This is a genomic window from Microbacterium schleiferi, assembly GCF_020781975.1.
GTDB lineage: Bacteria > Actinomycetota > Actinomycetes > Actinomycetales > Microbacteriaceae > Microbacterium.
In genome coordinates this window covers 281,124-394,338 of the sequence record NZ_JAJGNI010000001.1, presented here as the reverse complement: position 1 = coordinate 394,338, position 113,215 = coordinate 281,124, and the positions used below count along the sequence as shown (strand labels likewise).

The following is a 113,215-nucleotide window of genomic DNA, read 5'->3' as shown; positions in this document are numbered from 1 at the left end:
CGACCCCGCCGACCGGTTCCCCGACTCACTGGCACGTCGGAAGCTGCGACAGGTCGCCGTCCGAGCTGATCGCGTCGAGGACGCTGAGCGCGTCATCGAGGGTCGCCACCGAGAAAACCTGCAGGTCACCGGGAATCTCATCGACGACCTCCGGACAGTTGGCAGCCGGAGCGAGGAAGTAGTCGGCATCGGCGCGGAACGCCCCCCACATCTTCTGTTGGATGCCGCCGATCGGTCCAACGGTCCCGTCAGCGGTGATCGTGCCGGTGCCCGCAATGTTCTGGCCACCGTTGAGGTTTCCCGGCGTCAGCATGTCCATGATCCCGAGCGCGAACATCATCCCGGCGCTCGGGCCACCGACATTGTTCAGCTGGATCGTCACGTCGATCGGGAAGTCGTAATCGGTGATGAGCGTGATCCCGATGATCCACACTGTCTCGTCGTTGACCCTGGTTGCAGCCGGCGTGACCTCGACCGTCAGTGGTTCACCATCCCTCAGGATGTCCAGGCTCAGCGGTGCCCCGCCGTCCTGCTGCACCTGCTCGCGCAAGGCAGCGGCGTCAGTCACGGGCTCACCGTCGGCGCGCAGCACGACATCGCCCTCTTCCAGGATGCCGTCCGCTGCAGCATCCTCGCCGACCGAGACGACAGTGACCTGCGTGCCGATGTCGTAGCCGAGCTCGGTCAGTGCCGCAGCCGTGGCTTCCTCTTGGGAGTCGACCATGAGAGCGGCTGATTGCTCGCTGCGCTGCTCGCTGGTTTGGCCCTCGGGAAAGACAGCCTCGATCGGGACGACGGCGCGGGAGGGGTCGAACCACGCAACAGCAAGGTCGAACCATGACGGCCGACGCTCCCGGCTTCCCGCGATCTGCACGGTCAGCAGGTCCAGGGCGCCGGAGGTCGGGTACGTCTCGGCTCCCGAGATCTCGATGAGCGGAACCTCTTCGCCGTCGCTCGTGCTGACGGTGCCGAGCGTGTTGTACACCGGACCGGGAAGCTCGATGACGTAGTCGGTGGGCAGGAACGACATCGCCAGCAGGGCCAGCAGCGCGACTACCAGCGCCCACAGTCCCACCCGCGTCCGGCGACTGATGGGTGCCCGCCGGGCAGGCGTCACCGATACGTTCTCGTCGAACAGCGCCACGTCATCCTCTCGGCCGTCGTTCGCGACCGGCGTAAGGCGATTCAGGTGGGGCCCGCGGGTGCGATCATTCGTGCGACTAGCGTAGATGCCATCCTCAAGAACCGGCTGAAAGGCGGCACCCGTGGCTGACGACGACCGGAACCCCGACGACGACCTTCCCGAGCTCTTCCGGCAGCTGTTCGGTCAGGCCGGCATGGGCGGCGACCAACTCGCCGAACTGCAGAAGATGGGGTTCGACCCCGCGATGATCCAGCGGGCCATGCAGCAATTGCAGGGCGCGATGGCCTCGGCCGGCGAGGGCGGGATCTCGTGGGATGCCGCGACCACGCAGGCGCTGCACATCGCGAACAAGGACGGCGCGGGCATCACAGCTGCCGACCGGTCGGCAGCCGACGATGCCTTCACCCTGGCATCCCTCTGGCTCGGCGAAGCGACGACGATCTCCGATCTCCCGGGTCCGGGAGTGACCATGACTCGCGGCGGATGGGTGGAAGCCACCCTGCCGGTGTGGCAGGAGCTGGCTGAGCCGGTAGCCACGAGCATCGCGGATGCCTTCACTGCGGCGCTGCAAGAGCAGTCCCCTCCCGAGATGCAGCAGATGATCGCCGGCGCGGGTCGCGTGATGCGCACGATCGGTGGTTCTCTGTTCGCCGCGCAGCTGGGGACCGTGGTCGGGAACCTTTCGACCGAGGTCGTCAGCGGCGGCGATGTCGGCATTCCGCTCCTGCCCGACGGTCAGGCCGCGGTGGTGCCCCAGAACTACGCTCAGCTCGCGAAGGATCTCGAGATCCCCGACGACCAGTTCGCGCTCTACATCGCCACCCGTGAGCTCGCGCACGCGCGGTTGTTCCGCCACGCCCGGTGGCTGCGACTGCACGTGCTCTCACAGGTATCGGACTTCGCGCGCGGCGTGCGCGTCGACACGGAGGCGCTCGAAGACCTCGCTGGCCGGTTCGACCCGCAGCACCCCGAGGAGCTGCGCGAGGCGCTGGAGAGCGGGGCGTTGCTGCCGGAGCGGTCCGAGTCGCAGCAGGCTGCCCTTGCGCGCCTGGAGACGATGCTGGCGACGATCGAGGGTTGGGTTGACGTCGTGACCGCGCAGGCCACGACGCGTCTTCCGGCTGCCGATCGTATCGCCGAGACCGTGCGACGCCGCCGTGCCGTGGGCGGTCCGGCCGAGCAGGCCCTCGGGACTCTGGTGGGACTCGAGCTCCGCCCCCGCCGCATCCGTGAAGCCGCCAGCATGTGGCGCGCGATCACGGATGCCGTCGGCATCGAGGCGCGAGACGGACTGTGGGACTCGCCCGACCTGGTTCCGACGGCAGCCGACATCGACGACCCGAGCGCCCTGATTACGCGGCTCGAGGCACGCGCGCGCGGTGAGGAGCCCACCCCCGACGAGTTCGACGACGCGCTGGCACGGCTGCTCTCCGGCGAAGACGGCAGCGGGTCCGCGGCGGACGAGAACTCCGATGAGGGCGGTCCGGCAGACGACGGTCCCGACGAGCGACCCGTCTGAGCCTGCGCCGCTCCTCCCCAGCGGCGCTGCCAGACGCGCGCGGAGATTTCTGTGGACAGCGACACCGCCGTGGCGAGCTCAGCCCAGACAATCGGGGAATGCTGCGCATCGACCCCGCCTATCCGCCGCTGTGGCGCACGCCGACGATGCTCCAGTTCGGAAGGAGCGATCGCGCACGGCTGGACGAGCCGGCGCTGTGGCAACTCCAGGTGATCCGCGAGCTGGGCAAGGGCATACCGGAGGTCGGAGTGAGCGCGCTCGCCCGATCCCTCGGGGTCGCGGCCGCCGATGTCGACACACTGCTCGATCGCTTGAGCTCGGTCATCGTGAGCACCGGCACCGCCCAGCGCGTCGGGGTGGAGCTCGCCGATGATCCGGCTGCCCAGTACGGGCCGCAGATCCGCGACGGACTGCAGGACCTCGGAATCGACGCGGCGCTCGGCACCTCGCGGGAGCAGGATGCCGTCGTGATGGTAGCTGCGCACGGCCTGCATCCTCGGCGAGCCGCCGCCTGGATGCGCGAGGACATCCCGCATGTCGCGATCGTGCTGGGTGCTGGAGAGGCAGAGGTCGGCCCGCTCGTTCTGCCGGGCCAGAGCGCGTGCCTGGGCTGTGTGTCAGCTCACGAACGAGACCGAGATCCTGCGTGGCCGCTGGTGGCTGCGCAGCTGATCGGACGCGGCGATCCGGCGGGCCCGGCAACGCTCGCCGCCGAGGCGACGCTCCACACGGGCAGGATGCTGCTGGCAGGTCGCAGCGGGCTCAGTCTGCGGCTGACGCTTGCTGCCGACGCCGAGCACCGGCTGTGGGAGCAGCATCCCGAGTGCTCGTGCGAATCTCCTGGAGAAATCGTGACGGTGAACGCCCCCGTGAGCCGGCCGGCCACGAGAGCGAGAGCGATCGCCGTGCCCGCGTGATGCCGACGTAGGCAAGGCGTCGCTCCTCGTCGATCTGATCGAAGTGGGTAGCGTATGCGATCGGTAGCAATCCTTCGGCAAGACCGACCAGGTACACGTGGTCCCATTCCAGGCCCTTCGCGGCGTGCAGGGTCGCGAGGGTTACGGCGCGAAGGGTGGGCTCGTCCTGTGCCCGGGCTCGGGACATCAGGTCGTCGGTGAAGGAGCGCATGGTAGTTCCGGCTGGCGCCTCTTCAGCCAGACGCAGGATCGCTGTGCGCGCCTCCCATGATTCGCGCACGGCGCCGCCCGCGGGGGGCGCCTCGTCGGTCATGCCCAGTGAGCGGAGGATGTCACGGACTGCGTCGACGAAACCTCTCTCCAGCGGAGCCACTGAGGCGCCGCGTAACGCCAGCACAGCCTGGCGCACCTCTGGGAGGTCGAAGAACCGCCGACCTCCCAGCACCGTCGTGGCGATCCCCGCGTCTGCCAGCGCCGCCGCGAGCTCCGCTGACTGCGCTCCGGTTCGATAGAGGACGGCGATGGATGCCGGGTCGGCGCCCGCCCGGAGCCGATCGGCGATACTGCCAGCCACGCCGCGCGCTTCGTCGGCCTCGTCGCGATACGCAGACACGGTCGGCGGCGATGGCGGTACTGTTTCCGCCGCCGCGGCAGTCAGGTGCACGGCCCCCGGGCGTTCTCGCATCAGCTCGTTCGCGACGGCCAGGACCGCGGCATCCGACCGATAGTTGCGATGCAGTTCGACGACGCGGGCACCCTCCCAGCGCCGCGGGAAATCGATGAGAAACCGCGGGTCCGCGCCCGCGAACGAATAGATGGTCTGGCTCGCGTCGCCGACCACGCAGAGATCGCGTCTGTCCCCTACCCACAGTTCGAGCAGGTGCTGTTGGAGAGGAGACACGTCCTGATACTCGTCGACGGTGAAGTGCCGGTACTGCTCCCGGACGGCGGCTACCACGTGAGCCTCGGTCTCGAGCATCCCGGCGCACGCGAGGAGCACGTCCTCGAAATCCATCTGTCGACGCTCGTCCTTGAGCGCCTCGTAGGCGCGGTGAAGCTCAACTGCCGTCGAGGCCGGCAGTCTCCCAACGGTGCCTCCCGCGCGGACGCGCGCGTAGTCGTCGATCGTGCGCAACGTGACCTTGCGCCACTCGATGTCGGCGGCGACGTCGCGCAGCGTCGGTGTGTCGAGCTCCAGCCCGATGCCATCGGCGGCGTGCGCGAGAACCCGCACCTTGTTGTCGATGATCGCCGGTGGCCGGTCGCCGGCGAGGGTAGGCCAGAAATAGTTGAGCTGGGCCAGCGCCGCGCTATGGAAGGTGCGGGCGGCCACCCCGTCGACACCGAGCGTCCGCAGTCTGCCCCGCAACTCACCGGCGGCCTTGCTGGTGAAGGTGAGCGCCATGACACGACCCGGCGAATAGGCGCCGGTGTCGACGCCGTGCGCGATCCGCCGGGTGATCACCCGGGTCTTACCGGTACCAGCTCCGGCGAGCACGCATACCGGCCCCCGCAGCGCCGTCACCGCCTCGCGCTGCTGCTCGTCTAGACCGTCGAGCGCGTTCACTGCTGCGCCGATCGGTACCACTGCTCGATGAGGGCCCGCGCGATGGAACTGGGCCCGGGAAGCTGCACATCAGACTCCCCGGCCAAGGCTGCGCCGATCTCAGCCCGATCAAACCAGCGGACCTCGACGATCTCCTCCCCATCGGCAACGGGGATCTCGGTGCTGGTCACCGCGCTGAAGCCCACCATGAGAGAGCGCGGATAGGGCCACGCTTGCGACGCCACGTACGTCATGTCCTCGATATGAACGCCGGCCTCCTCGAGAATCTCGCGCGTGACCGTGGCCTCGAGAGACTCGCCGGCCTCGACGAACCCGGCAAAGCACGAAAACCTCCCCATCCCCCAGGCCACGTGGGATCCGAGCAACAGCCGGGTTCCAGCGGGATCAGTCACAGCGACGATCACGGCGGGGTCGGTGCGGGGAAAGAGATCCTGTTCACAGAAGGAGCACCGCCTCGACCACCCGCCGGACTGCAGAGCGCTCAGCGAGCCGCAGCGGGGGCAATGGGCAGAGTCCAATAACCAGCGCCCGAGGCTCACCGCCGCCACGAAAGCTCCGCCGTCGGCGTCGCCGAGCTCTCCGCCGATGACTCGCAGCGGCGCCCACGAAACCCCGTCATCGAGGCTTGCCGGAACCTCGCGGAGGGCGAGAACCCAGCGGTCCGTGCCGTCGGGTCCGGCGCCGAGGAAGCCGTACTCGCCGTCGGCTTCTGCCAGCGCGGGGTCGGTGCTCGGCCACCAGTGCAAGGCGGTGCCGGATCCGGCCTCAGCTGTCACCGGAGCGCTGTCGCGGTGCACCGGAAGCACGAGGGCGGCGTCATCCGGCGCGGAGCCGATCGTCGTTCTGCGGTGCTCAGCACGGTCGAAACCGCTCCGGGCCAGCGGCGGGACGGCGGAGGAGCGCATGGGAACGAGGACCTCCCTCAAGGGCGTGGCGCGACGGCTGCGGCGCTTGCCAGACCTACCCTGGGCACATGGCGCGCACCCTGTTCACTCTAGCCGCGGCGGTCTCAGCCGTCGCGCCGGATGCCGACATCGTCGCCGTCGCCCCGCTGACCGAGAACTCGACGGGTCGCGTGGATGCCGTGCAGGCGACGCTCGACACCGGGGCTCAGGTCGTCATCCGTGTGGCAACGGACCCGGAGGCGGGCGACGACCTCCGCGCCGACGCGAGGGCCTTGCGCGCGCTCACGCCCGGCGTGCGCGCGTTGCTGCCGTACTCGGCACCGGAGCTGCTCGGCGAAGTGCCCCTGGCAGATGACACGGCCGTGATCACGAGCTTCATCGCCGGCTACCGCGTCGACCCCGGCGAGGTACCCGCCGGCCCGGGCGTGGCTCCGGCACTTGCCGAAGCTCTGGCCGCAACGCATGCCCTCCCCGTGTCCTGGGCTCGCGAGGCGGGACTGGTGGTCCGGTCTGCGGAGCAGGTCAGAGACGAAGCGTCGCGTCTTGTCGACCGGGCAGAGCACACCAAACGGATGCCGCGCGCTCTCGTGTCGCGGTGGCGTCGCGCAATCGCCGACGATGACCTCTGGCGCTTCGAACCGACAGTGGTCTTGGGCGGCGCTTCCTCCTCGAGTTTCTTTCTGGACGACCACGGCGGGGTTCCCACCGTGGTCGGCGTCGTCGATTGGCACGCCGTTGCGGTCGGCGACCCGGCAGTAGACCTGCAATGGCTGGCTTCGGCACCTGCCGCGGCAGGCGATGTCCTGAACGCGTATGTCGCCGCGAGCAGCCGAGCCCCCGACGGGCTGCTCCGTTCCCGAGCTCGACTGCACGCCGAGCTCGAGTTCGCGGCCTGGCTGGTGCACGGTCACGACGCTGACGATCGCTCGATCGTTGCCGACGCCGAAGCGCTGCTCTCGTCGCTCGCGGACACCGTGGGCGCCGACGATCTGGTCGTTCGTACTTCCTCGGGCATGGACGATGCCATGGCGGTACTGGGGAGCGTGCCCGATACCTCTGCTGCGCTCGCTGATGCCGATGCGCAGCCGGCGGACACCTCGATGCACACAGACGCCTACGATCCTGAAGAGTTGGCGATGTGGCTCCCCGCCCAGGACGATGGTCAGCTCGACGAGTCGTCTGATACACCCGACGCAGAAGACGACTCTCCCGCTGCGGATGACGAGGCAGTGCCCGCGCCGGAGAGCGAGGGCGAGAGTGCCGCCGCCTCCGAGCTCGTCACGGCCCCCATCATCCTTCCTGCATCGAGTTCTCCGGCACTGTTCACGTCCGAGGACGGTTCTGACGCGGACGAGCCCGCGCGAGCCGCACGCGCGGCATTCCAGAGGTGGGCAAGCTCCGCTTCGGAGTAAACCCGGTCGGAGCGGATCGTGAGGTCGTCGGCGACGTAGTAGAGCACGACATCGATGTCTTCCAGGGGCACGCCAGAGCGCTTGTGATAGGCGAGACGATACAGCGCGAGCTGCAGCATCCGATTGCTCCGATCGGCCGCCGTTCGCGGCGGGGCGCCGGTCTTCCAGTCGACGATCTCGATCCTTCCGCCCCGATCCTCGCGTCGGTAGACGGCATCGAGCTTGCAGATGATCTGCTCCACACCCGCCGCGCCGCGCAATGACATATCGATCTCGGTTTCGACCTCGATCGGAGCGAGCTCGGCCCATTCAGATCGCAGGAACGTCTCCTGCAGTCGCCGCAGGGCGGCGTCCTCCGACTCTCCCGTCGCGGCCCCTGCATCCCCGCCGAGGTCGGCGCCGTCGTCGTCGCCGAGGTCGAGCTCCCACAGCGCATCATCCAGGGATGATCCGCGGCCGGTCCGACCCGACCGGGACTCGACCCACGCGTGGAAGCGTGTCCCGAGGGTCGTCGCGCGGTAAGGCCGCTCGGGCATGGGGCGGACGAACTCGTCGAGCGCCGCGCCGGTGTCGACGACGAAGTCCTTGAATCGTGAGGCAGCAACCCGGCGGGGGCCGTCGCCGACGGCACGGCGCAGCGCGGCACGCTCGTCGCGTTCTGCCAGCAGCTGCACGATCTCGGGATCGATGTCCGGCTCGACGGGCGGCTCTGTCTGCCACCGATCCAGAATGTGTCGCACCTGCCGCGCCGCGCGATGAACCCGGTCGGCGCGTGTCCCGAGCGGGTCCATGGGCCAGATCACGGCGGGTCCACGGCGGTCCTCATAGGGATTCGCACTGTCGTCAGTCGAGCCGGTGGATTCCCACCCCAGGGCAGCACCGATCTCGTCGAGGAAGACGCTGGGCGCGCGCTGGTCGCGCTGCCCTCCCCACCGCGAACCGGTCAACAGCAGGTCGCTGCGCGCCCGGGTGACTGCGACGTAGGCGAGCCGCCGCTCTTCACCGGCGAGGTGCTCTTTGACGGATGCCTTGAACTGCGTGATCGCGCTCCGTAGCGCCTTGCGGTCGGTCGCTTCCTCCCACGCAAGCACCGGAAGCGCCGCCCGGTCACCGCGGAACCGGTAGGGCAACGTGCCATACCCCATCCAGCCCTGCGTCGACCGAGGCCTTGCCGGCAGTTCGTCCTGCACCATCCGCACAACCGCGACGGCGTCCCACTCCAGCCCCTTGGCTCCGTGGATGGTGAGCAGCTGAACGACGCCCGGTTCGGGTGGCTCGGTCCGCGGCATGAGCTCGTCTGTCTCTTCGGCGTGGTCCAGCCAAGCGAGCAGGCTCGACAGCGACCCACGCTCGTCGACGGCGAGGAACCCCTGGATCTCGTCGAGGAACGATCGCAGCTGCGCGGCGGCGAGACCTGCCGGGCCTCGGGTTTCGTTGGCCGCGAGCTCGATATCGAGCAGCAGTTCGCGCTCGATTGCTCGGATGACTTCGGGTATGGGGCCTCCGAGCACCCCGCGCAAGCGGTGGAACATGCCGGACGCGCCCCGAAGCCGCTCGACGCCGTCAGGACTGAAATCCGAGAGCAGTCCGCTGTCGGGTCGCAGCGAACGGATCCTGTCGAGCGCGTCGACGATCGATGGCTGCTCGTCGGGTCCGACCGAATCCCGCATCCGTGCCAGAACCTCCGGTGCCAGCGGAGTGAGGTCGGCCCCGCGCCGCGCGAGGGTGTCGGCAAGCCGGCGCAGCGCCGCAAGGTCCGACAGCCCGACCCCGAAGCGCGGACCCGAGAGGATGCGGATCAGCGCGGATCCTTGGCGCGGGTCATCGAGCACGCGGAGGACGGCGACGACATCGACGACCTCGGGGGTCGAAAGCAGTCCACCGAGTCCCAGGATGCGGTGAGGGATCCCCCGCTCGGCAAGCGCGTCAGCGAAGACCGTCATATGGCGCTTGGTGCGGAAGAGAATCGCACCCGAATGCGCAGCGCCGCCGCCGTGCGCCGACTCATGCTCAGAACGCAACCGCGCGAAGAAAGCGGCGACCTCTGCAGCTTCGTCATCAATCGTGTTCGCGTACACGTGCCCCACGTGACCGGCGGGGGCCCCCGGCCTGGACTCGAGGGGCGGGATGTGAATGCCGCGAGCGCCGTGGTCGGCAATAAGCGCGTTGGCGGCATCCAGAATGAGGGAGTCATTGCGCCAACTGGTCATGAGTGCCACGTGCGTGCAGGCGCTGGTGCGGGCGAAGGCTGCAGGGAAGGACGCGAGGTTGTCTGCGCTGGCGCCTCGCCATCCATAGATCGACTGATGCGGGTCGCCTACCGCCATGACCGCACCGTCGGCGAACAGCTCGGCCAGGAGTTGGGTCTGCTGGACCGAGGTGTCTTGATATTCATCGAGCAGCACCACTCGGTACTGACCGCGAACCTCGTCGGCGACCGATGGTGCGGCCGTCACGATCTGGAGCGCGCCCGATACCTGGTCTGCGAAGTCCACGGTTCCCTGGGCAGCCTTTGCCCGCGTGTAGTCGCGAACGAGCTCGGCAAGAAGCGGAAGCGCGCTCATCGCGGTGTGGAACTTCTCGATGTCGCCGGGGGATGCCAGCGCCGGGTTGCAGGCAGGTTCGATGCTGCGCGCGAGGCGGTCGCCGAACGCCGAGAGCTCGTCGAGGTCGACGCCATGGTCCAAGACCTCGCCGGCGAGGCGCTGCAGGCTGTCGACGACAGTTCCGAACCGGTCCTCGCGGTGTGCGAGCCGAGGATCGCGCGAGGAGATCACGATCCGCCGCGCAAGCAGCCAGGATGCTGACGGGCTCAGCAGCGCCGCATCAGGGTCGCGTCCGATCCTGGCGCTGTGCTCGCGCACGAGCGAGTCGGCGAACGCGTTGTAGGTCGATACGCGCGGGCGCAGGAGTAGATGCTCCGCATCGGTTTGGGCAATCGCCTCGATCCGGCCCTCGCGGGTCAGGGCATCGATGCGGGCGAGGCGCCGGTCGATCCGCTCGGCAAGCTCGCCGGCGGCCTTACGCGTGAAGGTCAGACCCAGGATCTCGTCGCGGCGGACGATGCCGTTGACGACGAGCCACACGACCCGTGCCGCCATCGTCTCGGTCTTGCCGCTGCCGGCCCCCGCCACCACCAGGACAGGAGACAGCGGCGCCTCGATGACGCGCTGCTGCGGCTCGGTGGGCGCGGGCAGCTCGAGAAGGTCGGCGATCTGCAGCGACGACAACCGCGCCACGGGAAGCGGGCCGCCCGATCCAGGTCCAGTCACGGCGCGCTCACCGGTTTGACCGTATGCAGCCGGCACACCGCGAAGTGATCATCGTTGCAATGAACGTCGGGGTATGCCGTGAAGCTGTGGGCAGCCATCGCCTCGGCATCCGCGACGATGCGCTCAAGCAGCGCGGACCGGGTGTCGGCATCTAGCGGCATCTGTTGCGCCATCCGGTAATCCGTACCCTTGAGAGTCTTCGAGAGCACCAGCAGGCGGGCCCCCACGAGCTGCCCCTGCTCAGCGCCGGGTACCGCTCCCGCTCCCACCGCGAGTTGATACGCCGCCAGCTGCGCATCAGTGGCCACCTTGTCATCGGACACGCGGGCCTCGGATCTCCCCGTCTTCAAATCGATCACGGCAACCCGTGGGTCGGCGTTCTCCACCCACCGCTCGACCCGATCGATCGACCCACTGATGATCGCCACAGTGCCGGCCGGGGGCGATCCGGGCGCGGTGATCGCAACGACGTTCGGGCCGTCGCTACCGGCGACGATCGCGATGCGAAAACGCGCTTCGGCGCCGGCCACCTCTCCCCCGCGGGCGGCGAACTCGCGCAGGTAGCTCGCCAGCCGGCGCGTGAGGGTCGTGGCCCACTGGCGTTCCTGCTTGGAAAGCCAGTCAGCTTCGAAGTCGAGCTCACCCCATCGCTCTTCGACGATGGCATCGAGCAGCTCGAACGTTCCGTCGGGAGCCGTCTCCATTGCGGCGTGCAAGATCGTCCCGAGGCCCGCCGAGAAGGTGCGGGAATCGCCGCCGAGCTCGCGGATCGCCCAGTCCAGCCCGCACTCCTCGAAAGCCTCTACGCGCGACGGCGAGATCGACACCGGCGCGCGATGCAAATCGTGGATGCCGCCCTCACCCGTGCGCTCTCTCACGCCGTACCACGAGGCCGGATCGGCGCCCGGCACGCCCGCCCGAGCGAGCGCGGCAAGCTGCGTGGCGGCGTGCTCGGCAACAGCGGGGTCTGCCGTCTCGGTAAGTTTTCTGCGGTAACCGGCAACGGCGCCGCGCAGCGTGAGCGGATGCCGGTCCGAGCGACGTGGCGGCGGCTCGGGGAGATAGGAGAACAGCGCACTGGGCGACTGATCCTCGTCGTCAACGGCCGTAACGAGGAGGCGCGTACCGGCCCGAGTCAGCGCACGCTCGAACAACCGCAGCTCCTCGTGCAAGACGCTCCGTCGGCGATCGAGAACATCGAGGGCGACGGGGGTCCCACCGTGGCGCCATGCTTCAGCCTCGTCTGCCAGCCGCCAGCCATCGAGGAGGCTCCCGCGCAGCCGCGTGTTCGGCCAGACGCCCTCCTGGACACCGGCGATCACGACCGCCTCGAACTCGCGACCCAGCGACCCCGCCGGGGTGAGAATCTCGACCACATCGCGACGCTGCGCCGCCGCGAGAGAGTCCTCCGGCACCTCACTGCCAAGGATGTCGGCAAGGAAGCGGGCCGGATCCTCATCCTCACGCTCAGCCGATCGCTTGGCTGCGGCGAAGAGGGCGACCAAGGCATCCAGAGATCGAGTGGCCTCCGCCCCCTCCGCCCCACCCAGGCGCGCCCGCTCCCGCCACGCACCAGCCAACTGCGACCTGTCCCACGCCAGCCAGAGCAGCTCGTGGGCGGAGTCGCCATGGGCTGCGCCGGCATGGATCTGCGCGAGCGTCTGCGCGAGCCGATAAGCAGTTCGCGCCTGTGGCGTGTCTATCAGCAGCAGCGCCGCCGGTTCAGCCATCGCCTCGGTGAGCAGCTCCGAGGCCGCACGTCGGGTCTCCCCCTCGAACTCCTGCGTCCGCAGCACGGCGCGCAGACGGCGCAGTCCGATCGCATCGAGGCCGCCAAAGGGCGAAGTCAGCGCCGCCGCCAGCTCCTCCGCGGGGCGCTCGACGGCCGGCATCATCCCCAGGCGCACCAGGTGCAGCAAGCCCCGCACCGCGGGCTCTTCCCCGAGCGGTCTTGCCGCACTGGCTGCGCGCGTCGGAACCTCGCGCGCAGCCAGCTCAGCCGTCAGCCTCGCGACCTGGCGCGTGTCATGCGCAATGACGGCGATCTCGCGCCACGGCAGGCCCTCGGCGACGTGCCAGGAGCGCAGCGTCCGCGCAATCCCGTCGAGCTCTTCGTGCGGCGACGCTGCCCACATCGTCGTGATCTCGCCGGCTCCGCCCGAGGCGACGGGTTCAGCAGCCGGCTCGACCGGGGCAGGTTCGGCACCCGGAGCAAGGCGGTGCTCTACCGCGCCCGCGGTTCCGATCGATCCGGCGACAGTGCGGGCAACCCGCACGAGGGCGGGACGGGCGCGGTACGGATGCCGCAGCACGAACCGATCGGTGAACATCGATGCCAGCCGTGCGAAGGTTTCGGGACCGGCACCGCGGAATGCGCCGGAGCCGACGTCGGGATCCCCGAACGCGAGCACGGCGATTCCCCGCACGCGCGCAGCTTCCAGGAGCGCCACCGCACCCCAGCTGAGCTCCTGCGCATCATCGACCATGAGGAGGCTCGGCATCGTGGTGACACCACCGAGCAGCAACGCCTCGGTGGCTTCACGGAGCACCTCGGCGGGGTCGCGATGGGCTGGGCGCAGCCGGTCGAGCACGTATCGGTACTCACGCCAGAACGAGCCAGCCGCTGACCACACCGGGTTGGCGCGGTCGGCTCCCAGGCGTTCGAGGTCTTGCGGCGCGAGCCCCAGTTCGGTGGCGAGCGCGAACAGAGCTCGAAGCTCCGACCGAAACCCCCGGGACCGTCGCACCGCCGTGCCCAAAGACTCGGGCCACCGGGATGCCCCCTCAGCGGCATCCGCTTCGTCGCCCTCCAGAAGATCGGCGATGACGGCATCCTGATCGGGAGCGGTGAGAAGCTGCGGAAGCGGATCGCCCGCCGTGACGGCGCGTGATCGCACGATCTGGAAGGCGAACGACGCGACCGAGCGCGCCAAGGGTCCCGGGGTCGCGATATCCAGGTCGGCGGTGACCCGGTCGCGCAGGTCGGTCGCGGTCTGGCGCGTGGGCGTCAGGATCAGCACGTCGTCGGCGCGAACATCGCCAGCGCGCAAGAGGCGGGCCGTTCGCGCGAGGATCGCCGATGTCTTGCCGGTGCCGGCCGCGCCGACGACCAAGCCGCTCGCATCTGCGGGCAGCGCGACGACCTGTGCCTGCGAGCGATCCATAACGACGACGCTACCCAGCCCCGAGGACATCACTGTGTCGTAGAGTTGCCATGCACCTACGGCACCGGCCGCACGGCGGCGTGAGAAAGGCAGGAACGTGGAGATTCGCATCGGCATCACGAATTCGGGTCGCGAGCTGAACTTCGAGACGAACGATTCCGCCGCTGACGTTCGCCAGTCCGTCGCCCAGGCGCTGGATTCCGGCGCAACGCACGTCACCTTCACCGACGTCCGCGGAAACGCCTACATCGTCCCGACTGCAGGACTTGCCTACGTCGAGGTCGGCACCGAAGAGGCGCGTCGCGTCGGGTTCGTCGCCTGATCTGAGCCGCGCCGATTAGGCAGCCAGTCCCAGGTCGTCCATCCGGCGCGAGTGCGCTGCCATCAGCTGCGTGAAGACCGGCTCGACCTTCTGCTCGTCCTGCAGCTGAAGGTGCTTGGGTCGAAGGGCTGCGCGCGCAACCAGGAGCGTGTCGCCCACCAAGCGTCGCCCCCACATCGCCAGCAGTGAGCGCCACTCGTCGTCGCTGTCGATCGTTTCGGTCAGGATCTCCACGACCGCCTGGCGATCGGCATCCGCACCGAGGATGCGCGCCACACGACGACCGGTGTCTCCGTAGCTGGCAGCCAGCGCAAGGTAGAAGTCATCGAGCATGCCGGCGATGATGTGCACCGAGAGCATCGTCTCTTGCGGACGCACGCCGTGGGTGGCGCGGCGGAAATGATCGAGCGGTTCCCGGAAGGGCAGCATCAGCGCCGTCGGGTCGTCTCCGCGATCACGGATGACGCCAACGAGAGCCTCGTGCTTGGTCAGCGCCGCGCCCGCAGCCCGCGACAGCGCTTCCTTCTTCTCGAGCGACGGCGTCATAGCGATGAGTTCACTCAGCGTCTCGAAGAACCCGAGCTGCAGGTAGGCGGCCTGCCCGAGGAAGACATCGATGTCGGGGGCGAGCTCTTCGAAATCAACGCGGTGGGCGTCGCCGAAATCGCCCCGGGACCGCAACGACAGCGTCGCGGCCAGCGGACGGCTCTTGCGCCAGAACTTCCAGTCGACCACGCACACAGCCTAGGGCCAGCATGGGCCGACCCGCCGAGCGAGGCCGCTCCGAGGGGTCATCCAGCGCCCGCCGGTAGACTGGGGCGGTCTCCGGCGTAGGCCCGGAGCCCCGCGCCTGCGGCTGAGTGAAGGGCGTGGATCCGACACCAGCGGCAGCACAGGCTGCCAGACAGGCTTCTATCGTGACGACTTTCGCCGATCTCGGCGTGGATCAAGACATCGTCGATGCGCTCGCCGAGCGCGGCATCGTGGATGCGTTTCCGATCCAGGAACAGACCATTCCGCTGGGCCTTCCCGGCCAGGACATCATCGGCCAGGCGAAGACCGGAACCGGCAAGACCTTCGGGTTCGGCATCCCTGTGGTGCAGCGCCTCGGGCTCCATCCCGAGCCCGGCGTGAAGGCGCTGATCGTCGTCCCCACCCGCGAACTTGCGGTTCAGGTCTACGAAGACATCGACATGCTGACCAAGAACCGGCCGACCTCGGTCGTCGCCATCTACGGCGGAAAGGCCTACGAGGGTCAGATCGAGCAGCTCAAGGCCGGCGCGCAGATCGTCGTCGGTACCCCGGGTCGACTCATCGACCTGGCAGGCCAGCGCCTCCTGGATCTCTCGAACGCGACCGAGGTCGTGCTCGACGAGGCCGACAAGATGCTCGACCTCGGGTTCCTTCCCGACATCGAGAAGATCTTCCAGCGCGTTCCCGCCGTTCGCCATACACAGCTGTTCTCGGCGACGATGCCCGGGCAGATCGTGACCCTCGCGCGCCGGTTCATGAGCAACCCGATCCACATCCGGGCAAGCGACCCGGATGAGGGACTCACGCAGGCCAACATCCGGCACCTGGTCTACCGCGCCCATTCGCTTGACAAGGACGAGGTCATCGCCCGCATCCTGCAGGCCGAGGGGCGCGGCAAGACGGTGATCTTCACGCGGACCAAGCGAGCGGCGCAGAAGCTCGTCGACGAGCTGCAAGACCGCGGCTTCTCAGCCGCCTCCGTGCACGGCGACATGAGCCAGGAAGCGCGCGAGCGCTCGATGGCAGCGTTCAAGGCCGGCAAGAAGGATGTGCTGATCGCCACGGATGTCGCGGCGCGCGGCATCGACGTCGACGACGTGACGCACGTGATCAACCACACCATTCCCGATGACGAGAAGACTTACCTGCACCGCGCAGGCCGCACCGGGCGTGCCGGGCGCACGGGTATCGCCGTGACCTTCGTCGACTGGGATGACCTGCACAAGTGGGCCCTGATCAACCGCGCGCTGGAGTTCGGTCAGCCGGAGCCGATCGAGACGTATTCGTCGAGCCCTCACCTGTACACCGATCTCGACATCCCTGAGGGGACGAAGGGTCGCATCGTGACAGCGCCGCGCACCGAGACCGTCTCCACGGCGGAGGGCGGGTCGTCGAACGGACGGTCCGGGTCGCGTCGGCGTCGCTCGCGCGGCGGCTCGTCGGGCTCAAGCGGATCGCAGGGCTCGTCGGGAACGCCGCCGCGCACAGCCGACGGTGCCGGCACGCACGACGGTGGGGGCGCCGAGCACCGCGACGGCACGACGACGCCGCGCCGTCGCCGCCGGCGCCGCGGCCCGCGCCCCGACGCAGCCTGATCTCCGCGTGATCGCGCGGGCGTTGCTCTCGAAACGGGACACCCGACAGCGCTAAGGTGATGGCTGCGGCATCGCGCCGCACAAACCCCGAAAGGCTGTCATGCGATTTCTTGAAGCTGTGACGACGGGATACGAGTACCAGGGGTTCTGGGGCTCGTTCTGGGACATCATCTGGTGGTTCCTGTGGATCTTCGTCTTCGTTGCGTACCTGTTCGTGCTGTTCGCGATCATCGGCGACCTCTTCCGTGACCACAAGCTGAACGGTTGGTGGAAGGCCGTCTGGATCATCTTCCTGCTCTTCCTGCCCTTCATCACGGCGCTGGTCTACCTGATCGCCCGCGGACGCGGCATGGGCGAGCGTTCGATGAAGGAGGCCGAGCAGATCAAGCAGGCCCAGGATGCCTACATCCAGTCGGTCGCCGGTAGCGGGGCAAAGCACAGCCCGGCCGAGGAGATCGCCCGCGCCAAGTCGCTTCTGGACGCCGGCACCATCTCGCAGGCCGAGTACGACCAGCTGAAGGCCAAGGCCCTCGGCTGATCCGACGCTCACGCGCAGCGCCCCCGTCTCTTCTCGAGGCGGGGGCGCTTCGCTGTTCGCAGGGGTCGGGGTCGGCATCCGAACCTCGCAGAATCGCGCGAACCTCGCAGGATCCTGAGCCGAAAGTGCGGAGTTCGCGCGATTCTGCGACGCTGGCGTGGCGCGCGCCACGCCATCAGAGGCAGGCTCGGCTCACGGGTAGACCGGCGCACTGCCTCGCCCGGCGGCAAGGATACGCTCGACCATCGCGCGGTCTGTCGTGTGCTCGCCCGGCACATTCGGCTTGCCCAGGCCGTGGTAGTCGCTCGATCCGGTCACGATGAGGTCGCGCTCAGCGACCAGCGGTTCCAGCTCACGGATGCCGGCAGCAGTGTTGTCGCGGTGGCCGAGCTCGAAGCCGGCGAGACCGGCGTCCAGCATCCGGGTCACCAGCGGCGCCGGGAAGGGGCCTGCACGCCCGGCGGGGTGGGCGAGGATCGGCACTCCCCCGGCAGACACGATGAGCCGCACCGCAGTGACCGGGTCGGGGGCAAACAGAGCGACGTAGTACGGGCTGCGCGGGCTGAGGATGCCGCGAAAGGCCTCATCACGATCGCGCACGTGCCCCCGAGCGACGAGCGCGTCGGCGATGTGAGGGCGACCAACGGTAGCTCCGTCGGAGGTCTGCTCGAGGATGTCCTCCCACTCGAGGTCGAAATCTCGGGCGATCCGGTCCGAGATCATCCGGGCCCGGTCGAGGCGAGAGGTCCGCACCCGCTCGGTCATCGCCCGCAGGTTCTCGTCGTCGGGGTCGAACAGGTAGGCGAGCACATGAACGCTGCGCCAGTCATCGCGCGCCGACATCTCCATGCCCGGTACGAACATCATGCCGAGGGACGCGGCTGCCTCGGCGGCCTCACCCCAACCCGCGGCGGTGTCGTGATCGGTCAGGGCGGCGATGCGCAGGCCGTGACGATGCGCTGCCCGCATGACGTCAGCTGGCGCGTCTGTCCCGTCTGACTGCGTCGAATGCAGATGCAGGTCGGCGGGTCCCTCGAAGAGCCGCTCGTCGTCCATCGTTTGAGCCTAGCGCCGCGTGCACAGCTCACCGCGGCGCGGCTCGTACCCTTCTCTCAGAACGCTGTCATAGGCTCGCGGACGTGCGTCGAGCTCTGGGGATCCTCGTTGCGGTGATCTGGGTCGCCGTGGTCGCGGTGCTCACCGCTCCCGACTTCTTCCGGGTGGAACGCCTGGCACCGATCGCCCAGATCATCGCTTTCCGCGGGGTGATCCTCCTCGCCATCGCGGCGGTCGGCATCCTCGCCCTGTTCGCGTCGTTCGCTCGGTCGATTCGACCGCTCGCGATCACCGTCGTGATCGTCGCAGTGATCGGTGTTCTCGCGAACGGGGCTATCGTCCTGGGCCGCGGTATCGGCACCGAGAGCCTTCCCGCAAAGACCGACACCGCCATCCGCGTCATGACCTGGAACACCGCGGGACCGGCGACCTCCGCCGATGAGATCGCGCGCCTGGCCGTCGCGATGGATGCCGACATCGTCGCTCTTCCCGAAACGACCATCGAGACCGGCGAACAGGTCGCGATCGAGATGAGGGAGCTCGGCCATCCGATGTGGGCACACCACGCGAAAGACCCCTCGACGCCCTGGGATGCCGGATCGACAACCCTGCTCATCACCCCCGATCTCGGCGATTATGCGGTGATCGAATCGTCGGTGGAGGGCACGAGCACGACATCCACGGTGCCAAGCGCCGTAGCGATGCCCGTCTCGGGGGTCGGCCCGATCGTCGTGGCAGCTCACGCCGTCGCACCCCGCTCCGGCTACATGGAGGATTGGCGCGCCGATCTGCGTTGGCTCGGCGACCAGTGCGCTGCCGACAACGTCATCATGGCCGGCGACTTCAACGCGACGCTCGACCATTTCGGCGGACTCGGCGTCGATGGGGGCGAACTCGGGCGGTGCGTGGATGCGGCGGCAGCCAGCGGCACGGGATCCGTGGGCACCTGGAGCACGGCCTGGCCCTCGCTACTGGGCACCGCCATCGACCACGTCATGACAACCGACGCGTGGACGGTGACGGGTTCACTCGTTCTGTCATCGGTCGACGGCAGCGGAAGCGATCACCGACCGCTCGTGGTGCAACTGGAACCAGCCCAACCCTGACCCACGAGAACCTCGCGTGCGAGACTGGATGAATGAGCACGACCGGCGACAGCGAAGCCACGACGACGACTGCGGCGACCGAAACCAGCACGACGAACCGCAAGCAGCCGTTCCCGCAGGGCTTCCTCGACACGATCTCGACGGGCTGGGCTGAGCGCCCCGAAACGTTCCCCCCCGCCCGGTCGCGGGCCGCCTTCGCGGCGCGACGCCGCCACGCGCTCTCGGCGGCCTTCCCCGGCGAGCGCCTGGTCTTTCCCGCGGGTGAGCTCAAGCAGCGCTCCAACGACACCGACTACCGGTTCCGGGCTCATTCGGCCTTCGCACACCTGACCGGGTGGGGGTCGGATGCCGAACCCGGCGCGATCCTCGTGATGGACCCGCTTCCCGACGGCGGACACGAGGCAGTCCTGTACTTCCGCGAGCGCGCTGACCGTACGACGGCAGAGTTCTACGCCGATGCGTCCATCGGGGAGTTCTGGATCGGGCCGCGTCCGGCCCTGGCGGGTGTTGCTGCCGACCTCGGCATCCGTACCGACCACATCGCCGCCTTCGCACCAGCCGACGGCGAGCGCGTCGTGGACGTTGACGCCGACCTCACCCGCGCGGTTTCGGAGATGCGACTGATCAAGGATGAGGATGAGATCGCGCAGATGCGCGAAGCCGTCGCCGTGACCGCAGCGGGGTTCGATGACATCGTCGCCGACCTCCCCCGAATCGCCCGACACCCCCGCGGGGAACGGATTGTCGAGGGAGTGTTCCACTTGCGCGCGCGCAGCGACGGCAACGGCGAGGGATACGACACGATTGCCGCATCCGGACCCCACGCCTGCTACCTGCACTGGACCCGCAACGACGGCGCGGTGCTACCGGGAGATCTCATCCTGATCGATGCCGGCGTCGAGCTCGACAGTCTCTACACCGCCGACATCACCCGAACCCTGCCGGTCAGCGGGACATTCACCGACGTGCAGCGACGCGTCTACGAGACGGTACGCGAGGCCGCGGATGCCGCGTTCGCTGCAGCCCGCCCCGGGGTGACCTTCCGCTCGATCCACGAAGCCGCCATGCAGGTCATCGCTGCGCGCACTGCGCAGTGGGGCCTTCTGCCGGTGACCGCTGAGGAGGCTCTTGCTGCGGACACCGGTGGCCAGCATCGCCGGTACATGGTCCACGGCACCAGCCACCACCTCGGCATCGACGTTCACGACTGCGCTCAGGCGCGCAGGGAGATGTACTACGACGGCATCCTGCAGCCCGGGATGGTGTTCACGATCGAGCCGGGCCTGTACTTCCAGATCGACGACCTCACGGTTCCCGAAGAACTGCGCGGAATCGGCGTTCGCATCGAGGACGACGTATTGATGACCGTCGAGGGCCCCGTGAACCTGTCAGCAGGCATCCCCCGCACAGCCGACGAGGTCGAAGCCTGGATCGCGCGGCTCGCGCGCTAGCGCACCGAGCGGGCGACTACGCCTTGTCGTCGCCCCGCGGCGCCGCATCCTGGCCGGCTCCGGTGTCGGGAGTGCCCGGCGCAGATGAGGCATCAGTGCCGGATTCCGCCGGCTCCGGCGGCGTCACGTCTTCGATCCGCTGGCCGTAGCGCGGCGGCTCCAGGGGCGCGGCCGGGCGCTCGGGCGGCGGGGTGACCACCTGCGTACGCTGCGGCGCTGGCGCTGCAGCCTGCGGTCCCAGCACCTGGCGTGCCCTTCCCGCGCTGCTGCCGGCAACGGCGATGTCGTAGTGGTCGGCGACGAACTGCATGACCGACGCGAAGTCGCGGCGGCGGCGCACGATGGCGAAGGTCAGCAAGCTGGCGAGCATGCCGATCGCGATACCGACGAACAGCACCCCGACGAAGGCCTGGATCGGCACGTTCGGCATCCCGAGTACGAAGACGGCAGAAAACAGCATGCCCAGGAGTAGTCCGTTGATCGCGCCTGATCGCGCTGCCGTGGCGTAGCCGAGGCGACCGGTGACCCGCTCCATCGAACGCAACCCCTGACCGACGATCGTGATCTCGCGGGCAGGAATGTCTTCGGCGATGAGCTTGGACACCGCCTTCTGGGCGGCTTCGTACTTGTCGAAGGTCGCGACGGTCTGTCCGACGTCCTCGAGGTTGCGGGCGAACTGGCCCCCCATCATGCTCATTCGTCCATCCTCCCATGCCGGGTCTCGCCGTCCGCTGAGTCGACATGAATCGCCGCACGTAACCGCAGGAGGCCATGCCCGGGCGCCGGGCTACGCTGGACGGGTGAACACGCAGCGGGTCTTCGTCGCGCGGCTCTCTGGCTGCGCAGTCTTCGACCCTGCCGGCGATCGGCTCGGACGCGTCCGCGATGTCGTGGTCGTCTACCGTGCCGATGACCCGCCCCGCGTCGTCGGACTCGTAGTCGAGATCCCCGGTCGGCGAAACGTCTTCGTCTCTATCGGGCGTGTCACCTCGATCGCGCCGGGACAGGTCATCACCACCGGCCTCATCAATGTCCGCCGGTTCCAGCAGCGCGGCGGCGAGGTCCGGGTCCTCGCCGAACTTCTCGGTCGTCGGGTCTACTTCCGCGACGGATCAGGGGAAGCGGTCATCGAGGATGCCGCCATCGAGCGCGACCGGCTGGGCGCCTGGGACATCGGACAGTTGTTCTTGCGCCGTCCCCGCACGAGCGCTTCTCCGTTCACGAAGGGCCCGACAACGCTCGCCGGCTGGGATGAGGTCACCGAGCAACTCGATTCGACGCAGGAGCCGTCGGCGGAACAGCTCGTTGCGACCCTCAGCGAGCTGAAACCCGCCGACCTCGCCAATACGCTGCTCGACCTTCCCGACGCACGCCTGCTCGAGGTCGCTGAAGAGCTCCCCGACGACCGCCTCGCCGACGCACTCGAAGAGATGCCCGAGGACGACCAGGCGCACATCCTCGAGCAGCTGGGCGACGAGCGCGCCGCCGACATCCTCGACGCCATGGAACCGGATGACGCGGCCGATCTTCTGGGGCAGCTTCCCGCCCTTCGCTCCGAGCAGCTCCTGGACCTCATGGAGCCCGAGGAAGCTGAGGACGTTCGCGAGCTCCTGAAGTACGGCCCTGACACTGCCGGTGGTCTCATGACGAGCGAGCCGATTGTGCTCTCGGCCGAAGCGACGGTCGCCGAAGCGCTCGCGCTCATCCGCCGCCATGAACTGCATCCGGCACTCGCGGCGTCAGTGTTCATCACCCTTCCCCCGTACGAGACTCCCACGGGGCGGTTCTTGGGTACCGTGCACTTCCAACGGATGCTGCGCTACCCGCCGCACGAGCGGCTCGGTTCCCTCATCGACGACACCATCGAGCCGCTCGCGGCTACCGCGACGGCAGCCGAGGTCGCTCGCATCCTCGCCTCGTACAACCTCGTGTCGGTGCCCGTCGTCGATCAGGTCCACCGCCTCGTCGGTGTTGTCAGCGTCGACGACGTCCTGGACTACCTCCTCCCCGAGGACTGGCGCTCGCACTCCACCGACCAGCGACCGGTGTCCTTTCCCTGGACAGGGCCGGTGAAGCTGTGATGGCGCGCTCGCCTCGGGGGTTGGATGCCCCCCGCGGTCGGTCGAGCATGCCGATTCGCGGGCGCACACCTCAGCCCTCGCGGGATCGGTTCGGCAGGGCCACGGAATGGATCGCCCGAAACATGGGGACCCCGTGGTTCCTCGTGGCCCTCACGCTGTTCTGCGTCGCGTGGATCGCGTGGAACACTGCTGCCCCCGAGAATCTGCGGTTCGATTCCGCGGCCAACGGCTTCACGGCCCTGACGCTCATGCTCTCGCTGCAGGCTTCCTACGCCGCTCCCCTCATCCTGCTCGCCCAGAACCGCCAGGATGACCGCGACCGCGTGCAGATCGAGCAGGACCGCCAGCGCGCGGAACGAAACCTGGCCGATACCGAGTACCTCGCGCGCGAGATCGTGGCCCTCCGCATCGCCCTCACCGAAGTCACCTCCGAGGTCGTCACCCGTGACACGCTGCGCGCCGAGCTGAAATCGCTGCTGAGAAAGCTCGACGAACGCGCGGAGCCGCAGCACACCGAGGGCGCGCCCGCCACGAACGCGTCTCCGGTCCGCGAGGACGGCTCGGCGTGATGAGCGGGGGCGTGCGGTGACAGCCGCAGACGAGGTCACGCGCGCCGTCGGCGCCGTGATGGATCCGGAGTTGCGCCGCCCGATCGGCGAGCTCGGCATGGTTCGCGGCGCTCGCGTCGATGACGGCGCGGCATGGGTCGACATTGCGCTCACCGTCGCCGGATGCCCCGCTGCAGCTCGAATCGAATCCGATGTTCGTGCCGCCGCACTGTCGGTACCGGGCGTGGCTTCTGCCGAGATCGCAGTGGGGGTCATGGATGCACAGGAGCGCGCTCGCCTCACCGAGATGCTCCGCGCCGGGCGCCCGGCCAGGTCGATGCCGTTCGGGCCCGATTCCCTGACCCGCGTGATCGCCGTCACGAGCGGCAAAGGCGGGGTCGGCAAGTCGACACTGACCGCGCTCTTGGCGACGAGCCTGGCAGCGCGGGGCCTGCGCGTCGGGCTCATCGACGCCGACGTCCACGGGTTCTCGATTCCCGGCATCCTGGGTCTTGTCGGACCGGACGGCACGCCCCCGCAACCGACGCGGATCGATGACCTCATGCTGCCTCCCGTCGCGCACGGGGTGAAGGTGATCTCGATCGGAATGTTCCTGCGACGTGGTTCGGGAGAGGAGCCGCTCGGCGCCGTGGCGTGGCGTGGCCCGATGCTCCACCGCACCGTGCAGCAGTTCCTCACCGACGTCCACTTCGGTGACCTCGACATTCTGCTGCTAGACATGCCACCGGGAACCGGCGATGTCGCGATCTCCGTCGGACAACTCCTGCCCCACGCCGAGGTCATCGTGGTGACCACGCCCCAGCGCGCGGCCGCCGACGTCGCGATCCGCTCGGGTCTCGTGGCCCGGCAGACCGGTCAGCGCGTGCTGGGAGTCGTCGAGAACATGGCGCCGCTGACCCTTCCCGACGGCACAGTGCTCGATCTGTTCGGCTCCGGCGGCGGGGAGCTTGTCGCCACCGCGCTGCAGACGGATGCCGAACCCGTCCCGCTCCTCGGCTCCATCCCGCTCAGTCAGGGCGTGCGGGCATCAGGCGACGCCGGCGACGTGCACCTCGTGACGGATGCCGGCGACCCCGCCGCGGCGGCAATCGAGGCCGTCGCGGATGCGGTTCTGGGCTCCGGCCGCGGACTGTCGGGCCGCTCCCTGCCGATGCGCGTCAGGTAGCTTCCGCATCGAACGGCGGAGTCTCGCCGGCGGCCAGCGGCGGTGCCTTCGTCGACGTTGCGCTCTCTGCCGCGGCAGCAGCTGTGCCGGCGGCCGCCATCGTTGCGGATTGCGGCTTGACGGGCGGTGTCGGCGGGTCATCGAGGAGGGCCTCACGGATGATGCGACGGGGGTCGTACTGGCGCGGATCGAGCGTGCGCCAATCCACGTCGTCGAAGTCCTCGCCCATCTCCTCTTTCACGCGCGAGCCTGCGGAGCGGGCGAAGTCGCGAGCTCGACGCACGAACTGTCCGAGTGCTGCCGCATAGCGCGGAAGACGCTGGGGGCCGATGATCATCCCGGCGATCAGACCGATCAGCAAAAGCTTCTCGATCGTGATCCCGTTGAACATGGCTCAAGATTACCCCTCGCGCCTCAGCGAGAATCCGGGCGCGCGCACGTAGGCTTGCCCCTCAGGGAAAGGGCAGTGCATGGGAGATCACGCGGTCAATCGATTCGTCGAAGAGGTCACGGTCGAACCCGACGCGATCGCCCGCGCTCGCGAGGCTGCGCTGGAGTTGGGCGCCGAACCGATCAGCGCGGCAGTCGGCGTGCAGTGTTCGACCATCGCCGCCGTCGGGCGCGCGCTGAACATCGTCGAGATCGGCACGGGCGGCGGAGTCTCCGGCCTGTGGCTGCTGCGCGGTGCGCCGCAGGCGACTCTCACCACGATCGATGTCGAGCCCGAGCATCTCGGGGCAGCGCGTCAGGCTTTCGCGCAGGCGAAGGTGCCGCCCGCTCGCGCCCGGTTCATCACGGGCCGCGCAGCCGAGGTGCTTCCGCGCATGAACGAGGCATCGTACGACATCGTGTTGGTCGACGCCGAGCCCGAGGGCGTCATCGAATACGTCGAACACGGACTGCGACTGGTACGCCCCGGCGGTACCGTCCTCATCCCCCGAGTCCTCGCCGGAGGTGCCGTCGCCGATCCGGTCAAGCGCGACGAGGTGACGACCGCGTACCGCTCGCTCATTCAAGAGGTTGCACAGTCCCCCGCTGTCCTGGGTGCGCTCAACACTGCGCGCGAAGGACTCCTGCAGCTCACGACGCTCCCGTCGGTCTAAAGCGCCACACCGACAACGCGAAAGCGGCCGGTCTACCGACCGGCCGCTTTCGCGTTGAGATGATCGCGTGTTACGCGGCTCCGACAACTCCGCCGAGCACGTCGTACAGTTCCTTGGCCTCGGCGTCGTTCACCGAGACGACAAGGCGGCCACCGCCTTCGAGAGGTACTCGCACGATGATGAGGCGGCCTTCCTTCACGGCCTCCATCGGTCCGTCTCCGGTTCGCGGCTTCATGGCTGCCATGGCGGCTCCCTTTCGTCGTGGTCTACCAATCAAGCTTAGGGGATTTGCCAGAACCGATTGCCGAGGGCATACATGTTGTAGATCCACCACCACTGCCCGGCCAGGCACGCGATGAGGACGCCGACGCGCCACACGAGGGACCGCGGCACCGCAAAGGCGCCCCAGAGGGGCGACAGCGGAACAAGGAGGCGAAAGATGCTCGACTGGGGGAAGAACACCGCCAGCAGGTAGACGAGGTAGCTGACAGCCCAGAGGCGGATCTCGGGTCCCAGCGCCCGAACCTGCGGCGCCCAGAGCAGCGCCGCGGCCGCGCCGGCCAGAATCACCGAGAGCAGGATGACTCCGCCGGCGGCCCCCCACCCCCAGACCTCCCCCCAGAACGCAGCACCGCGCACGAAGGCGTCGAACGGCAGGAAGTGCCCCGCATCGTCCGGGAGCCAGTTGCGCCGCCATGCGAGTTCGGTGGCAAGGTAGGCGCCCGGATCCCCCGTGACGATAGCCGCGATGATCTGCCAGGAAAACCCCACAGCGGTGGCGAGCGCGCCCAGGGCGACGATGTGGATGACCTCGCGCACACGAAGCGGTTCGGCGCGGCGTGAGAAGAAGCGCCAGATTCCGAAGAGCCCGATGAACAGTGCGAACGCGAGAACGCCGGGCCGCGTGTAGCCCATCAGGACCACCAGCGGATACACCCACACGAAGCGGTGGGCGGTGACAGCCCACAGCGCCAAGAAGAGCCACAGCAGGAAGAGCGCCTCCGCGTAGCCCACCTGGAACAGTGCAGCCAACGGACCGGCAGCAAAGAAGGCGGACGCCCAGATGGCAGCCGATCCCCCGATCCGACCCCGCAGCATCCGGTACAGCACGTAGGTTGCGCCGTACCCGGCTGCCAGAGATATCAGAACGGCAGCGACTCCCCACCAACCGCCCACGAGCGGCGCGATGGCGGCAGCGAGGTATGCGTAGATCGGCATGAACGCCCACTGATTTTCGGCGACAGCGCCCGCGTCAGTGAGAGGAAGGTCGGCGGGGTAACCGTTGACCGCCAGGAACCAATACCACTGGGCATCCCACCCCACGACGAGATCCTGGACACTCGCCCCCGCACCGAAGCGTGTTCCCTCGGCCGATAACGCGGCAGCCAGGATCAGGAAGCCGAACGTGACGGCACGCGCAGCGAGATAGATGAGCGCGATCGTCAGCGCCGGCGGTAGCGACCGCCGGGATGGCGGCGCCGGTGCCGTCAGGTCAGCCACGCGCGCAGCCCGCGCTCGACATCCAGAATCTGGGCAACGGCAACGCGCTCTTCGTCGTGATGAGCGAGTTGCGGGTCTCCCGGGCCGTAGTTAACAGCGGGGATGCCGAGAGCCGAGAACCGTGCCACATCCGTCCAGCCGTACTTGGGTTGCGCGGTACCGCCAACGGCAGTGACGAACTCCTGCGCCAGCGGGTCATCGAGCCCCGGCCGCGCGCCCTCGGCCATATCGATGACCTCGACCTCGAACCCGTCGAAGACCTCTCGCACGTGCGCCTCGGCCTCGGCGCCACTGCGTGAGGGAGCAAAGCGGTAGTTCACCTCGACCTCACAGACGTCGGGGATGACGTTTCCTGCCACACCGCCCGTGATGCGAACAGCGTTCAGACCTTCCCGGTAGACGAGCCCGTCAACGGGAACCTCCCGCGCCGTGTAGGCGGCGAGCCGCTCGAGAATTGGTGCCGCCTTGTGGATGGCGTTCTCGCCGATCCATGACCGTGCACTGTGCGAACGCACACCGTGCGTTCTGACGATCGCCCGCATGTGGCCGTTGCAGCCGCCCTCCACCTGGCCGTTGGAGGGCTCCCCGAGAATAGCGAAGTCGGCGGCCAACAGGTCGGCCCGGGTCGCTGCGATGCGGGTGAGCGCGTTGAGGGCAGCAGCCACCTCCTCGTGGTCATACCAGATCCACGTGATGTCAGCCTTCGGCGCGACGAGGTCGGCGGCAAGCTTGAGCTGCACCGCTACTCCGGCCTTCATGTCAACGGTGCCGCGGCCCCAGATGAACTCTTCGCCGTCGATGTCGACCGTTCGCGTGGGAACGTTGCGGTTGATGGGGACGGTGTCGATGTGGCCGGCGATGGCAACCCGGCGATCTCTCCCGAGATTCGTGCGAGCGATGATCGTGTCGCCGTCTCGGATGACCTCGAGGTGTGGCAGGTCGCCCACTGCCTGCTCGATCAGGTCCGCGAGATGTCCTTCGTCTCCCGAGACGCTGGGGATATCGCAGATCGCGCGGGTGAGATCGACAGCATTCGAGGTCAGGTCCAGCACTCCTCGAGTCTAGCCAGGGGTCGAAGCTGTACGATGGGCGGGGCGTGACAGGCGCAGCGCCCGGGGCGCGACTCGATACCCTGGAACGATGACGGCACAGCGGAAGATCAGCGGTATCGGGGCGGCAACTGTCGCGGCAGACGGCACGGTTCTGGACACCTGGTACCCGTCGCCTCAGGCGGGGGCACTGTCTGATCACCGGGACGCTCACGAGGCCGCACGAGCTCTGATAGCCGAGGCTGTGGGCACGGATGAGACCCGCGGCGTCAGCATCGAGATGATCGAGATCGAGATCGATCTCGACGCGGCACCCTCGGGCACACCGGATGCCTACCTCCGCCTCCACGCACTGTCACACCGACTCGTCGCTCCGAACAACCTGAACCTTGACGGCATCTTCGGTGCGCTCCCCAACGTCGCCTGGACCAACGCCGGACCCGTCGACCCGCGCGAGCTCGACCGGCGCCGCGCACGACTGCAACGCGCCGGCATCCAGGTACAGAGCCTCGATAAGTTCCCGCGCCTGACCGACTACGTCTTGCCCACGGGCGTCCGCATCGGCGACGCGTCTCGCGTGCGGCTGGGCGCGTACCTGTCCCCCGGAACCACCGTGATGCACGAAGGCTTCGTGAACTACAACGCCGGAACCCTCGGCCAGAGCATGGTGGAGGGCCGAATCTCACAGGGCGTCATCGTCGGTGACGGCAGCGACATCGGCGGCGGCTCCTCGATCATGGGCACACTCTCGGGAGGCGGCACGCACCGTGTCTCGATCGGGAGTCGTTCCCTCCTCGGCGCAAACGCGGGCATCGGCATCTCTCTGGGGGACGATTGCGTCGTCGAGGCAGGGTTGTACGTCACCGCAGGGTCGAAGATCGTGCTCGCCGACGAGCCTGTCGGCGCTGACGGTACGCGCCCGACAGTCAAGGGTGCTGAGCTCTCGGGCCGGGACGGCATCCTGTTCCGCCGCAACTCGCTCACGGGAGCGATCGAGGCAGTCCGCCGCGCTGGCGTCGGGGTGACCCTCAACGAAGCGCTCCACGCCTGAGGCGAGGTCGAATCTGCGCGTCAGCGACGCACGCGCACTGAGAGGCACGTAACGCACCCCTCGAGTTTCTCGAACTCCGTCACGGGTGTCTGGATGACGGTGAGCCCGCGCGAGCGGAGAAGCGCAGCCGTTTGCGGTGCATCGGCCGACATCAGGACTGTCGCCTCGTCGAGGACGACAACGGCGGTGCCGTGCTCTTCGGGCACGGGGAGGAATCGGGGGAACACCGACGGGTCGTCGACGAGCGGCTCGTACCCGATGACGGTTCCATCAGGAAGCGCCGTCACCGCGCTCTTCAGATGCAGGACGCGTGTCACCGGCACCGCGACGACCTTCCATCCCCGAGGGCTCAGCAGGGCCTCCAGTTGGCGGATGCCGTCATCATTGGTCCGCGATGACGCCCCGACGTAGACGGTGCGCCCGATCTTGAGCACGTCGCCGCCGTCGAGGGTGCCCGGCGCTTCGATCTCGTGCACAGGAAAACCGAGCGTCTCTGCTACCGCGCGGGCCGTTGCGATTTCGCCGCGCCGGGATTCGGCGCCGGGCCGACCGATCACCACGATGTCGTCGAATATGACGAGGGCATCCTCGATGAAGACGCCGTCGGGCTGGTCCGGTGCCGCAGGAACATCGATGACCTGCCATCCCCTGTCGCGGTACACCGCGACGTAGTCCCGCCACTGCGACAGGGCGAGGTCCGGATCGGCTTCGACCCGGTCGAGGTGCGTCAGCTCGCCGTCGGCAAGCAGCGGGGAGGGAACGCGGACGAGGAGTTTCGGCATCCGTTCAGAATGCCAGAGTCCCCCCGCGACAGCTGACTCAGACGCCAGGGTAGGTGCGTTCGGGTGCGCCCGTGTACAGCTGCTGCGGGCGGCCGATCTTGGTCTGCGGGTCGGCGTTCATCTCACGCCAGTGCGCGAGCCATCCCGGAAGGCGGCCGATCGCGAACAGCACGGTGAACATGCGCGTGGGGAAGCCCATCGCCTTGTACATGACGCCGGTGTAGAAATCGACGTTCGGGTAAAGGCGACGCTCCTTGAAGTAGTCGTCGTTGAGGGCGATCTCTTCGAGCTGCTTGGCAAGATCCAGGAGCGGGTCATGCACACCGAGCTCCGAGAGCACCTCGTCGGCCGACTCCTTCACGAGCTTTGCGCGCGGGTCGTAGTTCTTGTAGACCCGGTGCCCGAAGCCCATGAGCTTGACGCCGTCCTCCTTGTTCTTGACCCGCTCGACGAAGCGTTCGACGCTCTCGCCCGAGTCTCGGATGCGGGCGAGCATCGAGAGAACCGCCTCGTTGGCACCGCCGTGCAGCGGGCCGTAAAGCGCGTTGATACCCGCCGAGATCGACGAGAACTGGTTGGCGCCGGTCGACCCGACCAGGCGCACCGTCGAGGTCGACGCGTTCTGCTCGTGGTCCTCGTGCAGGATCAGCAACCGTTCGAGCGCCCGGGATACGACGGGGTTGACGTCGTACAGCTCCGATAGGACACCGAAATTGAGCTTGAGGAAGTTGTCGACGAAGCTCATCGAGTTGTCGGGGTACAGGAAAGCCTGGCCGATGCTCTTCTTGTGGGCGTAGGCCGCAATGACCGGGAGCTTCGCGAGAAGCCGGATCGTGTTGACCTCGACGTGCTCGGGATTGTGGGGGTCGGACTCGTCTTCGTAGTAGGTCGACAGAGTGGCCGTCGCCGCCGACAGCACCGACATCGGATGCGCGGTCGGCGGCAGCGAGCCGAAAAAGCGCTTGAGGTCCTCGTGCAGCAGTGTGTGGCGACGGATGCGGTTGTCGAACTCCGCGAGTTCGTCGGCCGTGGGCAGCTCGCCGTAGATGAGCAGCCACGCGACCTCGAGGTACGTGCTGTGAGTCGCGAGCTGCTCGATCGGATAACCGCGGTAGCGCAGGATGCCGGCATCCCCGTCGATATAGGTAATCGCCGACTTGGTGGAGGCGGTGTTGACGAATCCGTAGTCCAGGGCCGTGTACCCCGTCTGCCGCGTAAAGGTTGCGACATCGATGCTCGGTACTCCGTCGGTGCCGTGGAGCACGGGGAACTCGGCGGTCCGATCGCCGACGGTCAGGATGGCCTTCTGCTGCGGGGTCTGCGCGTCGTCCACGGCGCCTCCTTGCATTGTCTGGGGCTGTCGTCGGCACCGGGACGGGTTCGCCGCCTCGCGGAGCCGTCCAAGCACGCGTCGGTGCCCGGGCTGCCTTTACAGCCTAGTAGTCGGCCCGGCCTACTGTGCGCACAGCCAAAGCGGGTGCTCTTTCGATGGAGGAAACCTCGCAGCGCGGTGCCCGAGCGGGCGTGGGGGGTGTCTAGCCCGCGCGGAGGCGATCCGCCGCAGCGGCGATACGTTCATCGGTTGCCGTCAACGAGAGCCGGACGTGGTGCGAGTGCTGCGCGCCATAGAAGACGCCAGGTCCGACCAGGATGCCGCGCTGCGCGAACCACTCCACGGAGGTCCAGGCGCCCTCACCGCGCGTAAGCCACAGGTACAGGCCGGCCTCGCTCCGATCGACCCGGAATCCCGCTTCCTGCACGGCGGGAAGCAGGATCCCGCGCCGGTGCCGGTACAGCTCCCGCTGCTCGGCGACGTGCGTGTCATCGCGCAGGGCGGCAGCCATCGCCGCCTGAACGGGCGCCGGCGGCATCAGCCCCAGGTGCTTACGGGCTGTCAGCATCCGCTGGATGATCGCGGTGTCGCCCGCGACGAAGGCTGCGCGGTAGCCCGCGAGGTTCGACTGCTTGCTCAGCGAGTACACCGACAGGACTCCGGTGTTGTTCCCTCCGGTGACGCGGGGGTCCAGAGCTGACGGAATCTGCTCGCGGTCCCACGGCGCTTCCCACCCGAGCTCGGCGTAGCACTCGTCGCTCGCGAACACCGCTCCGAGCTCGCTCGCGCGTTCCCGGGCGGTACGCAGCGCCGCAGCATCCAGCACGGCGCCGTCGGGGTTGCCCGGCGAGTTCACCCAGACCAGCCGAGTGTTCTCGGGCCACTGCTCCGGATCGTCGGCCGCGATCGGGGTCGCCCCCACTACTCGTGCACCGACCTCGTAGGTCGGGTATGCCGCCACCGGATGGACGACGACATCTCCGGGCCCGAGGCCGAGGAGCAGCGGCAAGAGGGCGACGAGTTCCTTCGACCCGATCGTCGGGAGCACATCGTCGATCGTGAGCCCCGGAACCCCTCGACGGCGGGCATACCAGTCGACGATCGCCTCCCGCAACAGGGGCGTGCCCACGGTCTGCGGGTAGGCGTGAGCGTCGGTCGCTGCCGCAAGAGCTCGAGCGACCACCTCGGGAGTCGGATCGACCGGTGAACCTATCGAAAGATCGACCATCCCGTCGGGGTGGGAGCGCGCCTGCGCAGCGTGGGGCACCATCGCGTCCCACGGGTAATCGGCCAGATCGGCGACGCCCATCCGTCGAAATCCGGGATCAGTGGTTCTGCGGAGGCAGCTCAGCGATGACCGGGTGATCCTTGGGAATCACACCGACCTTTGCTGCTCCCCCGGGCGAGCCGAGGTCATCGAAGAACTCGACATTCGCCTTGTAGTAGTCCTGCCATTCCTCGGGCAGATCGTCTTCGTAATAGATCGCCTCGACGGGGCACACGGGCTCGCAGGCGCCGCAGTCGACACACTCGTCAGGGTGGATGTAGAGGCTACGTTCCCCCTCATAGATGCAGTCGACGGGGCACTCGTCGATGCAGGCGCGATCCTTGACATCGACGCACGGAAGGGCGATCACATACGTCACGAATGCAAGTCTAGTCGGCTGCCTCGACCGCCCGGCCGCGATCGACCCGCTCGGGCCAGGCGACCACGAAAGCGGTGACAAGGGGAAGCCACAAGGTCCATACGACGCCCAGTATCGACTGCGGCACGATCACTGAACCGCCGGCTCCAGTGCCCGACAGGACGATCGTCACACCCATGGCGCCAAGCCCGGTGGCAAGCGCAGCCCACCGGTCAGCTGTGAGCAGGCGCACCGCCATGATGACTGCCGCGCCGGCGACCATGGCCAGGACGAGTCCCACCGGGATGCCGAATACGCGATATGCGTGACTGACGGTACCTGCGGCCCCATAGATCGCCCCGACAACCAGCGCAACAACCCACGCGGCAAGCCGAAGGAACGAGAAGCGCTGCACCGCATCACTGTATCGCGGTGGCGCTGCACGAAACCTCAGACAGCCAGACCCCACCACCGCAGCGCTGCCGCTACCGCAGCTGCCGCGACCACCACGACAAGAAACGGCGCGCGCAGCAGGAGCAGGCCCGCCGCCACCAGGACAGCGGGGACCCGGGCATCCACCACAATCGCCTCGCCGACCCCGAGCGTCTGCACGGCAACCAGCGCGGCGAGCAACGCGACCGTCAACAGGTCGGCGATCCGCGCGGGCCGCGGCGCCTCGAGGAGGCGCGGCGGAACGAGGTATCCGGTCACCTTGAGAGCCAGACAGATCACCGATGCCAGCGCGATTGCGCTCCACAACGTCACGGCAGCCCCTCCCGCTCTGGAAGATCGTCGGGTTCGTCGAGCCCCTCGACACCGGCGGTGCGCGTCGCGGCGGACCGCGAGCCCCAGTCGAACCAGCCGACCAGGATAGCGACCACAGCGGCGATCAGCACCGGGAGACCGGGCATGAGCGAAGGCGTCAGCACGGTAGCCGCGACGGCGGCCGCAATCCCCACGACGATGGGCTGCCTTCCGCGCAGACGCGGCCACAGCAGGGCGAGGAAAGCGGCTGCGGCCGCGGCGTCGAGTCCGTACGCGCGCGGATCGCCGAGCACGTCGCCCAGGAGCGCACCAATAAGGGTCGAGAGGTTCCAGCCGACATAGATCCCGATGCCGGTGACCCAGAAGCCGACGGTTCGCGCGCGTGGCGTTCGCTGCGCGAGCGCGACTGCCGTGGACTCGTCGATTGTGAACTGCGGCGCGACGATGCGGGTCAAGCGCCCCGGGGGCAGCAGGGTCGACATCCGGATGCCGTACGCGACGTTTCGCACGCCCAAGAGCGCGGCCGACGCGACGGCTGCCGGGATCGCCGCGAGTCCGCCGGCGGAGATCACCCCGACGAAGGCGAACTGCGAACCTCCGGTAAACATGACGAGGCTCAGGATGCAGGTCTGCCAGACATCAAGTCCCGCCGCGACCGACAGCGCCCCGAACGAAACGCCGTACGCGCTTGTCGCCAGCGCGACACTCACGCCCTGGCGCCACGCTCCGCGTGCGGCATCCGTCTCGCCGCCTTCCGGCGGCACGTCGACCGGCTCCATGCTCGCCATCCTGCAGCAGCCATTTCGTTTGGTCAAATAGACAATCGTTCGGCATACTGAACCATATGAGCTTGGCGTCTCGCATCGCGACCGCCGTGCGCCGCGAACGCGAACGCGCGGGGGTCTCTGCCGCAGAGCTGGCTCGACGCTCGGGCGTGTCCAAGGCCACCATCTCGCAAATCGAAGCAGGTTCGGCCAATCCCAACGTCGAGACCCTGTGGGCGATCGCCACCGCTCTCGGCGCGCCCTTCGCCGCACTGGTGGAAGATCGCGAGAGCGAGCCGACGCTCATCCGAGCGCGCGATGGCCACGGAGTGCGAGCCGCGGGCTCTGCGTACGAGGCGCTGCTCCTGTCGGCTGCCGCACCGAACGTCAGGCGTGACCTGTACCTCCTCCGCGCCGAACCAGGCTCGCCGCGACTCTCGGACGCTCATCCGACGGGCACCACTGAGCATGTGGTCCTCCTCTCGGGCAGCGCACGCGTCGGTCCGCGCGACTCACCCTTCGACCTGGAGCCCGGCGATTACCTCTGCTATCCGGGCGATGCAGCGCACGTCTTCGAGGCCCTCGTCGCGGGCACGAGCGCCGTCCTGGTGTCCGAAATGCGCTGAACTCTCGTTCTAGGCTGGAACGATGACCCGCCACACCCGATATCGCGGGCGCATGCTCGCGGGAGCTATCACGGCCGCCACCGTCACAGCACTCGTGTCCGGATGCAGCGCCGCAGCGCCCTCGAACCCGGTAAGCGAGGCTTTCGCCGCAGCGCTCGAATCGGCATCCGTCCCCGGCGGCGCGATCGCTATCCGCCGCGACGGGGCGACCACGGTTTACCCTGCCGGAGTTGCGGATGCCAGTGGCACGCCAGTGACCGATAACACCCTGTTTGCCTACCGCAGCGTGACCAAGTCGTTCGTCGCGACCGTCGTGCTGCAGCTAGCCGACGACGGCATCCTGGATCTCGATGCGCCGGCGCCCACTGCCGGAACCGGGATCGAGACGGCCGCCACGATCGATGAGCTTGCCACGATGACCTCGGGGGTGCCCAGCTATTCGACGCAAGCGGGCCTTGTCGACCTGCTGGTCGAGGACTGGACGCGTAGCTGGACCGACACGACCCTGTACGGGCTCACGGACGGCGTTCCCGAGGAGTTCGTTCCCGGGACGAGCTACGAGTACTCCAATACCAACACGGTCCTACTCGGGCAGATCATCGACACCTCTTCGGGGCTCAGCTGGCCCGAGGCGGTCGCGTCACGCATCCTGGAGCCGCTCCAGCTCGCGTCAGTCGTGTATCCGGGAAACGTTCTGCCACCGGAGGGGACCGCAGCCCCGTTCCAGGTGGATGCTGACGGCACCGTGGAGGAGCTTCCCGCCGTCCGCGCGAGCGCGTTCTCTGCCGCCGGCGGCCTGTTCGGTACGGCGGGAGACCTTGCCGCGTGGGCCGAGGCGCTGGGCGCGGGAACGCTCGTGTCGGACGCTTCGCAGGAGCGTCGGCTCTCGGAGTGGCGCGACACCGCCCCCGACCCGGCGAGCCCGTTCTACGACGAGTACGGTTTCGGCATCGGTCGCATCGGCGACTGGATCGGGCACACCGGCAATGGCCTCGGCTACCAGGCCCTCGCGATGTACCACCCGGAGTCCCAGACGGCTGTCGCGATCGTACTCAACGCGACAGGACCGGACTCGGACTTGCCCGCGCACATGCTCGAGCAGTTGGAGGAGCTGATCCTCAACGGCTGATCCGTCCGCGGTCGAGTCGACCCGTGGGCGACGCCGGTCAGGCGTTGGCGTCCTGCCGCTTCAGGCGCGATGCAGCGCGACCACGCTCGGTCTGGTCGAGGATCACCTTGCGGATCCGCACCTTCTCGGGAGTGACTTCGACACATTCGTCTTCGCGGGCGAACTCCAGACTCTCCTCCAGGGAGAGCTGTCGCGGCGGCGTGAGCCGCTCCAGCTCATCAGCCGTGGAAGAACGCATGTTCGTGAGCTTCTTCTCTTTGGTGATGTTCACGTCCATGTCATCGGCTCGCGTGTTCTCGCCGACGACCATGCCCTCGTAGACCTCTTCGGTGGGCTGCACGAAGAAGCTCATGCGCTCCTGCAGCGCCATCATCGCGAACGGAGTGACGACGCCAGCACGGTCGGCCACGATCGAACCGTTCTGGCGAGCGACGATGTGCCCGGCCCAGTCGTCGTAGCCGTGCGAGATCGCGTTGGCGATCCCGGTGCCGCGCGTGATCGAGAGGAATTCGGTGCGGAAGCCGATGAGTCCACGTGAGGGCACGACGAACTCCATCCGCACCCAGCCGGTGCCGTGGTTGACCATCGTCTCCATGCGGCCCTTGCGCGCGGCAAGCAGCTGCGTGATCGCGCCGAGATACTCCTCGGGCGCATCGATCGTGAGGTGCTCGAAGGGCTCCTGCGTCTGCCCGTTCGGCCCCTTCCGGGTGACGACCTGGGGCTTGCCGACGGTCAGCTCGAAGCCCTCGCGGCGCATGTTCTCGACGAGGATGGCAAGCGCCAGTTCACCGCGTCCCTGCACCTCCCAGGCATCCGGCCGCCCGATGTCGACGACCTTGATGGAGACGTTGCCGATGAGCTCGCGGTCCAGGCGGTCCTTCACCATGCGTGCCGTGACCTTGTGGCCCTTGACCTTGCCGACAAGCGGCGAGGTGTTCGTGCCGATCGTCATCGAGATAGCGGGGTCGTCGACGGTGATCGCCGGCAGCGGTCGGACGTCCTCGGGGTCGGCGATCGTCTCGCCGATCGTGATCTCTTCGATCCCCGCGATCGCGACGATGTCACCGGGTCCTGCTGACTCGGCGGGATAGCGCTCGAGCGCACGGGTCTTGAGCAGCTCGGTGATGCGCGCGTTCGAGTGGGAACCGTCGTGACGCACCCAGGCGACGGTCTGGCCCTTCTTGAGGGTCCCGTTGAAGACCCGCAGCAGCGCCAGACGACCGAGGAACGGGCTCGAGTCGAGGTTCGTCACCCATGCCTGCAGCGGCGCTTCGTCGTCGTACGACGGCGCCGGAACATGCTCGAGGATCGCCTCGAACAGCGGCTCGAGGTCGTCGTTGTCGGGGAGCGACCCGTTCTCGGGGCGGTTCCGCGAGGCAGCGCCGGCGCGACCTGAGGCGTAGACGACCGGCACGTCCAAGAGAGCGTCGACGTCGAGGTCCGGGACGTCCTCGTGCATGTCAGACGCGAGGCCCAGCAGCAGGTCGTGCGACTCTTCCTCGACCTCGGCGATGCGAGCATCCGGCCTATCCGTCTTGTTGACGAGCAGGATGACGGGGAGCTTCGCCTCCAGCGCCTTGCGCAGCACGAACCTCGTCTGCGGAAGCGGCCCCTCGGACGCATCCACCAGCAACACGACGCCGTCGACCATCGACAGCCCGCGCTCGACCTCTCCCCCGAAGTCGGCGTGCCCTGGCGTGTCGATCACGTTGATCGTCACGGGGACCTCGGTGTGGACGCCGTTGTAGGTGATCGCGGTGTTCTTCGCGAGGATCGTGATGCCCTTTTCGCGCTCGAGGTCGTTCGAGTCCATCGCGCGCTCTTCCACGTGCGCGTGCTCGCCGAACGAGCCGGTCTGGCGCAGCATCGCATCCACCAGCGTGGTCTTGCCGTGGTCGACGTGCGCGACGATCGCGACGTTTCGGAGGTCCGAACGGAGGGCATGCGCCATGAGGGAATCCTTGCGGGTGGGGAGGCGGCCGGGATGCCGGCGCATCCCAGGATATCTCAGGAGCGCTTGCGGGCAGCTGAGCGCGGAGTCGTCCTCGTCTCAGGCCGACTTCTGCTCGGCCAGGAGCGCTGCCCGCGCCTCGCGGCGCTGCCGCTGCTCGGCAGGATCCGGAACCGGAACAGCAGCGATGAGGCGCTTGGTGTAGTCATCCTGCGGGTTGCGCAGAATCTGCTCCTTCGTGCCCTGCTCCACGATGCGTCCGTGCTGCATGACGGCGATGCGATCGGCCAGAAGATCGACGACCGCGAGGTCGTGGGTCACGAACAGCGTCGCGAACTGCTTCTCCTTCTGGATGGCCTGCAGCAGCTCGAGCACGCGCGCCTGAACCGAGACATCCAGCGCGCTCGTGGGCTCGTCGGCCACCAGCACAGTGGGGTCGAGGGCCAGAGCGCGGGCGATACCGATGCGCTGACGCTGCCCACCCGAGAGCTCGTGCGGGTACCGGTTGCGGAAATCGCGCGGCAGTTCGACGAGGTCCAGCAGATCCTCGACACGCTTGGAGATCTCTTTGCGCTCACGACCGGCGAGCTCCAGCGGCTCCCCGATCGACTCTCCGACGGGCCAGCGGGGGTTCAGCGAAGAACCGGGGTCCTGGAACACGATCCCGAGCTTGCGGCGCACCGCGCGCAACTCCTTGGGGCCTACCCCGACCATGTCCTGGCCTGCAACGCGAAGGCTTCCCTCCGCGATCGGTACGAGGCCCACGATGGCGCGCGCAATGGTCGTCTTGCCTGACCCTGACTCACCCACGAGGCCCAGCACCTCGCCCGGCTGAATCGACAGCGTGGCATCCGATACGGCCCGGAAGGCGGGTACCCGACCGCGCTTGGGGTACTCGATCGAGACGTTCTCCAGGCGCAGCGCCGCCGTTGACTCGTCGCGTCGCGTCTCCTCCTCCACCTGGGCCTCGCCGAGGCCGAGGTGGGGAACCGACGCCATGAGCGCACGAGTGTAAGGGTGCTCAGCCTCACCGAATACCTGCGAGGCGGGCCCGTATTCGACGACGTCGCCGTCCTTCATCACCATGACGTCGTCGGCCATATCTGCCACCACGCCCATGTCGTGGGTGATGAGGATGATGGCGGAGTCGAGCTTGGTGTGGAGGTTGCGCAGCAGATCGAGGATTTCGGCTTGCACCGTGACATCCAGGGCTGTCGTCGGCTCATCAGCGACGAGAACGCGCGGCTCGAGCGAGATCGACTGAGCGATCATGGCACGCTGACGCTGACCACCCGACAGCTGGTGCGGGTACGAGTTGAACGCCTTCAGCGGGTCGGGCATCTCGACCAGCTTCAGCAGTTCGAGCGAACGCTCCTTGGCCTGCTTGCGCGTCATACCCGGACGGTGGGTCATCAGCGCCTCGGAGATCTGGAACCCCACGGTGTAGACGGGGTTCAGGGCCGTCATCGGCTCCTGGAAGATCGCCGCGATTCCCTCACCGCGGACCTTGCGCAGTGCCTCGGGCCGGGCGCCGATCAGCTCCGTGCCGGCGAGCTTCGCGCTTCCGGTCACCCTGGCGTTCTTGGGCAACAGGCCCATGATCGCCATACTGCTCGTGCTCTTTCCCGAGCCGGACTCCCCCACAATGGCCAGAACCTTGCCGGGCATGAGGTCGTAGCTGACGTGCTTGGCGGCGGCGACCCAGCTGCCTCCGACGAAGAACTCAACGCCGAGGTTCGACACCGACAGAGCGGGTCCCGAGTTCGGCACTCCGGCCTGCGTCGCTCCCCGATCCTTCCGGCCCATACGCCCGCCGGTTCGCGGCTGATCAGAGGTCATCGTTCGTTCTCCCGTGTCAGGATGGGCGCATGCCCGAACCGGTCACTCTTCGCCCTCGCGGCGGCATGATCATCGCCGCGATTGCCCTCGTGATCTCGGCAGCTGCGCTGGTGTTCATCGCCGTCGACGGCGGCCTCATCGACCTGGCCCGCTGGGCGTGGCCTGTCGTGCTGCTGGGCTGGGGCGCCTGGCTGCTGTACCTGCGCCCCTACGTTCGCGTCTCGGAAGGCTTCGTCGAGATCAGCAACATCGTTCGCACCTACCGTGTGCCCTGGGGCGACATCGACAGCGTCGATTCCCGCTTCGCGTTGACGATCCGCACGCGCGGCGGCCGACTCATCCGCGCCTGGGCAGCACCCGCGCCCGGCGCCCGACAGGCCCTCTCGACGCAGCGCGCCGACGTGACTCATACGCCCGGAGATGACGACACGCGCCGCCCGTCGGATGCCGAGGGAACCGCCTCGGGCGATGCTGCCGCGCTCGTACGTCGCGAGCTGGAGCGTCATCGACGGGATGATCCGTCCACCACCGAGACCGCCGGCCGAACTGCCATGACGTGGCATCCGCTGCTGATCGCCGGTACCGCCGCGCTTGCCGCCGGCGCGGTGGCGAGCCTCGTGCTGCCTCACGGCTGATCACCCGGCCTGTCGCCGCGTTCGCCCGGGCGTCGTCCTCGCCGGGGTCGTTGGTCTAGGTCGGTTAGCTGGGACTCGGCACCAAACTCATCCGTGTACGGCGCGTCGGAGTCCGAGGTTGGCCCCTCGACCATCGTGACAGCCTGCACCGACGGAATCGCAGCAACGGCGCGCGCGGCCTTGCGGCGGCTCACCTTCGCCTGCTGACGCGGGTCGAACGCGTCGCGCAGACCGTCACCGATGAAGTTGATGCACAGGGCGAGCAGGATGATGAACAGACCCGGCCACCAGAACAGCCACGGGCGCGTGCGGAACGCCTCGCGGTAGGTGGAGATGATCTGGCCGAGCGAGACATCCGGGTACTGGATACCGAAGCCGAGGAAGCTCAGCGCCGCCTCCGTCAGCACCGCAGCGCTCATGAGCAGTGTCGTGTTGACGATGATGACACCGACGGCGTTGGGCAGGATGTGGCGGAAGATGATGCGCGCGTTGCTCGCACCGGCGACCCGGGCCGCATCCACGAACTCGCGTTCTCGGAGCGAGAGGAAATCGCCGCGCACGAGACGTGCAAGACCCGTCCAACTCAGGATGCCGAGGAAGAGTCCGAAGACGAACGCGTTGCCGCCGAACAGCTTTCCCATGATCGAGCCGAGCACGATGATCGGGATGATGATGATGACGTCGGTGAAACGCATGATGAGCGAGTCCGACCATCCGCGGAAGTAGCCCGACACGGCGCCGAGGCTGACGCCGACGATCAGCGACACCAGACCGACCAGGAACATGACGGTGATCGACTGCTGCGTGCCGCGCATGACCTGCGCGAACACGTCCTTGCCCAGCGTGTCCTGACCGAAGGGATGCTCACCGAGGCTGAACGGCCACCAGGTGATCGTCGGAGCCCCACCGTTGACGACGGGGTAGGCGGTCCACCAGTTCAGGGGCCACCAGCCCTCGATGCGCCAGCCGTTGATCGAGAGCACGCCAGCGGCGTTCGCCTCGAGGTTACCCGTTCCGCCGATAACGGTACCGACAGACGTGAAGGCCAGGAGTATCACCAGGACGAGGATGACCAGAGCTGTCATCGCGAGCTTGTGACGGAAGAATCGGCGGCGCACGAGCGCCCCCTGGCTCATCCCCGCGACGGCCTTCTGCTCAATCGTCTGCTCGGAGCCCCGGTCCTGGGGCGCATCTGTGGGAAGCGAAGTCGCCATGGTCAGTTCACCCGGATCCGTGGGTCAAGAGCGGAGTAGAGAAGGTCGGCGATCAGGTTGAAGATGACCGCCAGAACGCCGGTGACGACGAAGAAGCCCATCACGAGGTTGACATCACCCTTTTCGAGGCCATCCACGAACAACGACCCCATGCCCTTCCAGGCGAAGATCGTCTCGGTGATGACAGCGCCGCCGATGAGCGCGCCGATGTCGAAAGCGATGATCGTCGCGATCGGAATGAGCGCGTTGCGCATCGCGTGCCGAACCACGACGGTGCGTTCGGTGAGGCCCTTGGCTCGTGCGGTGCGCACGTAGTCCTGATTCATGACTTCCAGAAGACTCGACCGCGTGTACCGCGTGTACGCCGCGATCGACACGACGGCCAGAGCGATCGTCGGGAGGATCAGGTGCGAGAACCCGTCGAGGATCTGGAACCACATGTCGCCCTGCAAACCCGGGGTGCGCGAGCCGATCGTCGCGATGACGCCGCTCTGCGGGATCCGCTGGACGTAGTCGGGGTAGACCAGCAGGACCCGGTCGATGACGATGACGAAGAAGGTGATGAAGCTGACGATCGCCGCGGTACGCGCTGCTTCCCGCTTGCCGTCGCCACCGACCACGATGCCGACCACGATGCCGATACCGATGGCGGCGATGCCGAGCAGAATCAGCATCCATCCCTCGGGGACGTAGAAGAACAGGTACTGGAGCGGGAAGTAGAGCGCGATCCAGATCGCAACGGTGATCAAAGACGCCAGCAATGCGCGGCGGTTGGCAAGACCCGTCGAGACGGCTGTCACGCCGACCGCGGCGCCGATGCCGGTGACGATCACCCCGATGATCCCGACCGTGGGGGTCGCGAACCATCCGGTGATGCCGAGGAACCAGAGCAGTCCACCTGCTGCGACGAAGGCAGAGCCGAAGGTGATCAACCTGGTCTTCCACGAGCCGCCGAGGAGGCTCATGAACACGACCCCGGATATCAGGCCGGTTATGAGGATCGCGAGCCACGTAACGGTGGGATCGGCCAAGAACTCGTTGAAGCGGATGGCGCCGAACTCCTTCAGGAGCACCGCCACCCAGAAGATCGGGAGCGAGTAGACGATGAAGGTGAGGAAGGTGACGCTGTAGTCGAAGCCGCTGTACTGGCGAAGCGCCGTGATGATACCGATCGCGACACCGACGAGGATCGCGATGATCGTGGCGGCGGTCACAAGCTGGATCGTCGCGCCGGCGGCAGAAGCCAGCGCCTCGGTGACCGGCTGGTTGCCGCGCGTGTAAGCGACACCAAGATCGCACTGCAGAATGAGGCACTTGGCCGCCCCGCCCAGCCACGTGAAGTAGCGGACTACAGGCGGAAGGTCCAGGTTGAGGATCTCGATCCGGTAGGCGATCTGCTCTTCCCGGTTCGGTGCGCTACTAGCACGAAGGTCGCGGAGCGGGTCGCTTCCGATCGCAGTGAGGGTGTAGACGATGAAGGATGCGACGAGCAGCACGAGCAGGATCGCGCCCAGCCGCCTGAGGAGAAACGTCAGCACGTTCGGCCTCGCGGGTTCGCGGACTCAGGTGTCATGGATGTTCCGTTCGGGGCAGAGCTTCGCCCAAAGGTACTACGGCATGCTGTGTCGCGGCCGGTCGCCGCGACACAGCTGTGGGCGCCGAGGGGTCACCTCGGCGCCCACGCTAGTTGTCGACTTCCCCGGAAGCGGCTCAGCCGCGTCCGGGGAAGGAGGGATCAACCCTCAGCGTCGACCGGGGCCCACTCCCAGAAGTTCCAGAAGTAGTCCGGGCTCAGCGGCATGGCCTTCACTCCGCTCACGCGGTCGCTCGAGACGAGCAGGCCGGGGAACTGGAAGATCGGGATCGTGACGGCATCCGACCAGATACCCATTTCGGCCTGGTTGAGCAGGTCGGTCTGGGCGTCGTAGTCCGAGGTGACGTTCAGCGTCTGCAGCGCGGACGTGACGTCCTCGTTGCAGTAGCCGTTGTAGTTGCCACCCTTGGTGTCCGGTGCTGCGAAGTCGTAGCAGGCGTAGATCTGGTCCGAGCCACCCACGGCGAGGCTGGTCTGCGACCAGGCGAAGATCACAGCGTCGTGCGGGTTGATCGGGTTGATCGACGGGTCGGTGAACTCCCAGTTCGGCTCGCTCTGGTCGACGAGCTGGAAGCCCGCCTGAGCTGCCGATGCCGAGATGAGCTCGAATTCCTGGCCACGACGGACGTTGCCCTCGGGGTACCAGAAGCCGACCTCGACCGGCGTGGTGACACCGGCGTCGGCGAGGAGCTGCTTGGCACCCTCGATGTCGACATCCGTGTAGTCGGCCGAGCCGTTGTCTGCCGTGAGGATCGGGTAACGAACCGTGTCAGCCGCGCTCACGAGGTTCGCGTTGCGAACCACAGCGTCGGGGTTGAGCGGAACGATGATCTTGTCGACGATCTCCTGGCGCGGGATCGTCTTCAGGAACGCCTGGCGAACGGCCAGAGCCTTCGCCTCGTCGCCACCGTAGGTGGCCGGGTCGAACGGGCCGCCGTTGTTGACGGTCAGGTCGACGTGCTCGTGCGAAGCCTGCACACCGGTCTGGACCTCGGCGGTCGAGATACCCTCAGCGACCTGGAGGATGTCAGCGGTGGGCTGGCCCGTCCAGATGTCGAGCTCGCCGGCCTCGAGGGCCTGCAGCGCGGTGGTCGAGTCGCCGATCGCACGAACGGTGATGCGCTCGAACTTCGGCGAGGGTCCCCATGTGTAGAGCGGGTTGGCGACGAGGGTCGTGTACTGGTCCTCAGCCGTCTCCTCGATCGTGTAGGCACCGCTGGTGAGCGCCGCAGCCGGGCTGTCAGGCAGCGAGGTGTACGCATACGCGTCGCCCCATGCCGTGCCGAGGGCATCGAGGACTGCGTCATCACCGTTGGTGATCGCGTCGACCACCTTCTGCTTGGCGGTCTCAGCGAAGCTCTTGGCCGCCTCACTGTAGGCATCCCAGTCGCCCTGCTCGCCCGAAGCCGAGTAGGTGTCCCAGGCAGCCTGCACGTCGGCGTACTCGTCGGGGAACGCGAGCGCGTACGTGCCGTGGGCCGACACGCCGAGGGGGCTCACGAGCTCCCAGTCCACGTAGGGCTCGTCGTAGACGAGGGTGATCGTCTTGTCGCCGGTCTCGGGGGTCTGGGTGATCAGGTTGTAGCCAGTGGTGGCAGCGGGCGAGAACGCGTCGCTGACGTTTCCGGAGATCGCCGCCCACTGCAGCAGCATGTCTGCCTCGTCGATCGGCACACCGTCAGACCACACCGCGTCAGCGGTGATCGTGTACTCGACCGTCAGCGGGTCTTCGCTGACGACCTCATAGGACCCGAAGTCGGTGTTGCGCACCCACTCGGGAGTGTTGTTGTAGTAACCGAACGTCGTGTCGGTCATGTACTTGATGTTGCCGTTGGCGGTGTTGTTGCCAGCGGAGCTGTCGTCATTGAAGTGGAAGAAGCCCTCGTTGTACGCAACGGTGACCTCGGAGTTCTCCACGACATCCGACTGGTAGGGGTTGCTGCAGCCGGCGAGCACGAGTGCTCCCACCGCAACGACGCCTACGCCCGCCGCAAGACGTGCGATCTTCACATTTCCTCCTGTGCAAGGGGTTATGTGCCGGGGGCATGGGAGACCCCGGCACGGATGGAAAAACCCTAAGCGCGCGCTGTGAGTTGTTCAAAACCCGAGGCCGAAAAGTTACATACCCTTAACTCGGCGGGAGTTGCATGTGGCAATCTGACAAGGTGCACCCCCCGAAGCGGCCTCTCGTTGTGAGCGAAGTGCTGAACGTTTCGCCCGTTGACGGGCAAACACGTACGCGCTTGACGTGGGAAGTCTGGATCGTCCTTGCGATCACCGTCGGCCAGTCGGCGTTGTACAGCATCCTGTCGTTCACACGGTCGCTCATCCGGGCCGCTCAAGAGAACCAGACTCTCGCGCAGCAGCAGACCCAGCTCAACCCCAATCGGGACGCCGAAGCGCTGTGGAATGCGCTCTACCAGTTCTTGAACATCTTCTTCGGCCTGGCGCTGGTCGCGTTGGTCATCTACCTGCTGTGGGAGCCGGGGTCCAACGCGCTGCGGCGCATCGGTCTGGACTTCTCGCGGTTCGGTGGCGATGCCGGCCGCGCTCTGCTCCTGGGCGCCGTGATCGGCATCCCGGGGCTCGCCCTCTACGTCGCGGGCCGCGCGCTCGGGATCACGCTGCAGGTGAGCGCGTCGCCGCTGGATGCCGCGTGGTGGACCGTGCCGTTACTGATGCTGGCGGCGCTACGGGCGGGGCTGACCGAGGAGGTCATCTTTCTGGGCTACCTGTTCGATCGCCTCCGCCGGTTCGGCTGGAACTGGTGGGCGATCATCCTGACGACCGCCGGTCTTCGCGCCGCCTATCACGCGTACCAGGGCTTCGGTGCGACCGTCGGCAACTTCGCGATGGGTGTCGTCTTCGGCTGGTGCTACCGCCGGTGGGGCCGGGTCATGCCCCTCGTGATCGCCCACACCCTCATCGACATCGTCGCCTTCATCGGCTACCCCCTCGCGGTAACCCTCTTCCCCGGCGTCTTTTAGCCTCGCCCGCCGCTGATGCCGTGAGACACAGCCTGGCGCGACGCACGGGGGCACGTCCCTCGCGCGAGTGCACGTCTCACGGAGCGGGGTGGCCGGGAGCGGGGATCCTCCACGGGAAGAGGGGCGTGAGGGTTGTCCACCGATGGGGGCGTTGCCCGGAATGGGTAGGTGGGGAACTGCCGACGATGAAGGATGCCACCCAAGCTCGCGATTGCTCCGAGTCCCGTTGTCCTTCACGTTGCATCGGATGCCGCGCCAACAGCTCGACCGCGTGATGACCGCACGCTGGTGCCCGTACGACACGGCGTATGGGCGGATGCGGCGGCCTGGCGCACTCTCGCGCCGTGGGATCGCTACCTCGCACGCGTCCACGCCGTCGCGCTGCTCCGACCGGACGCGTTGTTCTGCCGTGAGTCTGCCGCTGCCCTCTGGGGTCAGCCGATATTCGGTGAACCTCGCGACATCCATCTCTTGGATGGCCAGGCGACGCGCTCGCACCGGGTAGGCGATGTCGTTCGACACGCGAGCCTCACGACGTCGCGTTTCGTGGAGACAGGGGGCCTCCTGCTTACTGCTCCGGCTGACACCGCGGTCGCCCTGGCCCGCGCCCTTCCGCCCGCGTGGGGCTTGGCGGCCGTGGACGCGACGATCGGCAAGCGTCAACTCGGTCTGTGCACCATCGCGGAGATTCGTGACGCCTTCTTGCTGCAGGTGGATCGCCGTCACCGCCGCCGATGCGCATGGGCCATTGAACACGCCGATCCACGCTCCGAGAGCGTCGGCGAATCGGTCAGCCGCGCGGTCATCGGCTGGCTGGGGTACGAGGAACCTGAGCTCCAGCACCCGTTCCACTTCGAAGGGCAGAACGACCGTTGCGACTTCTATTGGCCGCGCTCCGACATCGCCGGAGAGTCCGACGGATACGGCAAGTACCGCACCCCCGCGGACCTTGCCGCTGAGAAGCGCCGCGAAGACCGCCTACGTCGCCACCTGCGCGGCTTCGCGCGCTGGGACTGGAACGACGCCATGCGCGCCGAGCCCCTGCGACGAACGCTCGAGGCAAGCGGCGTGCGCCGCATCCGGCCACCCGTACCCGCCATGCTCGCCACCCTCACGTCTCACTCACACCGCCCGAGACGGAACCTCGCGCGTGAGGCGGGCTGACGTTTCCCGCGCCAGGTTACGTCTCACGGCGAAGGGCGCGGGGCTAGGCGAACGCGGAGGGGGGTGGGCAGGCGCAGACGAGGTTGCGGTCGCCGTAGGCCTGGTCGATCCGGCGGACCGGCGGCCAGTACTTCGAACGCACCAAGGAACGAACTGGATACACCGCTCGCTCGCGCGAATACGGATGCTGCCAGTCGCCGACCGCGATGGCCTCGGCTGTGTGCGGAGCATTCACGAGCGGATTATCGCCAGCAGGCCACTCCCCCGCAGCGACAGCATCGGCCTCGGCCTTGATCGCGATCATCGCCTCGATGAACCGCTCGAGCTCACCGAGATCCTCGGACTCGGTCGGCTCGACCATGAGCGTCCCCGCAACGGGAAACGACATCGTCGGCGCGTGGAATCCGTAGTCGATGAGGCGCTTGGCCACGTCATCCACCGTGACTCCGGTGGCGTCCCGCAGGGGCCGCAGGTCGAGGATGCACTCGTGTGCGACGAGTCCGTTCTCCCCCGCGTACAGCACCGGGTAGTGCTCACGCAGGCGGGCCGCGGTGTAGTTCGCCGCCAAGACCGCACTGCCTGTCGCCTGACGCAGGCCGTCAGCGCCCATCATCCGGACGTACGCCCACGAGATCGGCAGGATGGACGCCGAACCGTACGGCGCACCCGAGATCGGACCCCCGGCGAACACCGCGCCGTCGGCATCCGCGAGCGACGGATGCCGGTCCTGCTGTGCCATCGGATGGGAGGGCAGGAACGGCGCGAGGTGCGCCTTGGCGGCCACCGGGCCGACCCCCGGCCCGCCGCCGCCGTGGGGGATCGCGAACGTTTTGTGCAGGTTCAGGTGCGACACATCGCCACCGAGATCGCCGAGGCGCGCGTACCCGACAAGCGCATTGAGGTTCGCCCCGTCGACGTAGACCTGACCGCCGGCCTCGTGCACCGCCGCAGTGATCGCCAGCACCTCGTGCTCGTACACGCCGTGCGTCGAGGGATACGTGATCATGAGGGCGGCGAGCGTCTCGGTGTGCTCGGCGATCTTGGCGCGCAGATCGTCGAGGTCGACGTTTCCTGCCTCGTCGCACGCAACGACCACGACGCGCATCCCGGCGAGCACCGCGGATGCCGCGTTCGTGCCGTGCGCGGACGACGGAATGAGGCATACCGTGCGCTGTTCGTCGCCCCGCGAGCGGTGGTACCCGCGGATCGCGAGCAGGCCCGCGAGCTCGCCCTGGGACCCGGCATTCGGCTGCATCGAGACGGCGTCGTAGCCGGTGACCTCAGCCAGCCACACTTCGAGCTGATCGATCAGCTCGAGATATCCCTCGACATCGGATGCCGGAGCAAACGGATGCATCCGCGCGAACTCCGGCCACGAGACTGCCGCCATCTCGGTAGCGGCGTTGAGCTTCATCGTGCACGAACCCAGCGGAATCATGCCGCGATCAAGCGCGTAGTCGCGGTCGGCGAGCGTCTTCAGGTATCGCATCATGGCTGTCTCAGACCGGTGCGCGTGGAACACCTCGTGAGCGAGGTAGGCGTCAGTGCGGCGGAGCGGCTCGGGGTACATGCGCACCCCGGCCAGCGAAGTGAAGGCCGAGCCGGCGAGAGAGTCCGCCGCTGTCTCCACCCCGTGGACCTCGCCCGCAGCACCGAACGCCGCGAGCAGATCCGCCTCGATCGACGGATCGGCAGCGCTGACCTCATCGATCGAGATCCCGACCGTGGTCTCATCCACGCGTCGCAGCAGGATGCCGAGCCCCGCCGCCGCTGAGGCAACGGCGGCGGCATCCGCGACCCGCACCTGGATCGTGTCGAAGAAGTGTTCCGTCAGCACCTCGATGCCGCGCGCACGAAGCGATCCGGCGACCAGGGCCGTCTTCGCGTGCACGCCCTGAGCGATCCGCTTCAGCCCCTCGGGCCCGTGATAAACGGCATACATCGCCGCCATGACGGCCAACAGCACCTGGGCGGTGCAGATGTTCGAGGTCGCCTTCTCGCGACGGATGTGCTGCTCACGCGTCTGCAGCGACAGCCGGTACGCGGGGCGACCGTCGGCATCCACCGACACGCCGACCAGGCGCCCCGGCAGCTGCCGTTCGAGCCCTGCCCGGACCGCGAGGTATCCGGCGTGGGGTCCGCCGAAGCCCATCGGCACACCGAAACGCTGTGTCGTCCCGACAGCCACGTCGGCGCCGAGTGAGCCGGGCGAGCGCAGCAGCGTGAGGGCGAGAAGGTCGGCGGCGACCACGGCAAGTCCGCCGTGGTCGTGGATCGCCGCGATGACCTCGCTCGGATCCCAGACTCGGCCCGCCGCCCCGGGGAACTGGATGAAGCCACCGAAAGCCTCGGGAACGGCCTCGGGCTCATCGAAGGACACGACCCGGACCTCGATCCCCAGCGCCTCGGCCCGGTGGCGCAGCAGCGCGATCGTCTGCGGCAGGGCGTCAGCGTCGACGAGAAACACGCTCGACGCGCTCTTCGAGGCGCGGCGAGCCAGCAGCATCCCCTCGACGACGGCCGTCGATTCGTCCAGCATCGACGCGCCGGCTGTCGCCATCCCGGTGAGATCGGTCACCATCGTTTGGAAGGTGATGAGCGCCTCGAGCCTGCCCTGCGAGATCTCGGGCTGGTAGGGCGTGTAGGCGGTGTACCAGGACGGATTCTCGAAGACATTGCGCGCGATCACAGCGGGCGTGAGCGTGTCGTAGTAGCCGAGGCCGATCAGCGACCGCGACACGCGATTGCGCGAGGCGAGTTCCCGAAGTTCTCCGAGCGCCTCGGCCTCGGTCGCGGCGAGCGGAATCCGTGATCCCTCCCGCGGCGCGGCATGAATGGATGCCGGAACCGCCGCCTCGACGAGAGCATCGACGCTCTCGTAGCCGAGCGCGTCGAGCATGGCGCGCTGGGCAGTGGCGTCGGTTCCGATGTGGCGCTCGGCGAAAGATCCGACGGTCATGCAGCGCCGCCGGTGAGGGCGACGTACGCGTCACGGTCCAGGAGCGCGTCGATGTCGGCGGGCGTGACCTTGAGCTTCATGAGCCAGCCGGCCCCGAACGGGTCGGAGTTCACGACCGACGGGTCATCGATCGCCTCGTGATTGACGGCGAGCACCTCCCCGTCGACGGGCGCGAACAGCTCACCGACCGACTTGGTCGACTCGATTTCGCCGCAGACCTGACCGGCCGATACGCCGTCGCCGACACCAGGGAGCTCGAGGAAGACGACATCGCCGAGCTTGTCGGCGGCGTAGTCGGTGATCCCGATCACGGCTTCGTCGCCCTCCAGGCGCAGCCATTCGTGTTCGGCGGTGTACTTCAGGGTCGTCAGGTCGGTCATGTCGTCCTCCGGTAAAAGGGCAGGGTCGTTACGGATGCAGGAATGAGCGTGCCGCGCACATCGATCGCCAGCTCGGTGCCAGGCGCGGCGAGTGCGGGCTCGACGTAGGCCAGGGCGATCGGATGCCCGAGAGTGGGGCTCAGCGCTCCCGAGGTCACTTCGCCGACAACGGGGGCACCGTCGACCGCCGGGTCGACGACCGCATACCCGGCGCGGCCGGCGCGACGGCCCTCAGAAACCAGCCCGACGAGCACGCGACTGTCGGCATCCGAGGCCTGCGGTGCCCGCTTGCCCACGAAGTCGGGTTTGCCGTGGGCGACGCTGCGGCCTAGCCCCGCCTGGGCGGGAGTCGTCTGGAGCGAGAGCTCGTGACCGTAGAGAGGCATTCCCGCCTCCAGTCTCAGGGTGTCGCGCGCCGCCAGCCCCGCCGGAACGAGCCCCAGCGGCGTTCCCGCCGCCAGCAGAGCGTCCCAAAGGGCACCCGCCGCGCGATGGGGCACGAGCAGTTCGAAGCCGTCCTCGCCGGTGTAGCCGGTGCGGGCGATGAAGAGGGGCTCTCCGCTGAAGGATCCGGCAGCCCAGGCGTAGTACCCGAGCTCAGAGAACGCCGGAGTGACCTCACCGATCTCGGGAGTCGCCTCGAGGACCTCCCGCGCGGCTGGCCCTTGGACCGCCACAAGCGCCAACTGGTCGGTCACATCCTCGATCTGGGCGGTGTCAGACACACCCGGAACGAAAAGGAAGAACGCGGTGCCCTCACGACGCTCGCGCGGAGCGAGGAAGGATGCCGCCACTGGCGCGCGAGCGGCCCGAAGCCGGAGCGCCTCGGCCACGGCATCCCGGTTGCCTGCGTTGGCGATGACAAGGTACCGATCCTCAGCGGTGCGGTAGACAATGACGTCGTCGACGATGCCGCCGTCTTCGGTGAGGACGAGCGAGTACTTGGCCTTCCCCACCCGCATGCCCGAGTGATCGCCCGAGAGGGCGTAGTCGAGGAACGCGCCGCTGGGCTCTCCCGTGACCAGGAACTCGGCCATGTGCGAGATGTCGAACAGGCCTGCTGCCTGCCGCACCGCGTGGTGCTCGGCGAGGTCGGATGCGTAGCGCACCGGCATCTGCCAGCCGCCGAAGTCCGTGAAGGCGGCGCCGAGCGCGACGTGTCGATCCTGGAGCGGCGAGCGTTTCGGTTCCGTGTCCGCGTGCGCGGTATCTGGTGGTGCAGGGTGTGACATGAGTTCTCCCGGTCGTCGGACGGGGGACGCCGTACGACGCCCGTGAACTCCCCCTCTGTCTGTGGCCTGAGAGTTTCGCGCGGCACCCGAGCGAACCGGATGCTGTGCTTTCACCGTCGGCGGCCGCCACCCGATGCGCGGGTGATGACGCTTTCCAGAGTGGCCGGACGTGCGCGGTACGCGGACCTGAGAGATTGGCGGGGAGGCTTGCTCCTTCGGTGCCCGGTGTAACCCGGGGCTCTCCCGCACCCGTCATGTGGCCGGATCTTCAGTTGCGCGGCCAGCATATCCCAGCGCCGGGTTCCCGCCAGCAGACGCGCGTCAGGGCGTGCAGGATCCCGTCGAAACCGGCTCCACGAGAGCGCTCGCTTGCTCCGCCAACGGCGCGAGGACTCCCGAGGTCACCGCATAGCCGACATCCGTCCCGTCGTCGGCGCGAGCGAACACGACACCCGCAGCGTCGCCGCCGGCGGTGAGCACCGGACCGCCGGAGTTGCCTGGAGCGACCCGAGCATCGAGCGCGTAGATCTCGCGACTCACCGACCCGCTGTCGTAGATGTCAGGCACCTGCGCGGTTCCCACCGACCGCACTGACGCCTGCCCGAGCGTGAACGGGCCGCCATAGGGGTAGCCGGCAACCGCCGCGGTATCTCCTGACCGCAGCGTCGGCACGACCGGCAGTGCCGCAACGTCCTCGGTTTCGACCGCGATGAGGGCGAGATCCTGGTCGGGGTCGAACCAGACCACCAGGCCCGTCTGCGCGATGCGCCCCGGCAGTTCGACCACGATCTGCTCCATCCCGGCGACGACGTGCGCGTTGGTCACCACGCGGTCATCCGCGACGACGAAACCCGACCCTGTCATGCCGCGCGCGCACGAGAACGCGGTTCCCGAAATCCGGGCAACCGACTGCGCGGCAACGCTCAGGGCTGGGTCATCGAGCGCGACCGGCGGGGCTGTCGGTGCTGTGGCGGGCAGATCCAGCAGCGTCCCCACCCGAGGCAAAGCGTCGACGAAGACCGCCTGCCGCAGCTGCGCGAGGGCCGCGCTCACGGGTGCCGGGGTCAGCGCATCGATCGTGGCGAGGACGCGCGACGACGAGGTGGCTGCCGACACCAGCGGAACGCCGGAGACCGCGGCGCTCTGGGCCACCAGCGACAGCGAGAGCGCGGTGGCGACGACCGCGACTGCCCCACCCAGCAGGCGGTCGATCACGTGGAGGCGCAGCTTCTCGGCTCCGCGCCGCAGGACGCTGCCAATCGCGCCGCCAGCTATTGCACCGCCCACGAGCAGGGCGACAACGCCGGCGATCAGCACCGGCCCGCGCCAATCCGACCCGGGCAGCAGCGGCGCGACGATCGGCAGGAGCCACCAGACCGCCACGCCGCCAACGGCGAGGCCGACCGCCGATCCGAGGATCGCGAGGACGCCGCTGCCGATCCCCCACGCGAGCGCGCCGAGCAGCAGGATCACGACGAGAACGTCGGTGAGGATGCCGAGGACCACGCATCCAGTCTGTCGACCAACCTGGGGGTTTTCTTCCAACCCGACCGAGTTGCGGTTCTGGTCACTCTGACTCTAAGATCGAACCCGTAGTTAGAGTCACCATGACACAAACCAGTCTCGCTCCCGATATCTCACGCGCCGCATCCACCGATGCCATCCGCGTCGCGGTGTCGACCGTCATTTTCACGGTGCGCCGCGACCCCGGCGATGGGTCGGGACGCCTCATGATGCCGCTCGTGCGTCGCACCCGCGGACCCTATGAATGCCTGTGGGCCTTGCCCGGTGGATGGCTGGATGCCGGAGAGGGCCTGGATGCCGCGGCATCACGTACCCTCGCCGAGACAACGGGCCTGACGCCGAGCTATCTGGAGCAGCTCTACGCGTTCGGAGACGTCGATCGCTCCCCCACGCGCGTCGTGTCGATCGTCTATTGGGCACTCCTGCGGGCCGACGACGTGGACGCCCAGCGCGCTGCCCATGAGGCAGCCGGTGATGCGCCCGAGAACGTCGCCTGGTTCGACGCGAACGCGCCTGGCACGCTCGCCTTCGATCACAACGAGATCGTGTCGTATGCCCTGTGGCGGCTGCGTAACAAGGTCGGCTACAGCCGCATCGCGCACGGCCTGCTCTCGGACCTGTTCACACTGGCCGACCTTCGCGAGGTCTACGAGGCGATCCTCGATCGGCGTCTCGATCCCGCGAACTTCCGACGTCAGGTCGAGAACTCCGGGAACCTCATCCCCACCGACCGGTTCCGCACCGGCAGCCATCGTCCCGCCCGCCTGTACCGCTACAACCAGGATGTCGAACTTGCCGATCGGGGCCCGCTGAGCGCCGCCCGGCCCGGTGGCATCCACCCCTCCTCGCCCGAATCGAGCACCTCATGACAGCTGTCAACATCGCCCTGACGCCGCGCCGCATCGACCCGTCCGTCGACCACGAGATCCACGGCATCGTCTCGGGGTCGCTGCAGGGCGAGACCTGCAACACCGACCTCGTCGAGGCTCCCTGGCTCTTCGACACGGTTCCGGGCTATGGACCCGGAGCGTCGGAGGGCGATGTCATCCCGACCGGCGCACCGCGCCAGGGTGAGCTGCCGCGGGAATACCGCGAGGCCACGGAGGCCGAGCTCGACGCACGGATCATTGCCGCCAAGCAGACCCTCGGCGAGCGCGTCGTCGTGCTCGGGCACTTCTACCAGCGCGAAGAGGTCGTGCGACACGCCGACTACGTGGGCGACTCGTTCCAGCTCGCCAATGCTGCCAAAGCGCGAACGGATGCCGAGGCCATCGTGTTCTGCGGCGTGCACTTCATGGCCGAGACCGCAGACCTGCTCTCCGGACCCGAGCAGGCGGTCATCCTGCCGAACCTCGCTGCCGGATGCTCGATGGCCGACATGGCCTCGATTGACGAGGTCGAGCAGGCGTGGGAGGAGCTCGCCGACATCTACGGCGATCTCGATACACCGGACGCCGAGGGCCTGCTCCCGGTGATCCCGGTGACCTATATGAACTCCTCGGCAGCGATCAAGGGGTTCGTCGGGCGGCACCACGGCATCGTGTGCACGTCCTCGAACGCCCGGACCGTGCTGGAGTGGGCCTTCGAGCGGGGCCGCCGCGTGCTGTTCTTCCCCGACCAGCACCTCGGGCGCAACACCGCGAAGGCGATGGGAGTGCCGCTCGAGCAGATGCCGATGTGGAACCCCCGCAAGCCCCTGGGCGGCAACGACGACACGACCCTGGATGCCGCGCGCGTCATCCTGTGGCACGGGTTCTGCTCGGTCCACCGTCGGTTCTCGGTCTCCCAGATCGACAAGGCCCGCGCCGAGCACCCTGGCGTCCGTGTCATCGTGCACCCGGAGTGCCCGATGGAGGTCGTCGACGCCGCCGACGAGGCGGGCTCGACCGACTACATCCGTAAGGCCATCGAGGCGGCGACCGAACCGACGACGTTCGCGATCGGCACCGAGGTCAACCTCGTTCAACGCCTCGCGGCCGAGCATCCTCAGCACGAGATCTTCTGCCTCGACCCCGTCGTGTGCCCCTGCTCGACGATGTACCGCATCCATCCCGGCTACCTCGCGTGGGTGCTGGAGTCGCTCGTCGCCGGCGAGGTCGTCAACCGCATCACGGTTCCGACCGACGTCGCAGACCCCGCGCGGGTCGCCCTGGAACGGATGCTGGCAGCCAAGCCCCCGGCAGCCCCGGCTGCAGCCTGGGAGCAGGCATCATGACATCCGCGCCGCGGGTGATCGTCGTCGGCAGCGGCATCGCAGGCTTGACCGTCGCCCTCCACGCGGCGGCGAGCGGCTGCCGCGTGACAGTCGTCACCAAAGACGTTCTGGAGCACGCCAACACGCGCTACGCGCAGGGCGGGATCGCGGGAGTCATGTTCGCCGATGACCGCGTCGAAGACCACATCCACGACACGCTCGTCGCCGGGGCGGGGCTCGGCGACGAGGCAGCGGTGCGGGTACTTGCGACGGAGGGCCCGGAGCGGATCCGGGAGCTTGTCGCGCTCGGGGTCGCGTTCGATCGCGACGAACACGGTGAGTTCCGCAAGGGTCTCGAGGCAGCACACTCCTACCCCCGCATCCTGCACTCGGGCGGCGACGCGACCGGAACCGAGATCGAGCGCGCTCTGGTCGCCGCCGTGCGCGCGACCGCTGCGACGGTTATCGAGCACGCGTTCCTGGTCGATCTCGTGGTCGAGGTGGGGCGGGTGTGCGGCATCCGGATTCTGCGCGACGCCCGCGACGGTCACGCCGGAACGCCCGACGAGCTGCGGGCCGATGCCGTCGTCTTGGCCACCGGGGGCATCGGCGAGCTGTTCGCACACTCGACCAATCCCGCTGTGGCCACCGGAGACGGGATCGCTGCGGCGATTCGGGCAGGAGCCGCTGTTGCTGACCTCGAGTTCGTGCAGTTCCACCCGACGGTGCTCGCAGCCGGTGACGCCTTCCTCGTCTCCGAGGCGGTGCGCGGCGAGGGCGCCACACTCATCGATGAGGACGGCCACCGGTTCGTCTTCGACGATCACCCCGACGGTGAGCTCGCGCCGCGCGATGTCGTCGCCCGCGCGATAGCCCGCGTCATGCGGCAGCAGGACGGACGCCCCGTGCTGCTGGATGCCACGGCCATCCCCGCGACGGATGCCGATGCCCGCGCCGCCTGGCTGCGCGAGCGATTCCCCACGATTGACAACGCCATGCGCGAGCGCGGCCTGGATTGGGCGCGCGTTCCCGTGCCGGTCACCCCGGCGGCCCACTACCTCATGGGTGGAATCGTGACCGACCTCGAGGGCCGCTCCTCGCTTCCCGGACTCTATGCGGTCGGAGAGACCGCCCGCACCGGCGTCCACGGGGCGAACCGGCTCGCGTCGAACTCGCTCCTGGAGGGCGCTGTGTTCGGCGCGCGCGCCGGGGATGCGATCGCGACGGATGCCGCATCCGGCCTGTGGCCCGCCGAAGCCCGCGACGGCATCAGCCCCGTTCCCTCCGGGGGCGTGACGGGAAGCCCGGTAGCCCCGGCGCTAACCTTCTCTCGCGCTGCCCTGCAGGACCTGATGTGGGAGAACGCGTCGCTGGTGCGAGACGAAGAGGGCCTCACCCACGCCGCAAGCGTGCTCGCGAACTGGAGAGCGCAGGCACGCTCCCCAAGGACCGAACGCGAGTACGAGGACGAGAACCTGCTGCTGGTTGCCCAGCACGTCGTCGCCGCCGCCCGCGCGCGGCGGGCCTCGGCCGGTGCCCACTTCCGGCGCGACGCCGAGCTCGCGGTGGTGCGCTGATGCTGGCCCGTGCCGAGATCGACCGGGTAGTGTCGGCGGCGCTGGCCGAAGACGCGCCGTGGGGGGATGTGACTGCCGAGGCCTTCGTCCCGGCATCCGCCCGCGCCCGCGCCGAGCTCGTCGCGAGGGAGCCCGGGACCTTTAGCGGCGGAGCGGTGTTCGCGGCAGCCTTCGCGCTGACGGATACCGCGATCTCTGTGGCGCTTCATCGAGCTGACGGCGAGGCGTTCACGGCCGGCGACGTGCTCGCGACCGTCGAGGGTCCCGCCCGCGGCGTTCTCACCGCCGAGCGCGTCGCCCTCAACTTCACGCAGCGGATGTCGGGAATCGCCACTCTCACGTCTCGCTACGTCGAGGCTGTCGCGGGAACTGGCGCTCGGATCGCCGACACCCGCAAGACGACACCCGGCCTGCGCGCATTCGAGCGCCACGCGGTGCGCAGCGGCGGCGGCCACAACCATCGGCACTCCCTCTCCGACGCCGTGATGGTCAAAGACAACCACCTCGCGGTCCTGGCAGCTTCGGGCGCCTCCACCACCGAGGCGCTCCGCGCCGGAAAGTCGAGCCTTCCCCACACCATGCGCGTCGAGGTGGAGGTCGACCGTGTCGAGCAGATCCCCTCGGTTCTTGCGGCCGGGATCGACATCATCATGCTCGACAACTTCTCGCTCGATGAGCTTCGGGCGGGAGTCGAGCTGATCGCAGGCCGGGCCGTCGTGGAGGCATCCGGCGGTGTCTCCCTCGAGACTGTCGGGGCGATCGCAGCCACGGGGGTCGATGTGGTCTCGGTCGGAGCCCTGACGCACTCGGCCCCCGCGGTCGATCTGGGCCTGGACATCAGTATCGAGTCGGGCGCCGGCGGGTCGTGAGCGTCAGCTATCTCGACAACGCCGCGACCACACCGGTGCGCCGCGAGGTGCTGGAGGCGATGACTCCGTACCTCACGTCGCACTTCGGCAATCCGTCGAGCCACCACACCATCGGCGAGCAGGCAGCTGGCGCACTCGCCGATGCCCGAATACGGGTCGCCGCCATCCTCGGCATGCGGCCCACCGACGTGATCTTCACCTCGGGTGCGACCGAGGCGAACAATCTTGCGCTCAAGGGCGTTGCGATAGCCGCGCAGCAGCGACGCGGCGCCCGGCACGTGGTGACTACCCCGATCGAGCATGAATCGGTGCTCGGATCCGTCGACTACCTGACGCGCATCCACGGGTTCGATGCGACTCTCGTGCCGGTTGACACGACGGGGCTCGTTGACCCGCATGCCGTCGCCGCTGCCATCCGCGATGACACCGCGATCGTCAGCGTCGGCTACGCCAATAATGAGATCGGCACGGTTCAGGATGTCGCCGGTCTGGTTACCGCCGTCGCCGGGCGGGTACCCCTGCACCTGGATGCCGTCCAGGCCGCCGGTTGGCTACCGCTGAACGGCCTGGGCGCCGACGCGCTCTCGGTTGCCGGCCACAAGATCGGCGCTCCCAAAGGGATCGGTGCGCTCGGCATCCGGTCGCGCATTCCGCTCGAGCCCGTGCTGCACGGCGGCGGACAGGAGCGGGAGCGGCGCAGCGGCACAGAGAACGTCGCAGGCGCCGTCGGGCTCGCGCGCGCGCTCGAACTCGCCGAGGCCGAGCGCACCGACGCTGCGGTGCGAGTAGCTGCGATGCGCGACGACCTCATCGCGGGCGTGCTCCAACGCGTGCCGATCGCGCGGCTCACCGGGCATCCGACGCACCGCCTTCCTGGCACGGCGAGTTTCACCTTCGCGGGTGTGAACGGCGAGACCGTGCTGCTCGAACTCGACCGGCACGGGATCATCACCTCCAGCGGCTCGGCGTGCGCGGCAGGGAGCGAGGAAGCCTCACACGTCCTGCTCGCTCTCGGTATCGATCACGACGAGGCCCGCACCGCCGTCCGTGTCACACTCGGCCACAGCACCACCGGCTCGGTGGCGCCGATCGTCGACGCCATCGAGGCTGCCGTTGCCGCCGTAGGATCCGGGGTATGACCGACCCGGCGATCACCGTCATCGTTCCGGGTCTGGATGTCGCACCCTACGTGCCCGCGGCGCTCGATTCTCTCCGAAACCAGACCCGCGGCGACTGGTGCGCGATCCTCATCGACGACGGTTCGACGGATGAGACCGGCGATCTCTTCGAGCGCGCAGCCGCGCGCGATGAGCGGTTCCGCGCCCTGCGGCTGCCTCGTACGCGGGGACTGGGGGCGGCCAGGAACGCCGGACTTGAGCTCGTCACCACACCCTTCGTGGGGTTCTTGGACGCCGATGACGAGTTCACACCGCGTGCGCTCGAACGCATGGTCGGTACGCTCGAACACACCGGAAGCGACTTTGTGATCGGCGCCTACACGCGGCTGCGACCGCAGCCCGACGGCACCTATCTCGATGGGCCGGTTCAGCCGTGGGTTGCCGCGGCGACATCACCCGAGCGACACCGCGTGACGTTGGACGAGCATCCGGCGGCGACGGGGAGCATCGTGGCGTGGGCGAAGGTGAGTCGGGCCCGCGTGTGGGACGAGCTCCGCTTCCCTGAGGGTCGGCTGTACGAGGATCAGGTCGTCGCGCAGCGGATGCTCGTGTCGGCGTCAGTCTTCGACACGATCCCCGACGTCGTCGTGCGGTGGCGAATGCGCCCGGACGGATCCTCGATCACGCAGCGCGAGTCCGAGCTCGGTGTGCTGCGGGACTGCCTCGAGGCGATGAGCGAAGGACTCGACGTTCTCCGCGGTCACTCCGAGGCTCGGCAGGCCCGCGTTGATCTCATCAAAGAAATGGACGTGCCACGTCTACGCACAATCGCTGACAGTCACCCCGACCTTCGCTATCGCGAAGCGTTAGACGCCTTCGAGGGCCGCTTGGACGGCGGCCGCGACAGCTGACGCCTAGCAGCGCGAGGAGGGTGTCCAGCTGCCGTCATCGGGCTTCGGGGTCTGTCGCGATATTCGCGTGCAACCAGTCGCACCACACTGACACGACGTGCCAGGCTGCACGGATCTCGTCGAGAGCACCAGGCGTCCACATCCAGTCGTCGGGCGGCTCTTCTCGCCCGACCGCCAGGTGGCGAAGGCGGAGGAGGTCGATGCGGGGATGGTCGGTGGGAAACCCTCGAGGCGCCGTGCGGAGCGCGTCATCTCGCATCGGCTCGAAGCCGCCAGCGCTGACCTCGGCGAGGGTGGCCTCGAGGTCTGGCGCTGTCCGGGCATCGTCCACGAGCGACCGGAACGCCGCCAGCTGCGCAGGGGACGGCTGGTACATCCCGCCGCCGATGAGCAGCCCGGATGCCGAGAGCTGGAGGTAATGGGCGGCTGAAGCGCGCGTAACCAGGCCGATCTGGAGCTTGTAGGGCGACTTGTCGGCGCTGAAGCGCACATCACGGTACGGGCGGAAGATCTTCACCGGTCCGAACTCCGGTTCGAGTTCGGCGGCCAGCGCCTCGAAGGGAGCGGCGACGCGGTCGGTGAAGCGCGACTTCTGGCTCTGCCACCACTCTCTGGTGTTGTTGACAGCCAACTCATCGAAGAAGGCCGGGGCATCGGGATTCAGGCCATCAAACCTCACGCCTGGAGCATAACGCCGGGCGGTGACACCGGTAGGCTGTGACCATGACTGCGAACGATGGCGCCGGTGCTGGACACGAAGACCTGGGCGCGCTTCGCAAGGAAATCGACGACCTGAAGTCGATCCCGGAGGAGCAGCTCATCTCTCCGGCACCGGCCGATCTTCTCGAGGAAGAGCCCACGCCGCATCCGACGAACGCGATCGGGTCCGAGCAGTGGGACAAGTCGGTGGACGAAGAGACCCTCGACGACTGAGCCCAGCCGCTTCCGGAAGCACGAACTTCCACCCCTCGGGAATCGAATGCCGGTTCCCGCCGTTATCGTGAACGTCGCCACCACGCGTGGCTCTCGTGCGCCCATTCTCGGCGTCCCCTCCCCTTCGACTCCGACGACATGCGCCCTGATAGTGAGGACCCGCCCGTGGCAGCGATCAACGCGAACCCGCAGACCGGCTCGATCCCGGTCGTCCCTGCCGGCCCCGATTCCGCAACGCCGGTCCCGGGGCTGAACCTTCGCCCCGAAGAGAGCCGGATCATCTGGCTCCTCCTGTCTGCGGCTTTCGTCGCGATCCTCAACGAGACGACGATGGGCGTCGCGATCCCCCACCTCATCGTCGACCTCGGCATCACCGCGGTCGCCGCCCAGTGGCTGACGACGGCGTTCATGCTCACGATGGCCGTCGTGATCCCGATCAGCGGCTTCCTCCTCCAGCGCTTCACGACCCGGCAGGTGTTCCTGGCGGCGATGACTCTCTTCTCGACCGGCACCGCTGTCGCTTTCATCGCGCCCGGCTTCGAGATCCTTCTCGTCGCGCGCGTCATTCAGGCATCGGGCACCGCGATCATGATGCCGCTGCTCATGACAACGCTCATGACCATCGTGCCGCCGCACGCGCGCGGTCGGATGATGGGGCGCGTCAGCATCGTCATCGCGCTCGCGCCGGCGATCGGCCCGTCGCTGTCGGGACTCATTCTCGATTCCCTCGGATGGCACTGGATCTTCGGTATCGTCCTGCCGATTGCGATCGCCGCACTCGTTGCCGGCGCAATTTGGATTCGCAATCTCGGGGAAACCACCCGTGCACCGATTGACGTGCTGTCGGTGATCCTGTCGGCGTTCGGGTTCGGCGGACTCGTCTACGGGCTCAGCCAGATCGGCGGCGCCGCAAGTCACGGCGGGTCGCAGACTGACGCCGCGGCCGAAGCCGGCTCCACGATGACCCTCGTGATCGCGATCGCCGTCGGCGTCGTCGCCCTCGCGCTGTTCGTGTGGCGCCAGCTTGTGCTGCAACGCAAGGATGACGCGCTCATGGACCTGCGCGTGTTCCGGTCACTCAACTTTTCCCTGTCGATCGCTCAGATGGGCGTCCTCTCGATGGCGTTCTTCGGTGCCATCACGGTCCTCCCCCTCTACCTCAGTCAGGCGGTGGGTGCGACGGCGCTCGAAAGTGGCCTCCTGCTGCTGCCGGGTTCGCTCGCCATGGGTTTTGCCGGTCCGATCGTGGGCCGCATTTACGACACGTCAGGAACCCGCGTGCTGTTGGTTCCCGGTGCGGTACTCGCGGTCGCGGCGCTGTGGGCCTACGCAACCTACGGGGCTGACACCTCTATCTGGGTCATTCTCGTCACGCAGATCGTGCTGTCGCTGGGTCTCGCGCTCTCGTTCACGCCGCTGTTCACGGCCTCTCTCGCCTCGCTGCAGCCTCGGTTCTACTCGTACGGATCAGCGGTCCTTGGAACCGTGCAGCAGGTGGCGGGAGCCGCGGGCGTGGCCGTCATGGTCACGACGATGTCGGCAATCGCCGCCTCCGCCGTCGAAGCGGGTCTCCCGGCCAACGAGGCAGCAGCGGCTGGGGCACGAGGAGCCTTCCTGGTCTCGGCTATCGTTGCGCTGCCGATCCTCGTCGGGGCCTTCATCATCCGTAAACCCGCTGACCAGCCCGAGGGTGCCATTCCCGCGCACTGATCCCTAGCGAGCGAGTCTCCCAGGTGCAAGCCCCTGCCCCTGCGGGCAGGGGCCTCGTACCGTCTCTGTACGCACACAGACAAGGGAGGATCACTATGTCGCATCTCACGGGCAAGACCGTCGCATTCCTGGTCACGGATGGCTTCGAAGACAGCGAACTGACCTCGCCCTGGGAGGCCGTGACCTCGCACGGAGCACAAGCCCGCCTCGTCTCCCCCGCAGGTGACAGCGTCACGGGCAAGAACGGTCACCAGCAGAGCGTGGACATCGATAGCTCCGTCGCCGACGCTGCCGAGTTCGACGTCGATGTGACGCGGTGCGCTCCTCGTTCCGCGGCATGTCGGAGTAGGTCGCGCTCTACGTGCACTCAAGCACGCTGACCGCGTTCATCGCGGGCCCTTTTAGCCGGGACCTGCCAGAAAGGGCATCTCTGTGCCGCGCTCGGCAATGATCCGGTTCAGGTGCGCGTAGAGAAGCGCCAGTCCCGGAACCGTGCCGAGGTGACCCAGCGGCCGGGGTTTGATGTCGTCAGGCTCGAGTGGTCGCCGCAGCAGTGCGTTGTCGCGGAGATAGATCTGCCCGGCGCTCAGATAGGTCGCTGCTCGCCACCGCGCGTCGACGCGTGGTGGCAGCATCCGCGTGGGCGAAGTCAGTGATCGCCGTGAGAGCTCCACTGACCGTCACCGGCAACCTCGACGTCATCTTCGGGAACGGGAATGAGCGCGATCGGCACGCCCGGGGCAAGCAGCAGATACGCTTCGCGGCGCATGCCTTCGCCGTCATTCACGCGAAGCCAACTGGGTCCATCCGTCGTCCCATCGACGACCTCTTGGCGCACCTCCTCGAACTCTCGGCCTCCGACGCTGTAGAGCTCGCCACCATAGACGATGTCAATGCGCTTCATGGTTCCCTCCGGGCACAGGATCGCCTTCCTTCGGTTCTGGCACCACGTAAAGGCCGGACGGGGAGTTCGCCGTGTACGCGAGGGCTTCGACCCACGCCATGTTGAGCTGCGGACGACGACCACCGTAGAACTTGTAGACGAGCGAGCATCGCGGGTGCACCCAGACCGTGGTGCGGCCATCACCAATGCTCGCGTCATCCTTCCACGTGAAGTGAAAGGCTTCGTTGCGCCTCAGCTTCGTCCCGATGACCACTTGGAGATGCGCCAGCGTGCGGTCGTCGAAATCGACTTTCACGTTTCCGTCGTAAATGAACTTTCCCATTCCGCTCTTTCTCCCCTGTGTGGATGCTGCCCGAATCATCGGGACATCCCGTGGTGCGGATCACCTGACCCTCGCACGCCCGACCCGCGAGCGCCAAGGTATTGACCAGAACCCCTCGCACCCGGTATCGCACTGATCGACCATTTTTTCGCGCAGACGATGGCACACTCCTGGCCAGCGCGCAACCCCCGACTCGCTTCACAGACCCCGGCGTACCGTCACGGTAGGGGAGGTCTCTCGTCCAATTCTAGGTCGTGTTGCTAAACCTCCTCCGGCTGCTTCTCATGCCATGCGCGGACGTGGTGGATGAGGGCGGACTTCGGGTACGCGCCGCCGCGTGGTCCGATCTCGAAGAGGTCGATCATGAGTATGAGTGGGTAATCGGGGGCCTGCGCGATGCGCCGCACGACATCGCCTTCGCATCCGATCACGGTCTCACCGTCACCCCAGATGACGGTCCAGGTATGCGGAGAGGATGCGTTCACAGGGATCGCGACCTCGGTCATGTCGGTGGAGAGATGCGGGTCGTGGTGCGCTTTGATGCCGGTGCGGGCCACGGTGATCTCTCCGACGGTGTTCGCGTCGATCTCGAAGACGCAGATCTCGCCGGACTCTGCAGGAGACCTGTGTTCGGTTCCGACGAGCCAAGCGGCAACCATGCAGTTGACGTCTCGACTCGCGGAGAGGGTGATCTCGACGCGCCCACGCGAGGGTGCGAATAAGAGGTTCTGGGGGGTCTCAGTACGGACATCAAGATCGACGCGGTGACGATGAGTTCCGAGCGCGGAGCCGATCGGTCCTGAGTAGACGCCGGTTTGCAGGTTTGACACCCGCAGCGGAGCATCTTCCGGGCGCCAATCAGGCTGGTCTGCGTCGATGCGCAACTCGACTCCTACGGGTGTGAGCGCGTAGTGGGCGCGGGCTCGCTCCGGGGTCGTCCAATGCGGCAGATAGCCTGCAACCCAATGCTGCGTGCTCAGCCCGGAGCTGAAGTCGTCATCGATGTCCGGTTCACGGTTCGGCGCGGCGGGAAGGCTCCTCGGGAAGGACGGCATGAGAAATTGTCGCACGCGAGCCCAACCAGTGGAGTGTCGCGGCGAGGCAGAGTCCGGCGTGGTAGTTGCGGGCGGTCTTGTCTGAGCGCAACGCGATCCCGCGCCACTGCTTGAGCTTGTTGAAGCAACGCTCGACGACATTGCGGCCGCGGTAGCGGGTTCGTTGCTGGTCGCCGAAGTCGATCGGTCGGCCGCGCCGCTTGCGGCGATGTGCGATCTGATCGTCACGTTCGGGAATCGTCGCGGCGATCCGGCGCTCGCGCAGCCACGCCCTGTTCGCCTTCGACGGGTAGCCCTTGTCCGCGAGCACCCGGTCCGGCCGAGACCGTGGCCTGCCCCTCGCACCCGGAACGCGGATCTCGCTCAGCGTCGCGGTCAGCATGCTGGTATCCGCAGCTTGCCCGGGCGTGAGGATGAACGCGAGAGCACGTCCCTTCCCGTCGCAGACCAGGTGGTTCTTCGTCGTTAGCCCGCCGCGGGAGCGGCCGATCGCATGATCGGGCGGCTCGTCACCGAACTTCTTGTAGTTCGACAGAGCCCCCTGTGGCGCGGGGAAGTGTCGCGCCGTGCTGATGCACGCGCACGATCGTGGAGTCGATCGACACGACCCAATCCAGGTCACCAGACTGCTGCGCAAGCGACTGCACCTCCACCAGCACCCGCGCCCAGACGCCCTGCTCGGCCCACCGGTTGAAGTTCTTATAGAGCGTGTTCCAGTTCCCGAACCGCTCGGGCACGTCGCGCCACGGCGCGCCGGTCCGGAACCGCCACGCCGTCGCCTCGACTACTGTTCGCCGATCCACCGGAGGCCGCCCCGTCGACTTCGCAGTCGGGAACAGCGGCCCGATCACAGCCCACGCGTCATCAGAGATCACATCACGCGACACACCCTCAAGACTCAGCCACGCAGCACTCAAGGGTTTAGCAACACGCCCTAGTGGAGCAACGTGGGGAGCACAGGTGGCGCGGGCTGTCGAATGCGGCGCCGCAAGGACCTTCGTCGACGACAGGAAACGAAACAGATGGTGATTCACGCCGCCGATCTCGGCATCCATCTGGACCGGGGAACGGGACAAGCTATGTTCCGATGGCTGGTCGCGAGCATGCTCTTCGGGTGGCCCGTGCAGCAGTCCGTGGGAGCTGACGCCTATCGCGCGCTGATCGATCGCGGACTGACCAGCCCCCGAAGTACGCCGAACTCGAGCGCGAAGAGCTGCGCGCCATCCTCGACGACGCGCACTACGCGCGGATCGACTACATCATGACCGATGAGCTGCACGAGGTGATGGCGCGCATCGTTGATGAGTACGGGACAGTGTCGAAAATGGTGCGCACCAGCAGCGACCGCGACGAACTCACGCGGCGGCTCACGGCGATGAAGGGCATAGGGCCCAAGACCGCGGAGATCTTCCTTCGTGATCTGCCGGAGCACGTGCTGCCCCGGTAGGGCCGTACTCTCGCCTGGACGGATGGTCAAGTCCCTCGGGCGCCCGCGGGTGTCCGCCTTATCGTCGCCGCATGACTTCGCACGACGCATCCCAGGATCCGCGGACCGCACACACCAGCGACGATTTCCCCGAGCAGGAACAGCAGCAGCCGGGGCTCGAGACCGAGATGACTCCGACGCCTGACCATGGCGAGGATTCATACGTCGGGCACGGCCGACTCGCCGGGCGGCGGGCACTGATCACCGGCGGCGACTCGGGCATCGGTCGGGCGGTCGCGATCGCCTTCGCCCGCGAGGGCGCGGATGTCGCCATCGCGTCGCTGCCGGAAGAGCACGGGGATGCCGAGAAGACCGTCGCGCTCGTTCGCGACGCGGGAGTCCGCGCTGCGTCGTTCAGCGGTGACGTCCGCGACGAGGGATTCGCCGAGAAGATTGTCGCCGACACGGTAGCCGAGTTCGGTGGGATCGACATCCTGGTCCTGAACGCCGCTTACCAGCGCGACCGCGACAGTCTTGCCGAGCTCGAAACCGCCGAATTCGATCGGACGTTCCGCACGAACCTGTACGGCCTGATCTTCTCGGCGCGCGCCGCCATGGAGCACCTGGATGCCGGTTCGGCCATCATCGTGACGTCATCGATTCAGGCATTCGACCCCTCGCCGGGCCTGCTTGATTACGCGATGACGAAGGCGGCGCAGGTTGCTTTCGTGCGCGCCATGGCGCAGGACCTCGGTCCCCGCGGCATCCGGGTCAACGCCGTGGCCCCCGGTCCCATCTGGACCCCGCTCATCCCCGCGACGGACTTTGATGAGGAAAAGCTCACGACCTTCGGCAGCGACACCCCGCTCGGGCGCGCCGGCCAGCCCGCGGAACTTGCGGGCATGTACGTCTATCTCGCAAGCGACGAGGCCTCATACGTTTCGGGCGGCGTCTTCCCGGTCACGGGAGGACGTGCGCTCTAGCGCACGACCCGCACCCATCGGCCATCGGCCATCCGTGGCCCCTCAGCCACCGACAGAGCCACCGACAGAAAAGAGAAACCATGCCTGGACGCCGGAACTCGAGCCTGAAGGACCCGGAGCTGTACGAGGAACTGCGCGATGACGGCGCGTCGAAAGAGAAGGCGGCCCGCATCTCGAATGCGGCAGCCAATCGAGGACGCTCGAACGTCGGACGCAAGGGCGGCGAATCGGGCAGCTACGAGGACTGGACCGTTGACGAGCTCAAGAAGCGCGCGAAGGAACTGGGACTGAGCGGCTATTCGTCGATGCGCAAGAAGGAACTCATCGACGCCCTGCGGGACCACTGAGGTTCGGCACGACCTTCACGACCGCGCCCAGCACGGCGGCAAGCAGCGAGACGAGTTCTGTCACGAGGATGCCCAGCACCGTGGTGATCGCGGCGATCACTGCTGCCCAGATTCCGGCGGTTCGCAGAGCTTTCATGGGCCAACAGTAACGCTCGCGAGCATGCCTCGCAGGTCTACAGCTCGAGGGGCCATGGCTCATCGGGGGCCCCGCCACGCACTCCCTCAAGCTGTCGAGTGCGCCGTTCAATCTCTTCGAGCGCATCCTGATCGGGCTCGATCGTGATGCCGCCTGCGACGGATTCGACGACGAACGCGGCGGCTTCATTGAGAAGCAGTGTGACCGTGACCGGGTTGCCCTCCGCGCTCACGGCAGGAACGGTGACAGCATCCGCGGAGCGGTGCTCGCTGAGCACGCGGGCGTAATCGATCAGGGCATCGGCAGTGTCGTCGTGCATGAAGAGCGACCTACCGGCATAGTGCACTTGCTTCATGCCGCGAACGTACCTTCTGTGGATTGCGAGGTACGAGGCCGTTGACAAGTGCAGTCTCTAGTCCTAGGACATTAGGGCGCAGGATAAGGAGTCGCACGAAGCACTCGAGCGAGGTGAGCGGCGTTCAATGCCACTGGAGAGATGTCCGACCCAGGTCGGAGTCGCGAAGACGAGGATGTCGGAATCCAGGATCTGCTGACGGACCTTCGGCCACTGGTCGCCGTCACCCATGTCGGCTTCGACGCCGGGACGGATGTCGAGATCGACCACCCTCACCGTGCTGTTGGAAGCGCCGTGCTGCGTCAGGGAGTCGAGCACGATGTCGGTGAGGTCTTGAGTGCTGGACTCGGCGGGCGACGGCTTGAGCGTGCAGTTGAGCGCGATCGCGCGCAGGGGTGTCTCAGTCATGGCGCCAGTCAATCGGTCACCGCGAGCCCCGTCGCGGGCCTTGACATCCGACGAGCGCGGAGACCGGGCGCCTGGTCTACATGGCCAGACGCCTGAGGATCAGGTCCATGATCCGATCAGGGAGCAGGCGACGTGCGGCGACGACGATCTTCGCTGACGCCGGAGTCGCGTATCGGGTCTTCGGCCGCCGCGCTGTCGCCGCGCGCACGATTGTGGCCGCGACATCCTCGGGAGTCCCGGATGCCGGCGAGTCGTCGACGCGCTCGTAGTTGCGGACGAGGGCTCGGGCCTGCTCGGCATACGGACCGGCTCCCGAGTACTCCTTGGCGCTCCGGCGCGAGATCGAGTTCCACTCGGTTCGGATCGGCCCCGGCTGGATGATGACCACGTCGATCCCGTGGGGGGCCAGTTCGATCCGCAGTGAGTCCGAGAGCCCTTCGACCGCGAACTTCGTGGCGTGATACCAGGAGCCGATCGGTTCGTAGATGCGCCCGCCGATGGATGAGACGTTGATGATACGGCCGCGCCCGAGAGCCCGCATCGTCGGGATCACGAGCTGACTGAGCCGCGCCAGCCCGAAGACGTTGACCTCGAACTGGCGGCGGGCCTCGTCGATGGGCACGTCCTCGAGTGCGCCGTACGACCCGTAACCAGCGTTGTTGACGAGCACGTCCAAACGCCGCTGCTCACGGATGATGCGGTCAACGCCAGCGCGCAGGGATGCGTCATCCGTGACATCCATCGCGATCACCTGGCATCCGGCTGCCTCGAGCTCCTGCATCCGGTCTACCCGCCTCGCTGCGCCGTAAACGATCCAGCCGCGCGCAGCGAGCGCGAGTGCCGTGGCGTGGCCGATCCCTGAGGAAGCGCCGGTGATGAGGACGACGGGGCGTGGTTTCGGGCTCATTCCCTTAGTTCATCACGCCCCGTGGCGGTCAGCTCCGGATGTCAGTCCCAGTCGAGGTAATCCTCGATGGGCCAGGCGGTTTCCCCGACATGGGTCAGCGGGAACAGGTCACGGGCTCCCTCGATCGTGACGACGCTGATCCGCTCGGGAGCGCGCGCTGCGAGAGCCTCGCCGTTCGCCGGCGCTGCCACCTCATCGTCGGCTCCCTGGATGATCAGGATGGGGATACCCGGCGGGATCTCGAGCGGGCCGACCTCAGGCGTCGCGGCGCGAGCAGCGCGCTGCATGGCGACGAGCTCGGACTTACGGGCGTTCTCCGGCACCTCGGATGCAGCGGATGCCGCGGCATCCTCGGTCCCCTCGACGCCGAGAAGCAGGAGTCCGCCGAACCGCCCGGGGTGGTCGATGGAAGCGATGCGCGCCACCGAGCCGCCAAAGCCGTGTCCACCGACCCAGGGGAACGCAAGGTCGAGGTGATCCATCACGTCGATGACGTCCTCGGCAAGATCGTGCATCGTCGGTTCGGCCCCAGACTGCGGGAGACGGCTGCCGATCCGCACGACGTGGAAGTCCTCCTCGGCGAGCGCTTCGGCAAGTGGCCCGAGGTAGCCGATGTTCAATCCCTGGCCGGGCACCAGCACGAGAGACGGGCCGTTGCGGCGGTCCTCGGCGTACGGGATCGCTCGCCCATCGGGTTCGAACGTCTCGATGTCAGCCATGTCGTCTCCGTCCTCTCGAAGCCAGCGCCTCATGACCCAACCGGGACAGAGCGCGTAAGCGTGATCACCCTGGACGACCCTAACCGAACGAGGGTGCGGACAATCCGTTCCCGACGGCTCACCCAGTCCACTGGCGTCGTCTCCACCGAGGCGCGAGGTCAGGAGAAGAGTTGGCGCAGCGCGTCGAGGTCACCGGCGTCCACGACCTCTTGGACCGCGTCGATGGTGGTCTGGTTCGCAAACATCGGCTTGAGCGTGTCGTTCCAGATTGACCGCACGGTGTCCACGTCCCCAGTGTCAACTGCCGCGCCCGCGGACTCGATTGCCTGCTGGTAAGGAATCTGCTCGAACCCCGCAGGCGCGTCACCTGGGGCGTAGTAGGGAACCCAGGGAATGGCCGGGTCGGGGGTGAGCCAGAGCACATGACCCGGATGAATCACACGCACGTGGTTCATCTGAGCCAGGTTTGGGTACGCGCAGAGCCGTTCAGCGATCACGGACTCGACGTCACCGGACGCAACTGTATAGGCCACAGGAGCACCGTCATCATCGACTGTGACCTCGCCTTGCGCGAACTCTCGTGCGCCCAGATCACGAAGGCTCCCGCGCCGCTCCCAGTACAAACCGTCGGATTCGCTCACGACCTGGGATAGGCCGGCGCAGGAGTCCGGATCTGTCGCTTCCGTCGCAGACGAAGCCTCGGAGATCGGCGTAGCGACAGCCGTGGGGACGGGAGCGCCGAGTGTCTGGACGGACTCCGGCGCCGTCACGGTACACCCAGCGAACGCGGTCGCGGCCACCAGAAACACCACGAGCGTGAGAGATGGCCTGGCTCCAACCGACATGAATCTCCTCAACGGATGTCCGTCCAGTTTGTCGAGGTCCAGCGACTATCTCTAGTCGACGAGGCACTGCCTGGTTCTCATTACCACTCCCGCCGGTCCATGGACGCCCGGAGCATCGGGGGCGGCCGACAGCGCGCCGCAAGCCGCGGCCGGCGATTCAGTTGTTGAAGCGGAACTCCACCACGTCGCCGTCCTGCATGACGTAGTCCTTGCCCTCAAGCCGCGCCTTGCCGCGCGAACGAGCCTCGAGCACCGACCCCGCGTCGACGAGATCGTCGAACGAAATGACCTCGGCCTTGATGAAGCCCTTCTCGAAGTCGGTGTGGATGACCCCGGCGGCCTGGGGCGCCTTCCAGCCCTTACCGATCGTCCACGCACGGGCCTCCTTCGGCCCGGCGGTGAGGTAGGTCTGCAGGCCCAGCGTGTCGAATCCGATACGGGCGAGCTGGTCGAGACCCGACTCCTCCTGTCCGGTCGACGCCAGGAGTTCCGCGGCATCCTCAGGATCGAGGTCGATGAGTTCGGACTCGATCTTTGCGTCGAGGAACACTGCCTGCGCGGGGGCGACGAGCGCCGCGAGGTTCGCCTTGGCGCCCGCATCCGTCAGCACCGACTCGTCGACGTTGAACACGAAGATGAAGGGCTTTGCGGTCAGCAGACCGAGCTCGCGGATCGGAGCGAGGTCGATTCCGGATGCCGACAACAGCTTCCCGCGCTCGAGCGCGTCCTTCGCGGCGAGCGCGGTCTCGAGCACGACCGGGTCGAGCTTCTTGCCCTTGACCTCTTTCTCGTACCGCGTGATCGCCTTCTCGAGCGTCTGCAGGTCGGCGAGCTGGAGCTCGGCGTTGATCGTCTCCATGTCGTTCTTCGGGTCGACGGCGCCGTCGACGTGCACGACATCCGAGTCGGCGAAACCGCGCACGACCTGGGCGATGGCGTCGGCTTCGCGGATGTTGGCGAGGAACTGGTTGCCCAGGCCCTCCCCCTCGGACGCGCCACGGACGATGCCGGCGATGTCGACGAACGAGACGCTGGCCGGAAGGATCCGCTCGGAGCCGAAGATCTCCGCGAGGGTGTTCAAGCGCGGATCGGGGAGGTTCACGACGCCGACATTCGGTTCGATCGTCGCGAACGGATAGTTCGCGGCGAGCACCTGGTTCTTCGTGAGGGCGTTGAAGAGGGTCGACTTGCCGACATTCGGGAGTCCGACGATTCCGATGGTAAGAGCCACGGGGGTCCAGTCTACGGGGGCGGCACGCCCTCGCTCCGGCGCGCCTCGGGGGCGATGTCGGATGGGCAGGCGATGCTGAAGCCGTGTCACTGGATTTCACCGCTATCGACTTCGAAACGGCGAATTCCAGCAATGCCTCAGCGTGTGCCGTCGGCCTTGCCCGCGTGCGGGGTGGCGAGATCGTCGCAACCGCGGGCTGGCTCATCCGCCCTCCGTTCCCCCACGACCGCTTCTTCGAGATCAACACCCGCATCCACGGGATCCGCGAACAGGACGTCGTAGACGCACCGACCTGGGCTGAGCAGCTCCCGGACCTGTGCGCGTTCATCGGTGATGACGTCGCGATCGCCCACAACGCCGGGTTCGACATGAGCGTCATCCGCCGTGCCTGCGAGGCAACGGGAACTGCCTGCCCCGACCTGACCTATGCGTGCACCGTGCAGGTCTCCCGCCGTACCTATGACATCCCGTCGCACCGCCTCCCCGCCTCGGCAGCCGCCGCCGGATACGCGGGCTTCGTGCACCACGAGGCTGTCGCGGATGCCGTGGCCTGTGCGCACATCGCGATCGATGCTGCGCGCCGCGCCGCCGCACCCGACATCACGTCACTCGCCGAAGCACTCGGGGTGCGGCTCGGGCGTCTCGAGGGCTTCGCCGCAGCAGCCGAGACGATCTTCGCTTGACGCGCCACGTCCTCTGCCCTGCCTCTGGCCCGGTCGCGGCGCGGTGAGCGGGCGATGTCGGTGGCCCGCGGCATCCTGACGACATGGACGCATTACTGGTGTCGGGAATCATCCTCGGGAGCCTCGTGGCAGGCCTCATCGCGGGCTGGGCGTTCGGTGCGGCGGGGGCGCGGGCGCGATCGATGTCTCAGCTGGCAGGCGTGCGCGAGCAGCTTGCCGCAACCACCGCCGCACACGAGGCGACCCTCGCGCAGCTCGCCCAGCAGAAGGAGTGGTACCGCGACCTCGTCGCCCAGACCCGCTCTGATCAGGCAGCTCGCGAGGAACGCGAGAGACGCGAGCAATCGGTGCTCCGCGCCCTCGAGCCGGTGCGCGAGACGCTGCAGTCGATGCAGATGACGGTCGCCGAACTCGAGCGCGAACGGCAGAACCAGTACGGCACGATCGCCGAGCAGCTGCGGCGAGCGCAGCAGTCCGACGAGGCCCTGCGTGCCACGACCGAGAGCCTCGCCAGCGCCCTCCGCTCCGGCAGCACGCGCGGCGTGTGGGGCGAGACGCAGCTGCGCCGGGTCGTCGAGGCTGCCGGGCTCACGCGGCATGTCGATTTCGACATCCAGTCGACGATCGAGACGGATGCCGGAGCCGGCCGCCCCGACATGATCATTCGCCTGCCCGGAGACAAGGCCATCGCCGTCGACGCCAAGGTGCCCCTTGACGCGTATCTGGAGGCGGCAGCAGTCCCCGAGACCGCAGTCGGCGCCGAAGCCGCATCCCGCCGTGCTCTCATGGACAAGCACGTGAAGGCCATACGCGCGCACGTCGACGCCCTCGCCAAAAAGACGTACTGGGCCGGCTTGACGTCGAGCCCCGAGTTCGTGATCTGCTTCGTGCCGAGCGAGTCACTTCTGTCGACGGCACTCGATGCCGACCCCACGCTGCTGGATTACGCCTTCGGACGACGCGTCGCGCTAGCGTCACCGGTCAATCTGTGGGCGGTGCTCAAGACCGTCGCCTACACCTGGACGCAGCAGGACGTCACCGCGGATGCCCGGCGCCTGTTCGATCTCGGCAATGAACTGTTCACGCGGCTCGGCGGCCTCGCATCGCACGCCAACGACCTGCGCCGGTCGATCGAACGGACCGTCGAGTCCTTCAACCGCTTCGCGGGAACTCTCGAGTCTCGGGTGCTCGTGACGGCAAGGAAGTTCCCCGGGATCGATGACACGAAGCTGGATGCCGTCACCGGCCCGGCCGCGATCGAGTCGGCTCCCCGGCACCTGACGGCGATCGAACTTCTGGAACCCGGGTCAGAACACGACGGAAGTCGAGCTTCGGGGATCACCGATAACGAGCCGTCAACTCGCATAACGGCAGATCTCGGTGAGGTCAGGGGGCGCGTTCAGGCGCCTACGCACCGCCGGGAATGAGGCTCAGCAGGGCGACAACCGTTCCCGACACCAAAATGAACGCTCCGATCGACCACCACACCGACGGTTGATGCCCTTCGGGGCGACGCACCCGAAAGAAGACGTCAGGTCGGCGTGCCGGATCGCTGGCGTCCGCGATCACGGCCTGAGCACCGGTGTGCGGGCCCGTTCGGGGATTGCGGTCTTCGCTCGGCGGTGTCGACATGGCGTCACTCCTCGCTTCCGTTCGGACTCCTCTGATTCTGCCAGAGGCCCGCGCGGAGGCGGCCGCACCGCGCCCGAGAGCAGCGCCAGCCCATCAGGCCGACGAGGAAGTCACCTGCTCACAGCCACTTCGATACGAGGTGCTCGGACGAAATCCGACGCAGGGTCCCCGAAGCTCCGCGAAGAACGACACTCTCCGTGTAGACGTACCCGCCCTCACGCCGAACCCCGGCAACGAGCTCGCCGTTGGTCACTCCGGTAGCAACGAAGATCGTGTTGTTGCCCTGGACCATGTCGTCGGCCTCATAGATGTGCCCGTCGACCTTCAGGCCCGCGTCGGTGGCGCGCTGCGCCTCGTCGTCATTGCGGGGCCAGAGCCGTCCCTGGATGTGTCCGCCGAGGGCCTTGATCGCGCATGCCGTAACGATCCCCTCGGGGCTGCCTCCGATACCCACGCACATGTCGGTTCGCGCGTTGTGACGGGCCGCGTTGATTCCCCCCGCGACGTCACCGTCGCTCATGAGGCGTGTGCCGGCCCCGGCCTCCCGGATCTGTGCGATGAGCTTGTCGTGTCGCGGCCGGTTGAGGACCGAGACGACGATCTCATCCACCGGTTTGCCGAGCGCCTTTGCCAACAGCCGGATGTTTTCGCCGATCGGGAGGCGGATGTCGACCACGCCGACACCGGCGGGCCCGGTCACCAGCTTGTCCATGTAGAACACCGACGAGGCGTCGAGCATCGTGCCGTGATCTGAAACGGCAAGGACGGAGAGCGCGTTATTGCGGCCCTCGGCCGTCAGCGATGTGCCGTCGATCGGGTCGACCGCGACGTCGCACTTCGGCCCGCGACCGTTGCCGACACTCTCACCGTTGAAGAGCATGGGGGCGTCATCCTTTTCGCCCTCGCCGATGACGATGGTGCCGTCGAAACTCACTGTCGTGAGGAACGCGCGCATGGCGTCGACCGCTGCCCCATCGGCAGCCTCTTTGGCACCGCGGCCGATGAAAGGCACCGACCGGATCGCCGCAGCCTCGGTCGCACGGACCAGCTCGAGCGCCAGGTTCCGGTCGGGATGCAACGGGCTCATGTCTGCGGTCAGGCTCACCATGCTCTCACCCTAGCCACAGCCGCGCCCGCGACCGTGGGGTTACGTCATCGGGTTCGGGGTAAGAATTGCGGTTCTTGCCAGGCCCGAAAGCGCGGTGTCTCAGACGCCGCTGTGTCCGCTCGATGCCCCGGCGGCCCACTCGAGCGCGATGACCACGACAAGTCCGATGACCGCGGAAATTCCCATTGCAGCCATCAGCCACGCCAACGTCATGCTCTTTGCGCGCGCCGACTGGATGAAGATGGCGCTCAGGATCATCGCGAGGTAACCGGCGACGAGGAGTGAGAGCGCCATGCCCGCCGATGCGAACTGCAGCGGCATGAGAAAGGCGAAGATGGTGCCCGCAACGATCAGCAGGATGCCGCCGGCGATCAACCACCGTTTCTCACCACCCTGACGCATAGCGGGCTGGTTGCGCATACTGGTCGGATCGTACTCAGTCGGATCAGTCATCGTCCGGACGGTAGGGCCTCATGTTCCGGCGAGCACTCCCCTTGACAGATCCTGCGCACCGCCGCTGCACGCGGCTACGGTCGCGCCACGGGCGCCGTCGTTGCATCGAAGTGTTGCGAGACGAGCAGTATCCCCCCGGATGAGTTCGCCGAGTTGGCGAGGTCCTCGATCCATTCGCGGCTCAACTGCGGCGATTCCGGCTCATCGAAGACGAAACGGAGTGGTATCGACGGATGCAGCCACAGGGTGGTGCGGCCGGGTTCCTGGTCCTCTGGGTGCTGCCACGACACCGTGAAACTCTCGCCGCGGCGCAGCTTCGTGGCGATCACCACTTTGAGATGCGCAAGCGCGAGGTCATCGATGTAGATCGGGGTCGCCGATCCTCCGTAGTAAACAGTTCCCATGTGCGCAACCATACGTGCACAGCCGTCGATAAAGGCCGACATGGCAGAACCTTCATGTTCGGGTTGCACGTTAGCCGCTGCGCCGGTCAATCTCACGGCTCGCTGTCTCGGTGAGCGCGAGCCCGCTTCGCTAGAGTGACGGTGAACCCCCACCGAGGTGAATCCCCACCGACAAGGAGCGCACTCATGCCCGTCGCAACCCCCGACCAGTACGCCGAGATGCTCGACCGCGCCAAGGCGGGCGGGTTTGCCTACCCGGCTATCAACGTCTCGAGCTCGCAGTCGATCAACGCGGTACTACAGGGTCTCGCGGAGGCAGGTTCCGACGGCATCCTGCAGGTGACGACGGGTGGCGCTGATTACTTCGCCGGTCACACCGTCAAGGCTCGCGCGACCGGAGCGCTTGCGATGGCGAAGTTCGCGACCGAGGTCGCCAAGAACTACCCGATCACCGTCGCGCTGCACACCGACCACTGCCCCAAGCCCGCGCTCGAAGACTTCGTGCTCCCGCTGCTTGCGGCATCCGAGGAGCAGGTCAAGGCCGGCGGCGAGCCGATCTTCCAGTCCCACATGTGGGATGGCTCGGCAGTCCCGCTCGGCGAGAACATCGAGATCGCCAAGGAGCTGCTGCCCCGGCTGAAGAACATCAACGCGATCCTCGAGGTCGAGATCGGTGTCGTCGGCGGCGAAGAGGACGGCGTCAAGCACGAGGGCACAAACGACGCGCTCTACACCACGACCGGCGATGTCACGCAGGTCGTGGAGGCCCTGGGTCTTGGTGACCAGGGCCGGTGGATCGCCGCGCTCACCTTCGGCAACGTTCACGGGGTCTACAAGCCCGGCAACGTCAAGCTCAAGCCCGAACTGCTCGGCGAGATCCAGGAGGGGATCGCAGCCAAGTTCGGCACCGGCGCCAAGCCCCTCGATCTCGTCTTCCACGGCGGCAGCGGTTCGACCGAGGAAGAGATCGCGCTGGCTGTCGCGAACGGTGTGATCAAGATGAACATCGACACCGACACCCAGTACGCGTTCACGCGCTCCGTCGCGGGCTTCATGTTCAGCAACTACGACGGCGTCCTGAAGGTCGATGGCGAGGTCGGCAACAAGAAGGCGTACGACCCCCGCGCGTGGGGCAAGGTCGCGGAGTCCGCGATGGCGGCACGTGTGGTCGAAGCCACGCAGCAGCTCGGTTCCGCGGGCAAGTCGCTCGGCGCCTGAGACACAACGGCACGCACTCAGTCAGCCGACCCGCGTGCCTGATCTCAAGAGATCGAGGTCAGGTACGCGGCGAAGGCGGGGTCTGACATCAGCGGGACGATCGCGAGCGCGCCGACGACCACATGAGTCACGACGGCGCCGACCAGCGGCACCCACCACGCGATCTTACCGGCCATGGTCCGCCGCACCGAGAACCATGCGGTGATGAGGTATCCGATGATCAGGGCGACCGCAGCTGCAGCACCCCACGTCTGTCCGCCGCCCAGGTTCGTGAACTCGCCGGGGATCCCCATCACCTCGAAGACCGTTGCGGCGTACTGCGAGAAATCCACGAGCGCGAGAGCAGCGACAGCGACGTTGACCAACGCGTAGGCGAGCAGGGCGAAGGTGACGATGCGGTCGATTGCCTTCGATCGTGCAGGGTCGACGGCACTGCGGGGCGTGCCGTCGTTGCCCACGGATGCCGACGCCGCGGCATCCGTCACCGACTCGCCGGTCTCGAGAGCCCATGTCGCGTCGGGCTTCTGGATGCGCGCCCGCTGCTCTTCCGGCGTCGCATAGACGCCGTACTTCGGCTCGGGCCGGTCTTCGTCGCTCATGCGCGCACGCGCCCGCCCCGGTGTTCGCTTGTGCTCTGCCGCAGTTCCTTGGGAAGCGAGAACATCAGGTCCTCCTCGGCTGTGCGCACCTCTTCGACGTCGCGATAGCCGGCCGCCGCAAGGTCCTCGAGCACCTGCTGAACCAGCACCTCGGGGACTGAGGCGCCACTGGTGACACCGACGCTGGCAACGCCATCGAGCCATTCCTGCCGAATCTCGTCAGCGTAATCGACGCGATACGCAGCCTTCGCGCCGTACTCGAGCGCGACCTCGACGAGCCGCACGCTGTTGGACGAGTTGGCCGAGCCGACGACGATCACCAGGTCAGCACCTTGGGCGACCTTCTTGATGGCTACCTGGCGGTTCTGGGTCGCGTAGCAGATGTCGTCGGAGGGCGGATCCTGCAGCTCGGGGAACCGCTCGCGCAACCGCCTGACGGTTTCCATCGTTTCGTCCACCGAGAGCGTCGTCTGCGAGAGCCAGACCACGCGGGACGGATCCCGCACCTGAACGGTGTCGGCCTCTTCGGGCGAGTTGACGATCGTGATGTGCTCCGGCGCCTCACCCGCCGTGCCCTCGACCTCTTCGTGACCGAGGTGACCGATCAAGAGGATCTCGAACTCGTCGCGGGCAAAGCGCACTGCTTCGCGGTGAACCTTCGTCACCAGTGGGCAGGTCGCATCGATTGCCTGGAGCTGCCGATCGGCTGCCGACTGCACGACAGCCGGTGACACACCGTGCGCGCTGAAGACGACGTGCGCGCCCTCGGGAACTTCGTCGACCTCGTCGACGAAGATCGCGCCCTTCTGCTCCAGCTCGGTCACGACGTGGATGTTGTGAACGATCTGCTTGCGGACGTAGACGGGGGCACCGAATCGCTCGAGCGCCTTCTCGACCGCGATGACGGCTCGATCGACCCCCGCGCAGTATCCCCGGGGCGCAGCGAGCAGCACCCGCTTGGGTCGGTCGACCGGGATATCCTGGAGGCGCTCACGGCGCCGCGGAACGCGGGGCATGGGCATGTGTACCGCGGGAGTGCTCATCGGTCCGATTCTACGGGGGCGTCCTGAGCGCGGGCCGGGCGAGCCGAAAGGGATCATGACGACGTTTCAGCCCGAACCCGTCCCGGGGCAGGCCCCACCCCCTGATTCGGTCCACCCTCGGGACTCGAACGCTCACTCGCCGACCTCGGTGGCCCGCCTCGGCGACACGATCCGCGGCTTCGTCGAAACGTGGGGTTCCGTGTGGGTCGAGGGAGAGATCACGTCGTGGAACCTTCGCGGCGGCAACGTTTTCGGGCGGATGAAGGACCTGACAACTGACGCGACGATCTCGATCAGGATCTGGTCGAGCACGCGCCAACGCCTCCCCGCCGACCTCGCCGTCGGCGATCGCGTCGTCGCGTGCGTCAAGGCCGACTACTTCACACGAACCGGCGACTTCAGCTTCGCCGTTTCGGCGATGCGGCACGTGGGGCTCGGCGACCAGTTGGAGCGGCTCGAGCGGCTCCGGGTCCAGCTGCGTGGCGAAGGACTGTTCGACCCCTCGCGCAAGAAGCCGCTCCCCTTCCTCCCGCACCTCATCGGCCTGATCACGGGCGAGAACTCGGATGCCGAGAAGGATGTGCATCGCAACGCCGAACTGCGCTGGCCGCGCGTGCGGTTTCGCACGCGGTACGCGGCGGTGCAGGGGGATCGCTGCGTGCCCGAGACGATCGCGGCGCTGAAGACCCTGGACGCCGACCCCGAGGTGGATGTGATCATCATCGCTCGCGGCGGGGGTGACCCGCAGACGCTGCTGGGGTTCAGTGACGAGCGCCTCGTTCGTGCGGTCGCCGCGGCATCCACCCCCGTGGTCAGCGCGATCGGGCACGAGAACGACCATCCGATCCTCGACGACGTGGCAGATCTTCGAGCATCCACGCCGACGGATGCCGCCAAGCGCGTGGTCCCCGACGTCGCCGAGCAGCGGGCGCTCGTGTCCCAGTTGCGCAGCCGCGCCCGGACCCGGGTGACACAGCGGCTGGCTCATGACATCACGCAGCTCGAGCAGCTGCGCTCACGCCCCGTGCTGCGCAATCCCGAGAACGCCGTGGCCCAGCGAGCGCAGCACATCGAGCTTCTCGTGGCGCGAGGGCGGGACCACGCCGAGCGTGCCGTGGCGGCGCAGGCCGGGAAGACCGCGGAGTTGCGAGCAGCGGTGCGAGCCCTCTCCCCCGCCTCGACTCTTGCCCGCGGCTACGCCATCGCGCACGTCGCGGGTGGGGTCATCGTGCGAGATGCCGAGCAGGCGCCCGCCGGTACCGACGTCACCGTCACAGTGGGGCGTGGCTCGTTCGGGGCCCGTTCTGCAGGCGAGGTCGAGGAGAGCAGCACCCCCGACGTGCCGCTCTAGGATGGAGATCATGACCGCCGCCAACCCGCATGCACCGGGGGATGTCGACGACCTGTCGTTCGAACAGGCTCGCGACGAGCTGGTTCGGGTCGTCGCAGCGCTGGAGCAGGGCGCACCGACCCTCGAGGAGTCGCTGCGACTGTGGGAGCGCGGCGAAGCACTCGCAGCGCGATGTGAGCAATGGCTCGTCGGCGCGAAGGAGCGGCTGGATGCTGCGCGCGCGGCGTCGACGTCGTCCCCGAGCGGAGACGAGTCATGATGGCTCAGCGCGACCGGATCGTCGCCGAGCTCGGGCGTCCCGAAACGCCCGAGGAGACGGCGGCCCGGAAGGCCGAGTCTTCCCGCGTGTATCGGTCGAGCCAGACGTTTCGCAATCTGGTTGCCGCCCTGGTGATCACGCTCGGAATCGTTGCGATCGTCATCTTCGCGGTCCCGAGAGGCGAACCACCAGCCTCGGAGCCGATCGACGTCGCCGCCGTCGCCGAGGAGGTCTCACTCACCCTCGACGGCTCGACCGTGATCGTTCCTGTCGTTCCCGAGACCTGGCTCGTGACCTCAGCCGCCGTCGCGGGAGACGACCCGCGCACGTGGACGGTGCTGTATGTCCCGGCTGAGGACGCCGGATTCGTGCGGGTTTCCCAGGGCTTCAGCGCAGACGCAACGTGGCCGACTCGCGAGCTCTCGGGGGCAGATTCGGCGGGAACCATCGTCATCGATGGTGTCGAATGGACCGAGTACGACATCCCCGACCCGGCTCGCGCGGGCAACATCTCAGCGGCCCTCAGCACGACAGCCGGAGCGGACACGATCCTCATCTACGGCGCGACGGATGCCGCCACCCTGCGCGTGGTCGCTGAGGGGCTCGCAGATCAGATCATCGCTGCCCGAGAGGGGATCTCATGATGCAGACCGCGACTCCCGCCGAGGTCTGGGGAGACATGCGCGACGGCAATGCACGGTTCGTGTCGGGCGAGCCCTCACACCCTCGGCAGGATGTCGAGCGTCGTCACGAGCTGGCCGGAGGTCAACGCCCCCGTGCCGCGCTCTTCGGCTGTGCCGACTCGCGCCTCGCGGCGGAGATCATCTTCGACCAGGGCCTCGGCGACCTGTTCGTCGTGCGAAACGCTGGACAGGTCATCTCCGACTCTGTTGTGGGCAGCCTCGAATACGCCGTCGCGGTGCTCGAAGTCCCCCTCATCGTCGTGCTCGGACATGACGAATGCGGCGCCGTAGCCGCGGCTATCGAGTCAACGACCGTGGATGCCCCCTCCCTTCCCCCGCACATCTGGCGCCAGATCGCGCCCATCGTCCCGGCGGTCAGACGCGTCATCCGCTCTTCCGACGGCGGACCGGTGGACGCCGAAGAGGTAGGCCGAGAGCACCTGCGCGACACCGTCGCCGAGCTCCTCCACTCCTCCGAACTCATCAGCGATGCCGTCGCCGCCGGAACCCTCGCGATCGTCGGAGCGAACTATCGGCTGTCGGAGGGCACGGCGATCCCCGATGTCATCGTGGGCGCCGCCGAGAACCCCTGATCACTGCGGGCAGCTGCCCGAGCACACCTGAAGCGAAGGAACGAGGACGTGACTGACATCGAGTACCGCATCGAACACGACACGATGGGCGAGGTGCGGGTGCCCAAGAACGCACTGTACGCCGCGCAAACCCAGCGGGCCGTTGAGAACTTCCCGATCTCGGGTGATGCCCTCGACCCCGCGCAGATCGTGGCGCTGGCGCGCATCAAGAAGGCTGCGGCGCTGGCCAACCGGGACCTCGGCACCCTCGACGCCCAGATCGCAGAGGCCATTGCCGCGGCGGCCGACGAGATCATCGGCGGGGCGCACGCCGACCAGTTCCCGATCGATGTGTACCAGACCGGCAGCGGCACCTCGTCGAACATGAACATGAACGAGGTGCTCGCCACCATCGCGACGCACAGCCTCGGCCAGACGGTGCACCCGAACGACCACGTCAACGCGTCCCAGTCCTCGAACGACGTCTTTCCGACGTCGGTGCACGTCGCGGTCACCCAGGAACTGATCGACGACCTCATCCCGGCGCTCGACCACCTGGCGGTAGCGCTCGAAGAGAAGGCTGAGCTCTGGAAGAGCGTCGTGAAGTCCGGCAGGACCCACCTCATGGACGCCACCCCCGTCACCCTCGGCCAGGAGTTCGGCGGCTACGCCCGCCAGATCCGCCTCGGCATCGAGCGTGTTCAGGCTGTCATCCCCCACGTGGCCGAGGTCCCCCTGGGCGGTACCGCCGTCGGGACCGGAATCAACACTCCGCTCGGTTTCCCCCAGAAGGTCCTCGAGATCTTGGTCGCTGAGACCGAGCTGCCGATCACCGAGGCCAAGGACCACTTCGAGGCTCAGGCAAACCGCGATGCGCTCGTTGAGGCATCCGGTGCTCTGCGGACGATCGCGGTCTCTCTCACGAAGATCAACAACGACCTGCGGTGGATGGGGTCGGGCCCCAACACGGGTCTTGCCGAACTACGGATCCCGGACCTTCAGCCGGGCTCGTCGATCATGCCCGGCAAGGTGAACCCCGTTGTTCCCGAGGCGACCCTGATGGTGTGCGCGCGCATCATCGGCAATGACGCGACCATCGCCTGGGCAGGCGCCTCCGGCGCGTTCGAACTGAACGTCGCGATTCCGGTCATGGGGACCGCTCTGCTCGAATCGATCCGGCTGCTCTCGAACACGGTTCGAGTCCTTGCAGACAAGACGATCGTGGGACTGGAAGCCAACGTCGAGCGCGCCTCGGCCTTCGCCGGCATGTCGCCGTCGATCGTGACGCCCCTGAACAAGCTGATCGGCTACGAAGCCGCGGCCAAGATCGCCAAGCACGCAGTCGCCGAAGGGATCACGATTCGCGAAGCCGTCGTTGCGCTGGGCTACATCGAGCGCGGTGAGCTGACTCCCCAGCAGCTCGATGAGAAGCTCGACCTGCTGTCAATGACCCACCCGGGCTGAGCTGCCGCGGATGCGCCGGACCGGCGCGCCGGGCGATAATCACCCCATGACACGGTCCCAGCGGCCGCGATCGGCGCGGCGTCGCATCGTCACGGGGGTGGCACTGGCGTGCGCCGTGGCCCTCGCCCTCGTCGGCGGCGTGACATTCACGGCGCAGGCGACTGCGCTCTGGAGTGCCGGCGCGCCGCTGGATCCCCTGCTGATGCCGATGACCGTCTTCGGCGTTGCATCCGTCGTCACCATTGTTCTCGTGGTGCTCGTCGGATGGTTCGTCGCCGGCGCGGCGCTTCGATCGATAGCGGAGGTCCGAGAAGCAGCCGAAAGTATGACGCTCGCGGATCTGAGCCGCCGCCTGCCGTCCGGCGGCGGCGAGGGCATCGCCGACCTGTCGCAGAGCGTCAACTCCATGCTCGACCGCCTCGAAGGTTCGGTCGACTCGCAGCGACAGCTGCTGGACGATGTGCGGCACGAACTCAAGACACCGATCACCATCGTGCGCGGACATCTCGAGATCATGGATGCGTCGGATCGGGCCGACGTCGATGCCACCCGGGCGATCGGAATCGCCGAGCTCGACCGACTCACACGACTGGTCGAAGACATCGATCTGCTGGCAGCAGCGGAGACCGACACCTACGCGTCCGACGAGATCGATCTCGCCGCTCTCACTGCTCGGATGGCAGACATGGTGGCTGTCATCCCGGGACACGACTGGCACGTCACCGACCGGGCGACGGGCCGGATGCTCGGCGACGGAGACCGCCTGCTTCAGGCGTGGTTGCAGCTGGCAGACAATGCTTCGAAGTACTCCCCTGACGCGAGTCCGATCGATGTCGGCAGCGCGGTGGACCCTGTCGAGGTCCGCCTCTGGGTGCGTGACCACGGTCCCGGCGTACCGCCGGCGATGCGCCATCGCATCTTCCGCCGATTCGACCGAGCGGGACGACGCCGAAGTGTGGGAGGCTCGGGGTTGGGATTGGCGATCGTCGACGCCATCGCGAAAGGCCATGGTGGCCGATGCGAGGTGACCGATACCCCCGGGGGCGGGGCAACGTTCACCATCCACGTGCCGCACACCAGCGGTGCGTCCTACCCGGCGCCGGTACGCGCCGATGACGTGATCCATCAGGGGGGAAAGCGGTGACGAGGATCCTCATCGCAGAAGACGAGCCGCAGATCTCGGCGTTCGTGGAACGTGGCCTGCGCGCCGCAGGCTATGAGACGGTGATCGTCGACGACGGGCCGCCGGCTCTCGAGCTCCTTCGGGGCGGAGCGATCGACCTCGCGCTCCTCGACATCGGTCTGCCGACACTGGACGGGCTCGAGGTCCTTCGTCAGATTCGTCGTGAAGGCCGCACGGTGCCCATCATCATGCTGACTGCCCGCACCAGCACTCGGGATACCGTCGAAGGGCTGGAATCCGGGGCGAGCGACTACATCCGAAAGCCGTTCACCTTCGAGGAACTCCTCGCGCGTGTGCGCTCACGGCTGCGGGAGGTACCAGCCGACGCGGGGACGACGATCGTCCACGGTGAGGTCTCACTCGATCTGTTGTCACGGCGCGCGCTGGTCGGGGGGCGGGAGGTTGAACTGTCGGCCCGGGAGTTCGCTCTTGCTGAGCAGTTTCTGCGCAGCCCGGGAATGGTGCTCTCCCGCGAACAGCTTCTGAGCCGGGTCTGGGAGATGGACTTCGATCCCGGGTCGAACGTCGTCGACGTGTACGTGCGCTACCTCCGAGGCAAGCTCGGCGCGCATCACATCGCCACCGTACGCGGAGCCGGCTACCGCTGGGAGTGACCAGGGCATGAGAGTGCCCCCGGCGTCTGGGGTGTCGCCGGGGGCAGGGCCGGTTATTGGGGGGTCACCGACCGGAGGGTCTCGCGATCTGGGGGGCTCGCGGAACCCGTTGCACCAATGGTGACAGACGCCGGGTCCCCGATGACCCACCTCTCGATGAGACTCTTCTCATGGTTGCGTGAGGGTTCGCTCACAGCGCGATCCTTCCCGCCTCAGGACAGCTCTCCCGATTCCAGGAGGTCGGTGACCAGGGCCGCGATAGCGGACCGTTCCGACCGCACGAGGGTGACATGCCCGAACAGGGCCTGACCCTTGAGCGTCTCGATCACCGAGGCGACACCGTCGTGGCGACCCACCCGAAGGTTGTCTCGCTGGCCGACATCGTGGGTGAGGACGACTCGGGAGTTCTGGCCGATGCGGCTGAGCACCGTGAGCAGCACGTTGCGCTCGAGCGACTGGGCCTCGTCGACGATCACGAAGGCGTCGTGCAAGGAGCGACCGCGGATGTGCGTCAGGGGAAGGACCTCCAGGAGCCCCCGTTCGACGACCTCGTCGAGGACATTGCCAGAGACGACCGACCCGAGCGTGTCGAACACCGCCTGGCCCCAGGGGTTCATCTTCTCGGTCTGATCGCCGGGCAGGTACCCGAGTTCCTGGCCGCCGACCGCGAACAGGGGACGGAAAACGATGATCTTGCGCTGCTGCTGCCGCTCGAGCACTGCCTCGAGCGCCGCGCACAGGGCAAGAGCCGACTTCCCCGTGCCAGCCCGGCCGCCAAGGGACACGATGCCGACCTCGGGATCGAGAAGAAGGTCGATCGCCACGCGCTGCTCAGCCGAGCGGCCGTGCAGTCCGAACACATCGCGGTCGCCACGCACGAGTCGGTAACCACCGTCGCCGGTGACACGGCCAAGGCCCGAGCCCCGCTCGGAGTGAATGATCAGGCCGGTGTTGACCGGCAGCCCCGTCACCTGGTCGCTGGCGCCGACTTCGCTTTCGTACAGATCGCTGAGCTCGTCCCCGGAGATGTCGATCGTCGCGATGCCGGTCCAGCCGGAGTCGACAGCCTGCTCGGCAAGGTACTCCTCGGCCGAAATGCCGAGCGACGCCGCCTTGACCCGCATCGGCAGGTCCTTGGAGACGACGGTGACCTCCTGACCATCGGATGCCAGGTTCATGGCCACGGCAAGGATGCGGCTGTCGTTGTCTCCCAGTCGCATACCCGAAGGCAACGCGTCAGGGTTGGTGTTGTTCAACTCGACCCGCAGCGTTCCGCCGGCGCCGACCGGGACCGGGAAGTCGAGTCGTCCGTGCTCGACGCGCAACTCATCGAGGTGGCGTAGCGCCTGCCGTGCGAAGTATCCGATCTCTGGATCGTGCCGTTTGCCTTCGAGTTCGGTGATGACCACCACCGGGACCACGACGTTGTGCTCGGCGAATCGGAAGAACGCGCGCGGATCGCTCAGCAGCACCGATGTGTCGAGCACGTAGGTGCGCAGCGTCTGATCCTGCTCGGCATCTTCGATCCGGTCGTCCTGGTGAACCCGGTCCTGTGCCTGTGCTGCCCGTGTGGTCACAACCCACTCCCGCCCCGGGTGGTAATTCCCGGTACCCAGCGAGTCGACCAGGGGTCACGAGTCGCGATCCTGACGGCCGACCCGGTCGGGCGCCTTGCCCGACGAGTTGAACGTACGACGGGGATCGGGCGCCGTAGGCATCGACACGCTGTCGACACCGTTACATCGAGGTAAATTCCTCCGAGCCCTACCAGGCTCGGGCTGCCACGTAGGCCGAGAGCGTGGCGGCCAGCAGCGACAGCGATTCGTCATCGGTACCGGCGTGGGCAGAGACGCGGATCGTGCCGCCCCGGGGGGTGATCGTGACTCCCGCATTAGCGAGGGCAGCCGCGAGCGGCCCCGCGTCCTGCGGTTCCGGAGCCAACGTCACGATCCCCGCGCGGCGCTCGGGCTCTCGCGGCGTGATGACGGGGATGGCGTTCTCATCGGCGATCTCGATCACTCGCGTTGCCCGCGCCTCGACGGCTGCGGCGATCGTCGCCACACCGACCTCGTGAATCTCATGGAGTGCGCTACCCAGGCGAGCAGCCGCGAGCGAATCGGCCTTCGAAACGATGAAAGCGCGCGCATCTCGCGACGGCTCAGGCACCTCATCCACGGGCAGTCCATCGGCAACCCCGGCGTAGCCCGAGAGCACCGGGGTCAGCCGATCGACCGCACGCGGGCTGTAGGTGGCGACGCCGGTGCCGCGTCCGGCGCGCAGCCACTTGTATCCGTTGGCACAGACGACATCCGCCGCACCGTAATCGGCGTCTACTATCCCGAGCCCCTGGATCGCGTCGACGATGAGCAGTCGGTCTCCGATCACATCGCGGAGGGCGCTGAGGTCGACGCGATAGCCGGTGCGAAAATCCACGAGGCTCACGGCGACCGCCGTGACCTCATCGGTGAGGGCTTCGCGGACGGCATCCGGGGTCACGAACCCGTTCCCGGGCTCGAGCCACGCCGCTCGCATCGTGCCGAGCGACGCCTCGGCGCGCGCCGCGGCGATCGTCAACGCCGGGTACTCGGCACGAGAGAGCAGAAGCGTGCCGCTGAGGCCGTAGATCGCCTGCTGCAGGCCGTGACTGGTCGAGGGCTGAATGACGATCTGCTCCGCGGGAACACCCAGCACGGAAGCCGCGTGAGAGCGCGACTGGTCGACGTGCTCGTTGACGAGGTCAACGCTCGAGCGGCGGCCCGTTCCGAGGAGCTCGGCATCCGCGTGCACTTCGCTGCGAACAACTGGCGAGAGCGGTCCGAATGCCGCCCAGTCGAGGTAGCCGGGCTCGGAATCGAAGGACTCGATATACGTCGTGATATCACCCGTCACTGTCACATTTTCGCACGCCGGACGAAGGCGTGGGCTGGCGCAGGGGTCCCTCAGCCGCCGAAGCGGCGCTCCCGACTCGCATAATTACGCAGCGCACGAAGGAAGTCCACTTCCCGAAGGTCGGGTCCGAGCGCCTCCATGAAGTAGAACTCGCTGTGTGCGCTCTGCCAGAGCAGGAAGTCGCTGAGCCGTTGCTCTCCGGAGGTTCGGATGACGAGGTCGGGGTCTGCCTGCCCCCCGGTGTACAGGTGTTCACCGATCTGCTCGGGGGTGAGGCTTGCGGCAAGCTCCTCGAGGGACCCGCCGTCCCGATCGTGGGCGGCGATGATGCTGCGGACGGCATCCACGATCTCGGAACGCCCCCCGTAACCGACAGCCAGATTCACGTGAAGGCCGGGGTTGCCAGCTGTCCGATCTTCCGCGGCGCGGAGCACCCTGGTGAGCTCAGGGGGTAGGAGCTCGGCTCGACCCACGTGCTTGACCCGCCAGTCGCGAACCCGCGAGATCTCCTCGGCAAGCTCAGCGATGATCTGAAGCAGGTCGTTCAACTCGGCGGCATCGCGCTTTCGGACATTGTCGGTCGAGAGTAGGTAGAGCGAGACGACCTTGACTCCGAGGTCGTCGCACCACTCCAGGAACTCCCGCATCTTCGCGGCTCCCGCTCGATGACCGTGTGCGGCGGTCTCGTAGCCGAGCTGACGCGCCCAACGCCGATTTCCGTCGATCATCATCGCGATGTGATGCGGCATGTTCTCGGGGGTCAGCTCACGGCGAAGCCGAGCGGTGTAGAGCCGATACAGCGGGCCCTTGCCACGCGCTGTCCCGAGTCCCGATGCCACACGGCCACGTTACTCCTGCCCCCGGCCGGGTACGGCGAGCTGCCACGCGCCGACGCGTGCCCCCGCGGGAATACTCCGGCTCGTAGGCTCGGAGGGTGAGCTCTGGCGTGAACCATCCCACTGATCGCCCGGCCCCCGAGTGGGACGAGTCGGTCGATGGCGCCGAGATGCCTCGGCTGCCGCTGATCGAAGAGGCTGAGTCGGTCACTCCTGAGGAATTGAAGCCCTCGTGGCGTGGCTGGATCCACGCAGCCACCTTCCCCATCGCGATAGCTGCAGGCATCGTCCTGATCGCCCTGTCCCAGGGAGCGGCCGCGAAATGGTCGGCCGCAGTGTTCATGCTGACGTCGCTGTTGCTGTTCGGGAACTCGGCGCTGTACCACCGGTTCCGGTGGAAGCCGAAGACCCGCGCGGTCCTCAAGCGCATCGATCACGCGAACATTCTGCTTCTGATCGCCGGCACCTATACCCCGATCGCAGTGCTCGCGCTACCGACGAGCCAGTCGATCATTCTGCTTTCGCTGGTCTGGGGTGGGGCGATTCTCGGCATCCTGTTCCGCGTGTTCTGGATCGACGCCCCACGCTGGCTGTACGTGGCGCTCTATCTCGTGCTCGGATGGGCTGCGGTCATGTACATCGTGCCGCTGTTCCAGGCCAACGTCGCGATGATGGTTCTGGTCGCGGTAGGCGGCATCCTTTACACCCTCGGTGCCGTCGTGTACGCGCTCAAGCGTCCTAACCCGTGGCCGAACCACTTCGGGTTCCACGAGATCTTCCACGTGTGCACGGTGCTGGCGTTCCTCTGCCACTGGACGGCGTGCCTGCTCATCGGCCTCAGCCCCGCCTATCACGGCTAGGACTGCCGCAGCGGACCCGCGCAGCTAGGACCGCTCGGATCCGTCGACACTGGGAGATGCGTCGCCGTCGGTCTCGTCGGCTTCGGGCGATCGCTCCGCGTCAGCTTCTGCCTTCTCCTCGGCATCCAGTTCTTCGCGGATGTCGGCACGCACCCGGCCACGACGGATGCGGCGCATCATGTCGGTGATGAGCAGGATGACCACGACCGCCAGCAGTGCGATGACCAGAAAGCCCCACGGCCCCGGAGTGACGAGGTCGGGATTGACCGTCTCCGACGGGCTTGGAACCGGGGTCGAGGTCCCCAACAGAATGCGCATCATGTCTCGTTTCGACTGGCCAGCGTCTAGCCTGGAGTTCCAGCCTAACGACTCACGAGACACCCCCGATGACTACCGCACCCCCCGCCGCTGACGACGCGATCCGCGCGAGACTCGACGATCGCTACGGACGACGACGCGGGGGCCCCTCGCGCTGGGTGATCGTCCTCGGTCTCGCGATCGTGGTTGCAGTCATCGGCTGGTTCGGCTGGATGACGGTGGCAACCTCGCTCGAGAGCGTGGATGCCGATACCACCGGGTTCGCTGTGGTCGATGACGGCACCGTAAGCCTGAGCTTCCAGATCACCGCGCCGCTTGAACGCGAAGTCGCGTGCATCCTCGAGGCGCAGGACGAAGAGCATGGAATCGTCGGCTGGCGGGTGCTCGTGATCCCGCCCTCGAGCGAGCACACCCGCGCGTTCGTCGAGACGATCCCGACGACGGCGGCAGCGACGACGGGTTTGATCAACTCGTGCTGGGTGACGTAATCTAGCCAGACCGTAATCAACGACGCCCTGGCGATGCCGGGGCGTCTTGCCATATCGGCGCCGACGAAAGGAGACGCTCGTGTCCAGCGATGCCCCGGTGACCTTCCTGACCCAGGAGGCCTTCGACCGCCTCAACGCGGAGCTCGAGCACCTGTCAACCGTCGGCCGTGAAGAGATCGCCAAGCGCATCGAAGCTGCGCGTGAAGAAGGCGACCTCAAGGAGAACGGCGGCTACCACGCCGCCAAGGACGAGCAGGGCAAGCAGGAGGCTCGCATCCGCACGCTCCAGGCTCTGCTCAAGAATGCCACCGTGGGGGTCGCACCCGAGAGCACGGGCGTCGTGGAGTCCGGCACCGTTGTCACCGCTGTCATCGCCGGTGGAGAAGAGGTTTTCCTCCTCGGTAACCGCGAGATCGGTGCCGGGTCAGAACTCGATGTCTACAGCGAGGCCTCACCGCTCGGCTCCGCCATCCTGGGCCTGAAGGAAGGCGACAAGACCTCATACACTGCGCCCAACGGACGCGAGATCACCGTGGAAATCGTCAAGGTCGAGACCTACGACGGCCAGTAGGTCGGGGTCACTCGGAGGCGACGTGCACGACGAATCCGGCGTTCTCGAGCGTCGCGATCACGTGAGCCTTGTGCTCTTCGCCTCGGGTCTCGACACTGAGCTGCAGAATCACCTCACTGATCTGTAGACCTTGCCCATGGCGGGTGTGCAGGACTTCGATGACGTTGGCGCCGGCGAGCGCCAGCAGCTCTGAGACTCGAGCCAGCTGCCCGGGGCGGTCAGGCAGTGGGATGCGCATTGTCATATAGCGACCGGATGCCGACAGTCCGTGAGCGACGACACGCTGCAGCAGCAGGGGATCGATGTTGCCGCCCGACAGCACGCATGCCGTCGGTCCCTGGGATGCGACCTTACCCGCGAGGATGGCGGCGACACCGACAGCACCCGCGGGCTCCACGACCTGCTTCGCGCGTTCGAGCAACACGAGGAGGGCCCGCGCGATGTCGTCCTCCGACACCGTGACAACCTCGTCCACCAACTGGCTGATGATCTCGAAGGGCAGATCTCCCGGCCGCGCGACAGCGATGCCGTCGGCGATCGTCGCTCGGGTGGCAACCTCCATCGGGCGACCCGCCGCAAGCGAGACCGGATAGGCCGCAGAGTTCTCGGCCTGGACACCAATGACGCGCACGGTGCGGCCGACCGCCGCAGCGCGGGCCTTCACCGCAGCGGCAACACCCGACATCAGTCCCCCGCCGCCGATCCCGATGATGACGGTGTCGAGATCGGGCATGTCATCCATCAGCTCGAGACCGAGGGTGCCCTGGCCGGTGATGATGTCGGGGTGATCAAAGGGGTGGATCAGCACCGCGCCCGTACGTTCAGCGAACTCGGCGGCGAGGCGAAGTGGTGTCTCGACGGTCGCTCCCTCGAGGACGACGTCAGCCCCGTAACCGCGGGTCGCCAGGAGCTTCGGGACCGGCACACCGAGGGGCATGAAGATCGTCGCGGAGATGCCGAGCTCGTGAGCCGCCAGCGCGACGCCCTGTGCGTGATTGCCCGCAGAAGCGGCGACGACTCCACGCGCACGCTCCGACTCCGTGAGGCGGGAGAGCCGGTTGGCCGCGCCGCGAATCTTGAACGAGCCGGTCCGCTGCAGGTTCTCGAGTTTGAGAGCGACGGGAACACCGAGCAGGTCGGTCAGATGCAGGGACTCGTCCATCGGGGTGCGGCGGATGACTCCCGACAGAGTCGCTGCAGCATCCTCGATGTCGGCGAGGGTGGGGATACTCACTTGCCGATTCTCCTCGGACGCGGAACTGTCGACCAAATCAGGTCTGGGGCCTCGGGTTTCGCGCCCGTCTCCCACGCCCTATCACCGAGGTAGACCGCCACCACGTTGACGAACGCCGCAAGCGGCACGGCGAAGAGGGCTCCGGGGATGCCGGCGATGAGCGCCCCACCGGCGACCACGAGCACCACCGCGAGGGGGTGCACCTTGACCGCTGATCCCATGAGGAGCGGCTGGAGGACGTGGCCCTCGAGCTGCTGGACGCCGAGCACGACCACCAGCATCCACAGCGCGATCAATGGCCCGTTGTAGACGAGGGCCAGGAAGACGGCGAGCGCGCCGGTGACGACGGCACCGACGATGGGGATGAAGGAACCGAGGAAGACGAGCACCGCGATGGGAATCGCAAGCGGAACCCCGAGCAGGAAGGCCCCAAGGCCGATGCCGACAGCGTCGATCGTTGCCACGAGCAACTGCGTGCGAGCGTAGTTTGCGACAGTGACCCAGCCTGCGCGGCCGGCCCCGTCGACGGCGGGTCGCGCTGCCCGGGGGAACAGACGCGTCGTCCAGCGCCAGATACCCGCCCCGTCAGCGAGCAGCGTGAGCAGGATGAAGACCGTGAGCAGCGCGCCGGTTGCGACATGCCCGACGGTGGTGCCGATCGCCAGCGCACCCGACCACAGCAGTTCGGCCTGCTGTTGGATGAAGGTCCATGCTTGCGCGAGCAGGTCGTCGATCTGGTCGGCAGTGAGGTGAAGGGGACCGTCGATCAGATATTGACGGAACTGCTGGATCGCCTCGATGGTGCGGGACTGGACCGACGACCACTGCTGTGTGATCTGCCAGATGGCAAGCCACAGCAAGCCGGTGACGATCGCTGCAGTGCCGAGGACCGCGATGGCGATCGCGAGCCACCTCGGGAAACGCAGGCGAAGCATCCCGGTAAACGCCGGCCATACCAGTGCCGTGAGCAGAATCGCGATCAGCAGCGGGATGACCAGCAGCTTGAGCTGGATCACGAGCCAGATTCCGACCCCGACCGCTGCCGCGATCACCAGGAACCGCCACGCGTACGCGGCGGCCAGATGCAGCCCGGGCGGAATGCCGCGCGTCGCCTGAACCGACACGATCCGTCGCCTGTCCCGGATCGCGTCGAAGAACGACCCCGTGGGCTTGTCGTCGGACGTGCTCATCCGTTCAGTCTAGAACTGGCACATGCCGCCAGCCGGATGCGCTGGCGCTAGCGTGGTGGTGTGAAACGTGGCCCCCTTATCGCTGTTGTCGCAGCGGGAGCGGCGCTTCTCGTGCTCGCCGGGGTGGTGCTGTGGCTGGTGTTGCGCCCCTCCGGACCGCAGTCAGCAGCGGAGGACTACCTCGCTGCGCTCAGCCGCGGCGATGCCGCATCGGCGCTCGGGCTCGTGGTCACGGACGGGCTCGATGTGTCCTCCGCCGAGGACGCGTTCGCCGGCGTTTCGGGGACGATCTCGGAAGCCAGGGTGACCGCCATGAACGAGGACGGTGACACGGCGACCGCTGAGATCGCGTACACGCTGGATGCGGCATCCGCCTCGGGTGAGATCACGCTCGTCCGCACCGACGCGGGATGGAAGGTGACCCAGAGCGGGCTCGGCACCCTCACGATCGCTTCGGCGCGCGGCGATGCTGCAGCGATCGGCACCGCGATCGTCGAGGTGGGCGCTCCGCTCCTTCTCCTTCCCGGGCTCTACGACGTGCTTCCCGCGCCGGTCGGCATCCTGACGGGGACTGCGACGGCGGGGGTTACCCCTGGCGGAGCTGCAACAGCCGACCTGCAGCCCGAACTGTCGGACACCGCGCTGGGGACCGCATCTGCGCAGGTGCAGGCCTACATCGACGCGTGCACGGCACCGACGGATGCTGTGCCGGAGGGTTGCGGCATCCGCGTCCCCTGGGCCGCAGATCTCGCGACACTGACCTCACTGGCGTTCCGCGTCGAAACGGCGCCGACCCTCGCCTTCGCCGAGGATCTGTCGAGCTTTGCCGCTACCGGCGGGGTCCTCGTTGCGACGGCAACCGGCACGGCTCGCGACGGCTCAGCGGGGACGTTCACCTACCGCACCGACGATTGGTCGCTGCGCGGCGGCATGGACTTCACCGGTAACCAGTTGGTGCTGTCGGTCGACTGAACACCTCCAGCTGGCGAACCGGAAAGGTCAGAACTGGCCGCCCATCGTGTGCAGCCGTTCGATGCGCGCGGGAATCGGGGGGTGCGTGGCGAACAGGCGCGACATGCCCTTGGCGCTGAGCGGATTCGCGAACCACAGGTGGGCCATCGACGTGTTCTCGCGGCGGAGGGGTTGCGCGTGTGTCTCGAGCTTCGCGAGCGCGGAGGCGAGGCCGTCGGGGTCACGGGTCGTGAGCGCGCCGGTGGCGTCGGCAAGGTACTCGCGCTGACGCGAGATCGCCGCCTGCACGGCGCCTGCCAACAGCGGTGCGACGATCGCTGCCACGATCCCGAAGATGAGGAAAAGTAGCTGCGCCTGGCCGTTATTGCCTCCCGAACGGCGCAGACCACCGAAGAACGCCATCCGCATCAGGATGTCTGCCAGCAGCCCCACCGCCACGACGAGGCCGAACACGATGAGCGAGACCCGGATGTCGTAGTTGCGAATGTGGCCGAGCTCATGTGACAGAACGCCCTCGAGCTCGCGGTCGGTCATGATCTCGAACAGGCCCGTCGTCACGGTGATCGCCGCTTCCTCGGGCTTGCGGCCGGTGGCGAAGGCATTCGGCGCGGCATCCTCGACGACATACAGTCGCGGCATCGGAGTGCCGGTTGTGATGCACAGATTCTCGACGAGCCGGTAATAGCGCGGTGCCTCCTCACGAGACACCTGGATGGCCCCGGCCATCGCGAGGGCCTCGCGGTCTGCCGCGAAGTACTGCACGGTGGCGTAGCCGACGGCGAAGATCAGCACGAAAGCGGTGACCCACCAGTTGTTGCCCATGAGCCATCCGGCCAGCAGCCCGATTGCCCCCAGGCCCAGGACGAACAGGACGAGGATGAACCAGGTATTGCGCTTATTCCGCGCGATGGCGCTGTACATGCGACCTCAGGAGGTCGATCAGAACTGGATGCGCGGCGGTTCGGAGATCGCTGCCCCGTCCACGACCTCGAAGAACTCGCGCTCGCTGAAGCCGAGATTCTTGGCGAAAAGGTTGTTCGGGAAGACCTTGATCTTCGTGTTCAACTCGCGAACGCCACCGTTGTAGAAGCGGCGGGATGCCTGGATCTTGTCTTCGGTGTCGACCAGAGCCTGCTGCAACTGCAGGAAGTTCGTGCTGGCCTGCAGCTGCGGGTAGGCCTCGGCGACGGCGAACAGCGACTTCAGCGCTTGCTGCACGTGCCCCTCGGCGACTCCCGCCTCCGCCGGGCCGGATGCCGACAGCGTCTCGGCGCGCGCCTGGGTGACGTTCTCGAAAACCGCGCGTTCGTGGGCCGCATAGCCCTTGACGGTTTCGATCAGCCCCGGGATCAGGTCTGCTCGTCGTTTGAGCTGGACGGTGATGTCGCTCCATGCCTCGTCGACGCGCACATTGAGCTGCACGAGCGAGTTGTATGTCGCCCAGAAATAGATACCGACAATGACGATGAGCGCCACGACGATCAGAACCGGGATCAGCCACTCCCACATGGCCCCCATCCTAGGGGACTCGCCTGCTCACTGACTGTGAGTGCGTCGGATGCCGCCGCAGCTGGATCAGGCCCCGAGAACCCGCTCCAGGTAGGTGTTCTGGAATGCCCGGCGCGGGTCGAGCCTGTCGCGCAGCGAGAGGAAGTCGTCGAACCGGGGGTAGCGCTCACGCAGCTGATCGGCATCCAACGTGTGCATCTTTCCCCAGTGGGGTCTTCCGCCGTGCGCGAGCATGATCTGCTCGACGGCGGTGAAGTACTCAGTCGGGTCTTCGCGCCAGTACCTGTGGACGGCGATGTAGCCCGAGCCGCGATCATGCGCTGTCGAGAGCCACCGATCGTCGCCGGCGGCGAATCGGACCTCCACCGGGAAGGAGATCCGCCATCCACGAGCGCGGATGAGCGCACGCATTTCGTCGAACGCGGGGCGCACGGCGGCGGCCGGGAGCGCGTACTCCATCTCGCGGAAACGCACGGTGCGGCTCTGGGTGAAGACGCGGTTGGACCGGTCGGTGTAGTCGCGGTTGCCGGTGAGCTTGACCGCGAGCCGAGAGAACGGGGGCACGACAGCCGGAACGCGGGCACCGACACCGCACACCGCTCGGTAGACACCGTTCGCGAGGAGTGTCTCGTCGACCCACTTCCCCACCGGCGGCAAGGGCTTGCGGACGGCGGATTCGGGCAGACGAGTATTGGATTTGGTCAGCGCGACATCCGTGTGCGGGAACCAGTAGTACTCGAAATGGTCGGTGCTCGCGACCCGGTCATCGAGGGAGTCAAGAACGTCGAGGAGCGGCTCCGGGCGCTCAGTAGCTTCGAGCACGAAAGCGGGAACGCACTGGACGGTGACATCGACCAGGATGCCGAGGGCGCCGAGTCCGAGGGCGACGGCGGGAAGGAAGTCGGCGTTCTCGGTGTCGCTCACGCGCAGGATGTCGCCGGTCCCCGTGACGAGTGTGGCACCGACGATCTGGGTGGAGATCCCGCCGAAGGCAGCACCGGTCCCGTGCGTCCCGGTCGAGATGGCTCCCGCGATCGTCTGCCGGTCGATGTCTCCGAGGTTCTGCATCGCCAGGCCGTAGCGCGCGAGGATCCCCGGGATCTGGTGCAGCCTCGTTCCGGCGCGCAGCGTCACGCGGCGCCGTTCGTGATCGATCGACACGAGCCCGGAGAGGTCGGTGAGATCGAGCAGCACGTCGGGTGCGACGGCGATACCGGTGAAGCTGTGCCCGGCACCCACCGCCTTGATGCGCCGGCCTCGGGCTAGGGCTGCCTGCACCGACCGCTGCACGGCATCCGCGGATGCCGGAAACTCGACGCTCTGCGGCCGCACCCGCGCCGAGCGTCCCCAGTTCTGCCACATGCCGCCGGGTCGTGTCACAGGAACGCCTTCCCTTCGCCGCGATACGTCGGAGCCTCGCCGACAACCCTGTCATCATCCACGAGAAGATAGCGCTCGACTCGTTCGGCGAGCTCCCCACTCTTGGCATGCCGGAACCACACCCGGTCTCCGACGCGCAGGCTTCGAGCAGCTTCACCCTGCAGCGGGGTCTGCACCTCGCCTGCTCCTTCACGGGGCAGTGTGCGAAGGCCTGGGGGCCATACCGGCTTCGGTTGGCGCGACGCGACGGGCGGGCCTGACGCGATCCATCCGCCGCCGAGCACCGTCGCGATGTCGGGAGTGGGCTTGCGGACCACTTCGAGCGAGAAAGCCGCAGCGGGTTGGGGCGTGAAGATGCGGTATCCGTCGAACAGGTGACCGGCGAACAGCCCGCTTCCCGCTGTCACCTCCGTGACCGCCTGATCGGATGCGGTGAACTCGAGCGAGCCCGTTCCGCCACCATTGACGAACTCGAGGGGCGCGATGGAGCGCAAGGCCGCCACGATCGCTTCGCGCCGGGCCAGAAGCTCTGCGGAGGAGCGCTGCTGCATCCATCGGATGAGGCCGTCACCGGAGCCGGTGGCATCTCCCTGGCCCGCGATCTGCGCCTCGTACATCATGAGTCCGACGAGTCGGAAGCCATCGCGTCTGGTGATGGCTCTCGCGAGGCTCGCCACCTCCCCCGGCTCGTGCACGGGTGAGCGGCGCACGCCGATGTGGCCGAGCGCGGGGGCGCGCCAGGATGCGTCAGCGTCGATCGCGACGCGGATGGTGGGCCGCGCGCGGGGCGGTACGACGGCGTCAACAACGTCGAGCTGGGCAAGATCATCGACCATGAGGGTGACGCGTGCGCAGGCCTGCTCGTTCTCGGCGAGGGCGGCGATCGCTGCGCGGTCAACGGTCGGATATCCGAGAACGACATCGTCATGAGTTTCGGCGAGCCAGAGCGCTTCGGGCAGCGTGAAGGCCAGGATGCCGGCGTAACCCGGGAGCGCGAGGGTCGCGTCGATCGCTTCTCGCACCCGGACGGATTTGCTCGCGACCCGGATGGGGACGCCCGCAGCGCGCACCGCCATGTCGAGTGCGTTGTGCCGGAGCGCCCCGAGGTGCAGGGTCGCCACGGGGCCGGAAACGTCGGCTATGGCATCCGTTTGCCTGCGCCAATAGGCGGCGGCGTCGTGAGCCGGCTGTTTCGCATCCGCCATGGCCTGAGCAAGCGACACCATGACGGCACTCTACCCGGGCAGGCAGAGCGCTTCCGGTCGCGGCAGGCTCGCGCGCATCCACTCTGGTAGAGCGCAGGTGAGCGGGTTAGGGTGCCGCCATGACAAGACGGGAGAGCCCGACGTTTCGCGTCAGTGTCGCTGCAATCGTTGGGACGATCGCGGTGTTTATCTATGCGGCATTGGCGGCGGTGCAGATCCTGGTGCTGAACCCTCTCGCGTTCGCGCCGGGGAAGCCTCTCAGTCAGATTCATACCGATCTCGCCCAGGCAGGTGAGGCCATCGGCACACCATTAGTCCTGGCGATCCTGGGTCTCGCGCCGGCGCTGGCCGTGCTGCTCATGCTTCTGCTCTCGCGGCAGCCGCCCATCGGTGCCCGCGCTATCGGGATCGGTTATGCCTCACTTCTTGCGTTCGGCGCGCCTGCATACTTCATCGCGTCATTCGGCCCCGGTATGGCGTTGGCAGATACCTACCTCACCTCTGGCGCCGATCATTCGGGCTGGAGCTTTGTGCTGTACGGCGTGAGTGCGGGTGCGATCGTTGTCGCCGCTGTTCTGGCCCTGGTGCCTCAGCGCGGCGCCGGGCGACAACCGCTGAAACAACCGACGCTCGCGGAGTGACCGACGCATCTAGCGGCCACGCCCCGATCGGTCCAGCTGCAGCCATGCGGTTACGGCGGTGCCTGGATTTCGTTCGCGCCGATCCTGATCGTCGGCTCCCGGCGCGTTCAGGCTGCGTTGGGGTAGAAGGCGCGCTCAGGCCGCGTTGGGGTAGAAGGTCGGGAGGTGTCGTTCGGGCTTCACGATGTATCGGCGCCCGTGTGGGGATACCCATTCCAGGGACCCGTCACCCAGGTGGGTGATCTGCCACCCGCCGTGATGCTTCACGGTGTGGTGGCCCTGGCAGAACGGTGCCGTGTTCGTCACCGATGTTTCCCCGCCGTCTGCCCACGCGACCGAATGGTCGATCTGGCACTGCGACGCTGGTTTCGAGCATCCCGGTCCCATGCACCGGTCAGCCCGCCACTTCACCAGTTTCGCGAGCTCCGGTGGTGGCCGGTACTTTGTGCGCCCGACACTGATGACGGCCCCGGTTTCGGGGTGGGTCAGCACCCGCATCCACCCCGACGCGTTACCGGCCAACTCCCGGGCGGTCTCGATCGGGATCGGGCCGACCCCCTCCACCTCCGCCGGATCCGTCACACCCTCAGCCCCGAGGAGCGCCAGCGCGGGGACGGTCACGACAACGGTCGCGCGGATCCCCCGCGCCTGCTTCGGGTGCTGGGGAACGGTCCCGTCGATTAACAGGTCGCAGAACACGTCAGCGCGGATCTCATCCAGACTCCGCTCCGACCCATCCCCCGGTTCCCCGCCCCGGGTGCTGCCGCGGTCGTGGTCACGGATCACCACAGCTTTCTGGGTGACCCGCCCGTAGATCGCGTGGGCTTCCACCGACGGGACCAGCGCGTGAACCCACGACATCGAATCCCCCGCCGGCTCCACCAGGATCCGGCGACCCCGCACCGCGGCTTCGTGACGCTCCGTCAGGCTCGGCGCGGTTTCCCGGTCAATCAGGCGGCGTAGCGACCGCCGAAACGATCCCACCGGCAGCGATTCCGCGAGCTCCAGCGCCCGCCCCACCAGGCCCGCCGCGACATCGGGGTCGAGTACATCGAGGTCATCGACCAGGATCTCCGCGTGACGGACCGTCACGTTTGCGTGGGAGAGGGACTCCAGAACCGTCGGGTAGGAGTGGACGAGTGATTCGGCGCGGGAGAGCATCATCCCCGCCGCGTTCTCCGTGATCCGCAGAGCAGACGCGAGTTCCAGCCGGAGGGAGCGCATCACCAGCTCCCGCGACCCGCCCCCATACCGCGACACATCATCGAGAGCCTCCAGGCGGAGGTCATCGACCCGAGCGAACCGTTGCGCCGCGAACACCGCCTCCAGGTCGGCAGCCTCCAACACGAGGGCGACAGCGTCCGGACGCGGCGGCACCCACCCCGCCACCTCGGCATCCCACTCCCGCACATCACCCTCATACAGGAACACGTCAGCATCCGGACCCTCGGGCCGCTGCCCCGACTCGCCCATGCCAACCTCATCCATACCCCGACACTACGAGGGGGTTCCGACATTGACACGCCCGCGCGGCCCATCGGTGATTGACTTGGCACGTGAGACTCGAGCCATGTCAGGTGGGCGATATCCACGACCTCGAGGAGTTTCTCGGCCGCGTGGATCTCACCGCGAGCGGGCTGGACTCGCCGACCGCGCGGCTGTGGATCGAGCGCGACCCCACCGGCGCCATCGTCGCAAGCGCCGGGTACGAACTGAGCGCCGACGGTGTTCACGTACTCATCCGGAGCGTCGCGGTCACTCCGCGCCTCCGGTCTGGTGGCCGAGGCGCGGAAGCGGCGCGGTTCGCCCTCCACCAAGCCTCGCAGGAGGGGGTGCGGCGCGCGTGGCTCTTCAGCCGCCGCTCGGGACCGTTCTGGCAAAGCCTGGGATTCCTGCCCGCAGACCGCGACGATCTCGCGGTCGCGCTGGCGGGAACGGAGCAGGTGCGGCCATTTCACGCACGGGCCAGTTCGAGCGCGAGATCGCATGGTCATGCCAATCGAGCGAGTGAAGCATTCGAACCCATGCGGCAGCCATCCACACGCCACTAGAGGTCGACGAGCGCTCGAGCGAGCCGCCGCACGGCCGACTCCACGCGCGCAGTGTCTCCCGTCACGTAGAGATCGAGAGCGAACCCCTTCAGTCCGCTGACGAGGAGGGTGGCGCCCTCACGCGGATCACCACTGTAGGCCGGGTGGCGCTCAAGTGCTTCCGTAACGCGGTCGAGCCACTCCGTGGTCGTTGCCAGAGCGAGAGGTCGGAGTGTCTCGTCGTGAACGGCAAGCGCCATCACTTCGAGCGTCAGCATGACGCGGGCTCGTTGACTCCCCTCGGCCATGGCGTGCCATATGCCGAGGATGGTGTCGTCGAGGCGCGCGCTGGTGTCGAACGGGGGCACACGGGGCGCGCTTGCCGCGAGCGCCTGGGTGAGCAGCTCCTGCTTCGAGCCGAAGTGGTGAATGAGCATCCGATCACCCTCCTGGCTCCGCCTCCCCCACGAACGACGCGCCGCCGTCCGTGCCGACGAACTGCTCACCGCGTTCGCGGCGCACCCCCGAATCCACACCCAGTGGATCGACGTGGAGTCCTACTCCGCCGCGTCGTCCGACATCCTCATCGCCCACGTGACCGACCTTGCGGACTGGAATCTTCTCTTCGAGAAGCTCCGCGACACCTCCTTCTTCTCCGAGCCGTACTTCCGCGTCGACCAGATTCTCGTGGGGATCGAGGACGGCTACCGCGCCGCAGAGACAGGCGCCGGTGCTGCGTGAGCGCGCCGACCGCGCTCACTGAGCGTGTGCTGATAACGGGCGGCACCCGCGGGTTCGGATGGGCCCTGGCGCGCCGGATGCAGAGCACGGGCGCCCTCGTCGCGGTCTGCGGACGATCCGTCGAAGCCGTCGCCGCGGCGAACGCGCACGGACTCACCGGGATCGTCGCGGACGTCGAAGATCCCGGTGACCGGCGACGTCTCATCGAGACCGCCGCTGATCACCTCGGTGGATTGACGCTCCTCGTGAACAACGCAGCGACGCAAACCGGCATCCGGTTCGACGCGGACACATCCGCGCAGGCCGAGCAGGCCTCGCTCCGCGAGATCCGAGTCGATTTGGAGGCACCGCTCGCCCTGACCGCCCTCGCGCGCCCTCATCTCGAAGAACAGTCATGCGCTGGGGTCGCCTTCATCACGAGCACGCTCGGCTTTGCGCCCAAACAGTCCGCGCCCGCCTACTGCGCCGCCAAGGCGGGACTCGCCGCATTCGCCCTGTCGCTTCGCTACCAGTGGGCTAAGAGCCACCCCCAGTTGAGCTCGATTCGCATCATGCTCCCGCTTGTGGATACCGATATGACCCGCGGCCGCGGGAGCGGCAAGATATCGCCCGAGGATGCCGCCCAGCAAGCGGCCCAGGCGATCGAGCGCGGCAAGGACGAGATCGTCATCGGTCGTGCACGGATCCTGACCACCCTCCACCACATCGCCCCGGGAGCGGCCGCCCGCATCACCCGCAACGAGTGACACACCCGCACACCCCCAGTGTGGCTCTCGAACCCCGCCCCACCGCCACTCCACGCGCCGCTGCGCAGCGCGCAGAGCCTCCGGCGGCGTGGGCCCGAGTGGGCTTCTCGCCCACCAAAGCGACACGGCACCCCGCCGCGCTGCGCGCGGCACGGTGCCGTGTACCCCCGGTGGGACTCGAACCCACACTTGAGCGATTTTAAGTCGCCTGCCTCTGCCATTGGGCTACGGGGGCGCGCCGTGATCAGCGATCCCACGCTACCCGCAGGGGCGCCCGCGACCGACAGTGTCAGGACTTCGCGGCGACCTTCTCAGGCTCCGACTCGGCCGGCTTCGGCTTCGGACGCGCCGCAAACTCCTCGAACACGTACCGCGGGTGCTGCACGGTCGACAGGTTCACGATGTCACGGCCGAGCCAGAGGTTGTTCCACCAACCCCAGATGACCCGCCACTTGCGCTCCCACGACGGCATCGCCAGGCCGTGGTAGCCGCGGTGCGCAAGCCAGGCGATGAAGCCCTTGAGCGCAAGCTTGCCCGACTGGAATACACCGTTGTACAGACCAAGACCCGCGACGGCGCCGAGGTTCTTGTGCACGTACTCGACGGGAAGCTCGCCGCGCAGGACCGCGGTGATGTTCTTGGCCATGAGCTTGGCCTGACGCACGGCGTGCTGCGCGTTCGGAACGCAGTACCCGCCGACGCCACCGCCCGTGAGGTCGGGCACCGCCGCAACGTCACCGGCGGCCCAGGCACCCTCGACGATCTCATCCTCGCTGCCGACGCGAAGGTCGGCGCGGGTACGGATGCGGCCACGTTCCTCGACGGGCAGGTCGCTGCCCCGCACGACTGTCGGGTTTGCCATGACACCGGCGGTCCAGACGATCAGATCGCTCGGGATGACCTCCCCGGTGGAGAGCTCGACGTTGCCGCCGACCGCTCCGGTGACCTGCGTGTCGAGGTGGACTGCTGCACCGCGCTCACCGAGTGACTTCATGACCCACTTGCTAGTCTCGAGCGAGACCTCGGGCATGATCCGGCCCATCGCCTCGATGAGGTGGAAGTGGGTCTCGTCGAAGCTCAGCTCGGGGTACTTCTTGAGCAGAGCGGATGCGATGGAGCGAAGCTCGGCGAAGACCTCGATGCCCGCGAACCCACCACCCACGACGACGACGGTGAGCAGGCGCTCCCGCTCGGGTCCGGGGGGAAGAGTCGCTGCCTTGTCAAAGTTCGAGAAGAGCTTGTCGCGGATCGCGACGGCCTCTTCGATCGTCTTCAGCCCCATGGCGTTGTCGGCGATCCCGGGGATCGGGAAGGTGCGCGAGACGGCGCCCGCGGTGACCACGATCTGGTCGTACTCTTCCTGCCACGGCTCACCGAGGGCCGGAGTAACCGTCGCTACCTTGTTGGCGTGGTCGATTCCGGTGATCTTGGCCGTCACGACGCGCGTGCGCTTGAGGTGACGACGCAGCGACACCACCGAGTGGCGAGCCTCGATCGAGCCCGCAGCGACCTCGGGAAGGAACGGTTGGTAGGTCATGTACGGAAGCGGGTCGACGATCGTCACCTGTGCTTCGCCGCGGCGAAGGTGCTTCTCGAGTTTCCAGGCCGTGTAAAAGCCGGCATACCCTCCGCCGACAATAAGGATCCTGGGCGTGGTGTTGCTCACGATGGGAGAACTCCTGAGATGTTTCAGCGGCGGGGGGCGCGGGACGCCAATCGGACGCGTCGGACAGCAGCGGTGACGCCGAGCGCCACCAGTATAGCCGCGACCGTGCCCGCCGTCAGCGGAACAGTCCCATACAGCAGTGACTCGGTACTCGGCAGCAGCGGCGAGGCCGCAGCCTGCTGCTCCACGGGAGGGAGGGGTTCGACTGCGGCGGGGGGAACTGTCGGCTCGGGATCGGGCACGAGATTTGCCCGACGGTAGATGGTGATCCACTCCGCGAGGCTCCCCAGGGGGTTCTCGCTGACCGCGGGTACGGATGCCGTCACCGCGGCCTGCGCATCCACCAGGCCGTACCCGTAGAGCGGATCGGGAAGCTCCGTCACTCCGGCGGGCGGGGTCGCGGTGCGGATGATGTGATTGATGACATTGTCGGCATCCATGTCGGGATAGGCGGAACGCACGAGTGCGGCAATACCCGCCACAATCGGGGCAGCACCACTGGTGCCGGGCCATTCGACCACGGTGCCGTCGGCAGAGACGCCCAGGAGCTTCTCGCTCGGCGCAACGACAGCGATCGTGATGCCCTGCGTCGAGGCGTCCAGGCTTGCGCGCCCCTGCGGATCCACTCCGCCGACCACGAGAACACCGGGGATCGTTGCCGGGGCACCGACGACTCCCGTCCCGCTCCCCCGGTTTCCGGCGGCCGCGACGACCACGACATCGTGTTCGAAGGCATACATGAATGCGTCGTCCCAGCTGCGATCCCAGTCCGGGGTATTCGTCGTGAACGACAGGTTGATGATGTCGGCGCCATTGTCGACAGCCCAATAGATCGCCTGGGCGATTTGCTCCGTGAAGGGTACGGATGCCGACACGCCGAATCCGACTGAGATCGAGAGGAGTTCGGCATCCGGTGCCACACCGATCATGCCCGTCTCCGGGCTCGTTCCGCGGGAGGCGGCGAGGGACGCGACCCAGCTGCCGTGATCGGGGTCTCGCGCTCCCACGGGCGTGCGACCGTCCGGCGACCCGAGGCCAGAGACATCCGTGCCGCCGACAACTCCCGAGAACTCCGGGGGTCCTTTGCCGATTCCGGTGTCGATGATGGCGATCTTCACGCCTGCGCCCGTGGAGGTTTTCCAGGCGTCCCGGATGCCGTAATCGTCGAGCCAGTACTCGGCCGCCCGGAGCGGGTCGGCCTCAGACGGCGACGGCGAGGGGGGAACGGTGAAACCGGGCAGCGCGATGATGCCGACGACAGCGAGCGTGACGGCCGCCAGCCGCCCAAGGGGGCGACTGCGGCGCTCCGTCATCGCAGGACTCACGCCGGCTCCTCGGAAACCGCGTCGACGGTGCGGATGGCAGCTCCCGGGTCAGCGCACACGCATCGTTCCGGCGACCAATCCGCCAGCGCCAGCGCCCGGTCCCCGATCGGGTTCACCCCCGGCCCCGCGGCAAGCGAGTGCGCCAGCACAGCGTGCAGACACTTCACGCGTGTCGGCATGCCGCCCGCCGAGATGCCCGCGATCTCCTCGGGGTCGCCATACTGGGCGCGGTCCTCGAGATAGCTCTGGTGCGCGAGACGGTAGGCCGCCGCGACCTCCTCATCTGCCTCCAGCTGATCGGCGAGCTCACGCATGGTGTGGTCGGCCTCCAGCGCCGACATCGCCGCCGTCGCACCCGGATGCGTCAGGTAATAGAACGTCGGAAACGGCGTGCCGTCGGGAAGTCGCGGGGCGGTGGCGACAACCGTCGGGTTTCCGCAGGCGCAGCGCGCGGCGATCCCGAGCACTCCTCGAGCCGGGCGACCCAGCTGCTCGCGCAGAACGGCGAGTTCAGCCTCGGTAACGGGAGCGAACGGAGGCCTGGACACCTCTCCAGGCTACCGATGAGCTCCTGAAGTTCGGCTGCGTGTCCTGCGGCGACGCAGACTCGTCAGGCAGTTGCTGCTTTCCGGACCCGAGCGCCGGTCACGGCGCGACTGTCGACTCCGAGGGAGTCGGCTCAGGATCGGGGATCCCGATGACCGGAAGCGCGGCGGTCTTCGCGAGCCCCGCCGCGGTCACCGAGCGCACGAGCTGCGACATCCAGTCGGTCGTGGTTTGCACGACCTCATCGCTCACGGGCGCCTGCTCTGCGGGTATCGCCGAGTCGGGAAGATCATCGTCGACGAGATACACGACCTCACCGGGGCGCACGTAATAGAGCCGCTCCCGAGCCTGCGTCGTGATGTAGGCCGGGTCCTGCCACCGGTCTTTCTCGGTCTCGAGAGCTGCGATCTCGTCCTGAGTTACCTGCACAGCCTGTTCGAGTGCCGCGATCCGCTGCCTCTGCTCGAGGTAGGTGCCCACGGTCGGAACCAGGACGAAGGCCGCGAGAACGACGAGGCCCAGCATGATCACCATGAAACCCGAGAGCCGGATGCCGCCGAGCCAGCCCCGCACGTCGACGCGGCGCGCCGAGCGAGCACCGCGGGAACGAGAAGGGGGAGCCGGATTCGTCATCGCGGCTCCCCTCTCGTCAGGTCAGTTCGAGCGCATCAGCCCTTGAATCGCGGGAAGGCACCGCGACCGGCGAAGACCGCCGCGTCGCCGAGTTCTTCTTCGATGCGCAGAAGCTGATTGTATTTCGCGACACGCTCGCTGCGGGCAGGCGCACCGGTCTTGATCTGACCGCAGTTCACGGCGACCGCCAGGTCGGCGATCGTGGTGTCTTCGGTCTCGCCCGAGCGGTGCGACAGCATCGAACGGTAGCCGTTGGAGGTGGCAAGAGCCACGGCATCCAGGGTCTCGGAGAGCGTGCCGATCTGGTTGACCTTCACCAGCAGCGCGTTGGCAACACCCAGGTCGATGCCGCGCTGCAGGCGGCTCGGGTTGGTCACGAACAGGTCGTCACCGACCAGCTGCACCTTCGAGCCGATCGCGTCGGTGAGAGCCTTCCACGCGTCCCAGTCGTCCTCGGCGAGCGCGTCCTCGATCGTGACGATCGGGTAGTTCGCGACGAGGTCCGCGAAGTAGTCGGTCAGCTCAGCTGCCGTCCACGGCTTGCCCTCGACGGTGTAGACACCGTCGGAGAAGAACTCGGTGGCAGCGACATCCAGACCCACGGCGATGTCTTTGCCGGGGGTGAAGCCGGCCTTCTCGATCGCCTTCATGAGGAAGTCCAGGCCCTCGCGGTTGCTGGGCAGGTCGGGGGCGAAACCACCCTCGTCACCGAGGCCGGTCGAGAAGCCCGCAGCCTTCAGCTCGCCCTTGAGGACGTGGTAGGTCTCGGTGCCCCAGCGCAGCGACTCGGCGTAGGTCTCAGCGCCGATGGGTGCGAGGAAGAACTCCTGGAAGTCGATGCCGTTGTCGGCGTGCTCGCCACCGTTGATGACGTTGAACAGCGGAACGGGCAGCACGTGCGCGTTGGGTCCGCCGAGGTAGCGGAACAGCGGGAGATCGGCGCTGTCGGCCGCGGCCTTGGCGACGGCCAGGCTCACGCCGAGGATCGCGTTCGCGCCGCAGCGCGACTTGTTGTCGGTGCCATCGGTCTCGATGAGGATCTCATCGACGATGCGCTGCTCGCTGGCATCCACGCCCTCAAGCGCGGGGCCGAGTTCGTCGATGACGGCAGCGACGGCCTTGAGCACGCCCTTGCCGCCGTACCGGCTCTTGTCGCCGTCACGCAGTTCATACGCCTCGAATGCGCCGGTGGATGCACCGGACGGGACGGCCGCCCGCTGAACGGTGCCGTCTTCGAGGAGGACTTCCACCTCGACGGTCGGGTTGCCGCGCGAATCGAGAATCTCGCGCGCGCCTACAGCCTCAATCAATGCCACGAAAGGACTCCTTGTTTGGGAGGGTTGTGTCGGAGCGTCGTCGGTCCGACATCGAGTCTAGTGACGACGGATGCTGCGCCACAGGCCCGCTGGGCGGAGAAAAGCTCAGACCACCACCGCGAGCGCGATCCCATCCCATCCCTTGCGGTCGAGGGTCTGCAGGGCAGTCGCATCGAACCGCGGATCATCGCGGAGCATCTCGAGTCCGCGCCGGGTACCGACGACCTGGCTGGTCGTGTCGAGCGGATCGGCGACCTGGCCGGATCGGCCGATGTTGTCGACGACGACAACGGTTCCCGGACGCCCGAGGCGCGCAGCCCAGTCGAGGTAGAGCGTGTTGGACTCCTTGTCCGCGTCGATGAAGACGAGGTCGAACGGGTCGCCCTCCCCCAGGGCCGGCAAGACGTCAGCGGCCTTCCCGACGCGGACCTCAACGCGATCTCCGACGCCCGCTCGATCGAGGTTGGCGCGCGCGATCGACGCGTTGACCGGTTCCGCCTCGATCGTAATCACCCTCCCCCCAGCGGGAAGCGCGCGGGCCAGCCAGATCGTCGAGTACCCACCGAGCGTGCCGACCTCAAGCACCCGGCGGGCGCCGGCGATTCTTGCGAGCAGGTGCAGGAACTTGGCGTTCACGGGGGCTACCTCGATCGCCGGCAGCCCAGCGCTGCTCTGATCGGCAAGTGCCGCCTCGAGCGCAGCATCCTGCTCGACAAGAGTCTCTGTCAGGTAGTGATCGACACGCGTCCACGCATCCGGAGTTGGCACTGTCATATCGCCAGACAACCGCGCCGGAGGGGGCGAGGTCAACGGGTTCGCTCTGGTGCGAGTGGTGGCTGGCGCCGGAATTGGCCAGTAGCGGCACTCGTGGCGACCCGGGTGGCCTGCTGGTCGTTGGTCAGTTCTTTGCCTCCTCACGGGCGCGAAGGCCCTCAATCGCCGCCGCAGCCGTTGCGGCGTCATCGACGGTCACGACAAACACGCGCCCGCTTCTCTTGGCGATCTCGAGCGCCTCGCCGCGACGCAGAACGACGCCCGTCCGGCCGTCCAGCGCGGTGCGCACGCCCCACCCGCCGAAGTCCGCCAGCGGGTTGACGAGGATGGCGCGCACGGCAGCGATCTCGGTCAGCGGAACGTGGAAGCGCGGAACACCGAGATAGCTGATCACCCGCACGCCGGAGTCGTCGACCCGCACCCGGAAGAGGCCGGTCGCGGTGATCGCGAGCCCCACCACAAGAGCAACCGAGAGCAGAATGGGCCAGGCTGATCCCCCAGCAAGAGCGTCGAACACCGCACCACCCAGGAGAAGGATTCCGAGTCCGAGGAGGATGACCATCCCGAGCCGGGACATCGTGACGCTACGCATCCACACGACGCGCTCTCCCGGTGCGAAGGTGGGCACATGGCCATCGTCGGCGACTGCGACGGTCCCGCCGCTGACAGTCACCGCCGGCTGCAAGAACCACGCGAGAACGCCGAGGACGACCCCGGCGACACCGCCGGCCAGAAGTGCGGGCAGGACGCCCGGCGCTGCCTCGCCGGTCACCAGCCCGCGCTGCGCCAGCGTTGCCCAGGTGGTCAGGACGAGGATCGCCCCGACCACTGCAGGCGTCATCGTGCCGAGGAAGCGCATCGTCGGCCCCCACTCGCCCTCACGCGTCCCCAGGAGCGCGAAGACTCCAAGGAGTGCCGTGAGCAGGATGCCGAAGCCTGCGCTGAACAGCGGCACGACCCACGGGGGCGCGAACCCGTCGGCCTCCCCGGCGGCATTCCAATGGATCGCGACCGGGTCGGGCAAGGATGGCAACGCCTCGACCTGCACTCCGACGGCGACGGCCGTCAGGACGAGCGGCAGGGCGATACCCAGCCACAGGAATGCGCGACGCGCACGCGCGAGCGCGGCGGAGTTGTCGGTCATGAGGTCTCCTCTTCGGATGGGCGGTAAGCGTCGCGCGAGTCGCTCGCCAGGTTGTCGGGCCCGCCGATCACGCCGTCGGGGGTGCGGGCATTCGCATCCACAAGAAGAGAAGCGAGCGCTCCCGGAGCGATTCCAAGATCGCGAGCCCGCTGGGCGAGGGCCAGAACGTCGTCGTGAAGCTCGCGAAGCGCGGCGGCGGCATCCGTTACGACGGCGCCGCGGCCGCGGCGCAGATCGATGACACCTTCGTCTCGCAGGTGTTGGTAGGCGTGAAGCGCGGTGTGCAGGTTGAGATCCAGCGCGTCCGCGACCTCGCGCGCGGAGGGGAGCCGGTCACCCGCTCGCAGGCGACCTCCCGCGACCGCGCTCCGGACGGACGCGGCGATTTGTTCCCAGAGGGGAACGTCTCGCGAGGGGTCGATGCGAATCAGCACTCTTTTATTCTAGTTGCAATAGAACAATTACAAAAGATGATCGACGGTCGTGCCTCAATTCGAAGGCACTCCCTGGATTCGCGGATGGCGGGTCGCTGCGCTCGTTCTCCCATAGCCCAAGGAACCCGCGACCGCCGGAAGGAGGGCCTCGGCAGTGCGCCGATAGCCGAGCGGGCTCGGGTGGAAGCGGTCCAGGCTGAACATCTCATCGGGCTGCGAGATGAAGAACGGTCCGACCGCGTGACGGAGCGACACGGCGTAGGCGCCGGCGCCGACCGCGGCCTCCTCCTGCGCGTCGGCGAGCTGGCGCGACATCCTCGACCCCAGCGATCGCAGGGGTTGCGGCACCGGCCGCAGCGCGCCGAGGTCTGGGCAGCTTCCCACCACGACCTGCGTACCCCGTCCGCGCAGCCGTTCGATCGCCGCGACAAGGTGGCGCACGGATGTGGATACCGCGACGCGGTGCGTGATGTCGTTGCCGCCGACCACGATGACTGCGACATCCGGCCGATAGTCATCGGCGAGCTCGTCGAGCTGGGCTCCCAAGGCCGAAGACTCCGAGCCGACGACCGCCGCAGTGCGCAGCCTCACGGGGCGCTTCGCCTTCTTCGCCAGTCCGATCGCCAGACGTGCGCCGAGCGTCTCTTTGCGCCGTTGCGCGCCGAGACCCGCGGCGATCGAGTCACCCAGCACGAGAAGCTCGATCGGGTCACCCTCGAGCTTTCGGCGCCACACCCGATCGGCCTCGAGCGCGTCCTCACCGAGCGGTTTGCCGATGAGTCGCCGGGCCTGCGCGGCCTGGCGATCGAGCAACGCGCGCGCGGCAAGGGCCGTCGTCGCCGCGGCGCCCACCACCGCCGCTGCCCACAGCGCCCCGGTCGTGATCCGGCTCATGGTGCGATTTGAGCCGCTCGATCTGAATCGCCGCTGACGCGCCGGTGAACGAACGAGCGGTAAACGGATCAGCCGAGCTGCTTGAGCTCGAGGGTGTCGATGGTCGCTCCCGGGCGGACTGCCGCGAAGTGGGTGTACCCGTCGGCGGTCGCGCGATCCAGCAGCGGCTTGAGGTTCTTCGGGCGCTGCTCGAGGCGCACGCGACTTCCCCGGGCCACGAGCGCTGACTTCAGCGCGACGAGCTCAGCGAGCTCGACCTCCCGGTCGTGAACGAGCACGACGGCGTCAATGTCGTCATCGGCTGCGTCCGCGACGAGGTCGACGAGCCGTTCGAAGCCGAGCGAGAACCCGACGGCGGGAACGTCCTGGCCGAGGAACCGGCCGATCATGCCGTCGTAGCGGCCCCCGCCACCGAGCGAGTAGGACACCAGCGGGTGGGCGATCTCGAAGATCGTGCCGGTGTAATAGCCCATGCCGCGCACGAGGAACGGATCGAACACCAGCGGAGCCTCTCCCCCGCGGGCAACCGCGACTGCATCGCCGATCGCGGCGAGGGCGCCGATGGCCTCTCCCTCGAGCCCGTCGGGCAGCGCTGCACGGATCTGCTCCTCGTCGAAGCCGCTCACGGTGCCCTTTTCCCGAGCCAAGAATTCCGCGAGGGCGTCGACCGCTTCGGGCGCCGCCGAGCGTTCACGCAGTTCGGTCGCCACACCCACCGCACCGATCTTGTCGAGCTTGTCGATCGTGATGAGCACGCCCGGACGCTCTGCTTGGGGAAAGCCGAAGTGATCGAGCATCGCATCCAACAGACGACGATCGTTCACGCGCACAATGCCGCCCTCGAGCCCCAGCGCGTCCAGCGCGTCGAGGGTGGCGGTGATGAGTTCGGCTTCGGCGCGCGACGAAGGATCGCCG

General features: G+C 67.5%; 114 protein-coding genes, 1 tRNA gene, 2 pseudogenes and 2 riboswitches (1 of these 119 running past the window's edge). Of the genes and pseudogenes, 47 read left to right on the top strand and 70 right to left on the bottom strand.

Annotated features, from left to right (window positions below):
• Positions 1–25: 25 nt before the first annotated feature.
• Positions 26–1,144, bottom strand: coding sequence for a YlbL family protein (locus tag LL236_RS02055; RefSeq protein ID WP_228177122.1), 1,119 nt, complete (start codon positions 1,142–1,144; stop codon positions 26–28).
• Positions 1,145–1,265: 121 nt separating this feature from the next.
• Between LL236_RS02055 and LL236_RS02050 the strand changes: the two genes are divergently transcribed.
• Positions 1,266–2,663, top strand: coding sequence for a zinc-dependent metalloprotease (locus tag LL236_RS02050; RefSeq protein ID WP_228177121.1), 1,398 nt, complete (start codon positions 1,266–1,268; stop codon positions 2,661–2,663).
• Between the two features lie 762 nt (positions 2,664–3,425).
• Here the strand turns inward: LL236_RS02050 and LL236_RS02045 are convergent.
• Together LL236_RS02045 and nudC are read right to left on the bottom strand one after the other, a co-directional pair.
• Positions 3,426–5,168, bottom strand: a complete 1,743-nt coding sequence (locus tag LL236_RS02045; RefSeq protein WP_228177120.1) for an ATP-dependent helicase — start codon at positions 5,166–5,168, stop codon at positions 3,426–3,428.
• A complete protein-coding gene (gene nudC / locus LL236_RS02040) occupies positions 5,144–6,052 on the bottom strand; it encodes an NAD(+) diphosphatase (protein WP_228177119.1) in 909 nt (302 codons plus the stop codon). Before nudC ends, LL236_RS02045 begins: the two co-directional genes overlap by 25 nt.
• A gap of 68 nt (positions 6,053–6,120) precedes the next feature.
• Here nudC and LL236_RS02035 point away from each other — a divergent pair.
• Positions 6,121–6,870 (top strand): annotated as a pseudogene (locus LL236_RS02035) (phosphotransferase); the annotation flags it as partial.
• Between the two features lie 344 nt (positions 6,871–7,214).
• Here LL236_RS02035 and LL236_RS02030 read toward each other — a convergent pair.
• Positions 7,215–10,736 carry an ATP-dependent DNA helicase gene (locus LL236_RS02030; protein ID WP_228177118.1) on the bottom strand — a complete coding sequence of 1,174 codons (3,522 nt, stop codon included), beginning with the start codon at positions 10,734–10,736 and terminating at the stop codon, positions 7,215–7,217.
• A complete protein-coding gene (locus LL236_RS02025) occupies positions 10,733–13,900 on the bottom strand; it encodes an ATP-dependent helicase (protein WP_228177117.1) in 3,168 nt (1,055 codons plus the stop codon). The genes LL236_RS02030 and LL236_RS02025 overlap by 4 nt, the downstream gene beginning before the upstream one ends.
• A 97-nt stretch (positions 13,901–13,997) precedes the next feature.
• Between LL236_RS02025 and LL236_RS02020 the strand changes: the two genes are divergently transcribed.
• On the top strand, positions 13,998–14,222 hold the full coding sequence (locus LL236_RS02020) for a DUF3107 domain-containing protein (protein WP_195691794.1): 225 nt from the start codon (positions 13,998–14,000) through the stop codon (positions 14,220–14,222).
• 15 nt (positions 14,223–14,237) lie between these two features.
• Here LL236_RS02020 and LL236_RS02015 read toward each other — a convergent pair whose 3' ends face one another.
• The gene (locus LL236_RS02015; protein ID WP_228177116.1) at positions 14,238–14,957 is read right to left on the bottom strand and encodes a ferritin-like fold-containing protein; all 720 of its coding nucleotides are present in this window, start codon (positions 14,955–14,957) and stop codon (positions 14,238–14,240) included.
• Between the two features lie 182 nt (positions 14,958–15,139).
• Between LL236_RS02015 and LL236_RS02010 the strand changes: the two genes are divergently transcribed.
• Together LL236_RS02010 and LL236_RS02005 are read left to right on the top strand one after the other, a co-directional pair.
• Positions 15,140–16,570, top strand: coding sequence for a DEAD/DEAH box helicase (locus LL236_RS02010; RefSeq protein WP_228177115.1), 1,431 nt, complete (start codon positions 15,140–15,142; stop codon positions 16,568–16,570).
• Positions 16,571–16,670: 100 nt separating this feature from the next.
• On the top strand, positions 16,671–17,108 hold the full coding sequence (locus LL236_RS02005; RefSeq protein ID WP_228177114.1) for an SHOCT domain-containing protein: 438 nt from the start codon (positions 16,671–16,673) through the stop codon (positions 17,106–17,108).
• A 192-nt stretch (positions 17,109–17,300) separates the two neighbouring features.
• Here the strand turns inward: LL236_RS02005 and LL236_RS02000 are convergent, their stop codons facing one another.
• A complete protein-coding gene (locus LL236_RS02000; RefSeq protein WP_228177113.1) occupies positions 17,301–18,164 on the bottom strand; it encodes a PHP domain-containing protein in 864 nt (287 codons plus the stop codon).
• An 83-nt stretch (positions 18,165–18,247) separates the two neighbouring features.
• Here LL236_RS02000 and LL236_RS01995 point away from each other — a divergent pair, with 83 nt between their 5' ends.
• Together LL236_RS01995 and LL236_RS01990 are read left to right on the top strand one after the other, a co-directional pair.
• Positions 18,248–19,270 carry an endonuclease/exonuclease/phosphatase family protein gene (locus LL236_RS01995; RefSeq protein WP_228177112.1) on the top strand — a complete coding sequence of 341 codons (1,023 nt, stop codon included), beginning with the start codon at positions 18,248–18,250 and terminating at the stop codon, positions 19,268–19,270.
• 32 nt (positions 19,271–19,302) lie between these two features.
• On the top strand, positions 19,303–20,721 hold the full coding sequence (locus LL236_RS01990; protein ID WP_228177111.1) for an aminopeptidase P family protein: 1,419 nt from the start codon (positions 19,303–19,305) through the stop codon (positions 20,719–20,721).
• Positions 20,722–20,737: 16 nt separating this feature from the next.
• On the opposite strand, the gene LL236_RS01985 is transcribed toward LL236_RS01990, so the two are convergent.
• Entirely contained in the window at positions 20,738–21,418 is a 681-nt protein-coding gene (locus LL236_RS01985; protein ID WP_228177110.1) for a general stress protein, read from the bottom strand.
• Positions 21,419–21,521: 103 nt separating this feature from the next.
• Between LL236_RS01985 and LL236_RS01980 the strand changes: the two genes are divergently transcribed.
• Genes LL236_RS01980 through LL236_RS01970 form a run of 3 tightly spaced genes read left to right on the top strand, consistent with a single transcriptional unit; the run spans position 21,522 to position 24,536 of the window.
• Positions 21,522–22,802 (top strand): magnesium transporter MgtE N-terminal domain-containing protein, encoded by a 1,281-nt coding sequence (locus LL236_RS01980; protein WP_228177109.1) that lies wholly within the window; start codon positions 21,522–21,524, stop codon positions 22,800–22,802.
• Positions 22,802–23,371 (top strand): DUF1003 domain-containing protein, encoded by a 570-nt coding sequence (locus LL236_RS01975; RefSeq protein WP_228177108.1) that lies wholly within the window; start codon positions 22,802–22,804, stop codon positions 23,369–23,371. Before LL236_RS01980 ends, LL236_RS01975 begins: the two co-directional genes overlap by 1 nt.
• A 58-nt stretch (positions 23,372–23,429) precedes the next feature.
• The gene (locus LL236_RS01970) at positions 23,430–24,536 is read left to right on the top strand and encodes an Mrp/NBP35 family ATP-binding protein (RefSeq protein WP_374197994.1); all 1,107 of its coding nucleotides are present in this window, start codon (positions 23,430–23,432) and stop codon (positions 24,534–24,536) included.
• Here the strand turns inward: LL236_RS01970 and LL236_RS01965 are convergent.
• Positions 24,529–24,927, bottom strand: a complete 399-nt coding sequence (locus tag LL236_RS01965; protein WP_228177106.1) for a Sec-independent protein translocase TatB — start codon at positions 24,925–24,927, stop codon at positions 24,529–24,531. The genes LL236_RS01970 and LL236_RS01965 overlap by 8 nt on opposite strands.
• Positions 24,928–25,006: 79 nt before the next feature.
• Here LL236_RS01965 and LL236_RS01960 point away from each other — a divergent pair, with 79 nt between their 5' ends.
• A complete protein-coding gene (locus LL236_RS01960; protein WP_228177105.1) occupies positions 25,007–25,639 on the top strand; it encodes an O-methyltransferase in 633 nt (210 codons plus the stop codon).
• Positions 25,640–25,709: 70 nt separating this feature from the next.
• Here the strand turns inward: LL236_RS01960 and LL236_RS01955 are convergent, their stop codons facing one another.
• From LL236_RS01955 to dapE, 3 genes are read right to left on the bottom strand one after another with little or no spacing between them, the layout of a single operon-like run.
• Complete coding sequence (locus LL236_RS01955) at positions 25,710–25,883, bottom strand: DUF3117 domain-containing protein (protein ID WP_076490128.1); 174 nt, start codon at positions 25,881–25,883, stop codon at positions 25,710–25,712.
• A 35-nt stretch (positions 25,884–25,918) separates the two neighbouring features.
• Positions 25,919–27,139, bottom strand: coding sequence for a hypothetical protein (locus LL236_RS01950; protein WP_228177104.1), 1,221 nt, complete (start codon positions 27,137–27,139; stop codon positions 25,919–25,921).
• On the bottom strand, positions 27,127–28,191 hold the full coding sequence (gene dapE / locus LL236_RS01945; RefSeq protein WP_228177103.1) for a succinyl-diaminopimelate desuccinylase: 1,065 nt from the start codon (positions 28,189–28,191) through the stop codon (positions 27,127–27,129). Before dapE ends, LL236_RS01950 begins: the two co-directional genes overlap by 13 nt.
• Before the next feature lie 88 nt (positions 28,192–28,279).
• On the opposite strand from dapE, the gene dapD reads away from it, so the two are divergent.
• A complete protein-coding gene (gene dapD, locus LL236_RS01940) occupies positions 28,280–29,239 on the top strand; it encodes a 2,3,4,5-tetrahydropyridine-2,6-dicarboxylate N-succinyltransferase (RefSeq protein ID WP_228177102.1) in 960 nt (319 codons plus the stop codon).
• Positions 29,240–29,259: 20 nt separating this feature from the next.
• On the opposite strand, the gene ddaH is transcribed toward dapD, so the two are convergent.
• From ddaH to LL236_RS01905, 7 genes are all read right to left on the bottom strand, one after another.
• Positions 29,260–30,021 carry a dimethylargininase gene (ddaH, locus tag LL236_RS01935; RefSeq protein WP_228177101.1) on the bottom strand — a complete coding sequence of 254 codons (762 nt, stop codon included), beginning with the start codon at positions 30,019–30,021 and terminating at the stop codon, positions 29,260–29,262.
• Positions 30,022–30,058: 37 nt separating this feature from the next.
• Positions 30,059–31,354, bottom strand: coding sequence for a citrate synthase (locus LL236_RS01930; RefSeq protein WP_228177100.1), 1,296 nt, complete (start codon positions 31,352–31,354; stop codon positions 30,059–30,061).
• A 202-nt stretch (positions 31,355–31,556) separates the two neighbouring features.
• Positions 31,557–32,663, bottom strand: coding sequence for a succinyldiaminopimelate transaminase (gene dapC / locus LL236_RS01925; protein ID WP_228177099.1), 1,107 nt, complete (start codon positions 32,661–32,663; stop codon positions 31,557–31,559).
• Between the two features lie 16 nt (positions 32,664–32,679).
• Positions 32,680–33,000 carry a ferredoxin gene (fdxA, locus tag LL236_RS01920; protein WP_195691809.1) on the bottom strand — a complete coding sequence of 107 codons (321 nt, stop codon included), beginning with the start codon at positions 32,998–33,000 and terminating at the stop codon, positions 32,680–32,682.
• Between the two features lie 10 nt (positions 33,001–33,010).
• Positions 33,011–33,394 carry a histidinol dehydrogenase gene (locus LL236_RS01915; RefSeq protein ID WP_228177098.1) on the bottom strand — a complete coding sequence of 128 codons (384 nt, stop codon included), beginning with the start codon at positions 33,392–33,394 and terminating at the stop codon, positions 33,011–33,013.
• A 35-nt stretch (positions 33,395–33,429) separates the two neighbouring features.
• Entirely contained in the window at positions 33,430–33,744 is a 315-nt protein-coding gene (locus tag LL236_RS01910) for an AzlD domain-containing protein (RefSeq protein WP_228177097.1), read from the bottom strand.
• Entirely contained in the window at positions 33,741–34,523 is a 783-nt protein-coding gene (locus tag LL236_RS01905; RefSeq protein WP_228177096.1) for an AzlC family ABC transporter permease, read from the bottom strand. Before LL236_RS01905 ends, LL236_RS01910 begins: the two co-directional genes overlap by 4 nt.
• A 65-nt stretch (positions 34,524–34,588) precedes the next feature.
• Here LL236_RS01905 and LL236_RS01900 point away from each other — a divergent pair, with 65 nt between their 5' ends.
• Positions 34,589–35,134 (top strand): helix-turn-helix domain-containing protein, encoded by a 546-nt coding sequence (locus LL236_RS01900; protein WP_228177095.1) that lies wholly within the window; start codon positions 34,589–34,591, stop codon positions 35,132–35,134.
• A 22-nt stretch (positions 35,135–35,156) separates the two neighbouring features.
• Positions 35,157–36,263: a serine hydrolase domain-containing protein gene (locus LL236_RS01895; protein WP_228177094.1), complete on the top strand. Its 1,107-nt coding sequence runs from the start codon at positions 35,157–35,159 to the stop codon at positions 36,261–36,263.
• 37 nt (positions 36,264–36,300) lie between these two features.
• Here the strand turns inward: LL236_RS01895 and typA are convergent, their stop codons facing one another.
• On the bottom strand, positions 36,301–38,214 hold the full coding sequence (typA, locus tag LL236_RS01890; RefSeq protein ID WP_228177093.1) for a translational GTPase TypA: 1,914 nt from the start codon (positions 38,212–38,214) through the stop codon (positions 36,301–36,303).
• 99 nt (positions 38,215–38,313) lie between these two features.
• Positions 38,314–40,020, bottom strand: a complete 1,707-nt coding sequence (locus LL236_RS01885) for a dipeptide ABC transporter ATP-binding protein (protein ID WP_228177185.1) — start codon at positions 40,018–40,020, stop codon at positions 38,314–38,316.
• A gap of 62 nt (positions 40,021–40,082) precedes the next feature.
• On the opposite strand from LL236_RS01885, the gene LL236_RS01880 reads away from it, so the two are divergent.
• Positions 40,083–40,688 carry a hypothetical protein gene (locus LL236_RS01880; protein ID WP_228177092.1) on the top strand — a complete coding sequence of 202 codons (606 nt, stop codon included), beginning with the start codon at positions 40,083–40,085 and terminating at the stop codon, positions 40,686–40,688.
• Here LL236_RS01880 and LL236_RS01875 read toward each other — a convergent pair.
• The 3 genes from LL236_RS01875 to LL236_RS01865 all read right to left on the bottom strand — a co-directional run bounded on the left by LL236_RS01875 (position 40,679) and on the right by LL236_RS01865 (position 45,506).
• The gene (locus tag LL236_RS01875; RefSeq protein ID WP_228177091.1) at positions 40,679–41,902 is read right to left on the bottom strand and encodes an ABC transporter permease; all 1,224 of its coding nucleotides are present in this window, start codon (positions 41,900–41,902) and stop codon (positions 40,679–40,681) included. The two genes, LL236_RS01880 and LL236_RS01875, sit on opposite strands and share 10 nt — an antisense overlap.
• Positions 41,903–41,904: 2 nt before the next feature.
• Positions 41,905–43,440, bottom strand: coding sequence for an ABC transporter permease (locus LL236_RS01870; protein WP_228177090.1), 1,536 nt, complete (start codon positions 43,438–43,440; stop codon positions 41,905–41,907).
• A 197-nt stretch (positions 43,441–43,637) separates the two neighbouring features.
• Positions 43,638–45,506, bottom strand: a complete 1,869-nt coding sequence (locus tag LL236_RS01865) for an ABC transporter family substrate-binding protein (RefSeq protein ID WP_228177089.1) — start codon at positions 45,504–45,506, stop codon at positions 43,638–43,640.
• Positions 45,507–45,643: 137 nt separating this feature from the next.
• Here LL236_RS01865 and LL236_RS01860 point away from each other — a divergent pair, with 137 nt between their 5' ends.
• The gene (locus LL236_RS01860) at positions 45,644–46,483 is read left to right on the top strand and encodes a CPBP family intramembrane glutamic endopeptidase (RefSeq protein WP_267189390.1); all 840 of its coding nucleotides are present in this window, start codon (positions 45,644–45,646) and stop codon (positions 46,481–46,483) included.
• A 192-nt stretch (positions 46,484–46,675) separates the two neighbouring features.
• Positions 46,676–47,647, top strand: coding sequence for a hypothetical protein (locus tag LL236_RS01855; RefSeq protein WP_228177087.1), 972 nt, complete (start codon positions 46,676–46,678; stop codon positions 47,645–47,647).
• A gap of 43 nt (positions 47,648–47,690) precedes the next feature.
• On the opposite strand, the gene gcvP is transcribed toward LL236_RS01855, so the two are convergent.
• The 4 genes from gcvP to LL236_RS01835 all read right to left on the bottom strand — a co-directional run bounded on the left by gcvP (position 47,691) and on the right by LL236_RS01835 (position 53,724).
• Positions 47,691–50,606 carry an aminomethyl-transferring glycine dehydrogenase gene (gene gcvP / locus LL236_RS01850; protein WP_228177086.1) on the bottom strand — a complete coding sequence of 972 codons (2,916 nt, stop codon included), beginning with the start codon at positions 50,604–50,606 and terminating at the stop codon, positions 47,691–47,693.
• Complete coding sequence (gene gcvH / locus LL236_RS01845; protein WP_228177085.1) at positions 50,603–50,986, bottom strand: glycine cleavage system protein GcvH; 384 nt, start codon at positions 50,984–50,986, stop codon at positions 50,603–50,605. Before gcvH ends, gcvP begins: the two co-directional genes overlap by 4 nt.
• The gene (locus tag LL236_RS01840; protein ID WP_228177084.1) at positions 50,983–52,218 is read right to left on the bottom strand and encodes a glycine cleavage system aminomethyltransferase GcvT; all 1,236 of its coding nucleotides are present in this window, start codon (positions 52,216–52,218) and stop codon (positions 50,983–50,985) included. The genes gcvH and LL236_RS01840 overlap by 4 nt, the downstream gene beginning before the upstream one ends.
• 48 nt (positions 52,219–52,266) lie before the next feature.
• A riboswitch (glycine riboswitch) is annotated at positions 52,267–52,381 on the bottom strand.
• A 1-nt stretch (position 52,382) separates the two neighbouring features.
• Positions 52,383–52,474: riboswitch (glycine riboswitch) on the bottom strand.
• A gap of 65 nt (positions 52,475–52,539) precedes the next feature.
• Entirely contained in the window at positions 52,540–53,724 is a 1,185-nt protein-coding gene (locus LL236_RS01835; RefSeq protein ID WP_228177083.1) for a MarP family serine protease, read from the bottom strand.
• 101 nt (positions 53,725–53,825) lie between these two features.
• Between LL236_RS01835 and LL236_RS01830 the strand changes: the two genes are divergently transcribed.
• From LL236_RS01830 to LL236_RS01805, 6 genes are read left to right on the top strand one after another with little or no spacing between them, the layout of a single operon-like run.
• A complete protein-coding gene (locus LL236_RS01830) occupies positions 53,826–54,611 on the top strand; it encodes an NUDIX hydrolase (protein WP_228177082.1) in 786 nt (261 codons plus the stop codon).
• The gene (gene nadA / locus LL236_RS01825) at positions 54,608–55,957 is read left to right on the top strand and encodes a quinolinate synthase NadA (protein ID WP_228177081.1); all 1,350 of its coding nucleotides are present in this window, start codon (positions 54,608–54,610) and stop codon (positions 55,955–55,957) included. The genes LL236_RS01830 and nadA overlap by 4 nt, the downstream gene beginning before the upstream one ends.
• A complete protein-coding gene (nadB, locus tag LL236_RS01820) occupies positions 55,954–57,513 on the top strand; it encodes an L-aspartate oxidase (protein WP_228177080.1) in 1,560 nt (519 codons plus the stop codon). The genes nadA and nadB overlap by 4 nt, the downstream gene beginning before the upstream one ends.
• Positions 57,513–58,382: a carboxylating nicotinate-nucleotide diphosphorylase gene (gene nadC / locus LL236_RS01815; RefSeq protein WP_228177079.1), complete on the top strand. Its 870-nt coding sequence runs from the start codon at positions 57,513–57,515 to the stop codon at positions 58,380–58,382. Before nadB ends, nadC begins: the two co-directional genes overlap by 1 nt.
• Positions 58,379–59,521 carry a cysteine desulfurase family protein gene (locus tag LL236_RS01810; protein WP_228177078.1) on the top strand — a complete coding sequence of 381 codons (1,143 nt, stop codon included), beginning with the start codon at positions 58,379–58,381 and terminating at the stop codon, positions 59,519–59,521. The genes nadC and LL236_RS01810 overlap by 4 nt, the downstream gene beginning before the upstream one ends.
• A complete protein-coding gene (locus LL236_RS01805; protein ID WP_228177077.1) occupies positions 59,518–60,411 on the top strand; it encodes a glycosyltransferase family 2 protein in 894 nt (297 codons plus the stop codon). Before LL236_RS01810 ends, LL236_RS01805 begins: the two co-directional genes overlap by 4 nt.
• Positions 60,412–60,445: 34 nt before the next feature.
• Here LL236_RS01805 and LL236_RS01800 read toward each other — a convergent pair whose 3' ends face one another.
• A complete protein-coding gene (locus tag LL236_RS01800) occupies positions 60,446–61,090 on the bottom strand; it encodes a DUF2461 domain-containing protein (RefSeq protein ID WP_228177076.1) in 645 nt (214 codons plus the stop codon).
• Positions 61,091–61,134: 44 nt separating this feature from the next.
• On the opposite strand from LL236_RS01800, the gene LL236_RS01795 reads away from it, so the two are divergent.
• The 3 genes from LL236_RS01795 to LL236_RS01785 all read left to right on the top strand — a co-directional run bounded on the left by LL236_RS01795 (position 61,135) and on the right by LL236_RS01785 (position 63,434).
• Positions 61,135–61,344, top strand: coding sequence for a hypothetical protein (locus LL236_RS01795; protein WP_228177075.1), 210 nt, complete (start codon positions 61,135–61,137; stop codon positions 61,342–61,344).
• 165 nt (positions 61,345–61,509) lie between these two features.
• Positions 61,510–63,054 (top strand): DHA2 family efflux MFS transporter permease subunit, encoded by a 1,545-nt coding sequence (locus LL236_RS01790; RefSeq protein ID WP_228177074.1) that lies wholly within the window; start codon positions 61,510–61,512, stop codon positions 63,052–63,054.
• A gap of 95 nt (positions 63,055–63,149) precedes the next feature.
• Positions 63,150–63,434 carry a DJ-1/PfpI family protein gene (locus LL236_RS01785; protein WP_228177073.1) on the top strand — a complete coding sequence of 95 codons (285 nt, stop codon included), beginning with the start codon at positions 63,150–63,152 and terminating at the stop codon, positions 63,432–63,434.
• Between the two features lie 21 nt (positions 63,435–63,455).
• On the opposite strand, the gene LL236_RS01780 is transcribed toward LL236_RS01785, so the two are convergent.
• From LL236_RS01780 to LL236_RS01760, 5 genes and pseudogenes are all read right to left on the bottom strand, one after another.
• The gene (locus LL236_RS01780; RefSeq protein WP_228177072.1) at positions 63,456–63,689 is read right to left on the bottom strand and encodes a hypothetical protein; all 234 of its coding nucleotides are present in this window, start codon (positions 63,687–63,689) and stop codon (positions 63,456–63,458) included.
• Between the two features lie 14 nt (positions 63,690–63,703).
• Positions 63,704–63,958, bottom strand: a complete 255-nt coding sequence (locus tag LL236_RS01775; protein ID WP_228177071.1) for a hypothetical protein — start codon at positions 63,956–63,958, stop codon at positions 63,704–63,706.
• Positions 63,945–64,280, bottom strand: coding sequence for a DUF7882 family protein (locus LL236_RS01770; protein WP_228177070.1), 336 nt, complete (start codon positions 64,278–64,280; stop codon positions 63,945–63,947). The genes LL236_RS01775 and LL236_RS01770 overlap by 14 nt, the downstream gene beginning before the upstream one ends.
• Positions 64,281–64,540: 260 nt before the next feature.
• Positions 64,541–65,110, bottom strand: a complete 570-nt coding sequence (locus LL236_RS01765) for a hypothetical protein (RefSeq protein WP_228177069.1) — start codon at positions 65,108–65,110, stop codon at positions 64,541–64,543.
• Positions 65,111–65,354: 244 nt separating this feature from the next.
• Positions 65,355–66,237 (bottom strand): annotated as a pseudogene (locus LL236_RS01760) (IS5 family transposase); the annotation flags it as partial.
• Positions 66,238–66,596: 359 nt separating this feature from the next.
• On the opposite strand from LL236_RS01760, the gene LL236_RS01755 reads away from it, so the two are divergent.
• From LL236_RS01755 to LL236_RS01745, 3 genes are all read left to right on the top strand, one after another.
• A complete protein-coding gene (locus tag LL236_RS01755; RefSeq protein WP_228177068.1) occupies positions 66,597–66,782 on the top strand; it encodes a hypothetical protein in 186 nt (61 codons plus the stop codon).
• 71 nt (positions 66,783–66,853) lie between these two features.
• Positions 66,854–67,744, top strand: a complete 891-nt coding sequence (locus tag LL236_RS01750; RefSeq protein WP_228177067.1) for an SDR family oxidoreductase — start codon at positions 66,854–66,856, stop codon at positions 67,742–67,744.
• 80 nt (positions 67,745–67,824) lie between these two features.
• Positions 67,825–68,091, top strand: coding sequence for a DUF7218 family protein (locus LL236_RS01745; protein ID WP_228177066.1), 267 nt, complete (start codon positions 67,825–67,827; stop codon positions 68,089–68,091).
• Here the strand turns inward: LL236_RS01745 and LL236_RS01740 are convergent.
• The 7 genes from LL236_RS01740 to ychF form a co-directional block, all read right to left on the bottom strand.
• Positions 68,066–68,227, bottom strand: a complete 162-nt coding sequence (locus tag LL236_RS01740; protein ID WP_228177065.1) for a hypothetical protein — start codon at positions 68,225–68,227, stop codon at positions 68,066–68,068. The two genes, LL236_RS01745 and LL236_RS01740, sit on opposite strands and share 26 nt — an antisense overlap.
• A 37-nt stretch (positions 68,228–68,264) precedes the next feature.
• Positions 68,265–68,582: a hypothetical protein gene (locus LL236_RS01735; RefSeq protein WP_228177064.1), complete on the bottom strand. Its 318-nt coding sequence runs from the start codon at positions 68,580–68,582 to the stop codon at positions 68,265–68,267.
• A 63-nt stretch (positions 68,583–68,645) separates the two neighbouring features.
• Entirely contained in the window at positions 68,646–68,990 is a 345-nt protein-coding gene (locus LL236_RS01730; protein WP_228177063.1) for a flavodoxin family protein, read from the bottom strand.
• A gap of 76 nt (positions 68,991–69,066) precedes the next feature.
• On the bottom strand, positions 69,067–69,897 hold the full coding sequence (locus tag LL236_RS01725; RefSeq protein ID WP_228177062.1) for an oxidoreductase: 831 nt from the start codon (positions 69,895–69,897) through the stop codon (positions 69,067–69,069).
• Positions 69,898–69,938: 41 nt separating this feature from the next.
• A complete protein-coding gene (locus LL236_RS01720) occupies positions 69,939–70,616 on the bottom strand; it encodes an alpha/beta fold hydrolase (protein WP_228177061.1) in 678 nt (225 codons plus the stop codon).
• 158 nt (positions 70,617–70,774) lie between these two features.
• Positions 70,775–71,461: a hypothetical protein gene (locus tag LL236_RS01715; RefSeq protein WP_228177060.1), complete on the bottom strand. Its 687-nt coding sequence runs from the start codon at positions 71,459–71,461 to the stop codon at positions 70,775–70,777.
• Positions 71,462–71,618: 157 nt separating this feature from the next.
• A complete protein-coding gene (gene ychF / locus LL236_RS01710; protein ID WP_228177059.1) occupies positions 71,619–72,692 on the bottom strand; it encodes a redox-regulated ATPase YchF in 1,074 nt (357 codons plus the stop codon).
• Positions 72,693–72,775: 83 nt separating this feature from the next.
• Here ychF and LL236_RS01705 point away from each other — a divergent pair, with 83 nt between their 5' ends.
• A complete protein-coding gene (locus tag LL236_RS01705) occupies positions 72,776–73,375 on the top strand; it encodes a 3'-5' exonuclease (RefSeq protein ID WP_228177058.1) in 600 nt (199 codons plus the stop codon).
• Between the two features lie 83 nt (positions 73,376–73,458).
• Entirely contained in the window at positions 73,459–74,802 is a 1,344-nt protein-coding gene (locus tag LL236_RS01700) for a DNA recombination protein RmuC (RefSeq protein ID WP_228177057.1), read from the top strand.
• Here the strand turns inward: LL236_RS01700 and LL236_RS01695 are convergent.
• The 4 genes from LL236_RS01695 to LL236_RS01680 all read right to left on the bottom strand — a co-directional run bounded on the left by LL236_RS01695 (position 74,783) and on the right by LL236_RS01680 (position 76,972).
• Positions 74,783–75,007, bottom strand: coding sequence for a UDP-N-acetylmuramyl pentapeptide phosphotransferase (locus LL236_RS01695; RefSeq protein WP_228177056.1), 225 nt, complete (start codon positions 75,005–75,007; stop codon positions 74,783–74,785). The genes LL236_RS01700 and LL236_RS01695 overlap by 20 nt on opposite strands.
• A 118-nt stretch (positions 75,008–75,125) precedes the next feature.
• Entirely contained in the window at positions 75,126–76,115 is a 990-nt protein-coding gene (glpX, locus tag LL236_RS01690) for a class II fructose-bisphosphatase (protein WP_228177055.1), read from the bottom strand.
• Positions 76,116–76,214: 99 nt separating this feature from the next.
• Positions 76,215–76,568, bottom strand: a complete 354-nt coding sequence (locus LL236_RS01685; protein ID WP_228177054.1) for a hypothetical protein — start codon at positions 76,566–76,568, stop codon at positions 76,215–76,217.
• A 74-nt stretch (positions 76,569–76,642) separates the two neighbouring features.
• Entirely contained in the window at positions 76,643–76,972 is a 330-nt protein-coding gene (locus LL236_RS01680) for a DUF7882 family protein (RefSeq protein WP_228177184.1), read from the bottom strand.
• Positions 76,973–77,158: 186 nt separating this feature from the next.
• On the opposite strand from LL236_RS01680, the gene fbaA reads away from it, so the two are divergent.
• Entirely contained in the window at positions 77,159–78,190 is a 1,032-nt protein-coding gene (fbaA, locus tag LL236_RS01675) for a class II fructose-bisphosphate aldolase (protein ID WP_228177053.1), read from the top strand.
• A 44-nt stretch (positions 78,191–78,234) separates the two neighbouring features.
• On the opposite strand, the gene LL236_RS01670 is transcribed toward fbaA, so the two are convergent.
• Complete coding sequence (locus tag LL236_RS01670) at positions 78,235–78,789, bottom strand: DUF6264 family protein (RefSeq protein WP_228177052.1); 555 nt, start codon at positions 78,787–78,789, stop codon at positions 78,235–78,237.
• A complete protein-coding gene (locus LL236_RS01665) occupies positions 78,786–79,805 on the bottom strand; it encodes a 4-hydroxy-3-methylbut-2-enyl diphosphate reductase (protein ID WP_374197993.1) in 1,020 nt (339 codons plus the stop codon). The genes LL236_RS01670 and LL236_RS01665 overlap by 4 nt, the downstream gene beginning before the upstream one ends.
• A gap of 82 nt (positions 79,806–79,887) precedes the next feature.
• Here LL236_RS01665 and xseA point away from each other — a divergent pair, with 82 nt between their 5' ends.
• Genes xseA through LL236_RS01630 form a run of 7 tightly spaced genes read left to right on the top strand, consistent with a single transcriptional unit; the run spans position 79,888 to position 85,958 of the window.
• Complete coding sequence (gene xseA, locus LL236_RS01660) at positions 79,888–81,183, top strand: exodeoxyribonuclease VII large subunit (RefSeq protein WP_228177050.1); 1,296 nt, start codon at positions 79,888–79,890, stop codon at positions 81,181–81,183.
• A 10-nt stretch (positions 81,184–81,193) separates the two neighbouring features.
• Complete coding sequence (locus LL236_RS01655) at positions 81,194–81,442, top strand: exodeoxyribonuclease VII small subunit (RefSeq protein WP_228177049.1); 249 nt, start codon at positions 81,194–81,196, stop codon at positions 81,440–81,442.
• Positions 81,442–82,086 carry a DUF4245 family protein gene (locus LL236_RS01650; RefSeq protein WP_228177048.1) on the top strand — a complete coding sequence of 215 codons (645 nt, stop codon included), beginning with the start codon at positions 81,442–81,444 and terminating at the stop codon, positions 82,084–82,086. Before LL236_RS01655 ends, LL236_RS01650 begins: the two co-directional genes overlap by 1 nt.
• On the top strand, positions 82,083–82,718 hold the full coding sequence (locus tag LL236_RS01645) for a carbonic anhydrase (RefSeq protein ID WP_374197989.1): 636 nt from the start codon (positions 82,083–82,085) through the stop codon (positions 82,716–82,718). Before LL236_RS01650 ends, LL236_RS01645 begins: the two co-directional genes overlap by 4 nt.
• 48 nt (positions 82,719–82,766) lie before the next feature.
• On the top strand, positions 82,767–84,161 hold the full coding sequence (locus LL236_RS01640; protein ID WP_228177047.1) for a class II fumarate hydratase: 1,395 nt from the start codon (positions 82,767–82,769) through the stop codon (positions 84,159–84,161).
• 46 nt (positions 84,162–84,207) lie between these two features.
• On the top strand, positions 84,208–85,305 hold the full coding sequence (locus tag LL236_RS01635; protein ID WP_228177046.1) for a sensor histidine kinase: 1,098 nt from the start codon (positions 84,208–84,210) through the stop codon (positions 85,303–85,305).
• Positions 85,302–85,958 carry a response regulator transcription factor gene (locus LL236_RS01630; RefSeq protein WP_228177045.1) on the top strand — a complete coding sequence of 219 codons (657 nt, stop codon included), beginning with the start codon at positions 85,302–85,304 and terminating at the stop codon, positions 85,956–85,958. Before LL236_RS01635 ends, LL236_RS01630 begins: the two co-directional genes overlap by 4 nt.
• A 212-nt stretch (positions 85,959–86,170) precedes the next feature.
• Here the strand turns inward: LL236_RS01630 and LL236_RS01625 are convergent, their stop codons facing one another.
• The 3 genes from LL236_RS01625 to LL236_RS01615 all read right to left on the bottom strand — a co-directional run bounded on the left by LL236_RS01625 (position 86,171) and on the right by LL236_RS01615 (position 89,686).
• Entirely contained in the window at positions 86,171–87,535 is a 1,365-nt protein-coding gene (locus LL236_RS01625; RefSeq protein ID WP_374197988.1) for a PhoH family protein, read from the bottom strand.
• Positions 87,536–87,722: 187 nt separating this feature from the next.
• Positions 87,723–88,847 carry an aminotransferase class V-fold PLP-dependent enzyme gene (locus LL236_RS01620; protein WP_228177044.1) on the bottom strand — a complete coding sequence of 375 codons (1,125 nt, stop codon included), beginning with the start codon at positions 88,845–88,847 and terminating at the stop codon, positions 87,723–87,725.
• A gap of 50 nt (positions 88,848–88,897) precedes the next feature.
• The gene (locus LL236_RS01615; protein WP_228177043.1) at positions 88,898–89,686 is read right to left on the bottom strand and encodes an isoprenyl transferase; all 789 of its coding nucleotides are present in this window, start codon (positions 89,684–89,686) and stop codon (positions 88,898–88,900) included.
• 167 nt (positions 89,687–89,853) lie between these two features.
• Between LL236_RS01615 and trhA the strand changes: the two genes are divergently transcribed.
• Positions 89,854–90,543, top strand: coding sequence for a PAQR family membrane homeostasis protein TrhA (trhA, locus tag LL236_RS01610; protein WP_228177181.1), 690 nt, complete (start codon positions 89,854–89,856; stop codon positions 90,541–90,543).
• A 24-nt stretch (positions 90,544–90,567) separates the two neighbouring features.
• On the opposite strand, the gene LL236_RS01605 is transcribed toward trhA, so the two are convergent.
• Entirely contained in the window at positions 90,568–90,861 is a 294-nt protein-coding gene (locus LL236_RS01605) for a hypothetical protein (RefSeq protein WP_228177042.1), read from the bottom strand.
• Positions 90,862–90,929: 68 nt separating this feature from the next.
• Here LL236_RS01605 and LL236_RS01600 point away from each other — a divergent pair, with 68 nt between their 5' ends.
• A complete protein-coding gene (locus LL236_RS01600; protein ID WP_228177041.1) occupies positions 90,930–91,349 on the top strand; it encodes a DUF4307 domain-containing protein in 420 nt (139 codons plus the stop codon).
• Positions 91,350–91,428: 79 nt separating this feature from the next.
• Entirely contained in the window at positions 91,429–91,920 is a 492-nt protein-coding gene (gene greA, locus LL236_RS01595) for a transcription elongation factor GreA (RefSeq protein ID WP_228177040.1), read from the top strand.
• Positions 91,921–91,927: 7 nt separating this feature from the next.
• Here greA and ilvA read toward each other — a convergent pair whose 3' ends face one another.
• Positions 91,928–93,154: a threonine ammonia-lyase gene (ilvA, locus tag LL236_RS01590; RefSeq protein WP_228177039.1), complete on the bottom strand. Its 1,227-nt coding sequence runs from the start codon at positions 93,152–93,154 to the stop codon at positions 91,928–91,930.
• The gene (locus LL236_RS01585) at positions 93,151–94,344 is read right to left on the bottom strand and encodes an AI-2E family transporter (protein ID WP_228177038.1); all 1,194 of its coding nucleotides are present in this window, start codon (positions 94,342–94,344) and stop codon (positions 93,151–93,153) included. The genes ilvA and LL236_RS01585 overlap by 4 nt, the downstream gene beginning before the upstream one ends.
• Before the next feature lie 60 nt (positions 94,345–94,404).
• Between LL236_RS01585 and LL236_RS01580 the strand changes: the two genes are divergently transcribed.
• A complete protein-coding gene (locus tag LL236_RS01580; RefSeq protein ID WP_228177037.1) occupies positions 94,405–95,316 on the top strand; it encodes an Rv0361 family membrane protein in 912 nt (303 codons plus the stop codon).
• 27 nt (positions 95,317–95,343) lie between these two features.
• On the opposite strand, the gene LL236_RS01575 is transcribed toward LL236_RS01580, so the two are convergent.
• From LL236_RS01575 to LL236_RS01560, 4 genes are all read right to left on the bottom strand, one after another.
• A complete protein-coding gene (locus tag LL236_RS01575) occupies positions 95,344–96,237 on the bottom strand; it encodes a M48 family metalloprotease (protein WP_228177036.1) in 894 nt (297 codons plus the stop codon).
• Positions 96,238–96,255: 18 nt separating this feature from the next.
• Complete coding sequence (locus LL236_RS01570; protein ID WP_228177035.1) at positions 96,256–96,825, bottom strand: LemA family protein; 570 nt, start codon at positions 96,823–96,825, stop codon at positions 96,256–96,258.
• A 66-nt stretch (positions 96,826–96,891) separates the two neighbouring features.
• Entirely contained in the window at positions 96,892–98,205 is a 1,314-nt protein-coding gene (locus tag LL236_RS01565) for a D-arabinono-1,4-lactone oxidase (protein WP_228177034.1), read from the bottom strand.
• Positions 98,202–99,431, bottom strand: a complete 1,230-nt coding sequence (locus LL236_RS01560) for an alanine racemase (protein WP_228177033.1) — start codon at positions 99,429–99,431, stop codon at positions 98,202–98,204. The genes LL236_RS01565 and LL236_RS01560 overlap by 4 nt, the downstream gene beginning before the upstream one ends.
• 98 nt (positions 99,432–99,529) lie before the next feature.
• On the opposite strand from LL236_RS01560, the gene LL236_RS01555 reads away from it, so the two are divergent.
• Positions 99,530–100,051 (top strand): hypothetical protein, encoded by a 522-nt coding sequence (locus LL236_RS01555; protein WP_228177032.1) that lies wholly within the window; start codon positions 99,530–99,532, stop codon positions 100,049–100,051.
• A gap of 135 nt (positions 100,052–100,186) precedes the next feature.
• On the opposite strand, the gene LL236_RS01550 is transcribed toward LL236_RS01555, so the two are convergent.
• A complete protein-coding gene (locus tag LL236_RS01550) occupies positions 100,187–101,539 on the bottom strand; it encodes an HNH endonuclease signature motif containing protein (protein WP_228177031.1) in 1,353 nt (450 codons plus the stop codon).
• Positions 101,540–101,607: 68 nt separating this feature from the next.
• Here LL236_RS01550 and LL236_RS01545 point away from each other — a divergent pair, with 68 nt between their 5' ends.
• Entirely contained in the window at positions 101,608–102,102 is a 495-nt protein-coding gene (locus LL236_RS01545; protein WP_308017234.1) for a GNAT family N-acetyltransferase, read from the top strand.
• Here the strand turns inward: LL236_RS01545 and LL236_RS01540 are convergent.
• The gene (locus tag LL236_RS01540) at positions 102,099–102,518 is read right to left on the bottom strand and encodes a hypothetical protein (RefSeq protein WP_228177030.1); all 420 of its coding nucleotides are present in this window, start codon (positions 102,516–102,518) and stop codon (positions 102,099–102,101) included. The genes LL236_RS01545 and LL236_RS01540 overlap by 4 nt on opposite strands.
• On the opposite strand from LL236_RS01540, the gene LL236_RS01535 reads away from it, so the two are divergent.
• A complete protein-coding gene (locus LL236_RS01535) occupies positions 102,511–102,822 on the top strand; it encodes a darcynin family protein (protein WP_228177029.1) in 312 nt (103 codons plus the stop codon). The two genes, LL236_RS01540 and LL236_RS01535, sit on opposite strands and share 8 nt — an antisense overlap.
• Positions 102,819–103,568, top strand: a complete 750-nt coding sequence (locus LL236_RS01530; RefSeq protein WP_228177028.1) for an SDR family NAD(P)-dependent oxidoreductase — start codon at positions 102,819–102,821, stop codon at positions 103,566–103,568. Before LL236_RS01535 ends, LL236_RS01530 begins: the two co-directional genes overlap by 4 nt.
• A gap of 162 nt (positions 103,569–103,730) precedes the next feature.
• Here the strand turns inward: LL236_RS01530 and LL236_RS01525 are convergent.
• From LL236_RS01525 to hisS, 11 genes are all read right to left on the bottom strand, one after another.
• A tRNA-Leu gene (locus tag LL236_RS01525) sits at positions 103,731–103,803 on the bottom strand.
• 54 nt (positions 103,804–103,857) lie between these two features.
• Complete coding sequence (locus LL236_RS01520; protein WP_228177027.1) at positions 103,858–105,234, bottom strand: NAD(P)/FAD-dependent oxidoreductase; 1,377 nt, start codon at positions 105,232–105,234, stop codon at positions 103,858–103,860.
• A 23-nt stretch (positions 105,235–105,257) separates the two neighbouring features.
• Positions 105,258–106,547, bottom strand: a complete 1,290-nt coding sequence (locus tag LL236_RS01515) for a S8 family peptidase (protein WP_267189447.1) — start codon at positions 106,545–106,547, stop codon at positions 105,258–105,260.
• Positions 106,548–106,555: 8 nt separating this feature from the next.
• Positions 106,556–107,107, bottom strand: coding sequence for a DUF501 domain-containing protein (locus LL236_RS01510; RefSeq protein ID WP_228177025.1), 552 nt, complete (start codon positions 107,105–107,107; stop codon positions 106,556–106,558).
• Between the two features lie 97 nt (positions 107,108–107,204).
• Positions 107,205–107,738 (bottom strand): FtsB family cell division protein, encoded by a 534-nt coding sequence (locus LL236_RS01505; protein WP_228177024.1) that lies wholly within the window; start codon positions 107,736–107,738, stop codon positions 107,205–107,207.
• Between the two features lie 35 nt (positions 107,739–107,773).
• Positions 107,774–109,054 carry a phosphopyruvate hydratase gene (gene eno / locus LL236_RS01500; protein ID WP_228177023.1) on the bottom strand — a complete coding sequence of 427 codons (1,281 nt, stop codon included), beginning with the start codon at positions 109,052–109,054 and terminating at the stop codon, positions 107,774–107,776.
• A 105-nt stretch (positions 109,055–109,159) separates the two neighbouring features.
• Positions 109,160–109,828: an O-methyltransferase gene (locus tag LL236_RS01495; RefSeq protein WP_228177022.1), complete on the bottom strand. Its 669-nt coding sequence runs from the start codon at positions 109,826–109,828 to the stop codon at positions 109,160–109,162.
• A gap of 124 nt (positions 109,829–109,952) precedes the next feature.
• Positions 109,953–110,972 (bottom strand): DUF1648 domain-containing protein, encoded by a 1,020-nt coding sequence (locus LL236_RS01490; protein WP_228177021.1) that lies wholly within the window; start codon positions 110,970–110,972, stop codon positions 109,953–109,955.
• Positions 110,969–111,406: a GntR family transcriptional regulator gene (locus LL236_RS01485; protein WP_228177020.1), complete on the bottom strand. Its 438-nt coding sequence runs from the start codon at positions 111,404–111,406 to the stop codon at positions 110,969–110,971. Before LL236_RS01485 ends, LL236_RS01490 begins: the two co-directional genes overlap by 4 nt.
• Before the next feature lie 54 nt (positions 111,407–111,460).
• The gene (locus tag LL236_RS01480; protein WP_228177019.1) at positions 111,461–112,300 is read right to left on the bottom strand and encodes an SGNH/GDSL hydrolase family protein; all 840 of its coding nucleotides are present in this window, start codon (positions 112,298–112,300) and stop codon (positions 111,461–111,463) included.
• A gap of 68 nt (positions 112,301–112,368) precedes the next feature.
• Positions 112,369–113,215, bottom strand: partial view of a histidine--tRNA ligase gene (gene hisS / locus LL236_RS01475; protein ID WP_228177180.1) — the 3' portion only. The gene runs 404 nt beyond the window's last position; the window shows 847 of its 1,251 coding nt (coding positions 405–1,251); the start codon falls outside the window, past its right edge; the stop codon is at positions 112,369–112,371.

What these genes read in the sequence shown, in the direction of transcription:
- LL236_RS01795 (WP_228177075.1), top strand. Translation starts at nt 61,135, where the DNA reads ATGACTGCGAACGATGGCGCCGGTGCTGGACACGAAGACCTGGGCGCG.
- LL236_RS01885 (WP_228177185.1), bottom strand. Translation starts at nt 40,020, where the DNA reads ATGGGCCGGAAGGATCGGGGAGCGACGCAGGCCGGAGTGCCGAACTCG.
- LL236_RS01665 (WP_374197993.1), bottom strand. Translation starts at nt 79,805, where the DNA reads ATGCCCCGCGTTCCGCGGCGCCGTGAGCGCCTCCAGGATATCCCGGTC.
- LL236_RS01740 (WP_228177065.1), bottom strand. Translation starts at nt 68,227, where the DNA reads ATGAAAGCTCTGCGAACCGCCGGAATCTGGGCAGCAGTGATCGCCGCG.
- LL236_RS01895 (WP_228177094.1), top strand. Translation starts at nt 35,157, where the DNA reads ATGACCCGCCACACCCGATATCGCGGGCGCATGCTCGCGGGAGCTATC.
- LL236_RS01960 (WP_228177105.1), top strand. Translation starts at nt 25,007, where the DNA reads ATGGGAGATCACGCGGTCAATCGATTCGTCGAAGAGGTCACGGTCGAA.
- nadA (WP_228177081.1), top strand. Translation starts at nt 54,608, where the DNA reads ATGACAGCTGTCAACATCGCCCTGACGCCGCGCCGCATCGACCCGTCC.
- LL236_RS01735 (WP_228177064.1), bottom strand. Translation starts at nt 68,582, where the DNA reads ATGAAGCAAGTGCACTATGCCGGTAGGTCGCTCTTCATGCACGACGAC.
- LL236_RS01905 (WP_228177096.1), bottom strand. Translation starts at nt 34,523, where the DNA reads ATGGAGCCGGTCGACGTGCCGCCGGAAGGCGGCGAGACGGATGCCGCA.
- LL236_RS01655 (WP_228177049.1), top strand. Translation starts at nt 81,194, where the DNA reads ATGACCGCCGCCAACCCGCATGCACCGGGGGATGTCGACGACCTGTCG.
- gcvH (WP_228177085.1), bottom strand. Translation starts at nt 50,986, where the DNA reads ATGACCGACCTGACGACCCTGAAGTACACCGCCGAACACGAATGGCTG.
- LL236_RS01840 (WP_228177084.1), bottom strand. Translation starts at nt 52,218, where the DNA reads ATGTCACACCCTGCACCACCAGATACCGCGCACGCGGACACGGAACCG.
- LL236_RS01680 (WP_228177184.1), bottom strand. Translation starts at nt 76,972, where the DNA reads ATGGGAACTGTTTACTACGGAGGATCGGCGACCCCGATCTACATCGAT.
- LL236_RS01560 (WP_228177033.1), bottom strand. Translation starts at nt 99,431, where the DNA reads ATGGTGTCGCTTGCTCAGGCCATGGCGGATGCGAAACAGCCGGCTCAC.
- LL236_RS01715 (WP_228177060.1), bottom strand. Translation starts at nt 71,461, where the DNA reads ATGTCGGTTGGAGCCAGGCCATCTCTCACGCTCGTGGTGTTTCTGGTG.
- LL236_RS02025 (WP_228177117.1), bottom strand. Translation starts at nt 13,900, where the DNA reads ATGGATCGCTCGCAGGCACAGGTCGTCGCGCTGCCCGCAGATGCGAGC.
- LL236_RS01535 (WP_228177029.1), top strand. Translation starts at nt 102,511, where the DNA reads ATGAGCATCCGATCACCCTCCTGGCTCCGCCTCCCCCACGAACGACGC.
- LL236_RS01495 (WP_228177022.1), bottom strand. Translation starts at nt 109,828, where the DNA reads ATGACAGTGCCAACTCCGGATGCGTGGACGCGTGTCGATCACTACCTG.
- dapC (WP_228177099.1), bottom strand. Translation starts at nt 32,663, where the DNA reads ATGGGCGTCGCCGATCTGGCCGATTACCCGTGGGACGCGATGGTGCCC.
- LL236_RS01770 (WP_228177070.1), bottom strand. Translation starts at nt 64,280, where the DNA reads ATGGGAAAGTTCATTTACGACGGAAACGTGAAAGTCGATTTCGACGAC.
- LL236_RS01650 (WP_228177048.1), top strand. Translation starts at nt 81,442, where the DNA reads ATGGCTCAGCGCGACCGGATCGTCGCCGAGCTCGGGCGTCCCGAAACG.
- LL236_RS01775 (WP_228177071.1), bottom strand. Translation starts at nt 63,958, where the DNA reads ATGAAGCGCATTGACATCGTCTATGGTGGCGAGCTCTACAGCGTCGGA.
- LL236_RS01880 (WP_228177092.1), top strand. Translation starts at nt 40,083, where the DNA reads ATGCCCGAACCGGTCACTCTTCGCCCTCGCGGCGGCATGATCATCGCC.
- LL236_RS01725 (WP_228177062.1), bottom strand. Translation starts at nt 69,897, where the DNA reads ATGAGCCCGAAACCACGCCCCGTCGTCCTCATCACCGGCGCTTCCTCA.
- LL236_RS01780 (WP_228177072.1), bottom strand. Translation starts at nt 63,689, where the DNA reads ATGCTGCCACCACGCGTCGACGCGCGGTGGCGAGCAGCGACCTATCTG.
- LL236_RS01975 (WP_228177108.1), top strand. Translation starts at nt 22,802, where the DNA reads ATGGCGCGCTCGCCTCGGGGGTTGGATGCCCCCCGCGGTCGGTCGAGC.
- LL236_RS01490 (WP_228177021.1), bottom strand. Translation starts at nt 110,972, where the DNA reads ATGACCGACAACTCCGCCGCGCTCGCGCGTGCGCGTCGCGCATTCCTG.
- LL236_RS01750 (WP_228177067.1), top strand. Translation starts at nt 66,854, where the DNA reads ATGACTTCGCACGACGCATCCCAGGATCCGCGGACCGCACACACCAGC.
- nadB (WP_228177080.1), top strand. Translation starts at nt 55,954, where the DNA reads ATGACATCCGCGCCGCGGGTGATCGTCGTCGGCAGCGGCATCGCAGGC.
- LL236_RS01645 (WP_374197989.1), top strand. Translation starts at nt 82,083, where the DNA reads ATGATGCAGACCGCGACTCCCGCCGAGGTCTGGGGAGACATGCGCGAC.
- LL236_RS01860 (WP_267189390.1), top strand. Translation starts at nt 45,644, where the DNA reads ATGTGGCAATCTGACAAGGTGCACCCCCCGAAGCGGCCTCTCGTTGTG.
- LL236_RS01855 (WP_228177087.1), top strand. Translation starts at nt 46,676, where the DNA reads ATGCCACCCAAGCTCGCGATTGCTCCGAGTCCCGTTGTCCTTCACGTT.
- LL236_RS01685 (WP_228177054.1), bottom strand. Translation starts at nt 76,568, where the DNA reads ATGACTGATCCGACTGAGTACGATCCGACCAGTATGCGCAACCAGCCC.
- trhA (WP_228177181.1), top strand. Translation starts at nt 89,854, where the DNA reads ATGCCTCGGCTGCCGCTGATCGAAGAGGCTGAGTCGGTCACTCCTGAG.
- xseA (WP_228177050.1), top strand. Translation starts at nt 79,888, where the DNA reads ATGACGACGTTTCAGCCCGAACCCGTCCCGGGGCAGGCCCCACCCCCT.
- typA (WP_228177093.1), bottom strand. Translation starts at nt 38,214, where the DNA reads ATGGCGCATGCCCTCCGTTCGGACCTCCGAAACGTCGCGATCGTCGCG.
- LL236_RS01805 (WP_228177077.1), top strand. Translation starts at nt 59,518, where the DNA reads ATGACCGACCCGGCGATCACCGTCATCGTTCCGGGTCTGGATGTCGCA.
- LL236_RS01600 (WP_228177041.1), top strand. Translation starts at nt 90,930, where the DNA reads ATGACTACCGCACCCCCCGCCGCTGACGACGCGATCCGCGCGAGACTC.
- LL236_RS02000 (WP_228177113.1), bottom strand. Translation starts at nt 18,164, where the DNA reads ATGGACGACGAGCGGCTCTTCGAGGGACCCGCCGACCTGCATCTGCAT.
- LL236_RS01550 (WP_228177031.1), bottom strand. Translation starts at nt 101,539, where the DNA reads ATGGATGAGGTTGGCATGGGCGAGTCGGGGCAGCGGCCCGAGGGTCCG.
- nadC (WP_228177079.1), top strand. Translation starts at nt 57,513, where the DNA reads ATGCTGGCCCGTGCCGAGATCGACCGGGTAGTGTCGGCGGCGCTGGCC.
- LL236_RS01745 (WP_228177066.1), top strand. Translation starts at nt 67,825, where the DNA reads ATGCCTGGACGCCGGAACTCGAGCCTGAAGGACCCGGAGCTGTACGAG.
- LL236_RS01720 (WP_228177061.1), bottom strand. Translation starts at nt 70,616, where the DNA reads ATGGCTGACATCGAGACGTTCGAACCCGATGGGCGAGCGATCCCGTAC.
- LL236_RS01730 (WP_228177063.1), bottom strand. Translation starts at nt 68,990, where the DNA reads ATGACTGAGACACCCCTGCGCGCGATCGCGCTCAACTGCACGCTCAAG.
- LL236_RS01900 (WP_228177095.1), top strand. Translation starts at nt 34,589, where the DNA reads ATGAGCTTGGCGTCTCGCATCGCGACCGCCGTGCGCCGCGAACGCGAA.
- LL236_RS01970 (WP_374197994.1), top strand. Translation starts at nt 23,430, where the DNA reads ATGGATCCGGAGTTGCGCCGCCCGATCGGCGAGCTCGGCATGGTTCGC.
- LL236_RS01505 (WP_228177024.1), bottom strand. Translation starts at nt 107,738, where the DNA reads ATGACGAATCCGGCTCCCCCTTCTCGTTCCCGCGGTGCTCGCTCGGCG.
- dapD (WP_228177102.1), top strand. Translation starts at nt 28,280, where the DNA reads ATGACGGCACAGCGGAAGATCAGCGGTATCGGGGCGGCAACTGTCGCG.
- glpX (WP_228177055.1), bottom strand. Translation starts at nt 76,115, where the DNA reads ATGGTGAGCCTGACCGCAGACATGAGCCCGTTGCATCCCGACCGGAAC.
- LL236_RS01635 (WP_228177046.1), top strand. Translation starts at nt 84,208, where the DNA reads ATGACACGGTCCCAGCGGCCGCGATCGGCGCGGCGTCGCATCGTCACG.
- LL236_RS01480 (WP_228177019.1), bottom strand. Translation starts at nt 112,300, where the DNA reads ATGAGCCGGATCACGACCGGGGCGCTGTGGGCAGCGGCGGTGGTGGGC.
- LL236_RS01965 (WP_228177106.1), bottom strand. Translation starts at nt 24,927, where the DNA reads ATGTTCAACGGGATCACGATCGAGAAGCTTTTGCTGATCGGTCTGATC.
- LL236_RS01670 (WP_228177052.1), bottom strand. Translation starts at nt 78,789, where the DNA reads ATGAGCGACGAAGACCGGCCCGAGCCGAAGTACGGCGTCTATGCGACG.
- nudC (WP_228177119.1), bottom strand. Translation starts at nt 6,052, where the DNA reads ATGCGCTCCTCCGCCGTCCCGCCGCTGGCCCGGAGCGGTTTCGACCGT.
- LL236_RS01555 (WP_228177032.1), top strand. Translation starts at nt 99,530, where the DNA reads ATGACAAGACGGGAGAGCCCGACGTTTCGCGTCAGTGTCGCTGCAATC.
- gcvP (WP_228177086.1), bottom strand. Translation starts at nt 50,606, where the DNA reads ATGACCGTCGGATCTTTCGCCGAGCGCCACATCGGAACCGACGCCACT.
- LL236_RS01540 (WP_228177030.1), bottom strand. Translation starts at nt 102,518, where the DNA reads ATGCTCATTCACCACTTCGGCTCGAAGCAGGAGCTGCTCACCCAGGCG.
- LL236_RS02005 (WP_228177114.1), top strand. Translation starts at nt 16,671, where the DNA reads ATGCGATTTCTTGAAGCTGTGACGACGGGATACGAGTACCAGGGGTTC.
- LL236_RS01570 (WP_228177035.1), bottom strand. Translation starts at nt 96,825, where the DNA reads ATGTGGGAGTGGCTGATCCCGGTTCTGATCGTCGTGGCGCTCATCGTC.
- fbaA (WP_228177053.1), top strand. Translation starts at nt 77,159, where the DNA reads ATGCCCGTCGCAACCCCCGACCAGTACGCCGAGATGCTCGACCGCGCC.
- LL236_RS01875 (WP_228177091.1), bottom strand. Translation starts at nt 41,902, where the DNA reads ATGGCGACTTCGCTTCCCACAGATGCGCCCCAGGACCGGGGCTCCGAG.
- LL236_RS01585 (WP_228177038.1), bottom strand. Translation starts at nt 94,344, where the DNA reads ATGAGCACGTCCGACGACAAGCCCACGGGGTCGTTCTTCGACGCGATC.
- LL236_RS01990 (WP_228177111.1), top strand. Translation starts at nt 19,303, where the DNA reads ATGAGCACGACCGGCGACAGCGAAGCCACGACGACGACTGCGGCGACC.
- LL236_RS01575 (WP_228177036.1), bottom strand. Translation starts at nt 96,237, where the DNA reads ATGTACAGCGCCATCGCGCGGAATAAGCGCAATACCTGGTTCATCCTC.
- LL236_RS01830 (WP_228177082.1), top strand. Translation starts at nt 53,826, where the DNA reads ATGACACAAACCAGTCTCGCTCCCGATATCTCACGCGCCGCATCCACC.
- LL236_RS01695 (WP_228177056.1), bottom strand. Translation starts at nt 75,007, where the DNA reads ATGTCGACACCGCCGAGCGAAGACCGCAATCCCCGAACGGGCCCGCAC.
- LL236_RS01515 (WP_267189447.1), bottom strand. Translation starts at nt 106,547, where the DNA reads ATGACGGAGCGCCGCAGTCGCCCCCTTGGGCGGCTGGCGGCCGTCACG.
- LL236_RS01755 (WP_228177068.1), top strand. Translation starts at nt 66,597, where the DNA reads ATGACCGATGAGCTGCACGAGGTGATGGCGCGCATCGTTGATGAGTAC.
- LL236_RS01700 (WP_228177057.1), top strand. Translation starts at nt 73,459, where the DNA reads ATGGACGCATTACTGGTGTCGGGAATCATCCTCGGGAGCCTCGTGGCA.
- LL236_RS01985 (WP_228177110.1), bottom strand. Translation starts at nt 21,418, where the DNA reads ATGAGCATGATGGGGGGCCAGTTCGCCCGCAACCTCGAGGACGTCGGA.
- LL236_RS01785 (WP_228177073.1), top strand. Translation starts at nt 63,150, where the DNA reads ATGTCGCATCTCACGGGCAAGACCGTCGCATTCCTGGTCACGGATGGC.
- LL236_RS01955 (WP_076490128.1), bottom strand. Translation starts at nt 25,883, where the DNA reads ATGGCAGCCATGAAGCCGCGAACCGGAGACGGACCGATGGAGGCCGTG.
- LL236_RS01605 (WP_228177042.1), bottom strand. Translation starts at nt 90,861, where the DNA reads ATGCGCATTCTGTTGGGGACCTCGACCCCGGTTCCAAGCCCGTCGGAG.
- ddaH (WP_228177101.1), bottom strand. Translation starts at nt 30,021, where the DNA reads ATGCCGAAACTCCTCGTCCGCGTTCCCTCCCCGCTGCTTGCCGACGGC.